Origin of the sequence: Streptomyces sp. NPDC015171 (genome assembly GCF_043079545.1) — a bacterium.
In the GTDB taxonomy this organism is placed as follows: domain Bacteria; phylum Actinomycetota; class Actinomycetes; order Streptomycetales; family Streptomycetaceae; genus Streptomyces.
On sequence record NZ_JBIBUO010000001.1, the window covers coordinates 117,279 to 228,539 of the forward strand.

Here is a 111,261-nt window from a genome sequence, read left to right on the forward strand (position 1 = left end):
GGAGGTGATGCGGGCGGTCCTCGGGAAGTGAGCCGCGGGGCACCGGTGGCGGACGGCCCGTCGCCGCCCGCCGCCGGAGCGGACGGCGGCGGTCAGCCGATCGGCTTGACCGACTCGGAGCGGATCCGGAGGGTGTCCTTCGCGAACGCCTCCAGGTCCACCTCGGACGGGTCCTTGTTCACGGTCGCCGTGGAGACCTCGGCCACCGTGGCACCCGTGTTGCCGTCGGCCCAGGCGCACATGGGCACGCTGATCTCCGTGCCGACCTGCTTCTGGGTCACCACCTGGCAGGTGATGGTGACATCGAGGCCGAAGTCCTTGGCCGGTACGGCGACCGTCGCGCCCTCGCCCTCGGCCGCGCCCTTCATCATGTTCCGGCGGGCCGCGCCGGCGTTCTTGAACCGGCCGTAGAAGCCGGAGATCACCAGGGTGCCCTTGGTCTCGTCACCGCCCTGGCCGTAGCTGCCGACCACGCCGTGGGTGTCCTTGGCGTCCCAGGCGCCGTCGGCCTCGCTCTCGATCTTCTTGCCCTCGGTGCCGGAGAGGTCCTGGCTCAGCTCGTACTTCCCGTCGAGCAGCGTCTTGGGCAGGGTGAGCTTGCGCTCGGCCGCGGGGAAGCCGCTCTCGGCCACCATCCCGATCACGATGAGCAGCACGACGACGGCCGCGACGGCACCGCCCACGATCCCGAGCACCAGGCCGATCCGCCGCTTCTTCGGCGGCGGGGCCATGGGCGGGGCGCCCCAGGCGGGGTAGGGCTGCTGGGGTGGGTAGGGCTGCCCGGGGTGCGGCTGCTGGGGGTACGGCGAGCCGTACGGGCCCGGGGCCTGGGGCTGCTGGCCGTACGGAGGCTGCGGCTGGTTCGGGTACGGCGGCTGGTTCGGGAGGTGCGGCTGCTGCGGCGGCGGAGGCATGGACACGCCAGCACGCTACTGCATCCGGGCGAAGGGACCGCTATCAGCCAGGGACCGGACGGGTTCCGGCCGGAGACCGGACGGTCACCGTCTCCGGCGCGTCAGGACGCCGGCCCGTCAGGACTCCGGCGCCCCGGCCTCGATCGCCGCCTCCACCTCGGCCACCCGGTCCCGCTCCTCGGCGGCGAAGCGCTCGGCGTCCAGCCGCTCGGCCAGTTCCTCGTCCTGGGCCATCAGCAGGTCGAGACTGGAGTCGCCCAGCTCCAGGACGCCCATGTCCACATAGGCCCGCTGGAGCCGCTCGCCCCACAGCCCGATGTCCTTGACGCACGGGACGATCCGGCTGAACAGCAGCTTGCGGAAGAGCTGGAGGAACTCGGATCGCTCGCTGAGCGCCTCCGCCTCGGCCTTGGGGATGCCGAAGTTCTCCAGCACCTCCACCCCGCGCAGCCGGTCGCGCATCAGATGGCAGCCCTCGATGACGAACTCCTCGCGCTCGCGCCGTTCGGCGTCGGTGAGCTGCCGGTAGTAGTCGCGCAGTGCCATCCGGCCGAAGGCGACGTGCCGCGCCTCGTCCTGCATGACGTACGTCAGGATCTGCCGGGGCAGCGGCTTGTCCGTGGTGTCCCGGATCAGCCCGAAGGCGGCCAGCGCGAGCCCCTCGATGAGCACCTGCATACCGAGGTAGGGCATGTCCCAGCGGCTGTCGCGCAGGGTGTCGCCGAGCAGCGACCTGAGGTTGTCGTTGACCGGGTAGACGAGCCCGATCTTCTCGTGCAGGAAACGGCCGTAGATCTCGGCGTGCCGGGCCTCGTCCATGGTCTGGGTCGCGGAGTAGAACTTGGCGTCCAGGTCGGGCACCGACTCCACGATCCGCGCCGCGCAGATCATCGCGCCCTGCTCGCCGTGCAGGAACTGGCTGAACTGCCAGGAGGCGAAGTGCCGGCGCAGCTCGCCCTTGTCCTGGTCGGTGAGCCTGTCCCAGTACGGGGTGCCGTAGAGCGCCATCGCCTCGTCGGGGGTGCCGAGCGGGTCGTACGGGTCGACCTCCCGCTCCCAGTCGATGCGCCGCCCCCCGTCCCACTGCTTGTCCTTGCCCTTCTGGTACAGGGCGAGCAGACGGTCGCGGCCGTCGTCGTACTCCCAGGTGAACCGGGCCGCGCCCGCTGCGGGCACCTGCCAGAGGGAGTCTCCCGGGTCCATGGCGTAGCGGTCATACGTCGGCATACTTCGCAGGTTCACACGTAGACACCGAGTCAACAAGTCCTGCGCAAGGGATTGACGGGCTTGCTGACAAGCAGTCTCATAAGAGGCAGGACGACTACCCCCGGGTAACGAGGTGAGGGAGCCATGACGACCCTGACGGAAGCGGACGCGCTGGAGGGACTGCGCGACGCGCTCGGTCTGCTCAAGGACCGGGAACAGGTGGCCGAGCGGCTGCTCGTCTCCTCCGCCAAGCACTCCTTCGACCCGGACAAGGAGCTGGACTGGGACGCGCCGTTCGAGGACGGCAAGTGGTTCTGGCCGCCGGAGCTGGTGTCGCTCTACGGCACCCCGATGTGGCAGCGGATGAGCGAGGAACAGCGCATCCTGCTCTCCCAGCACGAGGCCGCCGCGCTGGCCTCGCTCGGCATCTGGTTCGAGATCATCCTGATGCAGCTGCTCGTCCGGCACATCTACGACAAGCCGGCGACGAGCGCCCACGTGCGGTACGCGCTCACCGAGATCGAGGACGAGTGCCGGCACTCCAAGATGTTCGCGCGGCTGATCCAGCGGGGCGGCACGCCCTGGTACCCGGTGAGCCGCGCCCATCTGAACCTGGGCCGCCTCTTCAAGACCATCTCGACCACCCCCGGCTCCTTCACCGCCACGCTGCTCGGCGAGGAGGTGCTGGACTGGATGCAGCGGCTGACGTTCCCGGACGAGCGGGTCCAGCCGCTGGTCCGGGGCGTCACGCGGATCCATGTGGTGGAGGAGGCGCGGCACGTCCGGTACGCCCGCGAGGAGCTGCGGCGCCAGATGGTGACCGCGCCGAAGTGGTCGCAGGAGTTCACCCGGGTCACCTCGGGCGAGTTCGCGCGCATCTTCTCGGTCGCCTTCGTGAACCCCGAGGTCTACGCCAACGTCGGCCTGGACAAACGGGAGGCGATGGCGCAGGTGAAGGCGAGCGGGCACCGCCGGGAGGTCATGCAGACGGGCGCGAAGCGGCTCACCGACTTCCTGGACGACATCGGCGTGCTGCGCGGTGCCGGCCGGCGGCTGTGGAGGTCCTCCGGTCTGCTGGCCTGACCCGGACCGCCGGTCCGCGGCCCGGGCGGGCCCGCCGCCGCCTCCGGCGCCTCCCGCCGCCCCGGCGATTAGGCTGCGGTCCATGACCCCGGCCGCCACCCCCGCCTACCGTCGGCTCAGCGTCGAGGAGCGACGGAGCCAGCTCCTCGACGCCGCGCTCTCCCTCTTCGCGCACCGCGCGCCCGAGGAGGTGTCCCTGGACGACGTGGCGGAGGCGGCGGGGGTCTCGCGGCCCCTGGTGTACCGGTACTTCCCGGGCGGGAAACTCCAGCTGTACGAGGCCGCGCTGCGGTCGGCCGCCGAGGAGCTGCGGCAGTGCTTCGACGAACCGCGCGAGGGCTCGCCGCTGGACCGGCTGTCCCGCGCCCTCGACCGCTATCTGGCCTTCGTGGACGGGCACGACACCGGTTTCAGCGCGCTGCTCCAGGGCGGCAGCGTGGTGGAGACCTCCCGCACCACCGCCATCGTGGACGGGGTGCGCCGGTCCGCCGCCGAGCACATCTACCGGCACCTCGACATCGACGACCCCGGTCCCCGGCTGCGGATGACCGTCCGGATGTGGATCACGGCCGTGGAGGCGGCCTCCCTGATCTGGCTGGACGAGGAGAAGCAGCCCCCGGCCGAGGAGCTGCGCCGTTGGCTGGTCGACCAGTTCGTGGCCGTCCTCACGGTCACCGCGCGCCGCGATGCGCAGACCGAGGGGCTCCTCGGCGCGCTCGCCGAGGATGGCCGAGACTGAACCTGTGAAGAGCCAGGACACCCCCTTCGAGGGCGGCCCCATGGACGGGCGCGTGCTGCCCGTCCTGCTCGGTCCCACCGGGCACCCCCCGAAGACGTACCGCATCCCCGTCCCGGACCCGGCCGGCGGGCCGCCCACCGTGCTGGTCTACCAGCGGGTGCCGCGCGGGCACAGCAAGCGGCTCGGGCTGATCCAGGGGTGGAAGTACCGGTACGACCCGGACGACGCCTCCGGCGGAAAGCTCAGGTGGCCCTGGTCGAAGCCGCGCGTGCGGCCGGACGCCGCGCCGGCCGGCAAGCCGGACGGGGCGAACGGGTGAAAGCGCTGGGCCGAACCGCGTAGGCGGGGCACACAGCGGACACCGACACGTCTGATTATCGGGTTGTGTCAGGAGGCGGATAGTCCGCTTTCTCCGCACCCGGAGGTGACGACGTGCCAGGAGCCCTTCTGCGCCTTGCCGGTGCGGCCGCGGTGGCGGCCCAGGCCGTCCTCGCGCCCGTACCCGCCGCGGCCGCACCGGAGCCGCAGCAGTCCGTGGCCCAGCTGCTGACGGACCTTCAGCGGCTGTACCGGCAGACCGAGCAGGCCACCGAGACCTACAACGGCACCACCGAGAAGCTGACGCGGCAGCGCGCCGAGGTGGCCCGCCTCGACGGCGAACTGGCCCGCGCCCGGCGCACCCTGCGGGCCGGCCGGACCGACGCCGGCCTGCTGGCCAGGCGGCAGTACCAGAACGGCGGCGGCCTCGGGCCGTACGCCCGCGTCCTCCTCGCGCCCGACCCGCAGCACGCGCTGGACGAGGGCCATGTCCTCGGCGAGCTGGCACGCGAGCAGGCCCGTACGGTCACCCGTCTCGCCACCGCCGAGCAGCGCGCGGGAGCCCTGGCCCGCGCGGCCCGCAAGGCCCTGGACACCCAGCTCGGCCTGGCCGAGCGGCAGCGGCGGCAGCGCGACGACGTGCGGCACGGACTCGACGGCGTGGAACGGCTGCTGGCCGCGCTCACCCCGGACCAGCTCGCGGCCGTGGCCCGGCTGGAACAGCAGGGCGTCACCGAGGCCCAGGAGCGCCTCGGCAGCGCGGGCTCGCTCCCCGCCGACCGCCCGGCCACCCCGCAGGGCGACCGCGCGGTCGGCTACGCCATGCAGCAGCTCGGCAAGCCCTACCGCTGGGGCGCGCAGGGCCCCGACGCGTACGACTGCTCGGGCCTCACCTCACAGGCGTGGTCCCACGCGGGCAGACCCATTCCGCGGACCAGCCAGGAACAGTGGGACCAGCTGAAGCGGGTCCCGCTGAACCAGCTGCGCCCCGGTGACCTGGTGGTCTACTTCCCCGACGCGACCCACGTCGGCCTGTACGTGGGAGCGGGCCGGATCGTCCAGGCGCCGCGGCCGGGCGGACGGGTCACGGTCTCCCCCATGGCGGCCTACCCGATCCTGGGCGCCGTACGTCCCGACACCGACCGCCCGGTCACGACCTAGCAGAACCGCTTCGCCGCGACGTCCGAGCCGTCCTTGAAGCCCTGCTGCCAGTTCGGGTCCGGCGCGGCCTGCTGGGGCGGGTTCGACTTGCAGTCCGCCTTCATGTCGGCGAACCCCTCGCGGAAGCCCTGCCGGTACTGCGCCTTGGCGTTCTTCTGCTCGGTCTGATCGACGGTGCCGCACTTCACCTCGGGCCCGCCGATCTGCTGCGCGGTGATGGTTCCCTCGGCACTGCTGACCTGCAGAGTCCAGGCACCGCTCGCGTCCGCCTTGATCGCGCCCTCGTGCCCGGCACCGGATTCGAGGGCGACCTGCTTGTTCGGCTTGAAGTCCTGGCCACTGACGCTGAGGATGTCCGGGGTGGCGGTCTTCGCCAGACCGCAGTCGGGCGAGGCCGCCCGAGCCGACGCCGCGGAGAACGTCACCATCCCGACCGCCAGCGACGACACCGCCACAGGAGCGAGTACCGCGAGACGCGCCCGTCGACCGTTCATGGGAAACTCCTTGGTGTTTCGCCCCCCGTTGCCCCTGTTGTCCAGCGTCTCTCCACCGGTACAGAGTGTCAAAAGGAGGCAAAAACACGCATACGAGTCAGTAAGTGAGCGAGGACGCCGCGCCCGTCAGGCTCCGGCGACCGACGCCAGATAGGCCGCGGTCTTCTCCGGCTCGAAGAAGAAGTCCTCGAAGTCGGCGGGGTCGTTGAAGCCGTTGGCGAAGCGGTCCGCGACCGGCGGGAGCTGTCCCGCGGCGCCGAGGAGGTTCAGCACGTGCTCCGGCGGCGGCGCCAGCATGGCGTTCGTCCACTTGGTGACGTGCTGGGCGGTGGCCCAGTAACGGTCGAAAGTCTGCCGCATCCACTCCTCGTCGAAGGGCGCCTCGCCCCGCTCCAGGATCGAGGCGAGGTACGCCGCCGCGCACTTGGACGCCGAGTTGGAGCCCTGCCCGGTGATCGGGTCGTTGGCCACGACGACATCGGCCACGCCCAGCACCAGGCCGCCGCCGGGCAGCCGGCCGACGGGGTTGCGCACGGTCGGGGCGTAGCGTCCCGACAAGGTGCCGCCCGCGTCCGTGAGCTCCACCTTCGTGGCCCGCTCGTACTCCCAGGGCGTGAACCTCTCCATGAGTTCCAGGGTCAGGGAGAGGTGCTGCGCCGGGTCCTTGACGCCGTTGAAGACGTCGAGCGGGCCGCCGGGTATGCCCTCCCAGAACAGGATGTCGGCACGGCCCGACGTGGTCAGCGTCGGCATGACGAACAACTCGCCGACGCCGGGGACCACATTGCAGCGGACCGCGTCGAACTCCGGGTGCTCCGGGCGCGGACCGAGGCCGTGCACGTAGGACACCGCCAGCGCCCGCTGCGGCTCGCCGTACGGGGAGCGCTCGGGGTCGCGGGCGAACATCGACACCAGCTCGCCCTTGCCCGCCGAGACCAGGACCAGGTCGTAGGCGCGGGAGAAGTAGTCCAGGTCGCCGACCGCCGCGCCGTGGATGACCAGCTGGCCGCCGCGCTGCGCGAAGGTCTCCATCCAGCCGGCCATCTTCACCCGCTGGTCGACCGACTGCGCGTACCCGTCGAGCCGGCCCACCCAGTCGATCGCCCGCTGGGTCGGGCCGGGGTCGTGCGAGCCGGGGGCGGCCACCGAGACGCCGAGCCCCTCGATCTTCGGGGCCTGGGACTCCCAGAAGTTCAGCTGGAGATCGCGCTCGTGCTGCAGTGCCGTGTGGAACATGCACTGCGTGGACATGACCCGGCCGGAGCGGATCTCGTCCGCGGTCCGGTTCGACATCAGGGTGACCTCGTAGCCGTGCGACTGCAGGCCGAGGGCGAGCTGGAGGCCGGACTGGCCGGCTCCGACGACGAGTATCTTCCGCATGCGGGGGAGGCTCCTTCGGGACTACTCGGGGGTTTCGTCCAGCGCGTGGCCGACCAGGGCCAGGAGGGTCTCGATGGCCGAAATTCGACGCCGCGCGTCCATGATCATGACAGGGATGTGCGCGGGTATGGTCAGCGCCTCCCGTACGTCCTCCGGCGCGAACCGCTCACTGCCGTCGAAGTGGTTGACCGCGACGACGTACGGCAGACCGCAGCTCTCGAAGTAGTCCAACGCCGGGAAGCAGTCCTTCAGGCGTCGCGTGTCGGCCAGGACGACGGCACCGATCGCGCCGCGCACCAGGTCGTCCCACATGAACCAGAACCGCTGCTGGCCCGGCGTGCCGAACAGGTACAGCACCAGGTCGTCGTCGAGCGTGATGCGGCCGAAGTCCATGGCGACGGTGGTGGTGAGCTTGCCCGGCGTGGCCGACAGATCGTCGGTGCCCTCGCTGGCCTCGGTCATCAGCGCCTCGGTCTGCAGCGGCGTGATCTCCGACACGGCCGACACGAGGGTCGTCTTGCCGACGCCGAAGCCGCCCGCCACCACGATCTTCGTCGCGATGGGGGCGCGCGTCCGGTCCGTCTGCCAGGACCTCAGATCCTCGTCCGGCTCGGCGAACCCGGCGACGAGGGGGGTGCCCCCGATGGAGGCGGTGGCGTCAGAGACGGCGGAGTCCACTCAGCACCCTTTCCAGCAGAGCGCGGTCCGGACGGCCGGTGCCGTGACCGGTTCCGGTGCCGTACACACGGATCTTTCCCTGGTCCGCGAGATCGCTCAGGAGCACGCGGACCACACCGAGCGGCATCTTCAGCAGCGCGGCGATCTCGGCCACCGTACGCATACGGCGGCACAGTTCGACGATGGCCCTCATCTCCGGCATCACCCGGGTGGTGAGGGATCCGTTCGTCAGTTCCCTGCGCTCCGGCGGCGCCTCCAGCGCGGCCGTGCTGGCCACGAACGTCTCCACGAGGAGGACGTGGCCGAAACGGGTACGGCCGGCGGTGAGCGAGTAGGGGCGCACCCGGGCGGGCTTGCGGTCGCCGCCGCGCACGGGGAGCTTCGGCGTGCCGCTCATCGGGTACTCCCCGTCGAGTCGGCCTCCAGGGACTTGCGCAGCTCGCTGCGGAGTTCCGGGGTGAGGACATGGCCGGCGCGGCCGACGAACAGCGCCATGTGGTACGCCACCACGCTCATGTCGCACTCCGCCGAACCGTGCACGCCGAGCAGCGAACCGTCGCTGATCGACATCACGAACAGGCTGCCCTCGTCCATCGCGACCATCGTGTGCTTGACCGTCCCGAACTCCATCAGCCGGGCGGCGCCGACGGTGAGGCTGCCGATGCCGGAGACGATGGTGGCGAGGTCGGCGGAGGATCCCCGGGGGCCGGTGCGCCGGGTGTCGCGGGCCTGGCGGGCCTCCTCCGTGCGGCCCGGGTCGGACGACAGCAGGAGCAGTCCGTCGGAGGAGACCACGGCGACGGACTGGATGCCGGGTACTTCCTCGACGAGGTTGGTCAGCAGCCAGTGCAGATTGCGGGCTTCACTGCTCAGTCCGTAGGTAGTTGGCGCGGTCAACTGCTTGCCTCCTCGGCTGTGCCCCCCGTGACGTCTTCGGCGTGTGCGTAACCGGCCGGCCGCTGGTGGCCTGCCGTCTGTTCGGCGATCTCCGTCTCCACGTCGCGGTAGCCGGCCTCGGCGCCGCGGCGGAAGCCGCCGAGCCTGCGGCGCAGGGCGTCGGCGTCGACGCCGCCGCTGCGCTGGCGGGGCGGGGCGGTGGGTGCGGTGATCTTGGGTGTGCGCTTGGGGAGGCCCTTGCTGGTGAGCCGCTCCTCGTCGTCGGGGTGCGTCGCATCGGCCTGCGGCGCTTCGGTCCGCGGCGCTTCGGTCCGCGGCGCGTCGGCGGGCGACGCGTCGGTCCGTGACGCTTCGGTCCACGGCGCGTCGGCCTGCGGCGCTTCGGCGGGCGGGGTCGCCTCGGCTGCGGCGTCGGCGGCCGCCGGGGCGCGGGGCGGCGGGGTCGATGCCGCCGGCTCTGCCGGCGGGTCCGGCAGGAGGAGCTCCATCGTCGTCTCGGCGTAGGTCTCCGCCGGGGCCTTCGGGCGGGCCTCCGTGTCCCCGGCCGGCTGGTCCGCCTGCTCGTGGGCCGGGCGGTCGCCGGAGTCGTCCCGCACGGCCGGCTCGGCCCGCACGGCGGGCTCTGCCTGCCCGGCTTCCTCGGCCTGCTCGTCCGACGGGGTCTCCTGGGTGGCGTGGACCGCCTGTTCCGCGAGGGCGACCAGGGGGTCCGGGTGGCCCGTACGGGCCCGGAGGACGTTGGAGTTGGCCTCGGCGTCCGCGCCGGGCAGGGTGAAGGTGCCCGTGGCGCCGAGGGCCGCGGTCCGGGGCGGGAGCGCGGTCGGCGGGGCCTCGGCGAGCAGCGTCGCCGGCAGTACCGCCACCGCCGCGACGCCGCCCTGCTTCTGCTCGCGCAGCCGGACCCGGACGCCGTGCCGGTGGGCGAGGCGCGCGACGACGTACAGGCCGAGGCCGAGGCCGTCCTCGCCCTCCTGGCCGTAGAGGGATTCGGGGTCGAAGTCGGTCAGGCGGGCGTTCAGACGCTCCAGCCGGTCCTCGGTCACGCCGATGCCCTCGTCCTGGACGGAGAGCATGACCTCGCCGGACTCCAGGAGCCAGCCGGAGACCTCGACGGGCAGGTCCGGCGGGGAGAACGTGGTGGCGTTCTCCATGAGTTCGGCCAGCAGATGGGAGAGGTCGTCGGCGGCGAAGCCCGCGATGTGGGCGTGCGGCGGCAGGGCCGCGATACGGACGCGTTCGTAGCGCTCGATCTCGCTGACGGCCGCCCGGACCACGTCGACCAGCGGCACCGGTCCCGGATGCTGCTGGACGTGCTCCGTGCCGGCGAGGACCAGCAGGTTCTCGCTGTGCCGGCGCATGACCGTGGCGAAGTGGTCCAGCTTGAAGAGCGTGGCGAGCCGGTCCGGGTCCTGCTCGCGCTCCTCCAGGCCCTCGATGACCGCCAGCTGACGCTCGACCAGGCCCAGGGTGCGCAGGGCCAGGCTGACGAAGGTGGAGCCGATGGTGGTGCGCAGCCGCGCCAGCTGGGCGGCGGAATCGGCGAGTTCGGCGCGCAGCTCCTCGCGGGCGTCGGCCATCTTCTGGCGCTGGCCGACCAGGTGCTTGCGGTCCGCCTCCAGCGTGGTCACCCGCTCGTGCAGGGCCACGGCGTGCGCGTGGAGGGCGTTGACGGAACGGACCACCTGGGCGAACTCGTCGTTGCGGCCCGTGAAGGCGACCGGCTCCTGGGCCGCCGGGTCCTCGGCCTCGGCAAGTCGGGCCGAGCCGCGGCGCAGGACCGACAGCGGGCGGGTCAGGGTGCGGGCCATGGCCGTGGCGATGCCGAGCGCGACCAGCAGCAGCACGCCGAGGACGGCGACCCGGATCTCCAGGGCGGTGACGTCGTCGTCCCGGAGCTTTTCGAGGTCCTTGGTGCGGTGGTCGTAGAGCGCCGACTCGGCGCCGCGCATCAGGTCGACGCGGGCGGTCAGGGCCGCTTCCAGCTTCTTGGTGCCGATGGTCAGCTCGCTGTCCGACAGGGTCGGCTGGTCGGTGAGCGCGGCCAGGTACTTCTCCGCCGAGTTGACCTCCGAGCCGGTGACCGTGGAGCCGTAGGAGTCGACGGCGCTCTCGGGCGCGGTCTCCTGGAAGTCGGCGAGGGCGGCGTCGGCGCGCAGCCGGGCCTGCTGGGCGGCGGCGGTGAGCGCGTCGCGCTGCTTGCGGTCCGCCGCGGTGCTGGTGGCGGTCGTGGTGGGCAGGCCGGTGGCGGGGCTGATCACCGTCTGGGTGCTGGTGGGGATGTTCAGCGCGGCCAGCAGCAGCCCGCGGGCGGCGGCGGACTGCTGGACGGCGGAGTCCAGCTCGGCGAGCGCGTGGCTGCCCGAGCCGGCGCGCGGGGGCAGCTGTTCGGCCAGCTGCTCGGCGAGCCGGTGCAGTTCGGTGATGGTCGCCGAGTACGCCTGGTGGGTCTGCAGCGCCGTGGTCTTGCCGGTGAGGGCGCCCCGGCGGACGGCGTCGATGCCGTCGAGCGCGGCGCGCAGGCGGGCCGGGGTGTCGGTGTCGGCGCGCACCTCCTCGACCTGCCGGTCCACCCGGGCGCTGCGGTCCTCGGAGGGCGCCTTCGACTTGGGGCGGCCCGCGGCGACGTAGGAGGTGGCCTCGTCACGCTCGTCGGCGAGCGAGTGGGCGAGGGCGAGCGCGTCCTGGGTGCGGACGGCGAGCGTCACCAGGTTCTGGGAGTCCTTGACGTCCTGGGAGGCGGTGAGCAGCGCGGGCGCACCGGCTCCGGCGACGGCTGCGGCCACCACGGCCACGGCGACGATCAGCCGGGTGCGCACATGGGTGGGACGGCCGCTGCCCACGGAGGTCCCGGGGACGTTCTCCTCGGGGGCCGTCTGCCTGCCTGTGCGCCGAGGCGGCTTCTTCTGCACCGGTGCTCGCATTCCTGAACTCGTCCATCCAGGGGCCCGGGTGGCGCCCCGTCATCTCGGTGCCAAGTGGTGCGAACACCCGGTTCGTATGGTTCCCGACCCTCCCAGCGCCGGTGGGCAGTGGTCGCGCATCACCTGACCCGCCACCCGAAGGAGTGAACATCGGAGGGGAGTTGACGGGCAAGTTCCCGTGGCGTGTGCGGGGTGCCTGCGCGGCGGGCCGGTTGGACGCACACGGCAAGGCTTTGACAGGATTCGCCACCACGCCTTCCCGGAGTGGCCCATTCTTGCCCAAAACAGGCGGCTGACCTGCGCGGTCGTGAGAATTCGCCGGATGCTTGCCAGCCTTTGGCCCCGTGTGTGAAGGGCTCGTGCAGACTGGCCGGATGCGCACTGATCTCGTTACGGAACCCGGCGACGCGACTCACCCCAACGAGGACTTCGCGGGTGTCGGACTACCCGCCTCCGGACAGGGAGGTTGCGTGATCGTGCTGGACGGGGTGACGCCGCCCGGCGGCGGGACGGGCTGTCTGCATTCGGTGCCCTGGTTCACCGCGCGCCTGGGCGGCGCGCTGACCGAACTGACCCTTTCCAGCCGAGATCTGACGCTCCCGGAGATTCTCGCGCGGGCGATAGGCCGGACCGCGGAGGCCCATGCGGAGACCTGTGACCTTTCTCACCCGCGAACACCGCAGGCAACCGTCGTCCTGGCCCGCTGGTCAGCCGCCGCGGTCGAGTACCTGGTGCTGTCCGATTCCGCGCTGCTGGTGCAGGCGTCCGACGGCACGGTCACCCCGGTGCTGGACGACCGGCTCGCCCGGCTCCCCCGTGCCGCGCTCGCCACCGACGCGCTGGTCGACGCGAACCTGCGGAACAAGGAGGGCGGCTTCTTCACGGCCGCCGCCGATCCCTCGGTGGCGGCCCGGGCGGTCACCGGCAGCCTGCCGCGGCACGAGGTCCGGGCGCTGGCCGCGCTGACGGACGGCGCGACCCGCTGGACGGAGAAGTTCCGGGAGGGCGACTGGACGGCCCTGTTCGACACGGTCGCCAAGGAGGGCGGCCGGGCGCTGGTCGAGCGGGTGCGGGAGCTGGAGACGGCGGACCGGGGGGAGCGGGCGTTCCTGGGGCGGAGCAAGACGCACGACGACGCGACGGTGGTCTACGTGGAGCTGTGAGGGCCCCGGGGGCCCTCGGGGGCTATTTCGCCATGACGCCGTTCAGCTCGTGGAGCAGCCGGGCCAGCTCGGCGACCTCGCGGCGGTCCCAGTGGGCGAGCTGGCGGACATAGCGGGCGCGGCGGGCCTCGCGGACGGTGCCGACGCGGCGCCGGCCCTCCTCGGTGAGGGTGACGAGCCAGGCGCGGCCGTCGGCCGGGTCGGGTTCGCGGGCGATCAGGCCCAGCTCCTCCAGGGCGCGCAGCTGGCGGGACATGGTGGCCTTGCCGACGCCGATGTAGCCGGCGAGCGCCGTGGCCCGCTGGCCGCCCAGCTCGTCCAGCCGGATGAGCAGGCCGTACGCGGAGGACTCCAGGTCGGGGTGGACCTCCCGGGCCATCTCGCCCTGATTGGCGCGGGCCCGCCGCAGCAGCACGGTCAACTCGCGCTCCAGCGTCAGGAATTCCTGGTCTGCACCACTGGGCGCCATCTGACCGGCGGCGTGAAGCGCGCCGCCGTTTCCGTCCTCGTGCACGTCAGCACCCCTGATCGGTTTCGCAGTTCTGAAAGTTTCTGTCAAACGTCGTCATTGCCGCAGCTCCGTAAGTATTTCGCAGGCGTAGACCAACGGCGTCGTCCGGACCCTCTTCCCACGCCGTCATCTACGTGCGTAGCTTCTTTATCAGACAATTACTGGCATGCCCACGCCAGTGGTGCGGGGTGCAGTCCCCCACTTGGTTCTCCCCCCTCTCGGCTCGCTCCCCCCTCTCTCGCTCCCCCCCCCACTTCACTCCCCGGAGGCACGTCATGCCCGTGCGCAGACCCGGCTCCGTTCCCTCCTTCCGCCCGCGCCCCCTCGCCGTCCTGATCACGGCCCTGCTCGCGGCGCTCTCCCTCACGCTCCCGCTCACCTCCGCCCAGGCGGCGGACACGCCCAGCCGCGGCTCCGCCTACCTGGGCATCGGAGTCCTCGCCCACGACGGCAGCGACGGCACCCCCAGCACGGGTGACGCCACCCAGACCGAAGGGGTGGACGTCTCCGCCCACCAGGGCAACGTCGCCTGGTCGACCCTGTGGGGCAGCGGAGTGCGCTGGGCGTACACCAAGGCCACGGAAGGCACGTACTACACGAACCCGTACTTCGCCCAGCAGTACAACGGCTCCTACAACGTGGGCATGATCCGCGGCGCCTACCACTTCGCGACCCCGGACACCACCAGCGGCGCCGCCCAGGCCAACTACTTCGCCGACCACGGCGGCGGCTGGTCCCGGGACGGCAAGACCCTGCCCGGCGCCCTGGACATCGAATGGAACCCGTACGGCGCCGCCTGCTACGGCAAGACCGCGAGCCAGATGGTCAGCTGGATCGCCGACTTCATCGCCACCTACAAGGCGCGCACCGGCCGGTACGCCGTCATCTACACGGCCGCCAGCTGGTGGACCCAGTGCACCGGCGACTACGGCGGCTTCGCGGCGAACAACCCGCTGTGGATCGCCCGTTACGCCGCCGACCCGGGGACGCTGCCGGCCGGGTGGCCCGTCTACACGATGTGGCAGTACACCTCGTCCGGCCCGACCGTCGGGGACCACGACAAGTTCAACGGCGCCCTCGACCGGGTGCAGGCCCTGGCCAACGGCTGAGCCGTCCGCCGGTCACCGGCCGGGGAGACGGCCGGCCCCGAGCCGCCTCCTCCGGCCCGCCGTTTCCCGGCCGCCCCTGCGTTGGTGCTCCGCGCCGCCCGGGATCATGCTGGTCAGGAGAGCCTGCCGAGCAAGGGCGAGATGAGCGGCGATGGAGCGACAGTCGACGTACACGGCCACGGCCACCATCGATGAGCAGGGCATCCTCACCGGCTGGAGCGAGGGCGCGCGGCGGCTGCTCGGCTACGACTCCTCGGCCGTCGTCGGCCGGCCCGCCACCGCACTGCTCGCCGCCGAAGGCACCGCGGCCCGGCGGGCGCTGACCGGCCGCAGCCGCTGGAACGGCACCGTCCCGCTGCGCCGCCAGGACGGCACCCTGCTGGAGCTGGGGATCCTCGCGCACCGCCGGACCTCGCGCACCGGCGGCACCGACTGGCTCCTGGTGAGCGCCGTGACGGCCCGGGCCCAGCCGCCCCGCGGGGAGCCGCTGGAGGAGTGGACGTTCCTCCAGTCCCCCTTTCCGCTGGCCATCTTCGGCGCGGACCTGCGCCTGGTGCGCGCCAACCGCCGCCTCGAACACGCCCTCGCCCTGCCCGAGGCGGCGATGCGCGGGCTGTCCCTCACCCACATCGTGCCGGGGGCGGCCAGCGAGGAGGCCGAGCGGTCGATGCGGCGGGCGCTGGACTCCGGCCGGCCGCAGGAGGCGGCGGCCCGCCTCGGCGCGGACCTGGGCCGGCCCGTCGTCCTCAGCCCGCTGAAGGACGCCGACGGCACCGTGCGGGCCGTCTGCCTGTCCCTGCCGCAGCCGGCCGAGGACACCGCCGCCCGGCAGCGCCCCGCCGACGAACCCGGCTCGCGCGTCGGCACGGCCGCGGACCAGGCCCGCGCCGCACAGGAGCTGGGGGAGGTCACGGTGCCGCGGCTGGCCGACGCCATGACCGTCGACCTGCTGGACTCCCCGCGCACCGGCACCGATGCCGTCCGGCCGCGGCCGGACCAGGTCGTGCTGCGCCGGGCCGCCCTGCGCGCGGTCCCGGGCGGCGACGCGCGCGGCCACGGCACCGGCATCGGCGAGGTGGTCGTCTGCCCGGCGGACTCACCGCCCGCACGGTGTCTCGCGGGCTCGCGCCCGCTGCTCTACGACACGGCGGACCCGGCCGTCGCCGAGTGGGCGGAGCTGGACCCGGGCGCCGCATGGCTGCGCGCGGCCGAGGCGCGCTCCCTGCTGGCGGTGCCGCTGTCCGCCCAGGGCTGCACGCTCGGCGTCGCCCTGTTCGGGCGGCACCGGGGGCGGGAGCCGTTCGGGCCTGAGGACCTGCGGCTCGCCGAGGAGTTCTCCGCCAAGGCGGCGGCCGGCATCGAGCAGGCCCGCGCCGACTCGCGGGCCCGCACCACCACCATGGCCCTCCAGCGGAGCCTGCTCCCGCACACACTGCCCGAGCAGGCGGCCCTGGAGGTCGCCACCCGCTATCTGCCGGCCGCGTCCCGGGCCGGTGTGGGCGGCGACTGGTTCGACGTGATCCCGCTGTCCGGGGCCCGGGTGGCGCTCGTCGTCGGCGATGTCGTGGGCCACGGCATCCGCGCCTCCGCCACCATGGGCCGGCTGCGCACGGCGGTGCGCACCCTGGCCGACGTCGATCTGCCGGCCGACGAGCTGCTCACCCACCTGGACGACCTGGTGCTGCGGCTGGCCGCCGACGAGGGCAGCGCCGACCCGGCCGCCGAGACCGCCGGCGGCATCGGCACCACCTGCCTGTACGCCGTCTACGACCCGGTCTCGGGCCGGTGCACGGCGGCCCGGGCCGGCCATCCGCCGCCCGCCGTGGTGACCCCGGACGGCACGGTCCGCTTCCTCGACGTGCCCGCGGGGCCGCCGCTCGGGCTCGGCGGGCTGCCCTTCGAGGCGGTCGAGACGGAACTGCCCGAGGGCAGCATGCTCGCGCTCTACACCGACGGGCTGTTCGAGGCCCGCGAGCACGACATCGACGAGGCGCTGGACAAGATGTTCGCCGCGCTCAGCCGCCCCGCGACCTCGCTGGACGCGGTGTGCGACCGGGTGCTCACCGAACTGCTCAGCCACCGCCCCGACGACGACATCGCCCTGCTGGTGGCCCGTACCCGGGTGCTGCACGAGGACCGGGTCGCCTCCTGGGAGCTGGACAACGACCCCACCGTCGTCGCCCTCGCGCGCCGTCATGTCGAACGGCAGCTGGCCGCCTGGGACCTGGCCGAGGCCGCGTTCACCACCGAGCTGATGGTCAGCGAGCTGGTCACCAACGCCCTCCGCTACGGCCGCCCGCCCATCCGGCTCCGGCTCCTCCACCAGGGCGCCACGCTGCTCTGCGAGGTGTACGACGCCAGCGGCACCACCCCGCACATGCGCCGGGCGCGGATCTTCGACGAGGGCGGCCGGGGCCTGCTGCTGGTCGCCCAGCTCGCCGAGCGCTGGGGCACCCGGCACGACCGGGTCGGCAAGACGGTGTGGGCGGAGCAGTCGCTGGCCGCGCCCTGACACCGGCCGGGCAGGCGATCCCCTGCCCGGCGCACGGCGAAGGCCCGGGCCTCCCTCACGGGACCCGGACCTCCGCTCGTCCCGCGGCGTCCGTCACGCCGCCACGGGAACCTCCGGCGTCGCGCCGTCCGCGGCGGTCGCGAGCGCCAGCTCCAGGACCTGGCGGACGTCGGTCACGGCGTGGACGTCGAGCTTGTCCAGCACCTCGGCCGGGACGTCGTCCAGGTCGGGCTCGTTGCGCTTGGGGATGATCACGGTGGTCACCCCGGCGCGGTGGGCGGCGAGCAGCTTCTGCTTCACGCCGCCGATCGGCAGCACCCGGCCGGTCAGCGAGACCTCCCCTGTCATGGCGACGTCCGTGCGGACCAGACGGCCGGAGAGCAGCGAGGCGAGGGCCGTGGTCATCGTGATGCCCGCGCTCGGGCCGTCCTTCGGCACCGCGCCCGCCGGGAAGTGGATGTGCACGCCCCGGTCCTTCAGGTCGGCCACCGGCAGCTCCAGTTCGGCGCCGTGGCTGCGCAGGAAGCTCAGCGCGATCTGCGCCGACTCCTTCATCACGTCGCCCAGCTGGCCGGTGAGGGTCAGCCCGGCCCCGCCCGTCTCCGGGTCGGCGAGGGACGCCTCCACGAAGAGCACGTCGCCGCCGGCGCCGGTGACCGCGAGACCGGTCGCCACTCCGGGGACGGACGTCCGCCGCTCGGCCGGGTCCTGGGCGGACTCGGGCACATGGTGCGGCCGGCCGATCAGCCCGCGCAGTTCGCCGTCGGTGACGGTGAACGGCAGCTCCCGCTCGCCCAGTTCGTGCTGGGCCGCGACCTTGCGCAGCAGCCGGGCGATGGACCGCTCCAGGGTCCGCACGCCCGCCTCGCGGGTGTACTCGCCGGCGAGCTTGCGCAGCGCGCTCTCGTCGATGACGACCTCGGCCGCGTCGAGCCCGGCCCGCTCCAGCTGGCGCGGGAGCAGATGGTCGCGGGCGATGACGACCTTCTCGTCCTCGGTGTAGCCGTCCAGGCGGACGATCTCCATACGGTCGGCGAGCGCCTCCGGGATGGCCTCCAGGACGTTGGCGGTGGCGAGGAAGACCACGTCGGACAGGTCGAGCTCGACCTCCAGGTAGTGGTCCCGGAAGGTGTGGTTCTGCGCCGGGTCGAGGACTTCGAGCAGGGCGGCGGCCGGGTCGCCCCGGAAGTCGGACCCCACCTTGTCGATCTCGTCCAGCAGGACCACCGGGTTCATCGACCCGGCCTCCTTGACGGCACGCACGATCCGGCCGGGCAGCGCACCGACGTACGTACGGCGGTGGCCGCGGATCTCGGCCTCGTCGCGTACGCCGCCGAGGGCGACGCGGACGAACTTGCGGCCCATGGCGTGCGCGACGCTCTCTCCCAGGCTGGTCTTTCCGACGCCGGGCGGGCCCACCAGGGCGAGCACGGCACCGCCGCGCCGCCCGCCGATGACACCGAGCCCGCGGTCGCCGCGCCGCTTGCGCACGGCCAGGTACTCGGTGATGCGCTCCTTCACGTCCTCCAGACCGGCGTGCTCGGCGTCGAGCACGGCCTTCGCGCCCTGGATGTCGTAGGCGTCCTCGGTCCGCTCGTTCCAGGGCATCTCCAGGACCGTGTCCAGCCAGGTGCGGATCCAGGACCCCTCGGGCGACTGGTCGGAGGCGCGCTCCAGCTTGTCGACCTCCTTGAGCGCGGCCGCACGGACCTTCTCCGGCAGGTCGGCGGCCTCCACCCGGGCGCGGTAGTCGTCGGACTCCTCGGCCGAGTCCTTGGAGTTCTCGCCGTTCAGCTCGCGCAGCTCCTTGCGCACGGCCTCCAGCTGGCGGCGCAGCAGGAACTCGCGCTGCTGCTTGTCGACGCCCTCCTGGACGTCCTTGGCGATGGTCTCGGCCACCTCCTGCTCCGCGAGGTGGTCGCGCAGCTGCTGGGCGGCGAGCTTGAGCCGGGCCACCGGGTCGGCGGTCTCCAGCAGCTCGACCTTCTGCTCGATGGTCAGGAACGGCGAGTAGCCGGAGTTGTCGGCCAGCGCGGACACGTCGTCGATGGCCTGGACACGGTCCACGACCTGCCAGGCGCCGCGCTTCTTCAGCCAGGCGGTGGCGAGCGCCTTGTACTCCTTGACCAGTTCGGCGACCTGGCCCGGCAGCGGTTCCGGCACGTCCTCCTCGACGCGGGCGCCCTCGACCCACAGCGCGGCGCCCGGGCCGGTGGTGCCGGCGCCGATGCGCACCCGGCTCCGGCCGCGGATCAGCGCGCCCGGGTCGCCGTCGGCCAGCCGGCCGACCTGTTCGACCGTGCCGAGGACGCCGGTCCTGGCGTACGTGCCGTCGACGCGCGGCACCAGCAGCACCCTGGGCTTGCCGGGCTCCGACCGGGCGGCGGCCTGTGCGGCCTCCACCGCGGCACGTACCTCGGCGTCGCTCAGGTCCAGCGGAACCACCATGCCGGGCAGCACTACCTCGTCGTCGAGCGGCAGCACGGGCAGGACGAGCGTGAACGCCGTGGACTCAGCAGCCATGATCTCCCCTTAGGCAGTCAACTTGAGCTATGCCGACTCAATGTACTGGCCGCCGAGAATGTTCCCAGCGCATTGTTCGCTGTGAGCGATCATTCGGTTTCCGCAGGTGAAGGGGGCTGCGCCCGATGTCTGCCGACCGACCGGGAGCGAACGGAACCCGGCCCTCCGCGAGCGGCGACGTAGCCTCGTGGCCATGGGTGCTCTCTTACCGTCCCTGATTCTGATCGGAGCCCTCGCCGCGGTCCTGGGCTTCTTCACCTGGCTGGCCGCCCGCATCCGGCGCCGGGGCCTGGCCGGCGGGGCCATGAGCGCGGCCCTGGCCTCCTACGAGGAGGCGTTCCGCGCCACGGCCCACGACTCCTACGTCGAGGTCCGGGCCCGGGCGGACCGCAAGGCGCCGCTCCTGTCCCCGGACGGCCACTGGGCACACGGCCCTGGCGAGGCCGGCCGGGCGGACGCGCGGGACCCACGACTTCCGCGCACACGCACCCGTCGCTCGCGACGGGGGCTCGGCCGGTGGACCGGACGCCCGAGGCGCGGTCGCTGACCGGTAGCCGTAGCCGGTAGCCCGTGGCTCACGGCGCCGTCGGCCGCCCCGGGCGGTCGCGCACCGGACGCGACGGGACCGGGTTCGCGGGCGCCGCCGCGAGCCGGCCCCGGGAGAACGGCCGCCGAAAGGCCGTCAGGTGCGCCGCGCCCAGCGGCGGACCAGAGGCCAGGCGGTCACGCCGATCGTCAGGGCGATGAGGTGGCCCCAGTCGGTCAGGGGGTCCGCGTAGGCGAACAGGTCGTCCAGCAGCAGGCCGGCCGCCAGGACCAGCAGGGGCCAGCGGAGCCAGGGCCCGAGCAGGCCCGCGAGGGCGCCGACGCTGGCGGCGACGCCGAAGCTGATGCCGTAGTCGAGGCGGTGCAGCGAGGTCGCGGGCAGATGGCCGACGAGGACGGCGAGGCCCACCGGGACCTCGGTGGCGAGGGTGGCCAGCACATGGCCGGCCAGGAAGACACCGGCGGCCCGCACCCCGCCTATGCGCCGCTCCAGCGCGGTGAGCACCAGCACGAACGCGGCCGCGTACGGCGAGAGCAGGCCGCCCGCGACCCACAGCGCGCTCGCCAGCAGCACCGGCACGGGCATCCGCAGCAGGTGCGCCACGTCCGTGCTGGAGTCCTGGTAGAGCGTGTGCACGAGGCCGGGCTCCGCCCGGGTCGCGACCAGGGAGGTGACCGCGAGCACGGTCGCGTAGACGAAGGTGAACGGCGTGCCGGCCGGTGTGGGCAGCAGGCGCCACGGCCGCGGCAGCGGCAGATGCCGCGGTGCCGCCGGACGCGGCTCGGCGGCGGCCGGTTCCGGAACGGGTCCCGCGGCGGTGCCGCGCTGGCGGGGCATGCCGTCCAGCAGGGCGGGGAGCACCGGGGACGGGACGGCGGCCGTGCCGTCCGGAAGGGGTGTGCCCGGCACGGGCGGGGGCGCGTCCGGCACCGGACCCTTCGTGAACCGTTCCACGCTGAGGCGCTCCTTCCGTCGCGCCCCACCCTTCGTCCTCGGCGTGCCGCTGTCTATGACCGACGCCACGCGAGAGCGGATTCACAGCAACCTCTCACTCGCCGGACGCGTCCGCCCCTCCCCGGCCCGGGCCACCCTTCCGTGGGCGTCATGCGTAATTCCCGTGAAGGACAGGCGTCGTTCGAGCAGGATGGGGGCATGACTGCCGCGTACGACACTCCTGTGGTCCTCGACCGGCGTGACGGCCCGTACGGCGAGGTGGTGCTGCGCAGGCACGGCGCTCTGCTGCAGATCATCGCCAACGGCTGCTTCCTGATGGACACCTCCGACGGCCGCTCGGAGCGGCTGCTGGTCGACGCCGCCCGCACCGCGCTGGACGGGCGCCCGGCGCCGAAGGTGCTGATCGGCGGCCTCGGCGTGGGCTTCTCGCTCGCACACGCGGCCGCCGACCCCGGCTGGGGGCGGATCACCGTGGTGGAACGCGAGCCCGCGGTCGTCGGCTGGCACCGGGAGGGCCCGCTGTCCGAGGTGACCGCGGCGGCGCTCGCCGACCCGCGCACGGTGATCGTCGAAGCGGATCTCGTGGCGTACGTCAATGAGACATCGGACACGTTCGACGCGCTGTGCCTCGACATCGACAACGGCCCCGGCTGGACCGTGACCGAGGACAACGGGAGTCTCTACACGCCGGCCGGACTCGCCGCCTGCGCACGGGTGTTGGCACCCGGCGGGGTACTCGCCGTATGGTCGGCACGACCCTCTCCGGATTTTGAAGGAACCTTGCGGAATGCCGGGTTCCAGGGGGTGCGTACCGAAGAGGTGCCCGTTGCCCGGGGCGTTCCCGACGCCGTCCACCTCGCCGTCCGACCTGGATAGCGACAGCGCGGTGAGTCCCCGTAATGTGCTGCCCTGACGCGGATCATTCAAGCGTCAAACGCAGACATGGGATCACCCCACGGATTCCGGAAAGCAACAACAGGGGCGGGCGATGGAGCAGACACACACCTCCCAGAGCGGCGCGGCGACGACCACCCCGGGCGCACAGCGCCGGGTGCTGGTGGTCGAGGACGATCCCACGATCGTCGACGCCATCGCGGCCCGGCTCCGCGCCGAGGGATTTCTGGTGCAAACGGCGTCCGACGGTCCGGCCGCGGTCGACACCGCCGAGGCATGGCAGCCCGACCTGCTGATCCTCGACATCATGCTGCCCGGCTTCGACGGCCTCGAGGTCTGCCGGCGGGTGCAGGCGCAGCGGCCGGTGCCGGTGCTGATGCTCACCGCCCGGGACGACGAGACGGACATGCTGGTCGGGCTCGGCGTCGGCGCCGACGACTACATGACCAAGCCGTTCTCGATGCGGGAGCTCGCGGCCCGCGTGCACGTGCTGCTGCGCCGGATGGAGCGGGCCGCGCTGGCCGCCGCCACACCGCGCTCCGGCATCCTGCGCCTCGGCGAGCTGGAGATCGACCACGCTCAGCGCCGGGTCCGGGTGAAGGCCGACGACGTCCATCTGACGCCCACCGAGTTCGATCTGCTGGTGTGCCTGGCGAACACCCCGCGCGCGGTGCTCTCCCGGGAGCAGCTGCTGGCCGAGGTGTGGGACTGGGCGGACGCCTCCGGCACCCGCACGGTCGACAGCCACATCAAGGCGCTGCGCCGGAAGATCGGCGCCGAGCGGATCCGCACGGTGCACGGCGTGGGCTACGCGCTGGAGACACCCACCCCGTGAGCGGCGACGGGCGCCAGGCCGCACGGAGGAGCCCCGGGACCCTCGGCGAGGAACCCTGGGGCGGCGTCCGCCCGTTCTCGATCAAGACCAAGCTGGGTGCGCTGGTCGTCATCGCGGTGCTGATCACCACCGGCCTGTCGATCGTCGCGGTGCACACCAAGACGGAGCTGCGCTTCATCACGGTCTTCTCGATGATCGCCACCCTGCTCATCACGCAGTTCGTGGCGCATTCGCTCACCATGCCGCTGGACGAGATGAACGCGGTGGCCCGGTCGATCTCCTACGGCGACTACACGCGCCGGGTGAAGGAGAACCGCCGGGACGAGCTGGGCGACCTGGCCCAGACGATCAACGTCATGGCCGACGAGCTGGAGGCCCAGGACAACCAGCGCAAGGAACTGGTCGCGAACGTCTCGCACGAGCTGCGCACCCCGATCGCCGGGCTGCGCGCGGTGCTGGAGAACATCGTCGACGGGGTCACCGAGCCCGACCAGGAGACCATGCGGACGGCCCTGAAGCAGACCGAGCGGCTGGGCCGCCTGGTGGAGACCCTGCTGGACCTCTCCCGCCTCGACAACGGCGTCGTACCGCTGAAGCTGCGCCGCTTCGAGGTGTGGCCGTACCTCTCGGGCGTGCTGAAGGAGGCCAACATGGTCGCCTCCGCGCGCGCGGGCATCGCCTCCGGCTCCGGCAGCCACACCCGTACGGACGTCCATCTGCACCTCGACGTCTCCCCGCCGGAGCTGACCGCGCACGCGGACCCCGAGCGCATCCACCAGGTCGTCGCGAACCTGATCGACAACGCGGTCAAGCACAGCCCGCCGCACGGCCGCGTGACGCTGCGGGCGCGGCGCGGACCGCAGCCGGAGTCGCTGGAGCTGGAGGTCCTCGACGAGGGGCCCGGCATACCGCGGTCGGAGTGGCACCGGGTCTTCGAGCGGTTCAACCGCGGCCAGGTGACCCGGCCGCACGGTCCCGGCAGCGACGGCGGTACGGGGCTCGGCCTCGCCATCGCCCGCTGGGCCGTGGACCTGCACGGCGGCCGGATCGGGGTGGCCGAATCCGAGCGGGGCTGCCGGATCATCGTCACTCTCCCGGGCCTGACTTCCGTCCCAAGTTGACGTAAAGTCCGAACCGGAAGCACAAGATCCACGACGGACGCCGCCGTTCCGCGCAGCTCGACACGTGTGATCAGGGCTGGCCCGCGCGACCCCTCGAACACATGCGCGCCGGGCAGGCGCCGGTGCAGGCTCTCACATGCGGAACCACGCTTGTTTCCCGCCATATCAAGCCCCGAAACAAGATTTCCGATGTGACTTACGCGACGATGACCTTGCTCGACCTGACCTTCTCCGTCAGGGAGGCGTAGCCTTTATTCCCGCTGTCCATCACCTTGTGAAGCGGAAGAGGGCGGTTGCCGCCGTGTCGCCACAGTCCCCCAGTAACTCATCGAGCTCCCCCAGCCTTCGGCCGGGTGGTACCCCCACGACCGACGACCAGGCCGGGAAGAACCCCGCTGCCGCGTTCGGTCCGAACGAGTGGCTCGTCGACGAGATCTATCAGCAGTACCTCCAGGACCCGAATTCGGTAGACCGCGCCTGGTGGGACTTCTTCGCCGATTACAAGCCGGGCGCTCCTGCCACCCCGGCTCCGGCGGGTACTGCGGCCACGGGGGCCGCAGAGACCACCACCACGGCCCCGCAGGCGCAGTCCGCGGCTCCGGCCCAGGCCCCGGCCCCCCAGGCCGCCGCCCCGGCCGCACAGCCCGCCGCCGCGGCCCCGGCCCCCGCTCCCGCGGCGCAGGCCGCCCCCGCCCCGGCCAAGCCGGCGCAGCCCGCACAGGCGCCCGCTCAGCCGAAGGCGAAGGCCGAGCCGGCCAAGGCCGCCCCCGAGGGTCCCGAGTACGTGACGCTGCGTGGTCCGTCCGCGGCCGTCGCGAAGAACATGAACGCCTCGCTGGAGCTGCCGACCGCCACCTCGGTGCGCGCGGTCCCGGTGAAGCTGCTGTTCGACAACCGGATCGTCATCAACAACCACCTGAAGCGCGCCCGGGGCGGGAAGATCTCCTTCACGCACCTGATCGGCTTCGCGATGGTGCAGGCCATCAAGGCCATGCCGGCGATGAACTACGCGTTCGGCGAGAAGGACGGCAAGCCGACCCTCGTCAAGCCGCCGCACGTCAACCTCGGCCTGGCCATCGACCTGGTCAAGCCGAACGGTGACCGCCAGCTCGTCGTGGCCGCCATCAAGAAGGCCGAGACGCTGAACTTCTTCGAGTTCTGGCAGGCCTACGAGGACATCGTCCGCCGCGCCCGCGACGGCAAGCTGACGATGGACGACTTCACCGGTGTCACGGTCTCGCTGACCAACCCCGGCGGTCTCGGCACCGTCCACTCCGTGCCGCGGCTGATGCCCGGCCAGTCCGTGATCATGGGCGTCGGCTCCATGGACTACCCCGCGGAGTTCCAGGGCACCAGCCAGGACACCCTGAACAAGCTCGGCATCTCGAAGGTCATGACGCTCACGTCGACCTACGACCACCGGGTGATCCAGGGCGCCGCCTCCGGCGAGTTCCTGCGCCAGGTCGCGAACCTGCTGCTCGGCGAGAACGGCTTCTACGACGAGATCTTCGAGGCCCTGCGCATCCCCTACGAGCCGGTCCGCTGGCTCAAGGACATCGACGCCTCGCACGACGACGACGTCACCAAGGCCGCCCGGGTCTTCGAGCTGATCCACTCCTACCGGGTGCGCGGCCACGTCATGGCCGACACCGACCCGCTGGAGTACAAGCAGCGCAAGCACCCCGACCTGGACATCGTCGAGCACGGCCTCACCCTGTGGGACCTGGAGCGCGAGTTCGCCGTCGGCGGCTTCGCCGGCAAGTCGATGATGAAGCTGCGCGACATCCTCGGCGTGCTGCGCGACTCGTACTGCCGCACCACCGGCATCGAGTTCATGCACATCCAGGACCCCAAGCAGCGCAAGTGGATCCAGGACCGGGTGGAGCGCCCGCACTCCAAGATGGAGCGCGAGGAGCAGCTGCGCATCCTGCGCCGGCTGAACGCCGCCGAGGCGTTCGAGACCTTCCTGCAGACCAAGTACGTCGGCCAGAAGCGCTTCTCGCTGGAGGGCGGCGAGTCCGTCATCCCGCTGCTCGACGCCGTGATCGACTCGGCCGCCGAGTCGCGCCTCGACGAGGTCGTCATCGGCATGGCCCACCGCGGCCGGCTGAACGTGCTGGCGAACATCGTCGGCAAGTCGTACGCGCAGATCTTCCGCGAGTTCGAGGGCAACCTCGACCCGAAGTCGATGCACGGCTCCGGCGACGTGAAGTACCACCTGGGCGCCGACGGCACCTTCACCGGCCTGGACGGCGAGCAGATCAAGGTCTCGCTGGTCGCCAACCCCTCGCACCTGGAGGCGGTGGACCCGGTCCTGGAGGGCGTCGCCCGCGCCAAGCAGGACATCATCAACAAGGGCGGCACGGACTTCACGGTCCTGCCGGTGGCGATCCACGGCGACGCGGCCTTCGCGGGCCAGGGCGTGGTGGCCGAGACCCTGAACATGTCGCAGCTGCGCGGCTACCGCACCGGCGGCACGGTCCACATCGTCATCAACAACCAGGTCGGCTTCACCGCGGCCCCCGAGTCCTCGCGTTCCTCCATGTACGCGACGGACGTGGCCCGCATGATCGAGGCCCCGATCTTCCACGTGAACGGCGACGACCCGGAGGCCGTCGTGCGTGTCGCGCGGCTCGCCTTCGAGTTCCGCCAGGCGTTCAACAAGGACGTGGTGATCGACCTCATCTGCTACCGCCGCCGCGGTCACAACGAGTCGGACAACCCGGCCTTCACCCAGCCGCTGATGTACGACCTGATCGACAAGAAGCGCTCGGTGCGCAAGCTCTACACCGAGTCCCTGATCGGTCGCGGCGACATCACCCTGGAAGAGGCCGAGCAGGCGCTCCAGGACTACCAGGGCCAGCTGGAGAAGGTCTTCACCGAGGTCCGCGAGGCCACCTCGCAGCCGCCCGCCGGGGACGTCCAGACCCCGCAGGACGGCTTCCCGGTGTCGGTCCCGACCGCGATCTCCGCCGAGGTCGTCAAGCGGATCGCCGAGTCCCAGGTCAACGTCCCCGACAACATCACCGTCCACCCGCGTCTGCTGCCGCAGCTGCAGCGCCGGGCGACGATGGTCGAGGACGGCACGATCGACTGGGGCATGGGCGAGACCCTGGCCATCGGCTCGCTGCTGCTGGACGGCACCCCGGTCCGCCTCGCGGGCCAGGACTCCCAGCGCGGCACCTTCGGCCAGCGGCACGCGGTGATCATCGACCGTGAGAGCGGCGACGAGTTCACCCCGCTGATGTACCTCGCCGACGAGCAGGCCCGCCTGAACGTCTACAACTCGCTGCTCTCCGAGTACGCGGCGATGGGCTTCGAGTACGGCTACTCGCTCGCCCGCCCCGACGCGCTGGTGATGTGGGAGGCGCAGTTCGGCGACTTCGTCAACGGCGCGCAGACGGTCGTGGACGAGTTCATCTCCTCGGCGGAGCAGAAGTGGGGCCAGACCTCCGGCGTCACCCTGCTGCTCCCGCACGGCTACGAGGGCCAGGGCCCGGACCACTCGTCCGCCCGCCCGGAGCGCTTCCTCCAGCTGTGCGCGCAGAACAACATGACGGTCGCGATGCCCACGCTCCCGTCGAACTACTTCCACCTCCTGCGGTGGCAGGTGCACAACCCGCACCACAAGCCGCTGATCGTCTTCACCCCGAAGTCGATGCTGCGCCTGAAGGCCGCGGCCTCGAAGGCGGAGGAGTTCACGAGCGGCGAGTTCCGTCCGGTCATCGGCGACGCGTCGATCACCGACCCGGCCGCCGTGAAGAAGGTCGTCTTCTGCGCGGGCAAGGTCTACTACGACCTGGAGGCCGAGCGGGTCAAGCGCGGCGTCACGGACACGGCGATCATCCGCATCGAGCGCCTGTACCCGCTGCCGGGTGCCGAGCTCCAGGCGGAGGTCAACAAGTACCCGAACGCCGAGAAGTACCTGTGGGCCCAGGAGGAGCCGGCGAACCAGGGTGCCTGGCCGTTCATCGCGCTCAACCTGATCGACCACCTCGACCTGGCGGTCGGCGCGGACATCCCGGCCGGCGAGCGGCTGCGGCGCATCTCGCGCCCGCACGGCTCGTCCCCGGCGGTGGGCTCCGCCAAGCGCCACCAGGCCGAGCAGGAGCAGCTGGTGCGTGAGGTGTTCGAGGCGTAGTGCCTCCGGCGGCTCGCCGCACGCTCAGGGCCCGGTACCGAGTTCTCGCTCGGTGCCGGGCCCTTCTGCCTGCGCACAGGGGTCAGGGTCAGCCCAGGTAGGCCTCGAAGTCCCAGTAGGGGCGGACCCGTTGGCGGGCGGAGAGGGTGTGCGGGTGCTGGGCGCCCAGGGTGCGGGTGAGGGCGAGGAGGGCGTCCTCCTCCACCTTGCCCGCCTCCTCCTGCTCGTGCGTCGCCCGCAGATCAGCGGCGAGCGCCACCTGGCAGGACAGGGTGAGCGGATGGTCGTGGCCCAGCGTGTGCCGGGCCCGGCGCAGCGTCTGCCGGCTCAGCTCCGCCGCGTCCCCGAACCGGCCGGTGATGTTGCGCGCGCCGGCCGCGTTGAGGGCGCAGCCCAGGACCCATGGATGGTCCTGGCCGAGGGTGGCGCCGAGCCCGGCGAGCGCCGCCTCGAACATCGCCAGCGCCTCGCCGCGCTCCCCCGACGCCTGCATCACCAGTCCGGTGTTGGACAGCATGCCGGTGGCCACGGGGTGCGCCGGACCGAGCAGCGACCGGTAGCCGGCCTCCGCCTCGTCGATGAACTCGCGGGCCTGACGGAGGTCGCCGTGCTCGCGGAGGAAGTTGCCGTAGTTGGTGAGGAACGCCAGCGTGCGGTAGTGCTCGCGGCCGTGCAGCTGGATCAGCTGGTCCAGCAGGCTGGCCATGCCAGGGCCGACGTCCGGGGCGTGCCCGCCCTCGCGGCGCCGGCACATGGCCAGCTGGGAGCGGGCCTCCAGGGTCTGCGGGTGCTGCGGGCCGAGCACCTGGACATGGAGCCGTACGACGGGCTCCTGGCGGGCCAGCGCCTCCCGGTAGCGGCCGAGCAGGCGCAGGCTGTGGGTGACCGCGTTGCCCGAGTGGAGGGTGTTGATGTGCCGGGCGCGCAGCACGCTCTCGCGCCGGGCCAGGGTCTCCAGGTCGAGTTCCAGCGCCTCGGCGTACCGGCCCAGCATGCGCAGGGCGACACCGAGGTTGTGCCGGGCGACCAGGGTGGGGGGCTCGTCCGGGCCGAGCAGCCGCTCGTTGCCCTCCAGCACCTCGCGCTGGAGCTCGTGCGCCTCCTGGTAGCGGCCGAGGGAGCGCAGGCCGGACGCGATGGCACTCTTGCTGACCAGTTCGCCGACCTCGTTGCGCCGGGGTGCGGCGCCCAGCTGCTGGAGCACGCCCCGGTGCAGGTCGTACAGCTCGCGGAAGCGGCCGCTGTTGCGCAGCATGTTGCCCTCCTGGGTGGCCAGGTCGAGCATCGGCTGGTCGATCGGGTCCATGAACCGGGACCAGTGCGGGCGCACCTGCTGGACCAGTTCGAGACCGCCGCTGTACTCGCCGCTGCGGGTGCAGTAGCGCAGGCAGTTCAGGACCAGCTCCTGCACCCGGGGCTGCCGGCTCTCCAGGGCGCCGGAGGGTTCGAGGTGCGGCAGCAGTTCGGCGTAGCGCGGCCAGTTGCGGCTGTCGGCGGGGTTGCCCGGGTCGGCCTCGGCGAGCAGGGTGCGCACCGCACGGCGGTGCAGTTCCTGGCTGCTGTCGCTGGTCAGCTTGGAGACGATGTCGTGGACGAGCCGGTGCATGTGCACCGACTCCTGGTGCGGGCCCATCTCGGCGGCCAGCGGCCCGCGGGTCTCCCGGGTGAGCACCGAGTAGTTGACCAGGGTGTCGAGGGCCCGGGTCCAGGCGGGCAGGTCGGTGGACATCCAGCGCAGTTCCTCGGGCAGCTCGGCGCGCGGGTAGGCGCGGATGAGGCCGAGCGGGATGCGTCCGGGGGCGAAGGAGGTGCACAGGCCGAGCACGTCGATGGCCTGCGGCTGGGAACGGCGCAGCCGGTTGAGGAGTATGGCCCAGGAGGTGAGGGAGGACTGCGGGAAGCCCTCCCCGGTGACGGGCTCGTCGACGGTGGACAGCCGCCGTTCGCGGACCATCCGCAGATACTCGCCGACCTCCATGCCGGACTCGCCGAGCCAGGAGGCGGCCTGCACCAGGGGCAGCGGCACATCGCCGAACTCGGCGGCGACCTCGTCGGCGTCGTGGGCGCTGATGTGCGGGGCGCGGCGCATCAGGTAGGCGGTGGACTCCGGGCGCAGGAAGGCGGGGATCTCCAGCATGTCGGTGTGCTCGCTCCAGCCCCGGTTGCGGGAGGTGATCAGCACATGGCCGGGGCCCTGCGGGACCAGCGCCGGCACGCCCTCGATGTCGTCCCAGCCGTCGAAGACCACCAGCCAGTTCGCGTACGGGTCCCCGCGGCGCAGCGCGTTGCGGACCGCGCGGATGCGTTCGCCGGGCTCGCTGCCGATGCGCAGGCCGAGTTCGACGGCGAGTTCGCCGAGCCGGTCGCGCTGGATGGTGCGGTCGTCGCTGTTGACCCACCACACCAGGTCGTAGTCGGTGCTGAAGCGGTGCGCGTACTCGGCGGCCAGCTGGGTCTTGCCGATGCCGGACATGCCGACGAGGGTGCAGGCGGCGGCGCCGCGCTCGGCGTCGGCGAGCCGCTGGTGGAGTTCGCCCAGCAGGTCGTCGCGGCCGGTGAAGCGCGGGTTGCGGCGAGGCACCTCGCCCCAGATCTCGCAACGCTCGTCCGGGAACCGGATCCGGCCGGGCAGCGCGCGCGGGCGGGCGACCGGCTCCAGGTCGAGCCGGCGCAGCAGGCGCTCCTCGGCGGCCTCCTCGCTCAGCGCCCACAGGCTGGCCGGTTCCAGCACGGCGGTGGCGGGCAGCAGCGGCCGGTTGGTGAGGTTGACCGCGGCGAACCGGCCGGAGTGCGCGGCGACGAAACCGCGCAGCGCGTCGTTCCACTCGCCGGGCGGGCGCGGGCCCAGCTCGAAGAACCAGTCGTTGAGGACCAGCAGCACCCGGCCGCTGGCCAGCAGCAGATCGCCGAGCGAGTCCTCCAGGGCCACCTCGCGCGGCGGGTCCCAGCGCTGGAGCGTGGCCCGGTGTCCGTGCCGCTCCAGGCACTGCGCGATCCACGCCGCCCACGAGCGGTAGTACCCCGGGAAGACCACGAGCACATGCTCGGGTGCCACCGCACCGTTCGCACCCGGCCGCCGCTGTTCCGCCATCGCCGCTCCCTGTTCCACCGCGGCCGCCGGCCTCGTGGCCGGCCGCACGCATAACGTAACGCAAGAGTGCTTCCACGGAGCGTCATCCCGGCGTCCGGGCCGTCGCCCCGAGGTGCGCGTGGTGGCGGCCCATGTGCCGGACGAACTCCCTTCCGTACGGGGTCAGTTCATCGGACCCGGCCAGCACGGACAAGGCCTCGGCGACCTGCTCGCGGCAGGCGTCGAAACGCTCGGCGGCACGCCGCCGCCACGCCCAGGCGGGTCCGGTACGGGCCCTGCCCCACAGATCGAGCAGCGCCAGGTGCGCGTAGGCGCCCTGGAGCACGCCCGGGACCGGCCGCGGATCGCGCCGCCAGCCCACGCGGTGCAGGCTGCCGCCGGGCCGCCACAGCGGGACCAGCTCGTCGAGCACGGCGAGCTTGGTGTGGTGCGTCTCGTGCACCAGCAGCTCGACCAGCTCCCGCCGGTCGGCCGGCAGCTGGGCCAGTACGGCGCCGGGCGCGGTCCGCACGGTGGCGCTCAGCGACGGCCCGGCGCCGGCCCGCGGCACGAGCGGGACGACCGAGCGGACCAGCGCGGCGGTCTCGGCGGCCCGCGCGGGGTGCGTGGCGGCCAGCAGGGCCTGCGCGTCCCGCCAGCGGGCGGCCCACGCGGCGTGGTCGGAGTACGGGCGCTCGGCCGCGGGCACCGCCGCCGGTCCGATGCCGCCCGGGGGCACCCGGTAGGGGTCCACGTCGTCGAGCACGGCGGTGCCGCCGGGCAGCGTGTGCAGCGCGGACCAGGCGAGGGCGCCGTCGGCGCTCCACCGGGTGCCGGGTCCCGCCGCGGCGGTGCCGGGCAGCAGCAGCGTCTGCCCCGCGCCGTCGGTGATCCGTACGGCTCCGTCCCGGCCGGACAGCCGGGCCCGGCCCCGGGCGCAGCGCAGCAGTCCGATGCCGGGCAGGGGCAGGGTGCCGGCCGGCAGTGCCCGGGTGGTGGTGAACCGGCAGCCGGCGCGCAGCGCGGCGGCGACGGCCACCGCGCCCAGGCCGGCGACGCCCTCCTGGAAGGCCGGGCCGTCGGGCGCGGCGAGCGCCGCGGCCAGCCAGGCGCCGGTGGTCGGGTAGTCGAGTACGGCGCGCACGACCGCGGCGTCGGTCCGCTCGGCCCGCTCCAGCAGCGCCCAGTCGTCCTCGAAGCGCCGCCGTACCGCGGCGGGCAGGGTGGCGCGCAGCCGGTCGACCCGGACCAGGAAGGACTTCAGCAGCAGCATCCGCCGGGCGTGCAGGGCGGCACACAGGGCCGTGGTGACCGCGGGCAGCGGCCGGGTGCGGGCGAGGGCGGCGAGCGTCCCGGCCGGGACCGGGCGCGGAGCCGGGGCGTCCGGGACCGGGCGGGGAGCCGGGGCGTCCGGCCGTACGTCGTCCACGGATCCCACGGGCCCCAGGGGTCCCACGGCTCCGGAGGTCATGCCACGGTGTCCTCGCCGCGTCCGAGCGGGCACGCGGGACCGGCCGAAAATGCATGTCCGGGCCGGCCCGGTATGAGATCGTCGTCGCCGGTCGTGTACCAGACCCGGCGCAGTCCCTCGGGGTCGGCGAGCACCCCGGCGACCGCCGCGAGCACCGCCGGGTCGTCCATGGCGCGCAGTGTCCGCAGGTCGACGCCGGTGAGGTCGGGCGGGCCCACGACCCCTCCGGCGTGCTCGCCGAGGCCGGCCCCCCGTGTCCCAAGCTCCCCCACCCTCGGCTCCTCCCTGGCCTTCGCCGGCCTACGCCCGCCCGCGCAGCCGCAGTGGCTGCCCACTTCTTCCCGACAGGCCGGAAACAGAAACCCTGGACGGCTCAACTCCGGTCAAGTTCGCTCACGTCGGTCCCGTACCCGGACCACGGCCACCAGGGCGGGGCCGTGTCCCGCCACGCCTGCTCGGGCAGCGACCGGGCGTCCGCCGGCGGTCGCGCCCCCTCCGCACTCCGGGTCAGCTCGACATCGGCCCAGTCGACCTCGCGCAGCGCGCCCACGAGCCGCTGCCACTGGTCCCGGGCCGCCCGGAACGCGCCGCGTGCCGCGCTCGGCCGTCCCATCAGCGCCAGCACCGCGCCGCTGCCGTGCCGGGCCCTGGCGGCCGTCACCGAGCCGGGGTCGCCGCCGTGGGCCGCCGCCGCCTCCCGCTCGGCGTTCTCGTACGCCTGGAGCGCCTCCATCAGCATCGGGGCACCCGCGTGGTACCAGCCCTCCAGCCGCACCCGGCCCAGCTGGAGCCACACCTCGGCCCGCACGGCCGCGTCGGTCGCCGCGCGCACCGCCTGGCCGAGCAGATGCCGGCTCTCGAACAGGTCGGGCAGGAACCCGAGATGGCGGAACCGCTGGGCGAGCGCGCTGCCGACCAGGCCCTGGAGCCGGCCGCGGTGCGCGGACCGGGCGGGCAGCGACTTCAGCGCCTCGCGCAGCACGGACTCGGCCCGGTCGACCACGCCGGCGCCGTCACCGGCGGCGGCCCGCCTGAGCAGGGACTCGCCCCAGGCGGTGAGGAGCCGGACGCGCAGCGGGCCGTCGGCGGGGGCGAGCAGCGCGGCCCGCTCGTAGGCCGTGTCGGCCTCCCCGGTCTCGCCCGCCGCGTCGTGGAACGCGGCCAGCGCGGCCAGGCAGGGCAGCAGCAGCCCGGGGTCGTCCCCGGCGGCCTGCCGGGCGTCGTGGAGCGCCCGCCGGGTCTCGGTGTGCTCGGCGCCTGCCTCGCGCAGCGCCCGCGCGAGATCGAGCAGCGCGGGCCCGCGTACGGCGTCCGAGGCCCGCTCCCGCGCCAACAGCGCGCAGGCTTCGCGCAGTTCGGGCACGGCGGCGCCGGGGTGCCGCAGGTCGAGCAGGATCCGGCCGCGCAGCAGGAGCCGGGCCCGGTGGGCCGTCGCCTCCCAGGGCGCGTCCCGGGTCACGGCGGCGGTCCCGTCGGCGCCGTCCTCCCGTACGGGCGGCGCGGTACCGCCGTCGCCGCCGTCCCAGGGCCCGGCGGGGGCGGGGTGCCAGGTGCGGGCGGCCGTGGTGACGCGGGGCCAGGGCGGTACGGCGGGGTCCAGAGTGCGCAGCGCCGCGGTCAGCTGGGCCGTCTCCGCCGTCAGCAGCCACATCTCCCGTCGGCAGGCGGCCAGTTCGAGTGCCGCTTCGGCCCGCTCCCGGCTGTCGGCGGGGGCCGCCGCGTGGGCGGCGTCGAGTTCGGCCGCGGCTTCCCGCAGCAGCCCGGCACGCCGCCCCTGCGCGCGTGCGCCCGCCGTACCGGCCTCGGCGCGCAGCACCCGGCCGAGGACCAGGCGGGCCCGTACGGCGGGACCCGGACCGGTGTCGGGGGCGGTCCCGGTGCCGGTGCCCGCCGTGGCGACGCGGGCCTGTTCCCCGGCCCGGCGCAGCATCTCCGGGTCGGCCAGCTGCTGCCACCGGGCGAGCAGCCGCTCGGCCTCGGCCAGCGGGTCGGGGGTGACCAGGTCGGGCAGGTAGAAGCGGAGCACGCGCGCGGGGATGCGGGCGAACAGCTCGGCCCGCACCCCGCCGCCGTCGCGGGCCCCGCCGTCGTCGTCGGCGAGCCGCCCGGCGCCGGCGGCCGGGGCGTGGTCGGCGAGCCGGGCCGCGGCCAGGGCGGCGAAGTTGCGGGTGCCCTTGCCGAAGTGCCGTTCCACGTAGGCCGAGCAGTGCTTGAGGACCAGGCCGGCCGTGTCCTGGTCGAGGGCAGGAGCAGGTCCTGCATGCGCGGCGAGTAGGCGAAGCACGGCTCGTCCTCGGTGCCGGGCAGCTGCCGCAGCAGTCCGCCGAGCAGCACCTCGGCCAGTTCCATGGGGCCGGTGTCGGGCAGCATGGCCCGCTGGACCAGCTGCATCACGGGCAGGGTGAGGGGCGCCGCGGCGAGATAGACGGCCAGCGAGAGGGCGCCGGGCGAGGCCGAGGCGCGGAAGGCGCGCAGCACGTCGTCGTCGTCGCGCGGCGGGGCGGCGGCCGGGCCGTTCGGCACCGCACCGGGGTGGGCGAGGCCGGCCCAGGCGTGCTCGCGGGTGGGCCCGGTGCCGGCGAGCAGCCGGGCGAAGGTCTCGAACGCCTCCGGGGTGGGCTGGAGCACCGGCACGGGGCGGGCGCCCGGCGGTGGTTCCTCCCACGGCTCGTCCTCGGGCAGGAAGTCGAGGCGCCCGCCCGTCTCGCCGGTACGGATCAGCAGTCCGGGTTCGGCGGGCAGCGCGGTGCGGCCCCACAGCCGCGGCGGCAGCGGCTGCACGACGGCCAGCGGGGCGGTGCGCGGCCAGCCGTGCAGCAGGCGCTGTGCCGTGCCGTTCTGCCACAGAGGGCCCACGCAGTCGCTGATGACGAAGGTGAGCCGGCGCCCGCTGGGGTCGTGCAGCTCGTCGGCGGGGCGCAGCCGGGTGTGCCGGCCGGGGCCGGCGGTCGTACCGACGAGGGGCGTCCCGGAGTCGTCCGCGTACAGGTGGTGGACGCGGACGGAGGCGAACGCGCCGGACTGCTGGCAGGCCTGGCGCAGCTCCTCGACGAGCCGGCCCCAGACGGCCATGGCGGGCCCGGTGTCCATGAGCAGCTGGACGTCGCAGCGCCGGCGGCGGCCGGGCCGGGTGACCGGGAGGAGGATGCCGCTCGCGGCGGCCCGTTCGGCGGTGGCCGCCTCGTCGATCCGCTCGTCCCGGCCGTGCACGGAGGCCGTGCGGTAGCGGCCGAGGAGACGTAACGCCTTCTGCAGGCCGAGCAGTCCGGGCAGGGCGCCCGCCGCGGGGGCGCGGACCGGGAAGGCGGCGGGGGCGGCCTCGCTGCCGCCCGGCGGGGCGCCGCCCGGGGTGTGCAGCGCGACGGCCGGGGCGGGCGCCTGCGCGCGGGGCCGCGCCGGGGTGCCGGGGCCGGCCGGGACCGCGGCACCGGGCTCGGCGTCCGTCCGCTCCGCGCCGGGCGGGGAGCCCGGGCCGCCCCGCCCGGCCCCGGGGGCGGGGCTGCCGGGCGGCTGCGCGCCGTCGCCCGGCGGGGCCGCGCCCAGCCGGCGGGCCAGCCAGAGCGCGTCCGCCACCTCCTCGGCGGTCGGCTGGAGCCCGCCCTGGCGCAGCTTGCCGATCAGCTCGTCCAGGCGCATCCCCGGCATCCGCCTCTCACCTCGTACGGTCGAGCGGTTGCATCAGCATCTCGGCGATCCGCTCCCGGGTGAGGCCCTGTGCGTGCGGATCGTGCTGGGTGAGGAACAGGGCGTTCAGGAGCTGGTCGGCGGCGAGCACCTCGCCGGGTTCGCGCTCCAGGAACCTGCGGATCAGATCCGCGCCCGCGGTGACGCCGTCCGTGCCGAGGTGTGCCTCGACCATCGCGGTGAGCTGCTCCTCGCCGGGCGGGTCGAGCTCCAGCTGGACGCAGCGGCGCAGCAGCGGGGCGGGGAAGTCGCGTTCGCCGTTGGAGGTCAGCACGATCACCGGGAACGTGCCGCACGCGATGCGCCCGCCGTGCACGGCGACCCGGTCGCCGTCGTGCGTGAGCACCTCCACGACGGGTTCCCGGTCCGCGAGCCGCTCCAGCTCGGGGATCGAGAACTCGCCCTCCTCCAGGGTGTTCAGCAGGTCGTTGGGGAGGTCGAGGTCGCTCTTGTCCAGTTCGTCGATGAGCAGCACGCGGGGGTGCTCGGCGGGCAGCAGCGCGGTGCCGAGCGGTCCGAGCCGGATGTAGGAGCCGATCCCGGTGGCGGCCGCACCGCCGTCGGCGCCGCGGGCACGCTCCAGCTGGACGTCCTGGAGCCGGGCTATCGCGTCGTACCGGTACAGGCCGTCCTGGAGGGTGGTGCGGCTGACGACGGGCCAGCGCAGCACCTTGCCCAGGCCGAGTTCATGGGCGACCGCGTAGGCCAGGGTCGACTTGCCCGTCCCCGGGTTGCCCGTCACCAGCAGGGGCCGGCGCAGATAGAGGGCCGCGTTGACCGCGTCCACCTCGGCGGGGCGCGGCGCGTAGTTCTCGACCAGCCGGCGGCGCACCCCGAGCCTGCGGGCGCTGCTGGGGTCCTCCGTGCCGCCGTCCGCGTCCTCCCGGGAGGCGGCGAAGTCACGCCAGGGCGGCGGCGCCGGCAACCGCCGCATGCCGTCGTGCGGCTGACCCACTCCGCGGTAGATGCGCCAGTCGTTCACCTCGGGCTCCTCCCGGCTCTGGTGATCATGCAGCGGGCCCGGCCGTCCGACGTACGAGGCTACCGCCCGCCGGCCGGGCCCGCCGGGGTTCGCGGCGTCCGGTGCCCCTCTCGCCTCCTCGTGAACACCCGCTCGACTCACCTGAGTTGACGTGGTGTTCACCGGGGGCGGCGGGCCACCGGCGGGTCAGCCGCCGGGCGCGGCCAGCGGCGGCGGCCGCATGGTCTCCGTGCCCCGGGGCGGCCGGTCCGGCGGGTCGATCAGCACGGCGACCTTCCCGCGCAGGCCGTGCGCGCGGGCGGTGTCCGGGTCGGCCAGGCGGATGCGCAGATCGCGGACGGGGCCGTGCAGCCCGTCCGCGTGCCCGGCGAGCCCCAGCAGACCGGCGGCCTGCCGCTGGAAGTCCCCGCACTCGTCATGGTCATGTCCGTCGCGGCGCCACAGCACCACCGAGTGCCCGGAGCGCAGCGCGTCACGCATCGCCGCGTAGCCCTCGCCGCTGCCGACGGGACCGCAGTAGACCGGCACGGAGGTATCACCCATCGCCGACAGGGCGCCGTAGTACGGGTACTTGCCCCCGGCCGGGACCCCCGGCGGATGCCCCTCGGCGGCGGGCCTGCCGTGCAGCGTCCCGGGCACCAGGGGTCCCTGCCGGGCGCCCTTCCAGCGCCGCCGCCACTCCGGGGAGGGCGGCAGCCCGTTGCGCCGGATCTCCCGGACGACGACGGTCCGCCGCATCCCGAGCGGCAGGGCCCGCTCGTCCACGAGGTCGTCGTCCTCGTCGTCGCCCTCGCCGGCCGTGTCCTCGCCGTCCAGCAACTGCCAGTCGTCCACCGGGAGGTCGAACAGCTTGCGGGGCAGGAAGACCTCGATCGCGGCGAGGTGCTCCCCGTGGTCGCCCTGGCTCAGCGCCCGGGCCAGCGGCTCGCGCAGCACCCGGGCCAGCTCCTCGGCCCGTACGCCCCGGTCGTCCGCGTCGACGGGGGTGACGTCCTGCCCGTCGTAGAGCAGCTGCACGCTCCAGGGATGCCGGCCGTAGGTGGCCGGCCCGACCTTCACGAGGACGTCGGTGCGGGTGCCGGAGGGCGCGTCGGAGGCGAGCGCGACGGCCGGCCGCGCCGCGGGGCTCCCCTCGGGAGCGGGGACGGCGCGGGGGGCGGGCAGGGTGCGTCCGGAGACCGAGGCGGGTCCGGCGGGCGTGGTGAGCTCGGTGTACGACGGTGCGCTGACGCGGCCGACCGGGGACGGCGCGTCGGCGGCGGCGTGCTCGCACGCGGCCCCGGCCGGTGGCGGGGCGGCGCCCGCGCCGTTGGGCACCGGCGCTCCGCCGGGCAGGCCGTCGGGAGGGGCGCCGGGCAGGCCGCCGGCGGGTCCGCCGAACGGCGGGGTCCGTCCGCCGGCCGAGGCCAGCAGCGCGCGGATGGCCTCGCCGACCGCCCAGTGCCGGTGCCCGGCGGCCTGCCCCGCGATCCAGTCGGTGAACGCCCGCAGCCGTTCCGCGTCCACCTCGCCGGCGTGCTCCCGGGCTGCCGTACGGGCCACCCGGGCCGCGTACAGCAGGACGGCGTCCAGGTCGACCAGCGTGCCGCCGCCGCCCGGCTCCAGCGTGCGCAGGCCGTACAGCAGCCCGGCGCCCTCGCGCCAGGTCCGCACGTTCCGCAGCACCAGCGAACGCAGGCGCTCGCCGCGCACCTGCGCCTTCACGTCCTCCACGAGGTGGACGACCTCGCCCGCCCCGGCCGGCGGCGGCAGGTGGGCGAGATGGCCGTACAGGCGGGTGCGCAGCTCGGCGGTGATCCCGGAGACGGCGGGCGCCTGTCCGGGCAGGGCGGCCTGGAAGGCGGTCCAGTCGGGGTACGGCGAGGGGGTGCCGGGGAGGCCCGCGTGGTGCAGGTCGTGCGCGCGCAGCACCTCGCGCACCACGCGTTGCGCCTCGCGCGCGTCCAGCAGTTCGTACAGCGCGGTGACCGGGACGGCGACACCCTCCTCCCGGCGGCGGCCCTTGATGACGCCGATGACGGACCCGTGCCGCAGGTCGAGCACCGGCCCGCCGGACAGTCCGCCGACCGGCAGGATGCCGGCGAGCAGCAGGGCGCGCGCGTCGGATCCGGCGAGTTCGGCGCTGCCGTGCCGGATGCCCAGTTCGCCGGTCTGCACCGACCAGCCGTACAGCCCGAGCGGAGTGCGCGGGCCCGCTTCCCGGTCGCCGAGCCACAGGCAGCGCACGTCCTCGGCGCCCCTGACCCGGACGAGCGCGAGGTCGGGGAAGGGCCAGGGGTCACGGACCGGTCCCGCGCCGGCGGGCCGCGGCACGACGACGGCGGCGGTCCCGGTGCCGCTGCGCGGCTCCCAGGCGCCGGCGGCGGTGCGCTCCTCCCAGGTCACGCTCAGGGCGCTGTCCCCTCGGCACACCGCGGCTCCCCCCTTCCCCACGACGTGGGCGCAGGTCAACAGCCAGCCCGGGGCCACGAAGAACCCCGACCCCCAGTACAGGTCACGGTCCGTTGCATACCCGTCACCCGGTGCGCCGATGCGCGCGAGGGAGGGGCGCACCATCTCGTCGACGGCGCTCATACGGCGCCGGGGGCCTGGGGACGCGGCGGTACGGCGGCGCCGCCGGGCGGCGCGGGATCCGGGCCGCCCGCCACCGCGGCCGGCTCGGTCCAGGTCAGGGACACGCTGAGGGAGGAGGTGCCGCCGCCTTCCGCGATGGCGCTCACGATCTTGCCGGACTGCGCCGTCAGTTCGATTCCGAAGCTGACGGAGACCTCGACCGGGGTCGGCGCGTCCAGACCGGCGCGCAAGGAGCGCACGACACCGCCGACCGTGCCGGCCAGCCCCTCCGCCATGTCGACGACACGGTCGCCGAGCCCGGTGTCCCGATAGCCGTCCTCGTCCAGCGCCTCCTCGTCGGCCGCGCTGATCCTGGCCCAGACGACGGTCCCGTCGTCCAGACGTACACGTGCGACTCCGCCAGCCATGACGCCCCCGTTCGCCGATGGGAGGAGAAGGCTAACTCCCGGGGAGGGAGAGGGGGAGGGAAAGCGACGAGCCGGCGAGGCCGCCCCCCTCCGCTCGCCGCCCTCGCCTGCTCCTCCGCCCCTCGCCTACTCCTCTACTCCTCGTCCTCGTCGTCGTCGAGCCGGGCGAGCCAGGTGGCCAGCCGCTCGACGGGCACCTCGAAGTCCGGGTTCAGATCCACGAACGTACGCAGCTGCTCGGCAAGCCACTCGAAGGTGACCTCTTCCTCGCCACGCCGCTTCTCCAACTCCTCGATACCGCGGTCGGTGAAGTACATAGGGCCCGTCTCTCCTGCGTATACGTCCAGCCTGCCGACAACCCCCACCAGCCTATGCGCACACGAAAGAGTGTCTTGACTTCCCGGATCCACGATATATCGTGTTTGCGGGAGGACGCGATATGGCGCGTCGCGACCGTATGCGGCCGAGGAGGTCCCATGTCCGAGTGGTCCGTCACCGAACCCCAGAAACTGACCTTCGACACCCCCGTACGCGACCTCCGGGTCCGCGTCGTCAACGGCACGGTGAACGTCGTGGGCACGGAGGAGAGTTCCGCCCGCCTGGAAGTCTCGGAACTCGACGGCCCGCCCCTGGTGGTCACCCAGACCGGCGACACCCTCACCGTGGCCTATGAGGACCTGCCCTGGAAGGGCTTCCTCAAGTGGCTCGACCACAAGGGCTGGCGCCGCAGCGTCGTCGTCTCCCTCGCGGTCCCCGCCGACACCCGCGTGGAGGTGGGCGTGGTCGGCGCCGCCGCGGTCGTCTCCGGCATCCGCGGGCCTTCGGTGATCAAGGGGGTGACCGGCGACACCACCCTCGTCGGTGTCTCGGGCCCGGTCCGCGCGGACACTGTCTCCGGGAGCCTGGAGGCCCAGGCGGTCACCGGCGATCTGAAGTTCCACTCGGTCTCGGGCGACCTGACCGTGGTCGAGGGCTCCGGGCCGTCCGTCCGCGCGGACACCGTCAGCGGCTCCATGATGGTCGACCTGGACCCGGAGGGCCCCACGGACGTCGGCCTCACCAGCGTCTCCGGCGAGATCGCCATCCGCCTGCCGCACCCGGCGGACGCGGAGGTCGAGGCGAACACCGCGAGCGGCACGATCTCCAACGCCTTCGACGGACTGCGGGTGCGCGGCCAGTGGGGCGCCCACAAGATCACCGGCCGCCTCGGCGCGGGCACGGGCAGGCTGCGCGCCACCACGGTCTCCGGCTCGATCGCCCTGCTGCGCCGCCCGCCCCGGGACGAGGAGGAGCACACCCCCGACACGTCCCGGGCCGGCACGGGAGACAATTCCGTCTCCGGCCAGGACGCCGGCGCCACCGGCGCCCCGGCCGACGGCACGACCGACAAGAAGGTGCTCTGACATGGCTCCCGTCTTCGCCCACGGCCGCCTCCGCCTCTACCTGCTCAAGCTGCTGGACGAGGCCCCGCGCCACGGCTACGAGGTGATCAGACTGCTGGAGGAACGCTTCCAGGGCCTCTACGCCCCCTCGGCCGGCACGGTCTACCCGCGGCTGGCCAAGCTGGAGGCGGAGGGCCTGGTCCGGCACACCACCGAGGGCGGCCGCAAGGTGTACGCCATCACGGACGCGGGCCGCGCCGAGCTGGCCGACCGCAGCGGTGAACTGGCCGACCTGGAGCTGGAGATCCGCGAGTCGGTGGCCGAACTGGCCGCCGAGATCCGGGCCGACGTGCGCGGCGCGGCCGGCGATCTGCGCCGCGAGATGCGCGCCGCCGCTTCCGAGGCACGCCGGGGCACGAAGGCGTCCGCGGCCGACTCGCCCCCCGGGGAGTACGGCGGGGTGAACGACAAGGAGGCGTGGAAGGCCGCCAAGGAGGAGATGCGCCGGGTCAAGCAGGAGTGGAAGGAGCAGGCGCGGCGGGCCAAGGACGAGAGCCGCCGGGCCCGCGACGAGGCCCAGCGGGCCCGCCGCCAGGCCCAGGAGGCGCAGGCACGGGCACGGGCGCAGGCGCAGGAGGAGATGCAGCGCATCGCCCGGCACGTCCAGGACCGCGTGCAGGACCACTTCACGCGCGGCGACTGGCCGACCGGCGTCCGCGAGGGCCTGACCGAACTGGCCAAGGAGTTCGGCGAGTTCGGCAAGGACTTCGGCAAGGAGTTCGGCAGGGAGTGGGGCTTCGGCCGCACCGGCGAAGGCGGCCCCGCGCCGGCGCCCGCGGCGGACCCGCACTACACGGCCGCCACGGAGGACTTCCCCGCCGAGTACGAACCCTCCTGGGCCCACGACGCCCCCGCCGGCGACCCGGCCCGTGACCTGGACCGCCTCCTGGACCGCTTCCGCGACGACATCCGCGACGCGGCCCGCGACCGCGGCGTCTCCCCCGCCCAGCTCAGCGAGGCCCGCCACCATCTGTCCACGGCGGCGGCCCACATCGCGGCGATACTCCACACCCCCCACCCCTGACAATCCTGCCGGGTTCCGGGACGAGGGCCACTCTCCGCCTCGGGGGGCGGGGCGGGGCCCACGGGGGTCACCCTCCAGGCGAACCCGCCGGGCGGTGGGGGGTGGGCCAACGGCCCGGGGTCCGGGGCGGAGTCCCGTGGGCGTCCTCGGCACACCGCGCGAACATCAACGCCTCCCGTACTTCTTGTGCACGGCCTGCCTGCTGACACCCAGCTCCGCCGCGATCTCCTGCCACGACCAGCCCTGATCGCGCGCACCGCGCACCTGCACCGCCTCCAGCTGCTCCAGCAGCCGGCGCAGCGCGGCCACGGCCCGCAGACCGACCCGCGGATCACGGTCACCGGCACGCTCGGCGAGATCCGTTGCCTCACTCATGACGTCAAACTAAGTTGACATCCCCTACACGTCAACCGAAGTTGACAACCCCGCCGCGCGAAAGGCGGGCCCGGCACCCCGGGCCCGCCTCCGGCCCCACCACCCCGTCGAGCCTCAGGAGTTGGTGAGCACGATCTTGCCGAACTGCTCCCCGGACGCGAGCCGCTCGAAGCCCTCGCGGGCCCGGTCCAGCGGCAGCACCTCGTCGATGACGGGCCGCACACCGGTCGCGGCGCAGAAGGAGAGCAGATCCTCCAGCTCGTCCTTGGTGCCCATGGTGGAGCCGACCACCTTCAGCTCCAGGAAGAAGATCCGGGTCAGCTCGGCATGCGAGGGCCGGTCCCCGCTGGTGGCACCGGAGATGACGAGCGTGCCGCCGGGCCGCAGCGACTTCACCGAGTGGGACCAGGTGGCGGCGCCCACGGTCTCGATGACGGCGTCCACCCGCTGCGGCAGCCGGGCCCCCGGCTCCACCGCCTCGACCGCCCCCAGCTCCACGGCCCGCTTCCGCTTCGCCTCGTCCCGGCTGCTGGCGAAGACCCGCAGCCCGGCGGCCTTGCCGAGAATGATCGCGGCCGTGGCGACACCGCCGCCCGCGCCCTGCACCAGGACCGAGTCACCGGGGCGCACCCCGGCATTGGTGAACAGCATGCGGTACGCCGTCAGCCAGGCGGTCGGCAGACAGGCGGCCTCGGCGAAGGACAGCCCCTTCGGCTTGGGCAGGACGTTCCAGGACGGCACCGCGACCTGTTCGGCGAACGTGCCCTGGTAGCGCTCGGTGAGGATGGAGCGCGGCTCGTCGGGGCCGACACCGTGGCCGGACTGGCCGATGACGGAGTGCAGGACGACCTCGTTGCCGTCGGCGTCGACGCCGGCGGCGTCGCAGCCGAGGATCATCGGCAGCCGGTCCTCCGGCAGGCCGACGCCCCGCAGGGACCAGAGGTCATGATGGTTGAGGGAGGCGGCCCGCACGGTGATGGTGCTCCAGCCGGGACGGGCCTCGGGAGCCGGACGCTCCCCCAACTCAAGGCCGGTGAGCGGCTGGTCGCGGTCGATTCGGGCGGCGTAGACGGCGAACATGCAGCCGACCCTAGGTGCGCGGCGCGGCCTGCGGAACCAGGCCCGCCTGTGACACATGCCCTCTTGCGCACCACGGCGGCGGCCGTCCCCGCGGCACAGCCCCGTGCCCACGCCCCGGGGAGCATCCCGCCGTCGCCCGTCCGGCGGACACAAAAGCGAAAAGGCCCCGCCCGGACGGGCGGGGCCATTCGGCGCAACGTCAGCGACGCGCGACGCCCGCGGCGCGAGCGGCGGCCGCGACCGCGGCGGTCACGGCGGGAGCGACCCGCTCGTCGAACGGCGACGGAATGACGTAGTCGGCGGCGAGGTCGTCCCCGACCACGGCGGCCAGCGCCTCCGCGGCGGCGATCTTCATCCCCTCCGTGATCCGCGTGGCCCGCACCTGGAGCGCGCCCGCGAAGATCCCGGGGAAGGCCAGCACGTTGTTGATCTGGTTCGGGAAGTCCGAACGCCCGGTGGCCACGACCGCCGCGTACTTGTGCGCGACGTCCGGGTGCACCTCGGGGTTCGGGTTGGCCATCGCGAACACGAAGGCGCCCTCGGCCATCGAGGCGACGGCCTCCTCCGCGACCGTACCGCCGGAGACGCCGATGAAGACGTCCGCGCCCGCGAGGGCGTCCTCCAGCGAACCGCTGAGGCCGGCCTTGTTCGTGAAGCCGGCGACCTCGCGCTTGACCGGGGTCAGGTCCGTCCGGTCGGCCGACACGACGCCCCGGCGGTCCGCCACCGCGACATCCCCGATGCCGGCCTCGACCAGCATCTTGGCGATGGCGACACCGGCAGCGCCGGCGCCCGAGATGACGGCCCGCAGCTGCCCGATCTCGCGCCCGCTCAGCCGCGCCGCGTTCCGCAGCGCCGCGAGCGTCACGACGGCCGTACCGTGCTGGTCGTCGTGGAAGACCGGGATGTCGAGGCGCTCCTGGAGGCGGCGCTCGATCTCGAAGCACCGGGGCGCCGAGATGTCCTCCAGGTTCACTCCGCCGAACGAGGGAGCGAGCCGGACGACGGTCTCGATGATGTCGTCCACGTCGGTGCAGTCGAGGGCGATCGGGACCGCGTCGACGCCGCCGAACTGCTTGAACAGGATCGCTTTGCCCTCCATCACCGGGAGGGAGGCCTGGGGACCGATGTCCCCGAGCCCGAGCACGGCCGTTCCGTCGGTCACGACGGCGACCACGTTGGACTTCCACGTGTAGTCGTTGACCAGCTCCGGCTGTTCCGCGATCGCGGTGCACACGCGCGCGACGCCGGGCGTGTACGCGAGGGAAAGGTCGTCCTTGTCGCGGACCGGCACGGTGGCTTGCACAGCCATCTTGCCGCCACGGTGCAACGCGAACGCCGGATCGAAGGAATCGAGGGGCTCGGCCCCTCCGTCCTGGTCCGTACCGCCGTCGCTGCGAGGATTGACGATCTCCGCTGCCACTTTGTCTTACCCCTTAGCTATACATGGTTTGAGGGTCGACCACTCCTGGTGAGGGGTGGGCGGGCACCGCGTACGGCTCGATTGCGGATACGTACGAGCTCATACGCGACGGGCACGCCGCACACGTGCCCTGAGCCCCGGATGAGGGGTGTAAAGAACCTTCTTACCGGACGGACGGTGCCCGCGACGAGTCCAATAGGCGCAAGGTCACATCGCGGAACCGGGAGGCGACGCGGAGGTGACACGCGTCCGACGGAGCCGGAATGGCGCGAAAACGCGCACGTGCGGCTGACCGCATCGTGAGACACGCGAAAGATTTTCCGGCCGGAGTGCTGGATTCCCGAAGATAGTTCGGCGGCTATGGACCAAGGATGTACCGACTCGATGCGGTTCGGGGGCCACCCGTTATCCGATTTTGACATTGCGACGCCCCTGAATGGCGTAGTCCGAATGGCAAGATGCCGTAAACCCACGAGGTCGCGACACCCGAAGGTGTGTGTTTCCGTCGACCCATCGGCACCTCTTCCCATCCGCCGGAGGAACCACGATGACCGCAAGCTCCACCCCTCGTACCACCGCCGCGCGCTCCCCTCTGGCCGCGGTCGGTGCGATCGCGGTCGCAGGCGCGCTGCTGCTCACCGGCTGCGGTGACCAGACCAAGGACAAGAACAAGGACTCCGGCGGCGCGTCCGTCAGCAGCGCCCCGCTCGCCGACAAGCTCCCCCAGGACATCCGCAGCAAGGGCAAGATCAAGGTCGGCTCGGACATCGCGTACGCCCCGGTGGAGTTCAAGGACGGCTCCGGCAAGGCCGTCGGCCTGGACCCGGACCTCGCCGCGGCCATGGGCAAGCAGCTCGGGGTGACGTTCGAGTTCGAGAACGGCACCTTCGACGCCCTGCTCACGGGCCTGCGCTCGGGCCGCTACGACATCGCGATGTCGGCGATGACGGACAACAAGAACCGCCAGGAGGGCGTCGACCCCGACACGGGCAAGAAGGTCGGCGAGGGCGTCGACTTCGTCGACTACCTGACCGCCGGTGTCTCGATCTATACGCGCAAGGGCGACACCGAGGGCATCACCAGCTGGTCGGACCTGTGCGGGAAGAAGCTCGCCGTGGAGCGCGGCACCGTCTCGGAGGACCTGGCCAAGCAGGAGGCCAAGAAGTGTCCGGGCGGCAAGAAGCTCGCCATCGAGGCCTTCGACGACGACCAGCAGTCCCAGACCCGCCTCCGCTCGGGCGGTGTGGACGCGGCCTCCTCCGACTTCCCGGTCGCCGCGTACGCGGTGAAGACCTCCGGCGGCGGCAAGGACTTCCAGATCGTCGGCGACCAGGTCGAGGCCGCCCCGTACGGCATCGCGGTCGCCAAGGACGACGCCCAGCTGCGGGACGCGCTCAAGGCCGCGCTGGACGCGGTGATCCAGAGCGGCGAGTACGAGAAGATCCTCGAGAAGTGGGGCGCCCAGGACGGCGCCGTCAAGGTGTCCGCGATCAACGGCGGCAAGTGACCCGCGACCGGCTGCAGCGGCCACTGAGAGGCAGTACCCGTGACTGACATCGACAAGACGGCGGGGCCGAAGGACACGCCCCCGGCCGGCGCCGAGGCCATCAAGGCCATCCCGGTCCGGCACTACGGACGATACGTTTCCGCCGTCATCGCGATCGCCCTCCTCGTCGCGATCGTCTACGCGTTCGGCCAGGGCAGGATCAACTGGCAGGCGGTTCCCGACTACTTCTTCGACGACCGGATCCTGACCGGCGTCAGCAAGACCCTCCTGCTGACGGTCCTGTCGATGCTGATCGGCATCGTCGGCGGCATCGTGCTCGCGGTGATGCGGCTGTCGAAGAACCCGGTGACCTCGTCGATCGCCTGGTTCTACATCTGGTTCTTCCGCGGCACCCCAGTCCTGGTCCAGCTGTTCCTCTGGTTCAACCTGGGCCTGGTCTTCGAGTACATCAACCTGATGCCGTTCTACAAGGACTACTGGTCGAACTTCATGACGCCGCTGCTGACGGCGTTGCTCGGCCTGGGCCTGAACGAGGCGGCGTACATGGCCGAGATCTGCCGGGCGGGCCTGCTCGCGGTGGACGAGGGCCAGACCGAGGCGTCGCACGCCCTCGGCATGAGCCACAGCAAGACGCTGCGCCGGGTGATCATTCCGCAGGCGATGCGGGTGATCGTGCCGCCCACGGGCAACGAAGTGATCAACATGCTGAAGACGACCTCGCTCGTGGCGGCCGTCCAGTATCCCGAGCTGTTCCGCTACGCCCAGGACATCGGCCAGAACTCCGGCGCCCCGGTGGAGATGTACTTCCTCGCCGCCGCCTGGTACCTGATCATGACCTCGGTGCTGAGCGTGGGCCAGTACTACATCGAGCGTTACTACGCCCGCGGCTCCAGCCGCCAGCTGCCGGCCACACCGTGGCAGAAGGTGAAGGCGAACATGCTGTCGCTGGGCCGCCCGAAGGGAGCCGTGGGCGCATGACCGACAAGCTGAGCAAAACGCAGGACGCCGCGCCGGAGCGGACGGTCCCGATGGTCAAGGCGCAGGGCGTGCACAAGTCCTTCGGCCATGTCGAGGTGCTGAAGGGCATCGACCTGGAGGTGAAGCCGGGCGAGGTGTTCTGCCTCATCGGCCCCTCCGGTTCCGGCAAGTCGACCTTCCTGCGGTGCATCAACCACCTGGAGAAGATCAACGCCGGGCGGCTGTACGTCGACGGCGAGCTGGTCGGCTACCGCCAGAAGGGCGACAAGCTGTACGAGCTGAAGGACAGCGAGGTCGCGCTCAAGCGCCGGGACATCGGCATGGTCTTCCAGCGCTTCAACCTGTTCCCGCACATGACGGCCCTGGAGAACGTCATGGAGGCGCCGGTGCAGGTGCGGGGCGTGAGCCGGGCCCAGGCCAAGGAGCGCGCCGGACAGCTGCTGGAGCGGGTGGGCCTGGCCGACCGGGCCGGGCACTATCCCTCCCAGCTCTCCGGCGGCCAGCAGCAGCGCGTGGCGATCGCCCGGGCGCTGGCCATGGACCCGAAGCTGATGCTGTTCGACGAGCCGACCTCGGCCCTGGACCCGGAGCTGGTCGGTGACGTCCTGGACGTCATGCGCGACCTCGCCGAGTCCGGCATGACCATGGTCGTCGTCACCCACGAGATGGGCTTCGCCCGCGAGGTGGGCGACAGCCTGGTCTTCATGGACGACGGTGTGGTGGTCGAATCCGGCCACCCGAGGGACGTCCTGACGAACCCGCAGCACGAGCGGACCCAGTCGTTCCTGTCCAAGGTGCTCTGACGCTCCGGTCCCGGACGCGCTGACGCTGCACCGCCGAAGGGGCGGTACGGATCTTCCGTACCGCCCCTTCGGCCTGCCGCGGGTCCGGCGTGCCTACTTCACCGCGAGCAGCAGCGTGTCCGACGGCGACGCCCACACCGCCCTGACCTCGGCGAATCCCTTCTCGCGCAGTGCCCCGGCATGCCAGGCCGGCGACGGCATGTCCCCGTCGGCGTGCTCGCCGTAGATCTCGAAGCGGCGGGCGGTCGGCCCGGCGAGGGCCGGATCAGCGGCCGCGAGCTGCCACCACTGCGCCCAGTCGAGGGCGCCGTCCCGCTTGGCCTGATCCATACGGGCGTGCCGCTGGGCGCGCTCGGCGGCGTTGATCCGGGGCGTGGTGTCGTCGATCATGTGGTCCGCGTTCATGAAGACACCGCCGTCGCGGACCAGCTCCGCGACCTGACCGTAGAGGGCCGCGAGGGGTGCGCTGTGCAGCCAGTGCAGGGCCGTGGCGGTCAGGACCGCGTCGTAGGAGTCGTACGGCAGCAGGGCCGGCCAGTCGGGGTCCTTGAGGTCGGCGGTGACGAGGGTGACGCGGTCGTCGCCCTCGAAGGTGCCGTGCGCGATGGCGAGCAGCGCCGGGTCGAGGTCGACGCCGGTGCTGGTGGCCTCGGGGAAGCGGCTCAGCAGCCGGGCGGTGATGCTGCCGGTGCCGCAGGCGAGGTCGAGCACGCGCGGGGCGGTGCCGACGAGCGCCTCGACCATGTCGAGCATGATCCGGAAGCGTTCCTCGCGGTCCGGCATGTACCACTCCTGCTGCCGGTCCCAGCTCTCCTGCCAGGCCATCCAGTCGGTTCCGGCACTCGTGGTCATGGCGCCCCATTTCCCCTCGGCTTGCGTAATACCCTGGAAGCACGACCGGCTGTTACCCGACCGCAGACATGACGATAAAGCGCCTCCGTAAGGACTACAAGTGGAACTGGCCTATTACTCGGATTACGCCGTGCGTCTCGTCAACAGCGAGGAGCCGGCCCGGGGCAAGGACACCCTGACCACGGTCGAGGCCGTCCGCGAGCTCTTCGGCGTCAACGCGTCGGCGGCCCGCCGCGCCACCGACGGCGATGTCACCCGCTTCCGCTCGGTCCGGGCCCGGCTGCGCGGCGTCTTCGAGGCCGCCGACTCGGGCGACGAGACGCTCGCCGTCGACCTGCTGAACTCACTCCTGATGGAGTTCCCGGTCAGCCCGCAGATCTCCGGGCACGACTTCCGCGACGAGGACGGCCGCCCGCTGTGGCACATGCACCTGGCCGACCACCCCTCCAACGCCACCGCCGGCTACGCGGCGATCGCGGCGATGGGCCTGGCCTTCCACCTCACCGAGTTCGGCGTGGACCGCCTCGGCCTGTGCCAGGCGTCACCGTGCCGCAACGCCTACCTGGACACCTCGACCAACCGATCCCGGCGCTACTGCTCGGACCGCTGCGCCACCCGCGCCAACGTCGCCGCCTACCGGGCCCGCAAGCGCCTGGAGGCCGACCGGTCCGACAGCAGCGGCCTCGCCGCCGAGAGCGCCCAGCGCAGCAGCGCCAGCGGCGAACGCTGACCGGCGCCGGCCGGCCGGAACCGGAGCCACGCCTTCCCGAGGATCAGCTCCTCGGGCACCACCCCGTAGTCGGTGCTGTCCCCGCCCGCGTACGGATTGTCCCCGAGGACCCACCAGCCGCCCTGGCGCCGCTCCACGGCCCGCTTCACGACCAGCAGGTCCTGCTGGAACGGGTGGCGCATGACCACGACGTCCCCGGGCCTGACCGCGCCGCCGTACCGCACGACCAGCTGGTCCCCGTGGTGCAGCGTGGGCACCATGGACGGGCCGGTCACCTCGGCCAGTCCGAAGGGTGCGGCCGCCCTCCCCCGTTCGGTCTCCTGCGACAGCTCCGGCATCCCGGCACCTCCCCTGTCCGTTCCTCCACCAGTCTCAGTCTGACCCTGCGCTTTTGTCCTAAGCCCTAGGGGGCACCCGAGAAAACGCCTTCCCCAGGGAGTAATGTCGCACCTGAGAAGACGATCACGAGGAAGGAATGCTCCATGCTTTCCCGCCTGTTTGCCCCCAAGGTCAAGGTCAGTGCCCACTGCGACCTGCCCTGCGGCGTCTACGACCCGGCCCAGGCCCGCATCGAGGCGGAGTCGGTGAAGGCCGTGCAGGAGAAGATGGCCGCCAACGACGACCCGCACTTCCAGGCTCGCGCCACTGTCATCAAGGAGCAGCGCGCCGAGCTGGCGAAGCACCACGTCTCCGTTCTGTGGAGCGACTACTTCAAGCCCCCGCACTTCGAGAAGTACCCGCAGCTGCACCAGCTGGTCAACGACACCCTGAAGGCCCTCTCGGCCGCCAAGGCGTCGACCGACCCGAAGTCGGGCGAGAAGGCGCTGGAGCTCATCGCCGAGATCGACAAGATCTTCTGGGAGACCAAGAAGGCCTGACCCGAGGCCCCTTGCCCTCCTCCCCGCGGCGGTTCGCGCAGCGGGGAGGAGGGCGCGGGAGAGCGGCCCGTCCGGAACACCGGGCGGGCCGCTCTCACCTCACCCGCTCCACACCGGCGCGCTTGGACCAGGAGCGGCCGGACAGCACGATCTCGCCGCCGGCCGGCAGGTGTTGGTCGTAGTGCTGGACGTACCCCTGCCCGACCCGGCGGCCGGTCCGCCTGATCCAGCTCTGCGGCTTCAGCGGCTCGATCCGCCGGAGCCGCCTGTGCCACTCGTCCCCTCCGCTCCGCCCCTTCGGCGGCCTCAGTGCAACTGCGGCACGATCAGATGGATTCCGTACGCCACCACCGCCGCGCAGGCCAGGAAGCACAGCCCCGCCTGGGCCCGGCCGGCGACGGATCCGCCGTGCCCGGCTTCCTCGGCGCGGGACAGACCCAGCACACCGAGCGTGAAGACGACGACCACGGCGACCGTGACGCCGAGGCTGACCGCCGCGACGCGGCCGAGGGCGGACCAGTCGATACGCATGAAGGCTCCCGGGGTTCAGACGGCCCTGCCGACGTGCGTCGGGGCCGGGTTGCGGAGAGTGACCTCGTGGTGGTCGTTGACGTTGTCGGCGCGGACCGGGTTGCGCCGGGCCAGGAGGAAGATGGCCGCGGCGACGGCCAGCGCCACCAGGGCGATGACGGCCGTGCCGATGTTCCCGCCGTGCTTGACCACGCTCGCGGCGAGGCCGCCGACCAGCGCGGCGGCGGGCAGCGTGATCAGCCAGGCGAGCACCATACGGCCCGCCACCCCCCAGCGGACCTCGGCGAGCCGCCGCCCGAGACCGGCGCCGAGGATGCTGCCCGAGGCGACCTGCGTGGTGGACAGCGCGAAGCCGAGGTGGGCGGAGGTGAGGATGACGGCCGTGGAGGCCGTCTCGGCGGCGAAGCCCTGCGGCGACTGGATCTCCGTCAGGCCCTTGCCCATGGTGCGGATGATCCGCCAGCCGCCCAGGTAGGTACCGAGGCCGATCGCGAGGCCGGCCGAGGCGATCACCCAGACCGGCGGGCCCGCGTCATGGCCGAGCGCGCCCGCCGAGATCAGGGTCAGCGTGATCACGCCCATGGTCTTCTGCGCGTCGTTGGTGCCGTGCGCGAGGGAGACCAGGGAGGCGGAGGCGATCTGGCCGAGGCGGAAGCCCTTCGTCACCGCGTCCTGACGGGCGCGCGCGGTGAGCCGGTAGGCGAGGTAGGTGGCGAGCAGGGCCGCGACCCCGGCCACCACCGGCGAGGCCACGGCCGGGATCAGCACCTTCTCGACCACCTTGTCGAAGTGCACGGCGCCGGAGCCCGCACCGACCCAGACAGCACCGATCAGGCCGCCGAACAGGGCGTGCGAGGAGCTGGAGGGAAGCCCGGCGAGCCAGGTCAGCAGGTTCCACAGGATCGCGCCGACCAGTCCCGCGAAGATCATCCCGGGGGTCACCAGGGCGTCGTCCACGATCCCGCCGGAGATCGTCCTGGCCACCTCGGTGGACAGGAAGGCACCGCCGATGTTGAGGACCCCGCTGATCAGGACCGCGGTCCTGGGTTTGAGCGCACCGGTGGCGATGGAAGTGGCCATCGCGTTCGCGGTGTCGTGGAACCCGTTCGTGAAGTCGAACGCCAGTGCCGTGACGATGACGACCGCCACGAGGAACGTGATGTGGTCCATCCCTCAAGACAATCAAGGGCAGACGAATGCGCGGACAACTGGAGGGAAACGCTCCGCCGCACTCGCGGGACCCTGTTGTGCGGTCCTGTGCGAAGCTGAGCGGGTGACCGCCCTGGAGGACCTGCGACGGCTGCGGCGCGTACGCGATCGTATGGACCGCGAGTACGCCGAACCGCTCGACATGACCGTCCTGGCCCGGGACGCCCTGATGTCCGCCGGCCACTTCCAGCGCAGCTTCCGCAAGGCGTTCGGCGAGACGCCGTACAGCTACCTGATGACCCGCCGGATCGAGCGGGCCAAGGCGCTGCTGCGCCAGGGGGATCTCACCGTGACCGAGGTGTGCCTCGCCGTCGGCTGCACCTCGCTCGGCTCCTTCAGCTCCCGGTTCACCGAGCTGGTCGGCGAGACGCCGAGCGCCTATCGCGCCCGCGACCACGAGGAGAGCGCGGTGATCCCGCCCTGCGTGGCCCGCAGGCTGAGCCGGCCCCGGCGCCGCCCGTACTGAGGCGTGCCGCGGCGGTCGGTTCTAGGGTGAGTCCATGGACGTGAAACTCGCGCAATGTTTCATCGCTGTGGACGACCATGACAAGGCCATCGCCTTCTACCGCGATGTGCTCGGCCTGGAGATCCGCAACGACGTGGGCTTCGAGGGGATGCGCTGGGTGACGCTGGGCTCCCCGCTCCAGCCGGACGTGGAGATCGTCCTGGAGCCGCCGGACGCCAGCCCGGACGCCTCCCCCGCGGACAAGCAGGCGCTCAACGAACTCCTGGCCAAGGGCCTGCTGCGCGGGGTCATCTTCACGACCCCGGACTGCGACGCGCTGTACGCGCGGGTGCGGGAGGCCGGCGCCGATGTGCTGCAGGAGCCGACGGACCAGCCGTACGGGGTGCGCGACTGCGCCTTCCGGGACCCGGCGGGCAACCAGCTGCGCTTCCTCGAACGCCCCGCGGGCTGAACTCGCACGCGCCGCACCCCCTTTCGGCCATCGCACCCCTCACACCCGGCTGCCTACACTCCCCGCATGACGATCCGCTGGACCTACGCCTTCGCCGACCGCCCCCTCGCGCGCCTCGCCGACGCGTGCGCCTTCTGGACCGCGGTCACCGGTACCCGGCTGTCCGCGTTCCGCGGCGAGGACGGCGAGTTCGTGACCCTGCTGCCCGAGGGCGCGGACCCGAGCGGGAAGCTCCAGGGCGTGGCCGAGGGGAACGGCGGCGCGCACGTCGACCTGTGCACCGATGACGTACCGGGGCTGACCGCGCTCGCCCGCCGGCTCGGTGCCGCCCTCGTGGCGGACCACGGCGACTGGGCCGTACTGCGCTCCCCCGCAGGCCAGTTGTTCTGCGCCGTGCCCTGGGACGGGGAGACGGTACGGCCGCCGGTGGTGTCCGGCTCCCGTCTCGACCAGGTGTGCCTCGACATCCCGCCGTCCCGGTACGCCGCCGAGTCCGCGTTCTGGGCCGGGCTGACCGGGTGGGAGCCACGAGCGGGATCCCGGCCGGAGTTCACCGTGCTGCCGCCGCCGGCGGGTCTCCCCTTCCGGCTGCTCCTCCAGCGGCTGGACGAGGAGCGCCCGGCCTCCGCTCACCTCGACCTGGCCTGCGCCGACATCGCCGCCGTCCGCGCGCGCCACGAGGAGCTGGGTGCCGTCCCGGTCAGCGAGGGCGCCCACTGGACGGTGCTGCGCGACCCGGCCGGCGGCACGTACTGCCTGACCGGCCGCGACCCGGAGACGGGCGGACTGCCGGCCGACGGCCGGCGGACCGCCGCCGGGTAGGCACGACAGCAGGCACCGGGTGGGCCGTGCCAGGCCGCCTCACCCCCAGGGCTCCACCTCCACCACGGCCTCGACCGGCAGGGGACCGTACACATGCGGGAACTCCTCCCCGCCGGGTTCGACGGACTCGTACCGCACCGGCACCCCGACCAGGGCCGGGTCCACGACCAGGACGACCAGCTGGTCCGGGCCGTCGTATCCGCCGTAGAGGAGGTCCGCGATGCGCGGGAGCTGCGCCCGGGTGGAGAAGTGGAGGAAGCCCTCCTCCTGGAGGGTGCGGCCCCGGGTGGACATCTCATAGGCACCGCGCTCGCGCGCCGCCTCCCACAGCGAGCGCTCGGTGATGTGCAGGATGTACGGAAGCTTCGGCATGCGTACACGCTACGGCGTCCCCCGGCCGCTGCGCTGTTCAGCCGGCGCCGTCCCCGGCGCCGGTCGCCGAGGGGTCCTCCGGGCCGCCGTCACCCGTCCGGGCCGCTCCGCCGACGGACCGCCCGGCCTCGCCGGACCGACGGCCGGGGTTCACAGACCGGCGGGAGTCCGCGGACCGGCCGATGTCGGCGCGAGCCTTGCAGCTGGGGTTGTGGCACGGTCCCGGGCCCCAGACCGGCACCCAGGCGCCCAGGGTCTTGTGTCGCTTGACGACCGTTTCGACGGCCTGTCCGCAGACGGGACAGACGGATCGTTCGCTGCCCATGCCCCCAGGGTAGAGCGGCGGTGCCGTCAGCGCTTCCTGCCGTAGGACCGCACCAGCACGCCGTTGCCGAAGGCGCGCACGGAGTCCAGGGTGAACTCCTTGGGGTCGAGGCCGGTGCCGAACATCGGCATGCCCTTGCCGTAGACGAGCGGGTAGGTCTTGATGACGAGTTCGTCGATCTCGTCGAGCAGCGCTCCGGCGAGCCGCGAACCGCCGCACAGGTAGATGTCGAGGCCGCCGTCCTCCGCCTTCAGCGCGCGGACCCGGCCGGTCAGGTCGTCGGCGATGACCTCGACGTTCGGGTCGGGCGAGGCGCCGAGGCCCCGGGAGGCGACATATTCGCGCAGGTGGCCGTAGGGGCTGGTGATGCCTTCCTTGAGGGCGAGCTCGTAGCTGACCCGGCCCTGGATGAGCGTGTCGAACCGCTTGTTCTCCAGATGGTCGATGCCGAGCGCCCGGCGGAAGTGGGTGGGCAGCGTCTCCGGGAACTCCGCCGCGAGGAAGGCGGAGTACTCCTCGTCCATGAAGCGGTGCATCGCGGAGGCGTCGCCGTGCTCGTCACCGATGAGGCCGTCGAGCGAGCAGGCGATGAAGTACGTGAGCTTGCGCAAACCGGACTCTTTTCGTCGAGGTGGCGGGCGGCCGGGTGTCCCCCCACCGAACCGCTCCGTCTGTAGTGGTTCATTTGTAGTACTCCAAGTGTCGTGGTGCAAGTGAATTGGGGATACGGATGCGGAGGGAGGGTCGGGACACGGGTGCGGACAGCGCGGAGGCCCCGCACACTGTGGGGATGTGCGGGGCCTCCTGACCGGAGTCCCGGATGACCGCGCGGGGTCAGGAGCCGCACGGGTCCGGGAACTCCGGGTTCCTCTCAGCCGCCGGAACCGGCGGCCCTCAGCTGGTGCGCCGGGTCACGAACTCGGCGAGCGACAGCAGTCCGCCCGCCGCCTCGGGCTCGGGAACCGCACGGGCCAGCTCCTGCACGGCCCGTGCCATCCGGTCGGCCGCCTCGGCCTGCGCCCAGTCCCGGCCGCCGGCCCGCTCCACCGCGAGCGCCGTACGCGCGATCTCCCCGGCCTCCGCCTCGCCCTCGGCATACGGCTTGCCGTACAGCGCGGCGAGTTCGGCCGCCGCCGGGGTGCCGGAGGCGAGCGCCGCCACCACCGGCAGGGACTTCTTGCGGGCGACGAGATCCGCGCCGGCCGGCTTGCCGGTGTGCCGCGGATCTCCCCATATGCCGATGACGTCGTCGATCAGCTGGAAGGCGAGCCCGGCCTGCCGGCCGAAGCCGTCCAGCGCGGCCACCGCCTCCGCGTCCACCCCCGCGTACAGCCCGCCGATGGCGCAGGCGCAGCCCAGCAGGGCGCCGGTCTTGGCCTCGGCCATGACCAGCACCTCGTCCAGGGTGACCGCCTCCGGCGCACGCCGTTCCATGTCGGTGTCGGTGTGCTGGCCCTCGCACAGCTCCACGACACAGGCCGCGAGCCGGGCCACGGCCGGGACGGAGGCCGGGTGCGGATCCTCGGCGAGCAGCCGGAGGGCCAGCGCCTGGATGGCGTCCCCGGCGAGGATCGCGTCGGCGTCGCCGAACACGGTCCAGGCCGTCGGCCGGTGCCGGCGGGTGGTGTCCCGGTCCATCACGTCGTCGTGCAGCAAGGTGAAGTTGTGGACCAGTTCGACCGCCGCCGCGGCCCGGACGGCCGCCGCCCGGGCCGCGGGACCGCCGAGCGCGGTCGCCGCCGCCAGCACGAGCGCGGGCCTGATCGCCTTGCCCGCGTTGTCCGCCGCCGGTGTGCCGTCGGCCTGCTGCCAGCCGAAGTGGTAGAGCCCGACCCGGCGCATGGCGCCGGGCAGCGACTCGATGGCCGCGCGCAGTTCCGGGTCGACCAGGGTCCGGGTCCGTGCCAGCTGTGCCGCCGCCTCCTGCCCGTCGAGCGGACCGGTGGCGGCGTCCCCGGCCCTCTCCGGTGGTTCCCCCGCCGTGCCGGTCCGCGGCACACCGGGAGAACGCTCTTCGGTCTCCGTCATGAACTCGGCCATGCCTCCCCCTCGCCGCGTCCGCGAGGGCCGGCGTCACCGGTCCGGCCGGACGCGTACCCCGAGGGCCTACCCGCACCGGCGGACGGAGACACGGCCGCGACGTGCGGAAACGTCACCTCCACCGGCCGATCTCGACGTTCTCCAGCACACCCAGCGCGTCGGGCACCAGAACGGCGGCCGAGTAGTACGCCGTCACCAGGTAGTTGATGATGGCCTGTTCGTTGATGCCCATGAAGCGGACGGACAGGCTCGGCTCGATCTCGTCCGGGATGCCGGACTGCCTCAGGCCGATGACGCCCTGCTCGGACTCGCCGGTACGCATGGCGAGGATGGAGGTCGTACGGGCCTCGCTGATCGGGATCTTGTTGCACGGGTAGATGGGCACCCCGCGCCAGGTGGGGATGCGGTTGCCCGCGATGTCGATCGTCTCCGGGACCAGCCCGCGCTTGTTCAGCTCGCGGCCGATCGCGGCGATGGCGCGCGGGTGGGCCAGCAGCAGCTTGGTGCCCCGGCGGCGGCTGAGCAGCTCGTCCAGGTCGTCGGGGCTCGGCACGCCGTCGTGCGGCTGGATCCGCTGGTCGTACTCGCAGTTGCTGAGCAGGCCGAACTCCGGGTTGTTGACCAGCTCGTGCTCCTGGCGCTCCTTCAGCGCCTCGACCGTGAGCCGCAGCTGCTGCTCGGTCTGGTTCATCGGCTGGTTGTAGAGGTCGGCCACGCGCGAGTGGATGCGCAGCACCGTCTGGGCGATGCTCAGTTCGTACTCGCGGGGCCGCGCCTCGTAGTCCACGAAGGTGTGCGGGATGTCGGGCTCGCCGGAGTGGCCGGCCGCCAGCTCGACTTCCTTCTCGCCGTACTTGTTGGTCCGCTGGTCGGGGACGGCGCGGAGCTGTTCGAGGTGGGCGCGCAGCGAGTCGGAGCGCTCCGCGACCTGCTCGAAGTCCTGGCGGGTGAGGATCAGCGCCGTGGTCGCGGTGTCCGCGCGGACGGTGTACTCCCAGATGGCCTCGGGGTCGAGCAGCGCCTGGTCGCCGAAGTAGGCGCCGTCGGCGAGGACTCCGAGGACGGCGTCGTCGCCGTAGGGGCCCGTACCGATCTTCTCCACCCGGCCGTGGGCGAGCAGATAGACCTCGTTCGTCTGGTTGCCGAAGTCGGCGATGACGTCGCCGGGCGCGAAGTCGCGCTGGCGGCAGCGCCGGGCCAGCTCCGCCAGCACCTCCTCGTCCTCGTAGGACCGCAGAGCCGGCAGCTCGCCCAGTTCGGCCGGGATGACCTCCACCTGGTCACCGGTCTTCACAAAGGTGATGCGGCCGTCCCCGACGGCGTAGGTCAGCCGCCTGTTCACCCGGTAGGTACCGCCCTGGAGGTCGACCCAGGGAAGCGTGCGGAGCAGCCACCGGGAGCTGATCTCCTGCATCTGTGGAACGGACTTGGTGGTGGTGGCCAGGTTCCGCGCTGCCGCCGTCCCGAGGGACTGCTGCGGCTTGCCCTGATCCGTGCGGACCTCTTCGCCTACCGACATAGAGAAATGCCCTCCCATGTATGCCCGGTGCCGAACCGCACCGGGCACCGGTCTCGCACCCGAGCCTTCCAGCACGGAACGTGCCTGCGCCATTACCCGAAAGAGCGGGAATGGATCATCTGATTACTGGGCACAAAGAGGGACTCTGCCCAGGACGTGACGCATGGGGCGAGTGTCCGGATCGGCTCGCACAGCGTACGAACGATGTGTGCCCGTACGTCCGGTATCGGTAGAAGCAGGCTGGACACTCGGCCGCGACCGGCGGCCGTACGGGCACGGCACGAAGGAGTCGGACATGGCCCCACCCATGTCGGCGAGCGCATTTCTGGACGCGCTTCGGGCGGAGGGCGTCACGGTCGTCGAGGTCGGCGACTGGGAGCATCACAACCGCAATCACAAGGGCCCCTGGGGTCCCGTCCACGGCGTGATGATCCACCACACGGTGACCAGCGGCAGCGAGCGGACGGTGGAGCTGTGCCGGGACGGCACCCCCGACCTGCCCGGACCGCTGTGCCACGGCGTGATCACCAAGGACGGCCGCGTCCACTTGGTCGGCTACGGCCGGGCCAACCACGCCGGCCTCGGTGACGACGAGGTGCTGCGCGCGGTGATCGCCGAGCGGGGGCTGCCCCTGGACAACGAGGCGAACACCGACGGCAACCGGCACTTCTACGGCTTCGAGTGCGAGAACCTCGGCGACGGGGAGGACCCGTGGCCGGACGAGCAGCTGGCGGCCGTCGAGCGGGTCGCCGCCGCGCTGTGCCGCCACCACGACTGGACGCAGCGGTCGGTCATCGGCCACCTGGAGTGGCAGCCGGGCAAGGTGGACCCCCGGGGCTTCACGATGCCGTGGCTCAGGGACCGGGTCGCCGAACGGCTGAAGGGCTAGCGCTGCCGGGCACCGGCCGCCCGGGGCGCCCGTGCGGCCGCAGGGCCGCGCCCGGCCCCCTGCCGGGTGACAATGAAGCCGTGACCAGCACGGATCCTCTCGCCCCTCGGCTCCCCTCACCCCTCCACGAGGTGCGGGACGACCGGTTCGAGCGGCACCGGCTGCGGCTGCTGCTCAAGCGGGACGACCTCATCCACCCGGAGCTGGTCGGCAACAAGTGGCGCAAGCTGGTGCCGAACATCGCGGCGGCACAGGACAGGCCCCTGCTCACCTTCGGCGGGGCCTACTCCAACCATCTGCGGGCCACCGCGGCCGCCGGCCGCCTGCTGGGCCTGCCGACCACGGGCGTGGTCCGCGGCCAGGAGCTGGCCGGCCGCCCCCTCAACCCGTCCCTCGCCCGGTGCGCGGCCGACGGGATGCGACTGCACTTCGTCGACAGACCGACGTACCGCCGCAAGACCGAGCCGGAGACCCTGGCTGCGATCCTGCGCGCGGCCGGTGCCGAGGGCGCGTACGTCGTCCCCGAAGGCGGCAGCAACGCCGAGGCCGTGCGCGGCTGCCGTGCCCTGGGCGTGGAACTGGACGGCCGCGCCGACGTCGTCGCGGTCGCCTGCGGCACCGGCGGCACCCTGGCCGGCCTCGCCGCCGGACTGGCGGACGGCCGGCGCGCGCTCGGCATACCCGTACTGAAGGGCGGCTTCCTCGAAGCCGACGTACAGGCCCTGCAGGAACGTGCCTTCGGCGGCCGTACCGGCACCTGGTCCCTGGACGACCGCTTCCACTGCGGCGGCTACGCCCGTACGACTGCGGAACTCGACGCCTTCGCACAGGACTTCGAGCACCGGCACGGACTGCCCGTGGAACGTCTGTATGTCGCCAAGTTGCTGTACGGACTGGTCGCCCTCGCGGACGAGGGCGCCTTCGCGCGCGGGACGACGATCGCCGCCGTCGTCACCGGACGGCCCTTCCCCGAGCCCCCGGCGGCCGGCCCGGCGGCCTAACCGGCCTCCCGGAAGGCCGCCGCCTCTTCCAGGTCCAGGCGTCTCAGCAGGGCGCGCAGCATCTCGTCGTCGATGTAGCGGTGGTCGCGGAGCCGGACGAAGACCTCGCGTTCGGCGCTGATCATCTCGCGGGACAGCCGGCGGTAGGTGTCGTCGACGGACTCGCCGGTGATCGGGTTGACCTGGCCGAGCCGCTCCCAGACGGCGTTGCGGCGGCGCTCCAGGACCATGCGCAGCCGGTCGGCGAGCGGCGGCGGCAGGGCGTTGCGCTCGTCGGCGAGGAGTTCGTCGAGCCGGGCCTCGGCGGCCCGTGAGGCCTGCGCCTGGGCATTGGCCTCGGCGAGCGTCTCGGCCTGCCGGTCGCGGCCGGGGAACTTCAGCAGCCGGATCAGCGGCGGCAGCGTCACGCCCTGGACGACGAGCGTGCCGATGACCGTGGTGAAGGTCAGGAAGAGGATCAGGTTGCGGGGGCCGTCGGGCATGCTCGACGGGATGGCGAAGGCGATGGCCAGCGAGACGACACCGCGCATGCCGGCCCAGGAGGTGACCATCGCGCCCCGCCAGGTCGGGTTCTCCTCACGCTCCCTGACGCGCTCCGACAGCAGCCGGGGCAGGAAGGTGGCCGGATAGACCCAGACGAACCGGGCCACCACCACGACCAGGAAGACGGCCACCGCGTACCAGGCGGCGGAGGTGCCCTCGTACTCGCCGAGCCGCTTGATGACGATCGGCAGCTGCAGACCGATCAGGGCGAACACCGCGGACTCCAGTACGAAGGCGACCATCTTCCACACGGCCTCCTCCTGGAGCCTGGTGGCGAAGTCGACCTCCCAGGCGCGGTGGCCGAGGTAGAGCGCGACGACCACGACCGCGAGCACTCCGGAGGCGTGCACCTGTTCGGCGACCCCGTAGGCGACGAACGGGATCAGCAAGGAGAGCGTGTTCTGCAGGAGGGGCTCGGTCAGGTGTGTGCGCAGCCAGTGCAGGGGCGCCATGAGGACGAGGCCGACGCCGACACCGCCGACCGCGGCGAGCGCGAACTCGCCGATCCCGCCCGCCCAGGTGGCCCCGGCGCCGATGGCGGCGCCCAGCGCCACCTTGTAGGCGGTGATCGCCGTGGCGTCGTTCAGCAGGGACTCGCCCTGGAGGACGGTGGTGATCCGGGAGGGCAGGCCGACCCGGCGCGCGACCGCGGTGGCGGCCACCGCGTCCGGGGGCGCCACCACCGCGCCGAGCACCAGCGCCGCGGGCAGCGAGAGACCGGGGACGATCAGATAGGCGGCCCAGCCGACGACGACGGTCGCGAAGAGCACGTAGCCCACCGAGAGCAGCGCCACCGGCCGCAGCTGCGCCCGCAGGTCGAGGTAGGAGCTGTCGCTCGCCGAGGTGTACAGCAGCGGGGGCAGCAGCAGCGGCAGGACGACGTGCGGATCGAGGGTGTACGACGGCACTCCGGGGATGTAGGAGACCGCGAGGCCGACGGCGACCAGCAGCAGCGGCGCCGGCGCCGGTGTGCGCCTGGCCGCCGCCGCCACCGCGGCACTGCCCGCCACCAGCAACAGCAGGGGCATCACGTCCATGGTCCTCGCCCACCCTCGTTTTCCGCGCGGCCACCCGCACACCCGTCGTAATCTGGCAATCATGAAACAGTGCACGCACTCCGACGCGCTGCCGCACCCGGAACCGGAGCCGCTCAACCCGACCTGTCCGGAGTGCCTGCGCGACGGCACGCACCCGGTGCAGCTCCGGCTCTGCCTCACCTGCGGCCATGTCGGCTGCTGCGACTCCTCACCGGGACGGCACGCGACGGAGCACCACGCGGCGTCCGGTCACCCGGTGATGCGGACCTTCGAGCCCGGCGAGGACTGGCGGTGGTGCTTCGTCGACCACGTGCTCGTATGAGCGTGAGAGTCACGCCCGACCGCCTTCTCGTGTGACACTGCATGCGGCGGCTGCCGCACGACGGTTCGAGCGTCTGACGTCTGGGTACGTCAACCCGGCGCGCGCTCTTCCCATTTGGGCCCGCAAACCCTCTAGACACGGAGCGTATCCACAGCTTTACTGTGAGTGACGCCAGGGGGTTGGGGTCCCGGGACAGAAACGTTCGGAGCGCGATAGCGTCACCGCTTGAACGACGTACGCGTTACCCCGGGGGGCGACCCTCGGCCCCGTAAAGCTTGTACCACCATGGAGGTGAGGGTGTCCCAGATCGCAGGCGAGCCCGCGGCGAACCAGGACTTCGTGGAAGTCCGGCTGCCGGCTGCGGGTGCCTACCTGTCGGTGCTGCGGACGGCCACGGCCGGTCTCGCGGCCCGCTTGGACTTCACCCTGGACGAGATCGAGGACCTGCGCATCGCCGTGGACGAGGCCTGCGCGATCCTGCTGCAGCAGGCCGTGCCCGGCTCGGTGCTCAGCTGTGTCTTCCGGCTCGTCGACGACTCGCTGGAAGTCACGGTGTCGGCACCCACCACGGACGGCCACGCTCCCTCGCGGGACACCTTCGCCTGGACCGTGCTGTCGGCCCTCGCGGGCAAGGTCTCGTCCGCCGTGGACGAGGACAAGACGGTGTCGATCAGCCTCTACAAACAGCGCGGTGCCGGCCCCGGGCCGGCGTGAGGAACGAGGACGGTCCGGTGCGGGACGAAGAGCGCGGCACACGGGAGCTGCCGGCCGGGGACGGGGGTGCCCCCTGGTCGAGCAGTGCCGAGACCCCCGGGGCGGGTTCCCGGCGCATGGCGGACGGCATCGACGGCATCCCCGAGCAGGCCAGACCGCACCCGCAGGACGACTCCGCGCGGGTCGGCGGTGACGGCGCCGTACAGGGTGCCCCGCCAAAGACACGCGACGGCGCCGAATCCGCCGGCCGCGCGGGGGCGAGGGCTCGGGGAAGGGCTACGGGCGGGACGATGAGCGAGCACGAGCGAAACGCCGAGGACAACGCGCTGGGCACGGAGGCCGTGCAGGCCGTACAGCACGGCGTCCACGACCGCAGCGGTGCGCGGGCGATGTTCGTCGAGCTGCGCAAGCTGCCCGACGGCAGCCCGGAGTACGCGGAGCTGCGCAACCGGCTGGTCCGCATGCACCTGCCGCTCGTGGAGCACCTGGCCCGCCGGTTCCGCAACCGCGGCGAGCCGCTGGACGATCTCACCCAGGTCGCCACGATCGGCCTGATCAAGTCCGTCGACCGGTTCGACCCCGAGCGCGGCGTGGAGTTCTCCACGTACGCCACCCCGACCGTCGTCGGCGAGATCAAGCGGCACTTCCGCGACAAGGGCTGGGCGGTCCGCGTGCCGCGCCGGCTCCAGGAGCTGCGGCTCGCGCTGACCACCGCAACGGCCGAGCTGTCCCAGCTGCACGGCCGCTCCCCGACGGTCCATGAGCTGGCCGAGAAGCTCGCCATCTCCGAGGAGGAGGTCCTGGAGGGCCTGGAGTCCGCGAACGCGTACTCCACGCTGTCCCTGGACGTCCCCGACACGGACGACGAGTCGCCGGCGGTCGCCGACACCCTGGGCGCCGAGGACGAGGCGCTGGAGGGCGTGGAGTACCGCGAGTCCCTCAAGCCGCTGCTGGAGGACCTGCCGCCGCGCGAGAAGCGGATCCTGCTGCTGCGCTTCTTCGGGAACATGACGCAGTCGCAGATCGCGCAGGAGGTCGGCATCTCGCAGATGCACGTCTCGCGGCTGCTCGCCCGCACGCTGGCCCAGCTGCGGGAGAAGCTCCTCGTCGAGGAGTGAACCAGGCCCGGCCGGTCCCCCGCGCTGCGGTGCCCGCCGGAGCGCGCCCTACTCGGCCCGGCCCGGCCCCTTGATCCCGAGGGCCCGGGTCGTCTCGCCGTTGACCAGGAGCACCAGCGCGGCCAGGGCGACCACCGCGATGGCGATGCCGGCCGGGATGGCCATGCTGTCGGCCTTGAGCAGGTTGTAGGCCACCGGAAGGGCCATGATCTGGGTGATCACCGCGGGCCCCCGGCTCCAGCCGCGCCGCAGCAGCAGCCCGCGCGCGGCGAGCAGCGGCAGCAGCGCGAGGACGACCAGAGTGATCCCGAGGGTCACGGCCTGCTGCCGGTCGTCCGGGTCGCCGGTGACCCCGCGGACCAGCACCCACAGGCCGCCGGCCAGCAGCGCGGCACCCTCCAGCGCGGCCAGTGCCGCCGCGTACGTCACCCGGCGCGGGCGCGGCTCGGCGGCCGCGTCGACCGCGGCGGTGTCCGGGGCGGAATTCTGCTGACTGCTCACCCCAGCAGGGTAGCCGTGCCCCCGCGGCGCCCGGCCGCGGCCCGCGCCCGAGTGTCCAGACTCACGCCCTCACCTCTTACCTGTTCCCTACCTGGGTATGGGCCGAGTACCACCCAGTAGGTACGCTGCGATGCATGCGTGCACTTCTCGTGGTCAATCCGGCGGCAACCACCACAAGCGCCCGCAGACGCGATGTTCTGATCCACGCGCTGGCGAGCGAGATGAAGCTGGAGGCCGTCACCACCGAGTACCGCGGCCACGCGCGCGACCTCGGCAGGCAGGCGGCGGAGAGCGACGACATCGACCTGGTGGTGGCGCTCGGCGGCGACGGCACGGTCAACGAGGTCGTCAACGGCCTCCTGCACGCCGGCCCGGATCCGGACCGCCTGCCCGGTCTGGCCGTCGTCCCCGGCGGTTCGACGAACGTCTTCGCCCGCGCCCTCGGCCTGCCCAACGATCCCGTCGAGGCCACCGGCGCGCTGCTGGACGCGCTGCGCGACGGCACCGAGCGGGTCGTCGGCCTCGGCCTCACCTCGGGCACGCCGGGCACCGAGGACGAGGCGGTGCCGGCCCGCTGGTTCACCTTCAACGCCGGGCTCGGTTTCGACGCGGGCGTGGTGGGCCGGGTCGAGCAGCAGCGCGAGCGCGGGAAGAAGTCGACGCACGCGCTCTATGTCCGCCAGGTGATCCGGCAGTTCCTCGGCGAGTCGAACCGTCGGCACGGCACGATCACGCTGGAGCAGCCCGGCGCCGATCCGATCGAGGATCTCGTCGTCGCCATAGTCTCGAACACGTCCCCCTGGACGTATCTCGGCAATCGCCCCATGTACACATCGCCTAAGGCCTCGTTCGATACCGGCATCGATGTGCTCGGTCTCAGCCGCCTGTCGACCGCCTCGGTTGCCCGGTATGGCACCCAGTTGCTCACTTCGTCCCCCGAGCGCGGACCGCAGGGAAAGCACGCGACCTCCCTGCACGACGTGGACCAGTTCACCTTGCATTCGAAGGTGCCTCTGCCCCTCCAGATGGACGGTGACCACCTGGGGCTGCGAACTAGCGTGACGTTCACAGGCGTACGCCGCGCACTGCGTGTGATTGTGTGAGCGGAACGGGCGAAAGTCCTTTCACTCGAACGTTTAGGCCAGGATCCACCCCATGGAAGTACGGCTGTGACCCAGTCGACACCGAGGAATCAAAAAAAACTTTCCGGAAGGGGTTGTATCCGCCGCTGAGGTTTGCGAGTCTCTACGTGGCGATCGGGACGGCCCGCAACACCGGCCTCCACTGATCACCAGAACCCCTCTTCAAACCAAGGACCACGCCGGGTGAAGACTCGGCGGTCGGCCCTTCACTTGTTGAGGGATTCGTGAAAGCGTTCACATTCACAAGCAACTTGCATGTAATACCAAGGAGAGGTAGCAGCCATGGACTGGCGTCACAACGCCGTTTGCCGCGAGGAAGACCCCGAGCTCTTCTTCCCCATCGGCAACACCGGTCCTGCGCTGCTGCAGATCGAGGAAGCCAAGGCCGTCTGCCGTCGCTGCCCGGTGATCGAGCAGTGTCTGCAGTGGGCGCTTGAGTCCGGCCAGGACTCCGGCGTCTGGGGTGGTCTCAGCGAGGACGAGCGCCGCGCCATGAAGCGCCGCGCCGCTCGCAACAGGGCTCGTCAGGCTTCCGCCTGACATCCCACCCCTGCTGACAGCCTGAGCTTGGCGGCGCGCACAGCACGTACGCATCTCCCGCCCCCGAGCCGCAGCGCGCAGTTCCCCCGATGCGCTTAGCGATACAAGCAGAGCAGCAACGAGCATCAGCCTCGGACCAATGGCGGTCCGGGGCTTTTTGCTGCGCCCGGTCCCGCCCCGCGCCCCGTCCCGCCCCGCGCCCGGTCGCGCGTCGCGCCCGCTCCCCCGCCGCGCCCGACGCCCCGGCGGGATCAGCGCGGCGGCCTACTTGTGCGCCCGCACCGGGATGTCGAGGATCACCCGGGTCCCCCGCTCCGGGGCCGGCACCATGTCGAACGAGCCGCCCAACTCGCCTTCCACCAGCGTCCGTACGATCTGCAGGCCCAGGTTGCCGGAGCGGTGCGGGTCGAAGTCCTCGGGCAGTCCGACGCCGTCGTCCTGGACGGTGACCAGCAGACGGGACTCCTTGCTGGTGCCGCCGCGCACCGCGGAGACCTCGACCGTGCCGGTGTCGCCCTCGCGGAAGCCGTGTTCCAGGGCGTTCTGCAGGACTTCGGTCAGCACCATGGAGAGCGGCGTGGCGACCTCGGCGTCGAGTATGCCGAACCGCCCGGTGCGCCGGCCGGTCACCTTGCCCGGCGAGATCTCCGCGACCATGGCCAGCACCCGGTCGGCGATGTCGTCGAACTCGACCCGCTCGTCCAGGTTCTGAGACAGCGTCTCATGCACGATCGCGATCGAGCCGACCCGGCGGACCGCCTCCTCCAGGGCCTCCCGGCCGCGCTCGGAGTCGATGCGCCGGGCCTGGAGGCGGAGCAGGGCGGCCACCGTCTGGAGGTTGTTCTTCACCCGGTGGTGGATCTCCCGGATGGTGGCGTCCTTGGTGATCAGCTCACGTTCACGCCGGCGCAGTTCGGTGACGTCCCGGCACAGCACCAGGGATCCGATGCGGGTCCCCTTGGGCTTGAGCGGGATGGCCCGGAACTGGATGACGCCGTCGTGGGCCTCGATCTCGAACTCGCGCGGCGCCCAGCCGCTTGCGGCCTTGGCCAGCGCCTCGTCCACCGGCCCCCGGGTCGGGGCGAGTTCGGCGGTGGTCTGACCGAGGTGGTGGCCGACCAGGTCGGCGGCGAGGCCGAGCCGGTGATAGGCGGACAGGGCGTTCGGGGACGCGTACTGGACGATGCCGTCCACGTCCAGCCGGATCAGGCCGTCGCCGACGCGCGGGGAGGCGTCCATGTCGACCTGCTGGCCGGGGAAGGGAAACGATCCTGCCGCGATCATCTGCGCGAGGTCGGAGGCGCTCTGGAGGTAGGTCAGCTCCAGCCGGCTCGGGGTGCGCACGGTGAGCAGGTTGGTGTTCCGGGCGATCACACCGAGGATGCGGCCGTCACGCCGTACGGGGATGGACTCGACCCGTACGGGTACCTCCTCGCGCCACTCCGGGTCGCCCTCGCGGACGATCCTGCCCTCGTCCAGCGCCGCGTCCAGCATGGGGCGCCGGCCGCGCGGGACCAGGTGGCCGACCATGTCGTCCTGGTAGGAGGTCGGGCCGGTGTTGGGGCGCATCTGGGCGACCGAGACGTACCGGGTGCCGTCCCGGGTGGGGACCCACAGCACCAGGTCGGCGAAGGAGAGGTCGGAGAGCAGCTGCCACTCCGAGACCAGCAGGTGCAGCCACTCGAGGTCGGAGTCGTCGAGCGCGGTGTGCTGGCGTACGAGTTCGTTCATGGAGGGCACGTGTGCGAGCGTACCCGGGGCCTCGCGGGTGGCCGAAAAACACCCGCGGGCCGCGGCGCCTGGAAGGGACCCTCAACCCTTCCGGCACCGCAGCCCGGAGCATCATCGGCCGTGGGGTGTGCGGTCCCGGTCGGCCGAAGGTCGAGGATCCGGGGCAGTCAGGGCAGAGAGCGCCGGTTCCTCGATCCGCCTTCCTGTGCGGGGAAGACGGAGGCTTGTTCTCTTCTCGATTGTGGACTAGACCACGACGGCGTGTCCATGGTGCGGAGGCGACTGCCCCCTATACAGGGCACCGGTACGCGATGCCACGCAGCCTAGCCCGCCGGGGTCAGCCGTGGGGCCAGATGGACATGGCAATTTCCGCGACTGCTTCCAGTTCCTCCCGGCGCGCGCCGTCGCGTGCCTGCTGGGACATGCCCTGGATCATCGCGCCGGTGTGCCGGGCGAGCGCGGCGGCGTCGGTGCCGGCCGGCAGCAGCCCCGCCGCGATGTCCGCCCGGATCCGGGATTCGAGGCCCGCGATGTTGGCGTTGCGCCGCTCGCGCAGCAGGGCCTCGACCGCGGGACTGGTGCAGTTGGTCGCGGCGTGGACGATCAGGCAGCCGTACGGATGGGACGGGTCGGTGTACACGGCGGCGGCTTCGCGGAGCATGCGCGCGATGCCCTCGCGGGCGGTCGGCTCCTCGGCGAGGGCACGGTCGCCGAGGGCGCCGTGGGTGCTGCTGTAGACCCGGACGACCTCGTCGAACAGGGTCCGCTTGTCACCGAAGGCCGCGTACAGGCTGGGGGCGCCGATGCCCATGATCCGGGTGAGGTCCGAGACCGATGTCGCCTCGTACCCGTGCTCCCAGAACGCCATCAGCGCCTTCTCCAGCGCCGTGGCCCGGTCGAAGGAGCGCGGCCGGCCCCGCCCCCGGCCCGTACCGCTCTGCGCCTGCGTGTCCTGACCCGTCATGCGGATATTTTATAGCGTCCCCTAGAAAAATGTCGGCGGGGTGCTGTACGGTTTTTTTGTAGCGACCGCTAGGTAAATACGGAGGGGCAGACATGGGTGCGCTCACGGGGAAGACGGCGCTGGTCACCGGCGGAAGCCGGGGTATCGGGCGGGGGATCGCCGAGCGGCTGGGACGGGACGGGGCCCGGGTGGCGGTGCACTACGGGAGCAATGAGGCCGCCGCGAAGGAGACGGTGGCGGCGATCGAGGCGGCCGGCGGCTCGGCCTTCGCGATCGGGGTGGAGCTGGGCACACCCGGGGACGCCGAGCGGATCTGGGAGGAGTTCGGCCGACACGCCGAGGGGCTGGACATCCTCGTGCACAACGCGGGCATCGGGGCCGCAAGCCCCTTCGAGGAGATCGAGCAGGAGGAGTACGACAGGCTCTTCGCGGTGAACGTGAAGGCGCCGTTCTTCATCACCCGGCTCGGCGCGGAGCGGCTGCGGGACGGCGGGCGGGTGGTGAACATATCGTCCGGTCTCGCCCGGTCCGCCCTGATGCCCCAGACGATCGCCTACGGGATGACCAAGGCGGCGCTGGACGTCTTCACCCGGGACCTGTCCAAGCTGCTCGGCCCGCGCGGGATCACGGTGAACTCCGTGGCGCCCGGAATCGTGGACACCGACATCAACGCCTCGTGGCTGCGCGCGAGCGACGAGGCCCGGCGGGGCGCCGCCGCGTACTCGGCGCTGGGGCGGGTGGGGACGCCGGCGGACATCGCCGATGTGGTGGCCTTCCTGGTCTCGGAGGACGGCCGCTGGGTGACCGGTCACTGGCTGGACGCGACGGGGGGCTCGCTCGTCTGAGGGGAACGAGGGGCAGGGGAAGAAGGCCGGGGGAAGGGGGTACCCCGGGCCGGGGAGAGAGGTGGATCCCGGGCGGCCGCGGGCGCCGCGCGACCGCCCGGAAAGCGCCGTCGCACAAGCGCCGCCGCACACCGATTCTGTTAGATTGGTCTAAACCACATAGAGATTTTGCTCTGACCTCTCCCAGATCTCCAGGCCCTCTTCAGAACGGCAGGCCCAGCGTGGAAGTTGTCATCGTTCCGGACGCCGCCGCGGGCGGCGAGCTGATCGCCGAGGCCATGGCCCAGCTGCTGCGGCGCAAGCCCGACGCCGTGCTCGGCGTGGCCACCGGCTCGACCCCGCTGCCCATCTACCAGGCACTGACGGCCAAGGTGCGCGCCGGGGCCGTGGACGCCTCGCGGGCGCGGATAGCCCAGCTCGACGAGTACGTGGGGCTGCCCGGGGACCACCCCGAGTCCTACCGTTCGGTGCTGCGCCGCGAGGTGCTGGAGCCGCTGGGCACGGACATGGACGCGTTCATGGGACCGGACGGCACGGCCGAGGACGTCCAGGCGGCCTGCGAGGCGTACGACCGCACGCTCGCCGAGGCCGGCGGGGTGGACCTGCAGCTGCTCGGCATCGGCACCGACGGGCACATCGGGTTCAACGAGCCGTGCTCCTCACTCGCCTCGCGCACCCGGATCAAGACGCTGACCGAGCAGACCCGGATCGACAACGCCCGCTTCTTCGACGGCGACATCGAGCAGGTCCCGCACCACGTCATCACCCAGGGCATCGGGACGATCCTGGAGGCCCGGCACCTGGTGCTGCTGGCGACGGGCGAGGGCAAGGCGGACGCGATCGCCGCGACCGTCGAGGGACCGGTCGCGGCCGTCTGCCCGGCCTCGGCGCTCCAGCTCCACCCGCATGCCACGGTGGTCGTCGACGAGGCCGCCGCGTCCAAGCTGAAGCTGGCCGACTACTTCCGGCACGCCTACGTCAACAAGCCGGAGTGGCAGGGCATCTAGCTCCCGGGGGGGGCCGACGGGGAGGGGGCGGTGGCGGCGGCGGCACGGGTCCGTGTGGTGCCCGCCGGTGTGCCGTCGCCCCCGCGCACCCCGGGGCGATGGACTAGACCAACAGCGGGCGCAACGGTATACAGAGGGGATCACGGAGCGTGCGGGTGGAGTCCTGATCCGGCAACCCGTGCCACGATGTGAGCCGTGGCCGATGGAATGTCGGTCGCTTTCGGCATTCGGAGCCGGGAAGGCAGAGCATGAGCACCGACGTCAGCAGTGCGGAGAACGAGGCCGGCACAACCCGTACCGCGCGCGTGCCCAAGTACTACCGCTTGAAGAAGCACCTGCTCGACATGACGGAGACGCAGGCACCGGGCACCCCGGTCCCGCCGGAGCGCACGCTGGCCGCCGAGTTCGACACCTCCCGCACCACGGTGCGCCAGGCCCTGCAGGAGCTGGTCGTGGAGGGCCGGCTCGAACGTATCCAGGGCAAGGGCACCTTCGTGGCCAAGCCCAAGGTCTCCCAGGCGCTCCAGCTCACCTCCTACACCGAGGACATGCGGGCCCAGGGCCTTGAGCCGACCTCGCAGCTGCTGGACATCGGGTACATCACCGCCGACGAGCGGCTCGCCGAGCTGCTCGACATCTCCGCCGGCGGGCGCGTGCTGCGCATCGAGCGGCTGCGCATGGCCAACGGCGAGCCGATGGCGATCGAGACCACGCATCTGTCGGCCAAGCGCTTCCCGGCCCTGCGGCGCTCGCTGGTGAAGTACACCTCGCTGTACACCGCGCTCGCCGAGGTCTACGACGTCCATCTCGCCGAGGCCGAGGAGACCATCGAGACCTCCCTGGCCACCCCGCGCGAGGCGGGTCTGCTCGGCACCGACGTGGGCCTTCCGATGCTGATGCTCTCCCGCCACTCGCTGGACCGCGAGGGCCAGCCGGTGGAGTGGGTGCGGTCGGTGTACCGCGGGGACCGCTACAAATTCGTGGCACGGCTCAAGCGCCCGGCGGACTAGGAACCCGGCACGTTCGCTGAATCGATATACCGATATACGGACGAGGTCTTCCACTGCCGCGACACCGTCACCTAGATTGCCTGCGCATTACACAGGTGATCAGCGAGGGGACGGAGCCATGGCATGTCCGAAACGCCTGAAGTGAGGCCACCGGTGGTGACACCGGTCCGGGTGATCATCGCGCTGTGTCTGGTCGCGCCCTTCGTGGCGATGCTCTGGGTCGGCTCGTACGCCAAGACGGACCCCGCGTTCATCGGGATCCCGTTCTTCTACTGGTACCAGATGCTCTGGGTGCTGATCTCGACGGTGCTCACGGTGCTCGCGTACCAGTTGTGGCAGTGGGAGCAGCGGACCCGTAAGGCCGCCGCCGGGCGGCGCGAGGAGGCGGCGAAGTGAACGACGGCGTCAACGGCGTCGCACTCGGCGTCTTCATCTTCTTCTTCCTGGCCGTCACGGTCATGGGCTTCCTCGCCGCGCGCTGGCGCAAGGCCGAGAACGAGCAGTCCCTGGACGAGTGGGGTCTTGGCGGCCGGTCCTTCGGCACCTGGGTCACGTGGTTCCTGCTCGGCGGCGACCTGTACACGGCGTACACCTTCGTCGCCGTACCGGCGGCGATCTACGCGGCGGGCGCGGCCGGCTTCTTCGCGGTGCCGTACACGATCCTGGTGTACCCGCTGATCTTCACCTTCCTGCCCCGCCTGTGGTCGGTCTCGCACCGCCACGGGTATGTCACCACCTCCGACTTCGTGCGCGGCCGGTTCGGCTCGAAGGGCCTGTCGCTGGCGGTCGCGGTGACCGGCATCCTGGCGACGATGCCGTACATCGCGCTCCAGCTCGTCGGCATCCAGGCGGTGCTGGACGTGATGGGCGTCGGCGGCGGCGAGAACACCAACTGGTTCGTGAAGGACCTGCCGCTGCTCATCGCCTTCGGTGTGCTGGCCGCCTACACCTACTCCTCCGGCCTGCGCGCCCCCGCGCTGATCGCGTTCGTCAAGGACACGCTGATCTACATCGTCATCGCGGTGGCGATCATCTACATCCCGATCAAGCTGGGCGGGTTCGACGACATCTTCGCGAAGGCGGGCCAGGCGTTCAGCCAGGTCAACCCGGCCACCAAGGCGCCACGCGGGGCGCTCGCCCCGCCGGAGGCGGGCCAGTGGACGTACGCCACCCTGGCGCTCGGCTCCGCGCTGGCGCTGTTCATGTACCCGCACTCGATCACCGCGACCCTGTCGTCCAGGAGCCGTGACGTGATCCGCCGCAACACCACGATCCTGCCGCTGTACTCCCTCATGCTCGGCCTGCTGGCCCTGCTGGGCTTCATGGCGATCGCGGCCGGCGTGAAGGTCACCAACGGCCAGCTGGCCATTCCGCAGCTGTTCGAGGACATGTTCCCGGACTGGTTCGCGGGCGTGGCGTTCGCGGCGATCGGCATCGGCGCCCTGGTGCCGGCGGCGATCATGTCCATCGCGGCGGCCAACCTCTTCACCCGGAACATCTACAAGGACTTCATCAAGCCGGACGCCACGCCCGCGCAGGAGACCAAGGTCTCCAAGCTGGTCTCCCTGCTGGTGAAGGTCGGCGCCCTGGTCTTCGTCCTCACCATGGACAAGACGGTCGCCATCAACTTCCAGCTGCTGGGCGGCATCTGGATCCTGCAGACCTTCCCGGCCCTGGTCGGCGGCCTGTTCACCCGCTGGTTCCACCGCTGGGCGCTGCTGGCCGGCTGGGCGGTCGGCATGGTCTACGGCACGGCTGCCGCGTACGGGGTCGCCTCCCCGACCCAGAAGCACTTCGGCGGCTCCTCCAAGGAGATCCCGGGCATCGGTGAGATCGGCTACATCGGCCTGACGGCGTTCGTCCTGAACGTCGCGGTCTCCGTGGTCCTCACGGTCGTCCTGAAGGCCCTGAAGGCCCCCGACGGCATCGACGAGACCAGGCCGGAGGACTACACGGCCGACGCCGGCGACCCGGGCGTCGCGGTGGAGCTGCCGCCCGCGACCGCGGGCGCGGGCCACTAGCCGGGCACCGTTCGACGGGCCGCCGGAGCGACATCCGGCGGCCCGTTGCCGTACCCCGCCGGCGGACTCGACGGCGTGGGCCATCTGATCCGGCGGGCCGGCCGCGCCGGGTGCGCCGCGCCCGGCGGGAGCACCGCCCGGGCGACCTCCAGGGCGGCCTCCCGGGCCTCGGGAAGAGCGTCCGGCGCCTCGGAGCCAGGGGGCCCGGAGCGGGCCCGTGCCGAGCGCGCGCGGGCCGCCGGAGGCCGTCCCACGGTCCTCTCCGGCGGGTCGCGCACAGCGCCCACCGGGCCGGCGGACACCCCGGGCCGTTCGCACGCCGGAGCGGGACCGGCGTCCTTCCCCGGGCCGGCCGGTCTTCGCCCCGGCTGCCTGCGAGTTGACCCTATGAAGCCACGCCGACACAACATCTGGGGGTGACACGACAGCCCGGCACTAGATGTATGCTCGTCCTCGCTGTCGTCGCAGGGGAATCCGGTGTGATTCCGGAACTGTCCCGCAACGGTGTACATGCGCATATCCACGCGCCTGTTCAGTCCGAGGCCTGCCGACAGCCCACCCGGCCGTCCTGGCCTGGGTGCGTTCCGACGTCCGGGCCTCGTGGAGTGGGCTGGTGGACGCGACCGCCGTGTGCGCTCGTGACTGCCCCCTGCCCTCCGCCAGGCCCCCGTGCCGAGCGAGGGAGAGCCCCACGTGACCATCGCGCCAGCCGAACCGGCTTCAGTCAGCGAGCCGGAGACCGACGGTCCCGGTGCCGCGTTGCTGCGGACCCTGACCGAGTTGACCGTCGATCTGCCCGACGCCGACCCAGGACGAGTCGCCGCCGCCGCGCTGCGCGGCCGGTCCGCCCGGGCCGACGAGGCGGAGCTGCGCGAGCTGGCCACGGAGGCCGCCGCCGGTCTGATCTCCGAGGACCCCGCCTACTCGAAGCTGGCCGCCCGGCTGCTGACCCTCGCGATCCGCGACGAGGCCGCCTCGCAGGGCGTGACGTCCTTCACCGAGTCCATCGCGGTCGGGCACCGCGAGGGCCTCGTCGCCGACCGCACCGCGGAGTTCGTCCGGCTGCACGCCGAGCGGCTGGACGCGCTGGTCGACCGTGCGGCCGACGACCGCTTCGGCTACTTCGGCCTGCGCACCCTGCACAGCCGCTACCTGCTGCGCCACCCGATCACCCGCAAGGTCGTCGAGACGCCCCAGCACTTCATGCTGCGCGTGGCGAGCGGTCTGGCCGAGGACGACACGGCCCGGGCCCTGGACGAGGTCGCGGCGCTCTACGGCCTGATGAGCCGCCTGGACTACCTCCCGTCCTCCCCCACTCTTTTCAACTCCGGCACCCGGCACCCCCAGATGTCGTCCTGCTACCTGCTGGACTCGCCCCTGGACGAGCTGGACTCCATCTACGACCGGTACCACCAGGTCGCCCGGCTGTCGAAGCACGCCGGCGGCATCGGCCTGTCGTACTCCCGTATCCGCTCGCGCGGTTCGCTGATCCGGGGGACGAACGGGCACTCCAACGGCATCGTGCCGTTCCTGAAGACCCTGGACGCCTCGGTGGCCGCGGTGAACCAGGGCGGCCGGCGCAAGGGCGCCGCCGCCGTGTACCTGGAGACCTGGCACTCCGACATCGAGGAGTTCCTGGAGCTGCGGGACAACACCGGTGAGGACGCCCGCCGCACCCACAACCTGAACCTCGCGCACTGGATCCCGGACGAGTTCATGCGCCGCGTGAACACCGACGGGCAGTGGTCGCTGTTCTCCCCGGCGGACGTGCCCGAGCTGGTCGACCTGTGGGGCGCGGAGTTCGACGCCGCCTACCGCGAGGCCGAGGCGGCGGGCCTGGCGAAGAAGACGATGCCGGCCCGTGAGCTGTACGGCCGCATGATGCGCACCCTCGCGCAGACCGGCAACGGCTGGATGACCTTCAAGGACGCCGCCAACCGCACCGCCAACCAGACCGCCGAGCCCGGCCACGTCGTCCACTCCTCCAACCTCTGCACGGAGATCCTGGAGGTCACGGACGACGGCGAGACCGCGGTCTGCAACCTGGGTTCGGTCAACCTCGGCGCCTTCGTGAGCAACGGCGACATCGACTGGGAGCGGCTGGACGAGACCGTCCGCACGGCCGTCACCTTCCTCGACCGCGTCGTCGACATCAACTTCTACCCGACCGAGCAGGCGGGCCGTTCCAACGCCAAGTGGCGCCCGGTCGGTCTCGGCGCGATGGGCCTGCAGGACGTCTTCTTCAAGCTGCGTCTGCCCTTCGACTCCGCCGAGGCCAAGGCCCTGTCGACGCGGATCGCCGAGCGCATCATGCTCGCCGCGTACGAGGCCTCCGCCGACCTCGCCGAGCGCAACGGCCCGCTGCCCGCCTGGGAGAAGACCCGCACGGCCAAGGGTGTCCTGCACCCCGACCACTACGACGTCGAGCTGACCTGGCCGGAGCGCTGGGCCGCGCTGCGTCAGCGGATCGCGGCGGTCGGCATGCGCAACTCGCTGCTCCTCGCCATCGCGCCGACGGCCACCATCGCCTCGATCGCGGGTGTGTACGAGTGCATCGAGCCACAGGTCTCCAACCTGTTCAAGCGCGAGACGCTGTCCGGTGAGTTCCTCCAGGTCAACTCCTACCTGGTGCAGGAGCTCAAGGACATGGGCGTCTGGGACGCCCGCACCCGCGAGGCGCTGCGCGACTCCAACGGCTCGGTCCAGGACTTCGTCTGGATCCCGGAGGACGTACGGGCGCTGTACCGCACGGCGTGGGAGATCCCGCAGCGCGGCCTGATCGACATGGCCGCCGCCCGCACCCCGTTCCTGGACCAGGCGCAGTCCCTGAACCTCTTCCTGGAGACGCCGACCATCGGCAAGCTCTCCTCGATGTACTCCTACGCCTGGAAGTCCGGTCTGAAGACGACGTACTACCTGCGTTCGCGTCCGGCGACCCGGATCGCCCGCGCCGCCCAGGCACAGCCGCAGGCACAGGCGACCATCCCCGTCCAGCAGGCCTCCGACCCCGACGCGGTCGCCTGCTCCCTGGAAAACCCCGAGTCCTGCGAGGCCTGCCAGTAATGACCACCCGAAACACCAACCTGCTCGACCCGGGCTTCGAACTGACCCTGCGCCCGATGCGCTACCCCGACTTCTACGAGCGCTACCGCGACGCCATCAAGAACACCTGGACCGTCGAGGAGGTCGACCTCCACTCCGACGTCGCCGACCTGGCGAAGCTCTCCGCCGAGGAGCAGCACCTGATCGGCCGTCTGGTCGCGTTCTTCGCGACGGGCGACTCGATCGTGGCGAACAACCTGGTGCTGACGCTCTACAAGCACATCAACTCCCCGGAGGCGCGGCTGTACCTGTCGCGCCAGCTGTTCGAGGAGGCGGTGCACGTCCAGTTCTATCTGACCCTGCTGGACACCTACCTCCCCGACCCCGAGGACCGCGCCGCCGCCTTCGACGCCGTGGAGAACATCCCCTCCATCCGCGAGAAGGCCCAGTTCTGCTTCCGCTGGATGGACTCGGTCGACAAGCTCGACCAGCTGGAGTCCAAGGCCGACCGCCGGCGCTTCCTGCTCAACCTGATCTGCTTCGCCGCCTGCATCGAGGGGCTGTTCTTCTACGGCGCCTTCGCGTACGTCTACTGGTTCCGCAGCCGCGGCCTGCTGCACGGCCTCGCCACCGGGACCAACTGGGTCTTCCGTGACGAGACCATGCACATGAGCTTCGCCTTCGACGTGGTCGACACCGTCCGCAAGGAAGAGCCCGACCTCTTCGACGACGAGCTCCAGCAGCAGGTCACCGACATGCTCCGCGAGGCCGTCGAGGCCGAGCTGCAGTTCGCCCGCGACCTGTGCGGCGACGGCCTGCCCGGCATGAACACCGAGTCCATGCGCCAGTACCTGGAGTGCGTGGCCGACCAGCGCCTCACCCGCCTCGGCTTCGCCCCGGTCTACGGCTCGGAGAACCCCTTCTCCTTCATGGAGCTCCAGGGTGTTCAGGAGCTGACGAACTTCTTCGAGCGCCGCCCGTCGGCGTACCAGGTCGCGGTGGAGGGCACCGTGGACCTGGACGAGGACTTCTGAGTCTCCTTCTCCCGCTGGTTCCCGCCCTGGTTCTCCTGGGCCTCCCTGAGCTGCCGGTCGATGCGTCGATCACGCAGGACGCCGAGCGCTGACGGGAGGACCAGGAGGACCAGGATCCCGAGGGTGGCGACCATTCCGATGAGACCTTCGATCTGGTTTCCGTTCATGGACACTACTGTCGCGCCGGATGCACCTTACCGGGAGTGGCAGGACTGCCGTAGACCCTCGAATTGCTGCCAGCGCTGAGGCACACTGGCAGCATGCTGAAGAACGTGGCCGCCGTCCTGCTGGACGGCGTGCACCCTTTCGAGCTGGGTGTCGTGTGCGAGGTGTTCGGCATCGACCGCAGCGACGACGGGCTGCCCGTGTACGACTTCGCCGTGGTGTCCGCCGAGGGCCCTGACCTGGGCACGCACTGCGGCTTCAGGGTGTCCACGCCGTACGGTCTGGAGCGGCTGGAAGAGGCCGATCTGATCGCCGTGCCGGCCGGTGAGACCTATGCGGAGCGCGCCTACCCGGCGGAGCTGCTCGCGGCGCTGCGGCGGGCCGCCGACCGGGGCGCCCGGGTGCTCAGCGTCTGCTCCGGGGTGTTCGTGCTGGCCGCGGCGGGCCTGCTGGACGGCCGGCGGTGCGCGGTGCACTGGCACCATGCCGAGCAGCTCGCCCGGCGCTATCCCGGGCTGACGGTCGAGCCGGACGTGCTGTACGTGGACGAGGATCCCGTGATCACCTCCGCCGGCACCGCCGCCGGGATCGACGCGTGTCTGCACCTCGTGCGCAAGGAGCAGGGCCCTGAGGTGGCCAACAAGATCGCCCGCCGGATGGTGGTGCCGCCGCACCGGGACGGCGGTCAGGCGCAGTTCATCGAGCGCCCACTGCCGAAGGCACCCTGCGACACGGTCGGGGAGGTGCTGGCGTGGATGGAGGCGCACCTCGATCAGGAGGTGACCGTCGAACAGCTGGCCGCCCGCGCGCATATGGCGCCGCGCACCTTCGCCCGGCGCTTCCAGCAGGAGACGGGGACCACCCCCTACCGGTGGATCCTTCGCCAGCGGGTGCTGCTGGCACAGGAGTTGCTGGAGGGAACGGACGAGACCATGGACGCGATCGCCTGGCGCACCGGGTTCGGTACGGCGGCTGCGCTGCGTCACCAGTTCGTCCGGGCGCTGGACACGACCCCGAACGCCTACCGGCGCGCGTTCCGGGGCCCGCAGGCCGCCTGAGCGCGCGCCGGTACCAGGCCCCTTACCAGGGCTTCGCCCGCAGCAGCAGGTCGTGCGGGCGCAGCGTGATCCCCACGCGCGTGCTGTCGTTCGACCCGCTGACCTGCTCGAAGCGGTACTTCGCCGAGATCGCCGCGGTGATCAGGCTCAGCTGGGTCATGGAGAAGTGGTCGCTGGGGCACTTGCGGTTGCCGACGCTGAACGGGCTCATGGCGTACTTCGGTACGTCCTTGGCCCGCTCGGGCAGCCAGCGGTCGGGGTCGAAGTCGAGGTGGCGCGCATAGGAGTGGCCGTCGCGCTGGATGGCGTAGGGGCTGTAGACGATGTCCGCCCCGGCCGGAATGCGATAGCCGCCCAGTGCGGTGTCGCTCACCGCGCGCCGCGTCAATATCCATACGGCCGGCCTGAGCCGCATGGCCTCCACGACGACATTGTTGGTGTGCGTCAGTGAGCGAACGTGCGCGAATCCGACGGGCTGACCGCCGGTCACGGATTCGACCTCGGCCCGTACCTTCTCGGCGTGTTCCGGGTGTTCGGCGAGGACCTGCAGCAGCCACATGATCGTGGACGCGACTGTTTCGCTGCCGGGGGTGAGTATCGCGACGACCTGGTCGTGGATCTCCTGTTCCCCGATGGGGTCGCCATTGTCGTCCTTCGCCTCCAGCAATGCTGTCAGCAAATCGTCCGGCTTTTGACCAGATGCCCTCCGCTCGGCGACGATCTCGTCCACCAGCAGATGCAAATCGGCCAACGCCCGGTTGAATTCGCGGTTGGCCGGGAACGGCAGCCGGTAGAGCGGCCCGAGCGGGATCACCATCCGGCGGTACATACCGCGGAAGACGGTGGCGAGGTCGGTGCTGAGCCGTTCCGCGCGCTCGTCCATGTAGTCGCCGCGCAGCAGGCAGCGGGCCGCGATGCGGACGGCGACCCGGAAGGACTCCGAGGTGCAGTCGATGGTCTCGCCGGGCTGCCAGCGGTCGGTCAGCCCGTGCGCCTCCTCCTCCATGATCGGCCCGTAGCCGGGGATCGCGTCGAGCCGGAAGGCCGGCTGTATGGTGCGGCGCTGCCTGCGGTGGCGGGGGCCGTTGGCGGTGGCCACGCCCTCCTTGCCGAGCAGGCCCTCCAGCGACTCCCACAGCGGGCCGTCGATCTTGAAGTCGGGGTTGAGCGCCAGGGCCCCGGTGAGTTCGGGCGTGGTGACGGCGTACACCGTCTTGGGGCCGAGCTTCAGCCGTACGACGTCGCCGTGGGCGCGCAGCGCGGACATGAAGGCCAGCGGGTCGCGGACCAGCCTCAGGCCGTGCCCGAGGACCGGTACGGCGCCTCCGGCCAGGGGCGGTTCGGACAGTTCGAGGGTCTCGGGGGTCGCGGGCCTCACCGACTCGACGGTCATTTCTCACCTGCCGCTTCGTTCGTGACGTACGGGGGCGTGGAGCGGTCGTCCCAGCTGTCGACCATGTACCGGCCGGACTCGTGGTGGAACCAGTAGACGGAGCTGAACCAGTTGCGCATGTTGCCGACGCAGGCCCGTACGGCAGCACTCAGTTCCTTGCCGCCGGTCGTTCCGTCGTCGATTTCGCGGGCGAACCTCAGGGCATTGCGCTCGGCTTCGAGGAACCCGGTTATGCATTCCTCGACGCGCCGCCTGACTTCGTCGACGGCTTCTTCGAGGGTCAGCCCCGCATGGGTGATGAGGCTGATGCCGAGATTGTGCACCTCATCGCCCGCGATTTCCTTGGGCAGCGAGCAGAGGTCGTTGTACCAGGCCGCGAATTCCTGACTGAGCAGGGCCGCCCGGCGGTAATCCGGGTTTTTCCGCACAGCGTCCGGGAGTTCACACCCGGCACTGGGTTCGAGCAGGTCCGTCCATATCCAGTGCGCGAAGGTGAGCCGGCGCAGGGCGAGATACTCCTCGACGCCGGGTATGTATCCCTCGGTGCGATTGCGGAATTCGCGGTCGTAGGCCTCGATCACCGCGTGGAAGTGCCGGGCGAACCGCTGGTTCCAGCTGTGCGGCAGAAAGCCGTAGAGCCGCAGCACACTGTCCGCGAAGCCCGCCACCAGCGGGTCCGGGTGGTGCAGATGGTGCCTGGGCGCGTCGAGCGCCGCGTGCAGCCGGTACCGCAGCCGTCGCCAGTCCCCGGCCCGCCCGTGCACGATGTCGCGGTCGTGGCGGTCGTCCCAGACGAAGAACCAGGCGCTGTAGTCGGCTATGGCCTGCAGGACCTCCTCGGGGGCTCCTGTGTAGTAGCCCGCCATGAGGTCGGTGTAGCACAGTCCGTCGGCATATTCCTGGACCTTGGCGGCCGGCATGAACCGCTTTTCAAGGAGCCAGAGCCGCGTGTTCTCCTGGAGCTTTGGCCAATACGGGTGCAGTTGCCGTGGAAAGGCGGACTCGATCACCGGGAGTGCCAGTGAAGGTGGTACTACGATCGCCGTCGGCGTCGCTGTGGTGCTGTGTGGGAAAGCTTGCACGAACAAACCCCTCTCAGCCGCCAGGAGCGCACACCCCTCCCGTCGTGCCGGGCGTGCGCCGTTGCGTATCCCCGCACTTCCCATTCAGCACCACAACTGACCGCCGTGGGAACGGATTTGCTTCACTCACTACCCCAAGGTGCCGAGAATCCCCCCTTGTGTGACTGGTTAAGGATCACTAGGAGCGCAGATGGGATCGGTTGTACGACGCACGAACGAGCGAAGAGGGGCAACGCGAAGGCGCCCGGCCAGGAAGGATCCCGGCCGGGCGCCCCGAGCGAACCGCGTGGGTCAGTCGTTGGCGACCACGGGGTAGCGGGGTTCGTTCTCGGCCATCTGCCGCAGCGCGTCCTTGCGGTCCCGCTTCGACAGCCGGTCGATGTACAGGTAGCCGTAGAGGTGGTCGGTCTCGTGCTGCAAACAGCGCGCGAAGTAGCCGGTGCCCCGGACCTTGATCGGGTTGCCCTGCTCGTCCTGGCCGGTCACCTCGGCGTAGTCGGGACGCGCGAGCTCCGCGTACGCCGTCGGTACGGACAGGCAGCCCTCGTTGCTGTCGTCCAGCCGGCGCTTCTCGGCGGGCAGGTCGACCAGCTTCGGGTTGCAGACCACGCCGACGTGCCGGGCGCCCTCGTCGTCCTGGCAGTCGTAGACGAAGACCTTCAGGTCGACGCCGATCTGGTTGGCGGCCAGGCCCACGCCCTCGGCGGTGCGCTGGCTGGCGAACATGTCCGCGACCAGCTGCCCCAGCTCCTCACCGAACTCGGTGACGTCCCTGCACTCCTTGTGCAGCACCGGGTTGCCGACGACCGTGATCGGCCGTGAGGTGCCGCGCTCGCGCCAGCTGGCCTCGCGCTCCTCGCAGTCCTCCGTGTCGACGACATAGCCCTCGTCATCGACGGGGAGCACGCCCGCGTGCTGCTGATCGGTGTCCTGCTGCGCCATGACCGACGTACGCCTTCCTGCAAGCCTGGAAAATTCTGCGAGTACAGCCTAAAGGGGGCCGGTCATGGCCGCTCAGCAAACCTCTTCCAGATCGCGCCAGTCCCTGGAGTCCGGGCTGTCGGCCACCCATCCGTCCAGCAGGCCGCGCACCAGCGCGGCCGGCGCGGCCACCCCGCACTCCCGCTCCGGCACCCACAGCTGCCCGTCCGTCCGGTGCCCGAGCGGCCCGGGATGCCCCGGCTCGCTGTGATCATGCGGATCGAGATGCACCCCCTCGCCCTCGTCCGACGGCATACGTGACTCCGAGCACATCCGGCACAGCAGCCGCACCGACGAGGACCAGTCCTCCGCCGCGAACCCGGCGTCGGCCGCGAGCTGCTCCAGCGCGTCCCGGTCGGCCTCGGTGGCCGCCTCCAGCAGCACCACCCAGGTGGGGACGGGGGACGGCGCCCACAGCTCGATCTCGTCGAAGACCGGATAGGAGTGCCCGGCGGACGTGGTGCGCTCACCGTGCGGCACGCCGTCGTGCAGCACGACTTCGCCCCAGCGGCGGCCGGAGGAGGGCAGCGGGATCGACAGCACCTCCATCCGCGCGGGGTCGAGCCTGCGGCCCCAGACCACCTCGGCCTCGCCCTCCGGGGAGAGCCGTACGGCCGCGCTGCCCAGCTCCATGCCGAGCGGTTCCGCGGAGGCGGCGACGCCGCCGGGCACCTTCAGCCCGTACGCCTGCCAGGCGCGGCGGGCCAGCGGCCAGTCCTGGAGGGCGGTCGCGGCGATGCCGACGTTCCACCAGTCCGGCGCCCCGGTCTCCCGGTCCAGCAGGGCGACCGCGCGCAGTCCGGCGGCGCGGGCCTGCTCCCAGTCGTGCCGGAACTTGTGCAGCAGGGCGAGGTTGAACCAGGACTCCGAGAGCCAGGGCTCCAGATCGGCAGCGCGGGTCAGCAGTTCGCCCGCGTCCTCGTACCGGCCGTCGCCGATCAGCGTGAACGCGCGGTCGGTGGCCTGCCGCCAAGAGGCGGAGGGCCGGTGCCGTCCCTTGCCGAAGATCTTCACGATTCCCGCCTGCCAGTTCCAGTTCCGCACAGTGGGCTGGCTTGTGCCCCCGGACACCCTCTCCCTCGCATCCAACCACGTACGCCGGGAAAGGCGCTCATTACCCATGGGTTACCCAGCCGGGCGCGGGGTCAGACAGTCCCGTTGTCCGCGCCGGGACGCGCTCCCGCAAGCCGCCGTGCTGGGCCAGCACCCGGGCCAGCGACTCCACCACCTCGGGAGCGTAGTCCCCGGCGGTGCCGAGACGCAGCTCCTCCAGCGCACGCAGGGGTCCCTCGGGACCGGCGTCACGGGTCTTCTCCTCATAGGCGTTCACGGCCCGGACGATCCGGGCGGCGAGCGGCTGCTCCGGACAGGGGTCGGCCTGACGCTCCACGACGACCGCAACGGCCGCGTCGACCCCGGTCTGGCGGACCACGGCACCGCCGAGCAGGGCGATGCGCCGCTGCTCGGCCGGCGGCAGTTCGGCGGTGGCACCGGCCGGGACCGGATCGACCAGGCTGAGCTGGCCGATGTCGTGCATCAGCGCCGCGTACTCCAGGACGGTCAGTTCCGGTCCGGTCAGGCCGAGGTCCCGGCCCACGGCGAGGCTGAGCGCGGCGACGCGGTGGGCGTGTCCGGCGGGGGTGCAGCCGGCGATCTCGGTGGCGCGGGCGAGGGAGGCGATGGTCTGCCGGTAGGTGGCGCGGACGGCCGCGTACCGGCGCAGTGACAGCTGGACGAGCAGCATGGGCAGGCAGAACACGGGCAGCGCCCACAGGCCGACGACGGCGACCGCGAGCGCCATCACCGCGCCGGTCGCGCAGACGGCGGAGCCGATGCCGAGCAGCCCGCGCACCTCCTCGCGCAGCAGCGGGCCGAACGGCCAGCGGGTGCGGCAGTGGGCGAGCGCGGCGGCCAGCACGGCCCCGCACAGGGAGGTCAGGCCCAGCAGGGTGAGCAGCAGCAGGGCGTAGGCGGGGCCGGCCCAGGAGTCGAAGGCGCCCTGGTTGTAGAGGGGTTGGAAGCAGACGGCGGCGAAGCCGACGGTGAGGACGCGGCGGGCCAGATGGTCGACGGTGGGGGCGGTGCCGGACCAGATGTGCGGCACGGCGCCCAGCACGGCCGCGACGAGGACGACGGTGACGACCTGGGCCGGGCCGTGCTGGCTCGGCCGCCCGGCGTCGGCGCCCAGCAGGGCGTACGCCAGCGAGCCGGCGGCGCCCAGGGGGGCGGCCTGGCGGGCCTGGGCGTCGCTCCACCGGGTCAGCTCGCCGAAGGCTATGAGGGCGCCGAAGGCAAGCGCGAGTCCCCGGTCGGCCAGCCCGGTCGTCACGGTGACGGCGAGGGAGGCGGCCGCGACCAGGGCGGCGGTGCCGTGGATGAGCCGCAGGACGGTCATCGGGGCGCCCCGCTGCGGGAGGCGGGCTCGGCCGGCGGGCTCGCGTACGCCGGTTCGTCGGCGGTGACCGCCGGGTGCCAGCCGGAGCGGCCGAGGGCGCGGACGAGGGCGGTGACCATGCGGGGGTCGAAGTGCGCCCCGGCGCAGCGCTTCAGCTCGGCGACGGCCGCCTCGACCGGGCGGGCCCTGCGGTAGGAGCGGGTGGAGGTCATGGCGTCGAAGGCGTCCGCGACGGCGACGATCCGGGCGGCCTCGGGGATCTGCTCGCCGGCCAGGCCGTACGGGTAGCCGCTGCCGTCGAGCCGCTCGTGGTGGTGGAGGATGGCGTCCCGGGCCTCGCCGAGGAAGGAGATCCCGCGGACCATCTCATGGCCGTACTCGGGGTGCAGCTCGATGATCCGCCGCTCCTCGGGGGTGAGCGGTCCGTCCTTGCGCAGCAGCCGGGTGGGCACGCCCAGTTTGCCGACGTCGTGCAGGATGCCGGCGAAGCGCAGCACCTCGACGCGTTCGTCGTCGATGCCGAGTTCGCGGGCGATCAGCACGGAGGCGTGTCCGACGCGTTCGCTGTGGCCGCGGGTGTAGCCGTCCTTGATGTCGACGGCCTGGACGAGGGCACGGATGGTGGCCTGGTGGGCCGCGCGCTCACGGTGGTACTGCGCGAACACCCACCCGGAGACGCCCATCGGCAACAGCACCAGCAGCGCGGACACCGGGCCGTACGTGCTGCGCCACAGCACGGCCGTCATCAGCCCGGCGAGTCCGTGCACGGCGACGGGGACGAGCGAGCGCGCCAGCAGCCCGCGCCAGGCCCGCCGCGGGGGCACGCGCCCGGCCGCGGCGCGCAGACCGCCGTCGAGCGCGCCGAGCACCAGCCAGAAGGCGAGGACGGCCGCCTGGGCGGGCAGCAGGGCGTAGGGGAAGTCGCAGTGGGCGACGGCCTCCGGGCCGCCGAGCGCCGCGTGCACCCGGGCGGCGGCCCAGACCGCGAGCGCGGGCTGCGCGGCCCGCCACCCGCGCCGGAACAGCGCGGGCCGGTGTTCGACCGGGGAGAGCAGAGCGGCGGGCAGCGGCACGAGCACGGCGGCCGGCGCGGGCAGCAGGAACGCTCCGGCGAGCAGCACGGGATGGAAGGCGCCGCCGAAGCGGCGGCGTGCGACATGCTCGCAGGCCGCATAGAGCGCGGCCAGCAGGGCAAGCTCCGACCAGGGGGTGCGGACGGCCGGCAGCGGGATCACACAGAGTGCGGCCGACAGGGCGACAGCGGCCACATAGCCGCGTGCCCTCGGCGGTACCGCGTCCATCGCGCCCCTCCCCGACCGTGCCTGTCCAGGCTCGGAGCCTAGGGCGGGGATCGGGGGGTGCGGCGGCTATGACCTGAGGATTAGCACGTTCGGGTGATACGACCCGGCGTGTCAGGACTCCTGCGGTGCCGTCGGGGCCCGGGTCACGTCGTGCTCCGGCACGGCCTGCCCGGAACGGATCAGGTCGATCCGCCCCATGACCTTGGCCCGCAGGTCGGCGGGGACGTCGTCATGCCCGCAGCACCGCTTCACCAGCTTCTTCACGGCCTGCTCGAGACCGTACTTCTCCAGGCACGGCGAGCATTCCTCGAAGTGGTGCTGGAACTTGTCGCGGTCCATGTCGGGCATCTCGCTGTCGAGGAACTCGTACAGGTGGTCGAGTACCTCACCGCAGTCCGTCTCGTGCTCGTCCCCGCAGCTCATGAGCCCGAACCTTTCGCTTCGTTCGACTCCCCGGCGCCGGCCGGGACCAGCCCGCGGTCACGGGCGTAGTCCTCCAACATGCCGCGCAGCTGACGGCGGCCCCGGTGCAGCCGGGACATCACCGTACCGATGGGTGTCCCCATGATGTCCGCGATCTCCTTGTACGCAAAGCCCTCTACGTCCGCGAGATAGACGGCGATGCGGAACTCCTCGGGGATCGCCTGCAGCGCTTCCTTCACGTCCGAGTCGGGCAGGTGGTCGAGCGCCTGCGACTCGGCGGAGCGCAGACCCGTCGACATGTGCGACTCGGCGCGGGCGAGCTGCCAGTCCTCGATCTCCTCCGCGGCGGAGCGCTGGGGCTCACGCTGCTTCTTGCGGTAGGAGTTGATGAAGGTGTTGGTGAGGATCCGGTACAGCCACGCCTTGAGGTTGGTGCCCTCGCGGAACTGGTGGAAGGACGCGTACGCCTTGGCGTAGGTCTCCTGCACCAGGTCCTCGGCGTCGGCCGGGTTGCGCGTCATGCGCAGTGCGGCCGAGTACATCTGGTCGAGGTATTCGAGCGCGTCCCGCTCGAAGCGCGCGCTGCGCTGCGCGTTCGACTCGTCGGACGCGTCCGTGCCGGTGCCCTGGCCCTCGGGCGGCTCCGCCTGGCCGTTGTCGGTCCCTGCGTCGGTCCCAGTGACCGGACCCACCTCCTCAAGATCCCGGGCAGGACCGAGACCGGTCCCACTCGTTTCGGAGGATAGAACACGACCCGTGCCTGCCGCCGCTCGAATAGGAGCGGTCTTGGCCGCGTGCAGCACCGTCCAGTCCAGGTCGGTGCTGCGCTGACGGCTCGGGCAGATGGTCGAACCCATGCGGCGGACTCCCTTTCCCATGACGTCGATGCCGGGTCACTTCAGCACTTCTGTCGGGCTCAACAGCGGGCCGCCGCCGGACATTCCCGGGTCACAGAAGTGACACGACCCACTCCCGCACCGCGCCGGTGACGATCTCCAGCGCCCGCTCCTGGGTGATCTCGGCGCGCTTGGGCACGGCGAAGCCGTGATCGCCGTAGGCCACTTCGGCCAGTCGGAAGTCGCCCGGCGGGAATTCCTCCGGCCGCCCGAAGGGATCGTTGCCGCCCTGCACGACCAGCGTGGGCACGCCGGCGCCCAGCAGCTCCGCGGCCCGGGACTTCTCCGGCCGGCCCGGCGGATGCAGCGGGAAGCTCAGCGCGAGCACGGCGTGCGCGCCCAGCCCGGCGGCCGTGCGGCAGGCGACCCGGGCGCCCGCGCTGCGCCCGCCGGAGATCACCGGCAGGCCGGGGGCCGCGAGCGCGGGCCACACCCCGCGCCATCCGGTGTCCAGGGTCTTCGGCGCGGGCGCGAGCTTCTTGCCGGCGACCCGCCAGGGCTGCTCGACCAGGGCGACGCTCACGCCGTGCGCGGGCAGCGCGGCGGCGAGGGCCTGGAGGTCGCGCGCCTCGATGCCGCCGCCCGCCCCATGGCTCACGGCCAGCACCAACCGCGCCCGCCGGGCCTCGTGCCAGGTGATCCGGGCGTCCCCGGCATCCGTCCCGACCGTCTCGGTGGTCACATGTGTCACATCCGTCACGTCAGAAGAGTGTGCCCTCTTCCGGTCCCTCCAGCTCCTTCAGCAGCTCCGGGCTGTTGTTGCGGACGTTGCTGACGGCGGTGGAGACCGGGTAGGCGCGCATCAGGCCGGCCGGCGGCGGGGCGAGCAGCCCGCGCAGGTCGTCGGGGTCGGTGCGGGAGGGGTCGAGCCAGGCGTCCCAGCGGTCCGGGGTGAGCATCAGCGGCATCCGGGGGTGGATGTCGGCGAGGGTGCGGGGGCCCTCGGCGGGGGCGACGGCGAGCGGGGTGCTCTCCGCCTCGGTGGTGATCACCGAGCAGGTCACCCACCAGGCCAGCGGGTGCTCGTCGGGCAGCGTCCGGTCGCGCCAGAACTCGTACAGGCCGGCCATCGCGAACACCGAGCCGTCGGCCGGCAGCACGAAGTACGGCTGCTTGCGGGGCCGCTTCTTCCTGCCCTCCTCCTCCAGGTCGCGCTCCTGCTTGCCGGTGACCCACTCGTAGTAGCCGTCGGCGGGCAGGATGCAGCGGCGGGTGGCGAAGGCACGCCGGTAGGAGGGCTTCTCGTGCACGGTCTCCGCACGCGCGTTGATCATCTTGGCGCCGCCCTCGGGCGTCTTGGACCAGGACGGGACCAGACCCCACTTCAGCTTGCGCAGCTGGCGAACCGGACGTGGGGAGTCCGCGTCTTTCACAGGGCGGTCCAGGACGGCGTAGACCTCTTTGGTCGGCGCCACGTTGTAGTCCGGCTCCAGGGCCTCCTCGGGCTCCCACTTCTCGACCTCGAAGATTCCTGCGAGATCCTCGGGCCTACGACTCGATGCATACCGTCCGCACATACGTGCAACACTGCCAGGCCCACCGGCCGCCCCACCACCACTTCGCGACGACAGGGAGCCACCAGCAGACATGGACAGCCTCGCCGCCACCTCGCTGCCCGGCCTCTGGGACCGGCTCACCGGCACCCAGCCCGACCCCGGCCTGTGGGTGGTGCTGGCCACCCTGGCCGCGGCGCTCGCCGTCGTCGTCCCGCACCCGCTGTGGCGGATATCGCGCAACGCGATCACCATCGCGCACGAGGGCGGCCACGGCCTGATCGCCCTGCTCACCGGCCGGCAGCTGACCGGCATCCGGCTGCACTCCGACACCAGCGGGCTCACCGTGAGCCGGGGCAAGCCGTACGGGGCCGGCATGATCCTGACGGCCGCCGCCGGGTACACGGCACCCTCGCTGCTGGGTCTCGGCGGCGCCGCGCTGCTGGCCGCCGGGCGCATCACGCTCCTGCTGTGGGCGGCCACCGCCCTGCTGGTGGCGATGCTGGTGATGATCCGCAACGCGTACGGCGTACTGACCGTGGTCCTCGCGGGCGGGGCGTTCCTGCTGGTGTCCTGGCTCGCGGACGCCCGGGTGCAGGCGGCGTTCGCGTACGCGGTGGTGTGGTTCCTGCTGTTCGGCGGGGTCAGGCCGCCCTTCGAACTGCAGGCCAAGCGGTCGCGGGGAGGCACCGCCGACTCGGACGCGGACCAGCTGTCGCGGCTGACGCACGTCCCTGCGGGGCTGTGGCTCTTCCTGTTCCACGCGGTGTCCCTGTGCTCGCTCATCGGCGGGGGCCGCTGGCTGCTGGAAGGTTGACACCGGGCCCTCCTTATAAAGTGGCCCCATGGCCCCGAACAGCTCCCCCTCCGCCCTCTGGCCCGCCCCGCACGCGAGCGGGGCCGTCGACGCCACGGTCCACGTGCCGGGGTCCAAGTCGGTCACCAACCGCGCCCTGGTCCTCGCCGCCCTGGCCTCCGAGCCCGGCTGGCTGCGCCGCCCGCTGCGGTCCCGGGACACCCTGCTCATGGCCGGGGCCCTGCGGGCCATGGGCGTGGAGATCGAGGAGGGGGTCGGCCCCGACGGCACCGGCGAGGCCTGGCGGGTGCTGCCCACGGGCCTGCGCGGCCCGGCCACGGTCGACGTCGGCAACGCGGGCACGGTGATGCGGTTCCTGCCGCCGGTGGCCGTGCTGGCCGACGGTCCGATCCGGTTCGACGGGGACCCGCGGTCGTACGAGCGGCCCCTGAACGGTGTGATCGACGCGCTGCGCGCGCTCGGCGCCCGGATCGACGACGACGGCCGGGGCGCGCTGCCGCTGACCGTGCACGGCAGCGGGGCCCTGGACGGCGGCCCGGTGTCGATCGACGCCTCCTCGTCCTCCCAGTTCGTCTCGGCGCTGCTGCTGTCCGGCCCGCGCTTCAACCAGGGCGTCGAGGTCCGCCACACCGGCGCGACCCTGCCCTCGATGCCGCACATCCGGATGACCGTGGACATGCTGCGCGCGGTCGGCGCCCAGGTGGACACCCCGGAGTCGGGCGGCGAGCCGAACGTGTGGCGGGTGACGCCGGGCGCGCTGCTCGGCCGGGACCTGACGGTCGAGCCGGACCTGTCCAACGCCCAGCCGTTCCTCGCGGCGGCCCTGGTGACCGGCGGCAAGGTGCTGATCCCGGACTGGCCGGCCCGCACCACCCAGCCGGGCGACCGGCTGCGGGAGATCTTCACCGAGATGGGCGGTTCCTGCGAACTCACCGAGTACGGGCTGGAGTTCACCGGTTCGGGCACGGTCCACGGCATCGACGTGGACCTGGGCGACGTGGGCGAGCTGACCCCCGGCATCGCGGCCGTCGCGGCCCTCGCCGACTCCCCCTCGACCCTGCGGGGCGTGGCCCATCTGCGGCTGCACGAGACGGACCGGCTGGCCGCGCTCACCAAGGAGATCAACGAGCTGGGCGGTGATGTCACCGAGACGGCCGACGGGCTGCACATCCGCCCGCGCCGGCTGCACGGCGGCGTCTTCCACACCTACGAGGACCACCGGATGGCGACCGCCGGTGCGATCATCGGCCTCGCGGTCGAGGGAGTGCAGATCGAGAACGTGGCGACGACGGCGAAGACCCTGCCGGACTTCCCCGAGCTGTGGACCGGGATGCTCGGGCAGTAGGGACCGACGTCATGCGCCGCTACGGCAAGCACACCGATGAGGACGACATCCGCAGCCGTCCCAACCGCAAGGGCAACCGGCCGCGGACGAACATCCGGCCCAAGCACGAGGACGCGGCTCAGGGCATGGTCCTCACCGTCGACCGCGGCCGGCTGACCTGCCTGGTCGAGGACCGGGTCGTGATGGCCATGAAGGCGCGCGAGCTGGGCCGCAAGGCGGCCGTGGTGGGCGACCGGGTCGCCCTGGTCGGCGACCTCACCGGCAAGAAGGACTCCCTCGCGCGGATCGTCCGCATCGAGGAGCGCGGCTCGGTCCTGCGCCGTACGGCGGACGACGACGATCCGTACGAGCGGGTGGTGGTCGCCAACGCCGACCAATTGGCGATCGTGACGGCCCTGGCCGACCCCGAGCCGCGCCCGCGCCTGATCGACCGCTGTCTGGTCGCGGCCTTCGACGGCGGCCTGGAACCGCTGCTGGTGATGACCAAGTCGGACCTGGCCCCGCCGGACAAGCTGCTGGAGCTGTACGGCGACCTGGACATCCCGTACGTGGTCACCAGCCGCGAGGAGCTGGAGCGCGGGGACGCGGCGGACCGGGTGCGCACGTACCTGGACGGCCGGGTCACGGCGTTCGTGGGCCACTCGGGCGTCGGCAAGACGACCCTGGTCAACGCGCTGGTGCCGGAGGACCGCCGGCGGACCACGGGACATGTGAACGCGGTGACGGGCCGCGGCCGGCACACCACCACGTCGGCCCTCGCGCTGCCGCTGAGCGGGGACGGCGGCTGGGTCGTCGACACTCCGGGTATCCGCTCCTTCGGGCTCGCGCACATCGACCCGTCCCGGGTGATCCACGCCTTCCCCGATCTGGAAGCGGGCACCGAGGGCTGCCCGCGCGCGTGCAGCCACGACGAGCCGGACTGCGCGCTGGACGCGTGGGTGGCGGAGGGACACGCGGACCCCGCGCGGCTGTACTCGCTGCGCCGGCTGCTGGCCACCAGGGAGCGCAAGGAAGGCGACTGAGGCTGGCGTTGTTTGCCGGGGCGCCGGTTCGGTAAGTGCATAATCGCACCGAGCCGGAGATCCGGATCCAACGGGAGGACCGCACATGGCGTGGCTGCTGGTCGTAGTGGCCGGGATTCTGGAGACCGGCTTCGCCGTGTGCCTCAAGCTCTCGCACGGGTTCACCCGCCTGTGGCCGACCGTGGCCTTCGCGACCTTCGCGCTGGGCAGCTTCGGCCTGCTGACCCTGTCCCTGAGGAAGCTGGACGTCGGCCCCGCCTACGCCGTGTGGACCGGCATCGGCGCGGCGGGCACCGCGATCTACGGCATGGTCTTCCTCGGCGACCTGGTGTCGACCCTGAAGATCGTCTCGATCAGCCTGGTCATCATCGGGGTGATCGGGCTCCAGCTGTCGGGGTCGGCGCACTAGGGGCCGCCCGGCGCTACAGCACCTCCCGCTCCCTCGGGAAATGGCAGGCCGTGCCGTCGCCCTCGAACTCCGGTACCTCGTGCGCGCACCGCTTGCGTTCGTCGTCCGTCAGCTCGGTGTGCAGCGGGCAGCGGGCCCGGAAGCGGCAGCCGTCGTAGCGGCGGGTGGGGCTCGGCGGGTCGCCGGGGAGCAGGATCCGTGCGCGCTGCCGCTCCCGCTCGCGCTCCGGGTCGGGCAGCGGTACGGCGGACAGCAGGGCCTGGGTGTAGGGGTGCCGGGGCCGGGCGAAGACCTGGTCGACCGGGCCGGACTCGACCGTGCGGCCGAGATAGACCACGCTGACGCGGTCGGCGATGTTCCGCACCACGGACAGGTCGTGGGAGACGAAGAGGTAGGCGAGCCCCAGCTCCTCCTTCAGCCGCTGGAGCAGTTCCAGCACCTCGGCCTGCACGGAGACGTCGAGGGCGGAGACGGGTTCGTCGAGGACGAGCAGTTCGGGGGCGACGGACAGGGCGCGGGCGATGCCGACGCGCTGGCGCTGCCCGCCGGAGAACTCGTGCGGGAAGCGGTCGGCGTGGGCCGGGTCGAGGCCGACCTGGGTGAGGAGTTCGGGGACGCGGCGGGCGATCGCCGCCCGGTCGGCGCCCTGGGTGCGCAGCGGCTCGGCGATGAGGTCGCCCACCGGCAGCCGGGGGTCGAGGGAGGCCATCGGGTCCTGGAAGACGATCTGGATCCGGCGGCGCAGGGCCTTCGCCTGCGCCTTGGCCAGGGTGCCGAGCCGCTGTCCGAACAGCTCGACGGTGCCGCCCTCGGGCGCCGCGAGTTCGAGCAGTTCGAAGAGGGTGGTGGACTTCCCGGACCCGGACTCCCCCACCAGGGCGAGGGTCTCGCCGCGGCGCACGTCGAGGTCGACGCCGTCGACGGCGTACACCGTGCCGGTGCGGCGCTTGACGACGGTGCCCTTGAGGACGGGGAAGGTGCGGGTGAGCCCGCGGACCTTCAGCACCGGATCGCCGGTGGCCGGCCGGGGTGTGCGCGGGGTGTCGATGCGCGGGACGGCGGCGAGGAGCTGCCGGGTGTAGGGCGCGCGCGGGCGGTGGAAGACCTCGGGGGCCGTGCCCTGCTCGACGACCCGCCCCTCGCGCATGACGGCGACCCGGTCGGCCATGCCGGCGATGACCCCGAGGTCGTGGCTGACCAGCAGCAGGGCGGCGCCGGTCTCCCGCTGGGCGGTGCGCAGCACGTCGAGGATCTGGGCCTGGATGGTGACGTCGAGGGCGGTGGTGGGCTCGTCGGCGAGGATGAGGTCGGGTTTCTGGGCCATCGCCATGGCGATCATGGCGCGCTGGCGCATGCCGCCGGAGAACTCGTGCGGGAACGCCCGTGCGCGCAGGGCGGGTTCGGGGATGCCGACCAGATCGAGCAGTTCGACGGCGCGGGCCCCGGCCTGCGCCCGGCCGATGTCCCGGTGGGCGCGTACGGCCTCGGCGATCTGGTCGCCGATGCGGTGGACCGGGGTGAACGCGGACAGCGGGTCCTGGAAGACCATGGCCACGCGGTCGCCGCGGATCGCGGTCAGTTCCCGCTCGCTCGCGCCGAGCAGCTCGGTGCCGTCGAGCCGGATCGAGCCGCGCGCGGTGGCGGTGCGGGGCAGCAGCCCGAGGACGGCGAGGGCGGTGACGGACTTGCCGGACCCGGACTCGCCGACCAGGCCGAGGACTTCGCCGCGTTCCAGCGTCAGGCTGACGTCCCGTACGGCGGGCCGGTCCGCGAAGTCGACGTCCAGGGAGGTGATGTCGAGCAGCGGGCTCACCGGGAGGCTCCCTTGGAGGTGGGGTCGAGGGCGTCGCGCAGGCCGTCGCCGACGAGGTTGACGGCGAGGACGAACACGACCAGCAGTCCGGCCGCGAAGAAGAACATCCACGGGTAGGTGATGGCGGCGCCGGTTCCGGAGGCGATCAGCGTGCCGAGGGACACGTCGGGCGGCTGCACGCCGAAGCCGAAGTAGGACAGCGCGGTCTCGCTCATCACCGCGCCGCCGACCTGGATCGTCGCGTCGATGATGAGGAAGGAGGCCACGTTGGGCAGCACGTGCCGCCAGATGATCCGGAACGGTCCGACGCCCATGTAGCGGGCGGCGCGCACGAATTCGCGCTCCTTGAGGGAGAGCGTCATCGAGCGGACCACCCGTGCGGTGATCATCCACGCGAACACGGTGAGCAGCGCGACGAAGGCGAACCAGCCGCCGGAGCGCAGCCGGGGCGAGACGATCGCGATGATCAGGAAGGACGGGAAGACCAGGAGCAGGTCGACGCAGAACATCAGCAGCCGGTCGGTCCAGCCGCCGAAGTACCCGGCGCAGGCCCCGACGAGCGAGGCGAGGCCGGTGGCGAGGACGGCCACCAGCAAGCCGATGAGCAGCGACTTCTGCAGCCCGCGCACGGTCTGCGCGAAGACGTCCTGCCCGATCCGGTTGGTGCCCCACCAGTGGTCGGGTCCGGGGGCCGCGCGCAGGGCGCCGTAGTCGATGTGGCTGTACGACCAGGGTGTGAGGCAGGGCCCGAGGAAGGCGAGCAGGAAGAGCAGGACGAGGACGACGGCTCCGGCGAGCGCCGACCGGTTGCGCAGGAACCGGCGCAGGACGAGGGCGGAGCGGCCGGTCGGCGCGGTGGCCGGCGCGGCCGGTCCGGGGCGGGTGGCCATGGTCATGAGGTCGTCCGGATGCGCGGGTCGAGGGCGGCGTGCAGCAGGTCGGCGAGGAAGCCGGAGAGCAGCACGGTGACGGCGGCGAAGACGTTCACGGCGACGACCGAGTTGACGTCGTTCTTGCCGATGGAGTTCACGAACCACTCGCCCATACCGTGCCAGCCGAAGATCGTCTCGGTGAAGGTGGCGCCGGTGAACAGGGCGAGGAAACCGTACGAGAAGTACGTCGACATGGGGATGAGGGCGGTGCGCAGCCCGTGCCGCAGCAGCACGGTCCGACGGGGCAGCCCCTTGGCGCGGGCGGTGCGCAGATAGTCGGAGCCGAGGACGTCGAGCATGCTGCTGCGCTGGTAGCGGCTGTAGCTCGCGACGGCGAACAGGGCGACGGAGAGGGTGGGCAGCAGCAGATGCACGGACCGGTCCTGGAGGACCGTCCAGAGGCCGTCGTCCGCCCCGGGGCTCTTCTCGCCGGTGAACTGGATCAGATCGGTGCCCGTGGTCTGGTTGAACCAGATCGCGCCGGTCTTGAGCAGGATCGCCAGCAGGAACACCGGTGTGGACAGCAGCGCGAAGGAGACGACGGTGACCGCGCGGTCGCTGAACCGGTACTGCCGTACGGCCGTCCAGGCGCCGACGAGGACCCCGGCGACCGTGCCGAGGACGGTGCCCGCGAGCAGCAGCCGCAGGCTGACGCCGATCCGCCGACCGAACTCGGCGTTCACGGAGGTGCCGTCGACGGTGCGGCCGAGGTCGCCGTGGAGCAGCGCGCGGTCCGCCCAGTGCAGGAAGCGCTCGCGCAACGGCTGGTGGTCGTTGACGCCCAGCGCGGTGAGGTGGTGGTCCACCGCGGCGGGTGAGAGCGGGGGCTGCCTGCCTTCGTAGTAGGCCCGCGGATCGAGCGCGTACGAGGCCAGCAGATAGGACAGGCAGAGGGCGGCCAGCAGCAGGACGGCGTGGTAGCCGAGGCGTTTGACCAGGTAGAAGGGCACGAACAAATGGTCCAGTCCTCTTGTTGCAGCATCATGAAGAGAACATGTCAGTAGTCCAGGAGCCCTCCCGCGGCCGTCGTAGGCCGTTCTACGTTCGGCGCACCACCGTCGACCGTGCAAAGGACCTCGACATGCGCCAGACCACCACCGCAGCCTGGATCGCCGCCACCGCGGCCACCGCGTTGCTGGTGACCGGCTGCGGCTCCGCCGACTCGGACAACGAGCCGGAGAAGGCCGCGGCACCCCGGGTCGACGGCCAGGACATCAACGCGCGTCCGGTGTCCGACCTCCGGCAGGGCGGCACGCTGAAGACGGGGATCACCCAGTGGATCACCCAGTACAACGTCAACACGGTCGACGGCGCCCAGGGTGACGCCCAGGAGATCGCCAGGACCGTGCTGCCCGACCTCTTCGACTCGGACGCCAAGGGCGCGCACCACGCCAACCCCGACTTCCTGCTCTCGGCGAAGGTCACGTCCACCAGCCCGCAGACCGTCGAGTACCGGCTGAACCCGAAAGCCAAGTGGTCCGACGGCAAGCCGCTGAGCTGGCACGACTTCCACGCCCAGTGGAAGGCGCTGAACGGCGCTGACAAGGCGTACGAGGCCGCCGACACCTCCGGCTACGACCAGATCTCCCGGGTCGAACAGGGCGGCGACGCCCACTCGGTCAAGGTCACCTTCACGTCGCCGTACGCCGACTGGCAGCGGCTTTTCGACCCGCTCTACCCGGCGGAGTACATCGATACCCCGGAGAAGTTCGTCAAGAGCTGGGCGGAGAAGGTGCCGGTCAGCGCAAACGCGTTCAAGGTCGGCCGGTACGACAAGACCGCCCAGACCATCACCCTGGTCCCCGACCCCGCGTGGTGGGGCGCGAAGCCCCGGCTGGACTCGATCACCTACCGCGTCCTCGACTTCCCCGCGCGCACCGACGCCTATCTCAACAAGGAGATCGACTACACCACCGCGCTGCTGCCCGAGGACTACAAGCGGCTGGTCAAGGCACCGGACACGGACATCCGGCGCGGCGCGCGCTGGGACGAGGTGCACATCACGCTCAACGGCGGCCGGGGACCGCTGAAGGACCTGCGGGTACGGCAGGCGATCCAGCACGCCGTCGACCGCAAGGGCATCAACCAGACGTTCGCCAAGGACCTGTCCTTCGAACTCGCGCCGCTCGACAACCACTTCTTCATGCCCAACCAGCAGGGGTACGAGAACACGTCCGGCGGGTACGCCGACTACGACCCGCAGAAGGCGAAGAAGCTCCTCGACGAAGCCGGCTGGAAGGACAACGGCGAGGGCAGGCCCCGCACCAAGGGCGGCAAGCGGCTCACCGTCGACTACGTCCTCAGCTCCGGAAGCACCAGTGCCCAGCTCGACCAGGCCGAGCTGGTGCAGCAGCAGCTGGCCCTCGCAGGAGTCAAGGTCGAGCTGCGCAAGGTGCCCGCGAACGACTACTTCAACGAGTTCGTCAACAAGGGCAACTTCGACCTCACGAGCTTCCGCAACGTCGACGCCGTCTACCAGACCATGCTGACCTCGACCTTCCAGCAGCCCAAGGGCGGCAACCTGTTCCAGAACTTCGGCTCGGTCGGCTCCCCGAAGATCGACGCGCTGCTGAAGAAGGCCGCCCGGACCACCGACGCGACGGCCGCCGCCAAGCTCTACAACGAGGCCGACCGGGAGATCTGGCGGCTCGGCCACTCCGTCGAGCTGTACCAGCGCCCGGAGATCCTCGCCGTCCGCAAGGGCCTCGCGAACTACGGCGCCGAGGGCCTGGCGGACGTGGACTACACGAAGGTGGGCTGGCTGAAGAAGTAGGCGGCCGGGCGGCGGCCCTCACCCCGTGCGTTCCGGCAGCACCGCCCGCACCAGCTCCCCGACCCCGCCCTCCCCGGGCGGGGCCGCCACGCACGACAGGGCGAGCCGTACCACCAGCTCGCAGGAGCGGATCAGTTCGGCGGTGGCGGCCGGGGCGGCGCCGGGACCGGCCAGCGCGGTCGCCGCGCGGTCCCGGACCATCCGGACGAAGTCGCGGGGCGCCGGCAGCGGCCCGTCCGCCCGGCGCTGCGCCGGCACCGCGGAGGCGGAGGGCACGGCGGTGAGCTTCGGGGCGGGCAGCCGCTCCGTCCAGCAGCCGGTGAGCATGGCCCGGACCAGCACGTTGTCCCGGGCGGCGAGCGCCGTCCACTCGGCGGTCGCGGTGAGCCGGTCCGCCGCCCCGGCCGCGCCGGCCAGGGCCCGCTCGACACCGGCGAGGTATCCGTCGGCCTCCCGGCGCAGCAGGGCCCGCGCGAGCCCGTCCTTGCTGCCGAACTCGTTGTACAGGGTCTGCCGGGACACCCCGGCCGACGCGGCCACGTCGACCATCCGCACCGCGGACCACGGCCGGCCCGCGAGCGCCCTGTAAGCGGCGTCCAACAGCGATTCCCGGGCAGCAGGCATCTTCGCCTCCCTGGGCCACAGCGACTCTGCGCCCAGATTTGACGCCCTCGCATGCACTGTCAAGGGTCCGCGACGGCCGCACTCGGCGGGGGCGGGCCGGATCTCCCCCGGCCGGGCGCGGGGTCCCGCCACGCCTGCGCCCGGCTGGCCCCGTACCGACGCCGCCCGATACCGTTCCCCACATGCCGGACTACCTCGACGACCTCCGCCTCGCCCACGTCCTCGCGGACGCGGCCGACGCCGCCACCATGTCCCGCTTCAAGGCCCTCGACCTGAAGGTGGAGACGAAGCCGGACATGACCCCGGTGAGCGAAGCGGACAAGGCGGCCGAAGAACTGCTCCGCGGCCACCTCCAGCGCGCCCGCCCCCGGGACGCCGTCCTCGGCGAGGAGTACGGCATCGAGGGCAGCGGCCCCCGCCGCTGGGTGATCGACCCGATCGACGGCACCAAGAACTACGTCCGCGGCGTCCCCGTCTGGGCCACCCTCATCTCGCTGATGGAGGCCGGCGAGGGGGGCTACCAGCCCGTCGTCGGCGTGGTCTCCGCCCCGGCCCTCGGCCGCCGCTGGTGGGCCGCGCAGGGCCACGGCGCCTTCTCCGGCCGCAACCTCACCTCCGCGAGCCGTATCCACACCTCCCGGGTCGGCACCCTCGCGGACGCCTCCTTCGCGTACTCCTCGCTCTCCGGCTGGGAGGAGCAGGGCCGTCTCGACGGCTTCCTCGACCTCACCCGCCAGGTGTGGCGCACGCGCGCGTACGGCGACTTCTGGCCGTACATGATGGTCGCGGAGGGGTCCGTGGACATCTGCGCCGAGCCGGAGCTGTCCCTGTGGGACATGGCGGCCAACGCGATCATCGTCACCGAGGCGGGCGGCAGCTTCACCGGACTCGACGGCCGCCCGGGCCCGCACAGCGGCAACGCGGCCGCGTCCAACGGACTGCTCCACGACGAGCTGCTCGGGTACCTCGACCCGCGCCGCTGAGCGCCGGCAGAGCGCCGGGCACGCCCTCAACCGGCGCCGCACGCCCTCTTGTTGACCCTTCCTTTACCTGGCACTCTGGGCCCACCCCACTTGTGAATTTGTGAACCCGTGAACTGGTCACGGGTTCCAAGGAGGTGGCCCATCCATGCTCGTCCGTGACGCCATGAGCACGGTGATCCTCACCCTCGGCCCCGCCCACACCCTCCGCCAGGCAGCCAGCCTGATGTCCGCCCGCCGCATCGGCGCCGCCGTGGTCCTCGACCCTGACGCGGGCGGCATAGGCATCCTCACCGAACGCGACATCCTCAACTCCGTGGGCCTGGGCCAGAACCCGGACACGGAGCGCATCCACGCCCACACCACCACCGACGTCGTCTTCGCCGCCCCGACCTGGACCCTGGAGGAGGCGGCACTCTCCATGACGCACGGCGGCTTCCGGCACCTGGTCGTGCTCGACCGCGGCGAGGTGGCGGGCATCGTCTCGGTCCGCGACATCGTCCGCCGCTGGATCCCGGCCCGCCAGCCCACGCCGGTGCCCTGACACACGCGGCGGGCCGGACCCCCGAGCACCATGGGGTCCGGCCCGCCCGGCCGCGGCGCGGCCGGCTCAGTCGCGCAGCGCCCGCACCGCCGCGTCGAGCCGCTTGCCGAAGTCGGCGTCGGCGGCACGGAAGTTGCCGATCGCGCGCTCGGCGATGTCCTCGCGGGAGACCTGGGAGATGGCCCCGGCCAGATTGGCCACCAGCCGCTCCCGCTCCTCCTCCGACATCAGCCGGTAGAGGTCGCCCGCCTGCACGAAGTCGTCGTCCTCGGCGTGCACGGGCGTCGGGTGGCCGCCGGTGCCCCCGGTGAAGCCGTCGAAGGGCTGCCACAGCGGACGGCCGGTCTGCTCCGGGCCGCCGAAGCTGTTCGGCTCGTAGTTCTTGGCGCCGCCGTGCCGGCCGTCGTAGAGGAAGCCGTCCCGGGAGTGGGTGCGGGCCTCGGTGGCGTGCGGGCGGTTCACCGGCAGGTGGTCGGCGTTGACGCCGACGCGGTAGCGGTGCGCGTCCCCGTACGCGAAGAGCCGGCCCTGGAGCATCTTGTCCGGGGACGGGCCGATGCCGGGCACGAAGTGCGCCGGGGAGAAGACCGACTGCTCGACCTCGGCGAAGATGTTCCGCGGGTTGCGGTTCAGCTCGAGCCGGCCGATCTCGATGACCGGATAGTCCGCGTGCGGCCACACCTTGGTCAGGTCGAACGGGTTGAAGCGGTAGGCCGCCGCGTCCGCCGCCGGCATGATCTGCACGCCCACGGTCCAGCTGGGGAACTCGCCGCGCTCGATCGCCTCGCGCAGGTCGCGCTGGTGCGAGTCGGGGTCCTTGCCCGCGAGGACCCCCGCCTCCTCGGCGGTGAGGTTCTTGATCCCCTGGTCGGTCTTGAAGTGGTACTTGACCCAGAAGACCTCGCCGGCCGCGTTGTTCCACTGGTAGGTGTGCGAGCCGAAGCCGTCCATGTGGCGGTACGACGCCGGGATGCCGCGGTCGCCGAACAGCCAGGTCACCTGGTGCGTGGCCTCCGGCGACAGCCCCCAGAAGTCCCAGACGTTGTCCGCCTCCTGGCTGCCCGAGTACGGGTCGCGCTTCTGGGTGTGGATGAAGTCGGGGAACTTGATCGCGTCCCGGATGAAGAAGACCGGGGTGTTGTTGCCGACGAGGTCGTAGTTGCCCTCCTCGGTGTAGAACTTCAGCGCGAAGCCGCGCGGGTCCCGGACGGCGTCCGCCGCGCCGAGGTTGCCGGCCACGGTCGAGAACCGCAGGAAGACCTCGGTCTCCTTGCCGGGCTCGGCGAGGAAGGCGGCACGCGTGTACGGCGTGACATCGGCGGTCACGGTGAAGGTGCCGTACGCGCCGGCGCCCCGGGCGTGCACCACCCGCTCCGGGATGCGCTCCCGGTTGAAGTGGGCGAGCTTCTCCAGCAGCAGCTGGTCCTGGACGAGGACCGGCCCGCCGACGCCCGCCGTCTCGCTGTTCTGGTTGTCGGCGACCGGGGCACCGGCCTCCGTGGTGAGCGATCCCTGCGTCACGTGCGCCTCCTGCGTCATCGCTGACTAGTCCTGTCCTGTAGCCAAAGCCAGGATCGATCCTACAATGGACATTGTCTAAGTCAAACAGCAGTCCAAACTCACACCTGTTCCCGATCTGGTCCTCCTTGCTGTTAGGCTGGTAGCCATGAGCGACCTTCTGGAACGGCTGCGTGGACGCGGATGGCGGATGACCGCGCAGCGACGCGTGGTGGCCGAGGTCCTGAACGGCGAGCACGTCCACATGACGGCGGACGAGGTGCACGCCCGGGCCGTCGCGAAGCTGCCGGAGATCTCCCGGGCGACCGTCTACAACACGCTGGGCGAGCTGGTCTCGCTCGGCGAGGTCCTGGAAGTCTCGACGGACAAGCGCGCCAAGCGGTACGACCCGAACGCGCACCAGCCGCACCATCACCTGGTCTGCGCCCGGTGCGGATCGATCCGTGACGTGCACCCGACCGGCAACCCCCTCGCCGACCTCCCCGACACCGAGCGCTTCGGCTTCACGGTCTCGGACGTCGAGGTGACGTACCGGGGACTGTGCCCGGACTGCGCGGACGCCTGAACCAGGGGTCATGCACCAGGGGACACGGCAGGGGTCATGAACCAGGGGACACGGCAGGGGTCATGAACCAGGGGTCATGAACCAAGGCTCGCGAACCGGGCGACAGGGGGGCGCGAGCCCCCCTCTTTCTTTGCCGCGCCGCACATCTTGCCGCGTCGCAAACGCACCGAGGGCCGGAATCCATTTCTGGATTCCGGCCCTCGGCCTTCAGTAGCGGGGACAGGATTTGAACCTGCGACCTCTGGGTTATGAGCCCAGCGAGCTACCGAGCTGCTCCACCCCGCGTCGGTGAACACGACATTACGCGAGAGAAGCAGCGAGAAGCAAATCGTTTGCAGGGCCAGTGACCAGGGCCACTCCTCCCGCCGCGCGCCTCAGGCCGAGAGCTCTTCCCGCAGCGCGTCCCGCAGCCGTGCCGCCCGCTCGGCCACCTCCGCCGGCCCCAGCGCCACCGCCCGGTCCGCCCACCGCTGCCCCTCCGCCAGCTCGCCGCGACGCGCGTAGACCAGGGCCAGCCGCAGCGCCGCCCGGCCGTGCCCGGCATCGGCGGCACGGGCCCACCACACCGCGGCCTCCGGCTCGCTCCCCTCGCGGGCGAGCAGCAGCCCCAGGTTGAAGGCGCCGTTGCGCGACCCGGCCTCGGCCGCCGCCCGGTACCACCGCGCCGCCTCCACCACGTCGCCCCGGGCCGCCGCGAGCATGCCCACCCGCACCTGCGCCCGCCGGTGCCCCTGGGTGGCGGCACGCTCGTACCACTCCTCGCACTCGGTCTTCTCCTGGACGATCTCGCCCAGCTCGTGCGCGGGCTCCGGCGGCCGGCGCGCGTCGAGCAGGGTGGCCAGCCGGTATGCGCCCTCCGCACTTCCGCCGCCCGCCGCACAGCGCAGGTGCCGTTCGGCCTCCGGCTCGTCACCCTCGCGCTGCCGGGCGATCCCGACCTGCAGCGCGGCCTCGGCGTGCCCGGCGGCAGCCGCCCGCTCGTACCAGCGCAGCGCCATCCGGTCCTCGCCGCGCCCGGCGTAGAGGATGCCGAGGTTGAACGCCGCGTCCACGCTCCCGGCCTCGGCCGCCTTGGAGAACCAGGGCTCGGCCCCGGTCGTGTCGCCGCCCTGGAGCAGCAGGATGGCCAGCGCGTTCGAGGCCTCCCGGTGCCCGGCGTAGGCGGCCCGCCGGTACCACTGCTCGGCCTGCGCGGTCCGCCCCTGCTCGGCGCAGAGCAGCCCGAGGTTGTAGGCGCCGTTGTCGTCACCCGCGTCAAGGGCCGCCCGGTACCAGCGCTCGGCGGTCTGGGTCTCGCCGCGCTCGGCGTGCAGCGCGCCCAGCGCGTTGGCCGCGTTGCCGTCGCCGTCCTGGGCGGCGCGCAGCCACCACACGGCCGCGCTCTCGGTGTCGCCGGCGTCGCGCAGCAGGAAGCCGAGCGCACAGGCGGCCTGCGGCTCGCCGTCCTTGGCGGAGGTCAGGTACCAGCGCCCCGCCTCCTTCAGCTGCCCGCGCCGCTCCAGGATCGCCCCGAGGTGCAGAGCGGCCCGCCGGTGCCCGCGCGCGGCGGCCTGCCGGTAGAACTGCTCGGCCTCGTCGACAGCGTTGTCAGCCCCGGTCTCGTCCCCGTGTCCGGCCTTGCCGTCCAGTGCGCGCGCCAGCCGGTAGGCGGCTTCGCGGTGGCCGCGTTCGGCGGCGGCCCGCATCCAGTGCTCGGCGCCGACGTCCCCGCGGTGCTCCAGCAGGTCGGCGAGCGCGTAGGCGCCCAGGGCGTGGCCCTGCTCGGCGGACTGGCGCAGCCAGTACTCGGCGGCCGGCTCGTCCCCGCGCTCCCGGTGATAGCGGCCCAGCGCGTGCGCCGCGGGGGCGGACCCCGCCACGGCGGCGATCCGCCACCAGCCGGCCGCCTCCTCGGGGTAGCCGCGCTGGTGCAGCAGGACACCCAGATTGTTGGCGGCGGCCCGGTCGCCGGCCGCGGTGGCGGCCCGCAGCTGGGGTTCGGCTCCGTCGAGGTCGCCGCGCCTCAGCAGTATGGCTCCGAGGACACTGGCCGCCTCGGCGTCCCCGCTCTGCGCGGCGAGCGCGAGACGCGTCTCCTCGGCGGCGTCCCCCAGGTCCACCATCTCGTCGCGGGCCGGCTCCGTACCGGAAGGCTGCACAAATCGCCCTGTCTCGAACAGAGTTGCCTTGTCCCCCATAACGTCCATCGTCGCACCACCTGCAACCTGGGTACACCCGGTATACCGCAGCCCGTGAGGTCACTACAGCGTTTTGTCGACATGCCCACAGGGCGACAAGTCAAACACACACCGCCCAACTCCCCACGGCGGCGCGGCCACCCGTCCCCCCAGTACATGAGTTCGCACACCACGAAGGCCCGGATCCCTGTTGGATCCGGGCCTTCGACATCAGTAGCGGGGACAGGATTTGAACCTGCGACCTCTGGGTTATGAGCCCAGCGAGCTACCGAGCTGCTCCACCCCGCGCCGTTGCAGGTCAACCGTACCACGGCGCGGCGGGAGCTTGATCAACTGCTGTTCTTCCCGCTGGTCCTGCCGGCCTTGGACTGTGCTTCCTCGGCCCGCTTCAGCGCGTCCCGCAGATCCTGCTGCGCCTTGGCGTACGCGTCCCAGTCCGGGCCGTCCTTCAGCGCCTGCTGCCCGGTGTCGAAGGCCTTCTGGGCGTCCTTCAGCGCTTGCCTGACCGTCGGATTACCGGTGTCCGGCGGATTGCCGGTGCCGGTCTCCGGTGGCTCGGCGGTCTCGCTCTTCGTACCGAAGACCTTGTCGAGTGCCTCGCCGAGCGTGTTCTCGAACGCCGTCCTGCCCTCGTAGGTGACCAGCACCTTGCGCAGCAGCGGGTACTTCAGTCCACCACCGCGTACGTAGACGGGCTCCACGTACAGCAGTCCGCCGTCCAGTGGCACGGTCAGCAGGTTGCCGTACTCGACATCGGAGTCGCCGCCCTTGAGGAGCTTGATCGCGGCGGCGATGTCCTGTTCGGAGTTGAACTTGCTCTGTACCTGCTTGGGGCCCTCGACCGTCGTACTGGTCGGCAGTTTCAGGATTCTGATCTTGCCGTAGTCACTGGCCCCGGCCTCGGCGTCGACCGTCATGAACGCGCTGAGGTTGTCACGGCCGTTGGGCGTGAACGTCGTCGACAGCGAGAACGCCTGCCGGGTCTGGTCGGGCATCTTCATGCTCAGGTAGTACGGCGGCACCGCGTTGCCCGACTTGTTGGTCGGGTCGTCCGGCACCTGCCACACCTCGCTGCCGGTGAGGTACGTCTGCGCGTCCGTCACGTGGTAGCGGGTGAGCAGCTCGCGCTGCACCTTGAACAGGTCCTGCGGGTAGCGCAGATGCTCCATCAGGTCCGCGGAGATCGCGCTGCGCGGCTGCACCGTGTCGGGGAAGGCCTTCATCCAGGTCTTCAGCACCGGGTCCTTGGTGTCCCACTCGTAGAGCTTGACCTCGCCGGTGTACGCGTCGACGGTCGCCTTCACCGAGTTCCGGATGTAGTTGACCTGGTTCTGCTGGGCCACCACCGCGCGCGAGTTGTTCGTCGCGGTCAGCGAGTCGGCCGTCGTGTCACCGAGGGTGGTGCGGGAGGAGTACGGGAAGCCGTTCGACGTCGTGTAGGCGTCGACGATCCACTGGATGTGGCCCTTCACGATGGCCGGGTACGCGTCGCCGTCGATGGTCAGCCAGGGCGCCACCGCCTCCACGCGCTCCTTGGGCGTGCGGTTGTACAGGATCCGCGAGCCCTTGCCGATCGCGCCCGAGTAGAGGATCTGCGGCTCGTTGAACGCCACCGCGTACGCGGCCCGGTTGACCGGGTTGTCGAGGTTGACCCCGCTCCCGCCGCCGTAGCTGGTGGTCTTCTCGCCGTTGTCGTCGGAGTAGTCGATCTCCTTCTGGGGACCGCCGACGATCGAGTAGGTGCTGGTCTTCTCGCCGTAGTAGATCCGCTGCTGGTACGTGCCGAGGTCGCCCTTGGACGGCAGGTCGTACTCGGTGAAGACCGGCTCGCCGTCGGAGTCGGCCTCGGTGCCCTTGGCGGCGACCACGCCGTAGCCGTGCGTGTAGCGGAAGTGGTCGTTGATCCAGTTGTTCTTCGGGACGCCGTCCAGGTTCAGTTCGCGCAGACCGATGACCGTGTCCTGGGCCTTGCCGTCCTTGGTGGGGTACCGGTCGACGTCCAGGTTGGTCGGGAACCCGTAGTAGTTCTTCATCTGCTGAAGCTGCTGGAACGTCGGCGAGACGATGTTCGGGTCCATGATCCGGATGCTGGCCGCGTCGTTCGCGTCGTCGCGCAGCTTGGTCTTGTCCGAGGCCGTGGACTTGCCCTCGTACTCGGTGACCTTGGCGTCGTCGATGCCGTACGCCTCGCGGGTCGCCTTCAGGTTCTTCTGGACGTACGGCGCCTCCTTGGCCTGCTCGTTCGGCTGGACCTGGAACTTCTGCACGATGGCCGGGTACAGGCCGCCGATCAGGATCGCCGACAGGACCATCAGGCCGAAGCCGATGACCGGCAGCTGCCAGGTGCGCCGCCACAGGGTCGCGAAGAACAGCAGCGCGCAGATGACGGCGATGCAGAACAGGATGGTCTTGGCCGGCAGATAGGCGTTGGCGTCGACGTAGCGCAGACCGGTCCAGTTGCCGGTCGCCTTGAAGTCGCTGGACTTGACCGCGAGGCCGTACCGGTCGAGCCAGTAGGCGACCGCCTTGAGCGCGACGAAGATGCCGAGCAGCACCGACAGATGCCCCGTCGCCGCGGCGGTGGCCCGCGCGCCCGGGCTGGTGACGCGCAGCCCGCCGTACAGGTAGTGGGTGAGCGCGGCGGCGATCAGGCTCAGGATGGCGGCGGCGAAACCGAAGCCCAGCAGGAAGCGGTACCAGGGCAGATCGAAGGCGTAGAAGGCGACGTCGAGGTGGAACTGCGGGTCCTTCTGGTGGAAGGGCACGCCGTTCACCCACATCAGCCAGGTGCGCCACTGGCTCGACGCCGAGGCGCCCGCGATCAGCCCGACCAGGGCGGTGACGGCGAGCAGCAGCCACTTCTTGTACGGCGCGATGCCCATGCGGTAGCGGTCGAGGCTCTGCTGTTCCATGGACATGGCGCTGAGCGGGGGCCGCAGCCGGTGCGCGAGCCAGATGTTGAAGCCCACGGCGAGCGCCATCAGCAGGCCGAAGACGAAGAACAGCCCGATCTTGGTCGACAGGGTGGTGGTGAACACCGACGAGTAGTGCACCGACCGGTACCAGAGCCAGTCCGTCCAGAAGCCCGCGAACATGGTGAACGCCATGCCGAGGACGGCGAGGACGCCCAGCGTCACGAGCAGGGTCCTCACCCGCCGGGACGGGCGGGCCGCCCTGATCCGTGGCCCCGTCGGGCCTCCGCCGCGGTCCGGCATCTGGAAAGCCAAGGTGCGCACCTCGAAGTTCGCTGTCGATCCGTCAGGCCCCCGGGTTCGCGGGCCCGCCGTGGCCCCCCGTGATCGCGGGCCCACACATATGCAACTTACTCACCGCTTACTCGGTTCCCGATTCCGGCCGGGAACGAGGCAGGATTGTGACCATGTCCAACACTCCCATGGCAGCGAACCCGCTCACCCGGGCCGTACTCGAGATCGACGAGTACGTGTCCGGCCTCGGCTGGGACCAGCCCGCTCGCCTCTTCGCCCTCGTAGACACCGCACGGCTGCGGGTTCAGGAACCTTCGCTCGCGGCCCAGCTGGGCCTTGAGAACGAGTCCGAGACCGCCGGTCTCACCCCGATCGAGCAGGACGAGGTCCCGTCCGGCAAGCCGCTCGACGAGTTCCTCGCCACCATCGCCTGGCCCGACGCGGTCACCGGCTGCGCGCTCGCGGTGGAGCGCCTGATGCTCCCGCCGTCCGCCGAGGCCCAGGTCCCCTCCGGTCTGAACGAGGCCGGCCTGGCCAAGTGGGTGGCCCAGCACCCCGAGCGCCAGGAAGTCCGTATGACGGTGGCCGTCCTGCGTGACGGCGGCCGCGACGCGGCGCTGCGGCTGCGCGAGAAGGACTCCCCGACGGAGGTCCTGACCGGCCCCGACCTGGTCCCGGGCCTGGCGGACGCCCTGGCGGCGACGTTCGCGGACTGATCCCGTCCGCCGCGGTACGGCGATGGGGGCGCCCCCGCTGGTGCGGGGAGCGCCCCCAGCCGTGTCCGGCCCGCTCAGCCCTTGGCGGTGCACTTGGGCAGGGCGGCGGTGTCGCCGGCGCGGATGTCCTTCAGCGCGTCGAGCGCGTCGCCGATGGTCTTGACCTTGACCAGGGTGAGCCCGCCCGGGGTGTCCTTGGCGGCGGCCGCGCAGTTGTCCGCGGGCGTCAGGAAGTACTGGGCGCCCTTGGCGCGCGCGCCGACGGTCTTCATCTGGATGCCGCCGATCGGGCCGACCGTGCCGTCGTCGTCGATGGTGCCGGTGCCGGCGACGAACCTGCCGCCGGTGAGGTCGCCCGGGGTGAGCTTGTCGTAGATGCCGAGGGCGAACATCAGGCCGGCGCTGGGCCCGCCGACGTCGGCGAGCTTGATGTCGATGGTGAACGGGAAGGTGTGGTCGGTCCCGGCGGAGATGCCGACGACGGCCCGCTTGGCCCCGCTGTCGGCGGAGGCCGCCGTCCTGATCGTGATGTTCTCGGTCCTGGTGGCCGTCCTGTGGGCCTTCTCGGCGGCGGCCTGGTCCTTGGCGGGGACGACCGTGAAGACGACGTTCTGGCCGGGCTTGTGCTTGGTCACCATCTTGGCGACATCGGAGGGCTGCTTGATCTCCGTACCGTCGACGGCCTTGATCACGTCACCGGCGTGCAGCTTGCCCTCGGCCGGGGAGTCCTTGACGACCGTGGAGACGATCATCCAGGACTTCACCGGGACACCCAGCTCCTTCAGGGCGGCGACCTTGGCGCTCTCCTGGGACTGGCTGAACTCCTCGGCGTTCTCCTGGGTGGACTGCTGCTCCGTCTTGCCGTCGGGGTACAGCGTGTCGTGCGGGACGATCTTGCTGTCGTGCGCGAGCCAGCCGTAGACGGCCTCGACGAGGTTCATCCGGTAGTCGGCGCTGGTGACGCGGACGGTGGTCATGTTCAGATGGCCGTCCGCCGGATACGTCTTGTGGCCGGAGATCTGCAGCACCGGCTCGCCGTCGTGGTCCCCGAGCGTGTTCACCGTCGGACCGGGGGACATCTCCGCGTACGGCACGCGGATGAGCACTCCCGCGCACAGGAGCGCGATCAGCATCAGGGTCGAGGCGAGCATCGTCGCGGTGCGGCGTGGCATGCCACGACAGTACGGGACGCGTCTGTCGGCGCACCGTCAGGGCACCCCCGTCAGGCGCCGGGCGCGTCCGGTCGCGGCTTCTCCATGGCCTCCCGGAACCGGGCGTATCCGTCCAGCTCAGGACCGTCGCTGCGGGCCTTCCGGGTCCGGTTGGCCCAGCTTCCCCACAGCCCGCCGCCGATCGCGGCCACAAGCGGAATCAGCAGCCAGACAAGCACCCCCATGCCGGCCTCCCACACATCATGCGCGTCCGCAACTGACTGATCAGCAGATTAACCATTCGCACGGACAACGCTCACGCGCGGGTGCCGGTTACGCAACCGGAGGGAGTGGTGGGCCGAGCGTGCACGGGGGTGCGGCCGACGACACGCCCGGGCACGCGGCCGGGCGTGTCAGCAGGCGCCGACCCACTCCTCGGTGCCGTCGGAGAACTTCTGGTGCTTCCAGATGGGCACCTCGTGCTTGATGTCGTCGATCAGCCTGCGGCTGGCGTCGAAGGCCTCCGCGCGGTGCGGGCAGGCCACGGCGACGACGACGGCGAGATCCCCGACCCGCAGATCCCCCACCCGGTGGACGGCGGCCAGCGCCCGCACGGGGTGGTCCGCGACGACCTTCTCGGCGATCCGCCGCATCTCGGCCTCGGCGGCGGGGTGGCAGGAGTACCCGAGCCCGTCCACGTCGGCGCCCCCATCGTGGTTCCGCACGGTCCCCACGAACAGCACGACGCCCCCGGCCGCGTCGTCCCCGACGGCCCGGAACACCTCGTCCACGGAGAGGGGCGTCTCGCGGACGGCGATCAGCTTGATGGGGTCCGCGGCGGCCTGCTCACCGGGGTGGTCATTCGTGTGCGCCATGCCCCCATCGTGCCGCACCCCTGCGACAAC

At 72.0% G+C, this 111,261-nt stretch carries 104 protein-coding genes, 2 tRNA genes and 1 riboswitch (1 of these 107 cut by a window edge); of the genes, 47 read left to right on the forward strand and 59 right to left on the reverse strand.

Annotation, left to right across the window (positions count from 1 at the left end):
• A protein-coding gene (locus ACF073_RS00565) for a penicillin-binding transpeptidase domain-containing protein (RefSeq protein WP_392065489.1) crosses the window boundary here: on the forward strand, positions 1-31 show its 3' portion. Its footprint begins 1,466 nt before the window's first position; the window shows 31 of its 1,497 coding nt (coding positions 1,467-1,497); its start codon lies off the left edge, out of view; its stop codon occupies positions 29-31.
• A 61-nt stretch (positions 32-92) separates the two neighbouring features.
• Here ACF073_RS00565 and ACF073_RS00570 read toward each other — a convergent pair whose 3' ends face one another.
• Both ACF073_RS00570 and ACF073_RS00575 read right to left on the reverse strand, forming a co-directional pair.
• A complete protein-coding gene (locus tag ACF073_RS00570) occupies positions 93-920 on the reverse strand; it encodes a hypothetical protein (protein ID WP_392065491.1) in 828 nt (275 codons plus the stop codon).
• A 111-nt stretch (positions 921-1,031) separates the two neighbouring features.
• Complete coding sequence (locus ACF073_RS00575) at positions 1,032-2,141, reverse strand: ferritin-like domain-containing protein (protein WP_392065492.1); 1,110 nt, start codon at positions 2,139-2,141, stop codon at positions 1,032-1,034.
• 123 nt (positions 2,142-2,264) lie between these two features.
• On the opposite strand from ACF073_RS00575, the gene ACF073_RS00580 reads away from it, so the two are divergent.
• The 4 genes from ACF073_RS00580 to ACF073_RS00595 all read left to right on the forward strand — a co-directional run bounded on the left by ACF073_RS00580 (position 2,265) and on the right by ACF073_RS00595 (position 5,421).
• Positions 2,265-3,203: a diiron oxygenase gene (locus ACF073_RS00580; protein ID WP_392065494.1), complete on the forward strand. Its 939-nt coding sequence runs from the start codon at positions 2,265-2,267 to the stop codon at positions 3,201-3,203.
• An 82-nt stretch (positions 3,204-3,285) separates the two neighbouring features.
• On the forward strand, positions 3,286-3,942 hold the full coding sequence (locus ACF073_RS00585; RefSeq protein WP_392065496.1) for a TetR/AcrR family transcriptional regulator: 657 nt from the start codon (positions 3,286-3,288) through the stop codon (positions 3,940-3,942).
• A 4-nt stretch (positions 3,943-3,946) separates the two neighbouring features.
• Positions 3,947-4,261, forward strand: coding sequence for a hypothetical protein (locus tag ACF073_RS00590; RefSeq protein ID WP_392065497.1), 315 nt, complete (start codon positions 3,947-3,949; stop codon positions 4,259-4,261).
• A gap of 113 nt (positions 4,262-4,374) precedes the next feature.
• Positions 4,375-5,421: an NlpC/P60 family protein gene (locus tag ACF073_RS00595; RefSeq protein WP_392065499.1), complete on the forward strand. Its 1,047-nt coding sequence runs from the start codon at positions 4,375-4,377 to the stop codon at positions 5,419-5,421.
• Here the strand turns inward: ACF073_RS00595 and ACF073_RS00600 are convergent.
• The 6 genes from ACF073_RS00600 to ACF073_RS00625 form a co-directional block, all read right to left on the reverse strand.
• Positions 5,418-5,915, reverse strand: a complete 498-nt coding sequence (locus ACF073_RS00600; protein ID WP_392065501.1) for a hypothetical protein — start codon at positions 5,913-5,915, stop codon at positions 5,418-5,420. The two genes, ACF073_RS00595 and ACF073_RS00600, sit on opposite strands and share 4 nt — an antisense overlap.
• Before the next feature lie 126 nt (positions 5,916-6,041).
• On the reverse strand, positions 6,042-7,295 hold the full coding sequence (locus ACF073_RS00605; protein ID WP_392065502.1) for a styrene monooxygenase/indole monooxygenase family protein: 1,254 nt from the start codon (positions 7,293-7,295) through the stop codon (positions 6,042-6,044).
• A 21-nt stretch (positions 7,296-7,316) separates the two neighbouring features.
• Positions 7,317-7,973, reverse strand: coding sequence for an ATP/GTP-binding protein (locus ACF073_RS00610; RefSeq protein WP_392065504.1), 657 nt, complete (start codon positions 7,971-7,973; stop codon positions 7,317-7,319).
• Positions 7,954-8,370: a DUF742 domain-containing protein gene (locus ACF073_RS00615; RefSeq protein WP_392065506.1), complete on the reverse strand. Its 417-nt coding sequence runs from the start codon at positions 8,368-8,370 to the stop codon at positions 7,954-7,956. The genes ACF073_RS00610 and ACF073_RS00615 overlap by 20 nt, the downstream gene beginning before the upstream one ends.
• Positions 8,367-8,870 carry a roadblock/LC7 domain-containing protein gene (locus tag ACF073_RS00620; RefSeq protein ID WP_392065508.1) on the reverse strand — a complete coding sequence of 168 codons (504 nt, stop codon included), beginning with the start codon at positions 8,868-8,870 and terminating at the stop codon, positions 8,367-8,369. Before ACF073_RS00620 ends, ACF073_RS00615 begins: the two co-directional genes overlap by 4 nt.
• Positions 8,867-11,791, reverse strand: coding sequence for a nitrate- and nitrite sensing domain-containing protein (locus ACF073_RS00625; RefSeq protein ID WP_392065510.1), 2,925 nt, complete (start codon positions 11,789-11,791; stop codon positions 8,867-8,869). The genes ACF073_RS00620 and ACF073_RS00625 overlap by 4 nt, the downstream gene beginning before the upstream one ends.
• Before the next feature lie 374 nt (positions 11,792-12,165).
• On the opposite strand from ACF073_RS00625, the gene ACF073_RS00630 reads away from it, so the two are divergent.
• The gene (locus ACF073_RS00630; protein ID WP_392065511.1) at positions 12,166-12,954 is read left to right on the forward strand and encodes a protein phosphatase 2C domain-containing protein; all 789 of its coding nucleotides are present in this window, start codon (positions 12,166-12,168) and stop codon (positions 12,952-12,954) included.
• A gap of 22 nt (positions 12,955-12,976) precedes the next feature.
• On the opposite strand, the gene ACF073_RS00635 is transcribed toward ACF073_RS00630, so the two are convergent.
• The gene (locus ACF073_RS00635; protein ID WP_392065513.1) at positions 12,977-13,468 is read right to left on the reverse strand and encodes a MarR family winged helix-turn-helix transcriptional regulator; all 492 of its coding nucleotides are present in this window, start codon (positions 13,466-13,468) and stop codon (positions 12,977-12,979) included.
• A 272-nt stretch (positions 13,469-13,740) separates the two neighbouring features.
• Here ACF073_RS00635 and ACF073_RS00640 point away from each other — a divergent pair, with 272 nt between their 5' ends.
• On the forward strand, positions 13,741-14,574 hold the full coding sequence (locus tag ACF073_RS00640) for a lysozyme (RefSeq protein ID WP_392065515.1): 834 nt from the start codon (positions 13,741-13,743) through the stop codon (positions 14,572-14,574).
• Positions 14,575-14,725: 151 nt separating this feature from the next.
• Positions 14,726-17,086: a SpoIIE family protein phosphatase gene (locus ACF073_RS00645; RefSeq protein ID WP_392065517.1), complete on the forward strand. Its 2,361-nt coding sequence runs from the start codon at positions 14,726-14,728 to the stop codon at positions 17,084-17,086.
• A gap of 93 nt (positions 17,087-17,179) precedes the next feature.
• Here ACF073_RS00645 and lon read toward each other — a convergent pair whose 3' ends face one another.
• Positions 17,180-19,609, reverse strand: coding sequence for an endopeptidase La (gene lon / locus ACF073_RS00650; RefSeq protein ID WP_392065518.1), 2,430 nt, complete (start codon positions 19,607-19,609; stop codon positions 17,180-17,182).
• Between the two features lie 193 nt (positions 19,610-19,802).
• Between lon and ACF073_RS00655 the strand changes: the two genes are divergently transcribed.
• Positions 19,803-20,156, forward strand: coding sequence for a hypothetical protein (locus tag ACF073_RS00655; protein ID WP_392065520.1), 354 nt, complete (start codon positions 19,803-19,805; stop codon positions 20,154-20,156).
• A 135-nt stretch (positions 20,157-20,291) separates the two neighbouring features.
• Here ACF073_RS00655 and ACF073_RS00660 read toward each other — a convergent pair whose 3' ends face one another.
• Positions 20,292-21,110 carry a rhomboid-like protein gene (locus ACF073_RS00660; RefSeq protein ID WP_392065522.1) on the reverse strand — a complete coding sequence of 273 codons (819 nt, stop codon included), beginning with the start codon at positions 21,108-21,110 and terminating at the stop codon, positions 20,292-20,294.
• Positions 21,111-21,308: 198 nt separating this feature from the next.
• Here ACF073_RS00660 and ACF073_RS00665 point away from each other — a divergent pair, with 198 nt between their 5' ends.
• The 4 genes from ACF073_RS00665 to ACF073_RS00680 all read left to right on the forward strand — a co-directional run bounded on the left by ACF073_RS00665 (position 21,309) and on the right by ACF073_RS00680 (position 28,101).
• Entirely contained in the window at positions 21,309-21,986 is a 678-nt protein-coding gene (locus ACF073_RS00665) for a spermidine synthase (RefSeq protein WP_392065524.1), read from the forward strand.
• 112 nt (positions 21,987-22,098) lie between these two features.
• Entirely contained in the window at positions 22,099-22,839 is a 741-nt protein-coding gene (locus ACF073_RS00670) for a response regulator transcription factor (protein WP_392065525.1), read from the forward strand.
• Entirely contained in the window at positions 22,836-23,960 is a 1,125-nt protein-coding gene (locus ACF073_RS00675; protein WP_392065527.1) for an ATP-binding protein, read from the forward strand. Before ACF073_RS00670 ends, ACF073_RS00675 begins: the two co-directional genes overlap by 4 nt.
• A 301-nt stretch (positions 23,961-24,261) precedes the next feature.
• Entirely contained in the window at positions 24,262-28,101 is a 3,840-nt protein-coding gene (locus ACF073_RS00680; RefSeq protein WP_392065529.1) for a multifunctional oxoglutarate decarboxylase/oxoglutarate dehydrogenase thiamine pyrophosphate-binding subunit/dihydrolipoyllysine-residue succinyltransferase subunit, read from the forward strand.
• 88 nt (positions 28,102-28,189) lie between these two features.
• Here ACF073_RS00680 and fxsT read toward each other — a convergent pair whose 3' ends face one another.
• The 8 genes from fxsT to ACF073_RS00720 form a co-directional block, all read right to left on the reverse strand.
• Positions 28,190-31,192 carry an FxSxx-COOH system tetratricopeptide repeat protein gene (fxsT, locus tag ACF073_RS00685; RefSeq protein WP_392065530.1) on the reverse strand — a complete coding sequence of 1,001 codons (3,003 nt, stop codon included), beginning with the start codon at positions 31,190-31,192 and terminating at the stop codon, positions 28,190-28,192.
• An 82-nt stretch (positions 31,193-31,274) separates the two neighbouring features.
• On the reverse strand, positions 31,275-32,642 hold the full coding sequence (locus ACF073_RS00690) for an aKG-HExxH-type peptide beta-hydroxylase (RefSeq protein ID WP_392065532.1): 1,368 nt from the start codon (positions 32,640-32,642) through the stop codon (positions 31,275-31,277).
• Complete coding sequence (locus ACF073_RS00695) at positions 32,639-32,914, reverse strand: hypothetical protein (protein WP_392065534.1); 276 nt, start codon at positions 32,912-32,914, stop codon at positions 32,639-32,641. The genes ACF073_RS00690 and ACF073_RS00695 overlap by 4 nt, the downstream gene beginning before the upstream one ends.
• A 1,366-nt stretch (positions 32,915-34,280) precedes the next feature.
• Entirely contained in the window at positions 34,281-36,287 is a 2,007-nt protein-coding gene (locus ACF073_RS00700) for an SAV_2336 N-terminal domain-related protein (protein ID WP_392065536.1), read from the reverse strand.
• A 7-nt stretch (positions 36,288-36,294) separates the two neighbouring features.
• Positions 36,295-37,308 (reverse strand): AAA family ATPase, encoded by a 1,014-nt coding sequence (locus ACF073_RS00705; RefSeq protein ID WP_392065538.1) that lies wholly within the window; start codon positions 37,306-37,308, stop codon positions 36,295-36,297.
• Between the two features lie 186 nt (positions 37,309-37,494).
• Entirely contained in the window at positions 37,495-39,882 is a 2,388-nt protein-coding gene (locus ACF073_RS00710; RefSeq protein WP_392065540.1) for a trypsin-like peptidase domain-containing protein, read from the reverse strand.
• Entirely contained in the window at positions 39,879-40,289 is a 411-nt protein-coding gene (locus tag ACF073_RS00715; RefSeq protein ID WP_392065541.1) for a CU044_2847 family protein, read from the reverse strand. Before ACF073_RS00715 ends, ACF073_RS00710 begins: the two co-directional genes overlap by 4 nt.
• Positions 40,290-40,423: 134 nt before the next feature.
• Complete coding sequence (locus ACF073_RS00720; protein WP_018571400.1) at positions 40,424-40,606, reverse strand: DUF6104 family protein; 183 nt, start codon at positions 40,604-40,606, stop codon at positions 40,424-40,426.
• 159 nt (positions 40,607-40,765) lie between these two features.
• Here ACF073_RS00720 and ACF073_RS00725 point away from each other — a divergent pair, with 159 nt between their 5' ends.
• Together ACF073_RS00725 and ACF073_RS00730 are read left to right on the forward strand one after the other, a co-directional pair.
• On the forward strand, positions 40,766-41,692 hold the full coding sequence (locus ACF073_RS00725; RefSeq protein WP_392065542.1) for a DUF4097 domain-containing protein: 927 nt from the start codon (positions 40,766-40,768) through the stop codon (positions 41,690-41,692).
• A gap of 1 nt (position 41,693) precedes the next feature.
• Positions 41,694-42,755 (forward strand): PadR family transcriptional regulator, encoded by a 1,062-nt coding sequence (locus ACF073_RS00730; RefSeq protein ID WP_392065544.1) that lies wholly within the window; start codon positions 41,694-41,696, stop codon positions 42,753-42,755.
• A 165-nt stretch (positions 42,756-42,920) separates the two neighbouring features.
• On the opposite strand, the gene ACF073_RS00735 is transcribed toward ACF073_RS00730, so the two are convergent.
• The 3 genes from ACF073_RS00735 to ACF073_RS00745 all read right to left on the reverse strand — a co-directional run bounded on the left by ACF073_RS00735 (position 42,921) and on the right by ACF073_RS00745 (position 45,633).
• Entirely contained in the window at positions 42,921-43,130 is a 210-nt protein-coding gene (locus ACF073_RS00735; protein ID WP_392065546.1) for a helix-turn-helix domain-containing protein, read from the reverse strand.
• A gap of 114 nt (positions 43,131-43,244) precedes the next feature.
• A complete protein-coding gene (locus tag ACF073_RS00740; protein WP_392065547.1) occupies positions 43,245-44,210 on the reverse strand; it encodes a zinc-binding dehydrogenase in 966 nt (321 codons plus the stop codon).
• A gap of 199 nt (positions 44,211-44,409) precedes the next feature.
• Complete coding sequence (locus ACF073_RS00745) at positions 44,410-45,633, reverse strand: NADP-dependent malic enzyme (RefSeq protein ID WP_392065549.1); 1,224 nt, start codon at positions 45,631-45,633, stop codon at positions 44,410-44,412.
• Between the two features lie 547 nt (positions 45,634-46,180).
• Here ACF073_RS00745 and ACF073_RS00750 point away from each other — a divergent pair.
• Genes ACF073_RS00750 through ACF073_RS00760 form a run of 3 tightly spaced genes read left to right on the forward strand, consistent with a single transcriptional unit; the run spans position 46,181 to position 48,921 of the window.
• Positions 46,181-47,140 (forward strand): ABC transporter substrate-binding protein, encoded by a 960-nt coding sequence (locus tag ACF073_RS00750; RefSeq protein WP_392065551.1) that lies wholly within the window; start codon positions 46,181-46,183, stop codon positions 47,138-47,140.
• A 39-nt stretch (positions 47,141-47,179) separates the two neighbouring features.
• Positions 47,180-48,118 carry an amino acid ABC transporter permease gene (locus tag ACF073_RS00755; RefSeq protein ID WP_392065553.1) on the forward strand — a complete coding sequence of 313 codons (939 nt, stop codon included), beginning with the start codon at positions 47,180-47,182 and terminating at the stop codon, positions 48,116-48,118.
• A complete protein-coding gene (locus ACF073_RS00760; protein ID WP_392065555.1) occupies positions 48,115-48,921 on the forward strand; it encodes an amino acid ABC transporter ATP-binding protein in 807 nt (268 codons plus the stop codon). Before ACF073_RS00755 ends, ACF073_RS00760 begins: the two co-directional genes overlap by 4 nt.
• A 93-nt stretch (positions 48,922-49,014) precedes the next feature.
• On the opposite strand, the gene ACF073_RS00765 is transcribed toward ACF073_RS00760, so the two are convergent.
• Positions 49,015-49,773, reverse strand: a complete 759-nt coding sequence (locus ACF073_RS00765; RefSeq protein WP_392065557.1) for a class I SAM-dependent methyltransferase — start codon at positions 49,771-49,773, stop codon at positions 49,015-49,017.
• 100 nt (positions 49,774-49,873) lie between these two features.
• Here ACF073_RS00765 and ACF073_RS00770 point away from each other — a divergent pair, with 100 nt between their 5' ends.
• Positions 49,874-50,503, forward strand: a complete 630-nt coding sequence (locus ACF073_RS00770) for a CGNR zinc finger domain-containing protein (protein WP_392065559.1) — start codon at positions 49,874-49,876, stop codon at positions 50,501-50,503.
• On the opposite strand, the gene sodX is transcribed toward ACF073_RS00770, so the two are convergent.
• Complete coding sequence (gene sodX, locus ACF073_RS00775; protein ID WP_392065561.1) at positions 50,407-50,841, reverse strand: nickel-type superoxide dismutase maturation protease; 435 nt, start codon at positions 50,839-50,841, stop codon at positions 50,407-50,409. The two genes, ACF073_RS00770 and sodX, sit on opposite strands and share 97 nt — an antisense overlap.
• A gap of 144 nt (positions 50,842-50,985) precedes the next feature.
• Here sodX and sodN point away from each other — a divergent pair, with 144 nt between their 5' ends.
• On the forward strand, positions 50,986-51,381 hold the full coding sequence (gene sodN, locus ACF073_RS00780) for a superoxide dismutase, Ni (RefSeq protein ID WP_392065563.1): 396 nt from the start codon (positions 50,986-50,988) through the stop codon (positions 51,379-51,381).
• Positions 51,382-51,475: 94 nt separating this feature from the next.
• Here the strand turns inward: sodN and ACF073_RS00785 are convergent, their stop codons facing one another.
• Genes ACF073_RS00785 through ACF073_RS00795 form a run of 3 tightly spaced genes read right to left on the reverse strand, consistent with a single transcriptional unit; the run spans position 51,476 to position 53,082 of the window.
• Positions 51,476-51,754 carry a hypothetical protein gene (locus ACF073_RS00785; RefSeq protein WP_392065565.1) on the reverse strand — a complete coding sequence of 93 codons (279 nt, stop codon included), beginning with the start codon at positions 51,752-51,754 and terminating at the stop codon, positions 51,476-51,478.
• Positions 51,688-51,912, reverse strand: a complete 225-nt coding sequence (locus ACF073_RS00790; protein ID WP_392065566.1) for a hypothetical protein — start codon at positions 51,910-51,912, stop codon at positions 51,688-51,690. Before ACF073_RS00790 ends, ACF073_RS00785 begins: the two co-directional genes overlap by 67 nt.
• Before the next feature lie 15 nt (positions 51,913-51,927).
• On the reverse strand, positions 51,928-53,082 hold the full coding sequence (locus ACF073_RS00795; protein ID WP_392065568.1) for an anion permease: 1,155 nt from the start codon (positions 53,080-53,082) through the stop codon (positions 51,928-51,930).
• A gap of 151 nt (positions 53,083-53,233) precedes the next feature.
• Between ACF073_RS00795 and ACF073_RS00800 the strand changes: the two genes are divergently transcribed.
• The 3 genes from ACF073_RS00800 to ACF073_RS00810 all read left to right on the forward strand — a co-directional run bounded on the left by ACF073_RS00800 (position 53,234) and on the right by ACF073_RS00810 (position 54,860).
• Positions 53,234-53,587, forward strand: coding sequence for a helix-turn-helix transcriptional regulator (locus ACF073_RS00800; protein WP_392066822.1), 354 nt, complete (start codon positions 53,234-53,236; stop codon positions 53,585-53,587).
• Positions 53,588-53,621: 34 nt separating this feature from the next.
• The gene (locus ACF073_RS00805; protein WP_392065570.1) at positions 53,622-54,038 is read left to right on the forward strand and encodes a VOC family protein; all 417 of its coding nucleotides are present in this window, start codon (positions 53,622-53,624) and stop codon (positions 54,036-54,038) included.
• Positions 54,039-54,104: 66 nt separating this feature from the next.
• Complete coding sequence (locus tag ACF073_RS00810) at positions 54,105-54,860, forward strand: VOC family protein (RefSeq protein WP_392065571.1); 756 nt, start codon at positions 54,105-54,107, stop codon at positions 54,858-54,860.
• A 39-nt stretch (positions 54,861-54,899) separates the two neighbouring features.
• On the opposite strand, the gene ACF073_RS00815 is transcribed toward ACF073_RS00810, so the two are convergent.
• The 5 genes from ACF073_RS00815 to ACF073_RS00835 form a co-directional block, all read right to left on the reverse strand.
• On the reverse strand, positions 54,900-55,232 hold the full coding sequence (locus ACF073_RS00815; RefSeq protein WP_392065573.1) for a DUF952 domain-containing protein: 333 nt from the start codon (positions 55,230-55,232) through the stop codon (positions 54,900-54,902).
• 37 nt (positions 55,233-55,269) lie between these two features.
• The gene (locus ACF073_RS00820; protein WP_392065575.1) at positions 55,270-55,557 is read right to left on the reverse strand and encodes a hypothetical protein; all 288 of its coding nucleotides are present in this window, start codon (positions 55,555-55,557) and stop codon (positions 55,270-55,272) included.
• A 26-nt stretch (positions 55,558-55,583) separates the two neighbouring features.
• Positions 55,584-56,168: a dihydrofolate reductase family protein gene (locus ACF073_RS00825; protein ID WP_392065577.1), complete on the reverse strand. Its 585-nt coding sequence runs from the start codon at positions 56,166-56,168 to the stop codon at positions 55,584-55,586.
• Between the two features lie 283 nt (positions 56,169-56,451).
• Positions 56,452-57,597 carry a family 2 encapsulin nanocompartment cargo protein polyprenyl transferase gene (locus ACF073_RS00830; RefSeq protein ID WP_392065579.1) on the reverse strand — a complete coding sequence of 382 codons (1,146 nt, stop codon included), beginning with the start codon at positions 57,595-57,597 and terminating at the stop codon, positions 56,452-56,454.
• 112 nt (positions 57,598-57,709) lie between these two features.
• Positions 57,710-59,116 (reverse strand): family 2B encapsulin nanocompartment shell protein, encoded by a 1,407-nt coding sequence (locus ACF073_RS00835; protein WP_392065581.1) that lies wholly within the window; start codon positions 59,114-59,116, stop codon positions 57,710-57,712.
• 295 nt (positions 59,117-59,411) lie between these two features.
• On the opposite strand from ACF073_RS00835, the gene ACF073_RS00840 reads away from it, so the two are divergent.
• Both ACF073_RS00840 and ACF073_RS00845 read left to right on the forward strand, forming a co-directional pair.
• Positions 59,412-60,005, forward strand: a complete 594-nt coding sequence (locus ACF073_RS00840) for an N-acetylmuramoyl-L-alanine amidase (RefSeq protein WP_392065583.1) — start codon at positions 59,412-59,414, stop codon at positions 60,003-60,005.
• An 80-nt stretch (positions 60,006-60,085) separates the two neighbouring features.
• Entirely contained in the window at positions 60,086-61,006 is a 921-nt protein-coding gene (locus tag ACF073_RS00845; protein ID WP_392065585.1) for a 1-aminocyclopropane-1-carboxylate deaminase/D-cysteine desulfhydrase, read from the forward strand.
• Here the strand turns inward: ACF073_RS00845 and ACF073_RS00850 are convergent.
• The gene (locus tag ACF073_RS00850) at positions 61,003-62,586 is read right to left on the reverse strand and encodes a Na+/H+ antiporter (RefSeq protein ID WP_392065587.1); all 1,584 of its coding nucleotides are present in this window, start codon (positions 62,584-62,586) and stop codon (positions 61,003-61,005) included. The two genes, ACF073_RS00845 and ACF073_RS00850, sit on opposite strands and share 4 nt — an antisense overlap.
• 61 nt (positions 62,587-62,647) lie before the next feature.
• On the opposite strand from ACF073_RS00850, the gene ACF073_RS00855 reads away from it, so the two are divergent.
• From ACF073_RS00855 to ACF073_RS00865, 3 genes are all read left to right on the forward strand, one after another.
• Positions 62,648-62,908, forward strand: a complete 261-nt coding sequence (locus ACF073_RS00855; protein ID WP_392065589.1) for a UBP-type zinc finger domain-containing protein — start codon at positions 62,648-62,650, stop codon at positions 62,906-62,908.
• Positions 62,909-63,205: 297 nt separating this feature from the next.
• Positions 63,206-63,622: an anti-sigma regulatory factor gene (locus tag ACF073_RS00860; protein WP_009190566.1), complete on the forward strand. Its 417-nt coding sequence runs from the start codon at positions 63,206-63,208 to the stop codon at positions 63,620-63,622.
• Positions 63,623-63,639: 17 nt separating this feature from the next.
• Positions 63,640-64,740: an RNA polymerase sigma factor SigF gene (locus ACF073_RS00865; RefSeq protein ID WP_392065590.1), complete on the forward strand. Its 1,101-nt coding sequence runs from the start codon at positions 63,640-63,642 to the stop codon at positions 64,738-64,740.
• Positions 64,741-64,788: 48 nt separating this feature from the next.
• Here the strand turns inward: ACF073_RS00865 and ACF073_RS00870 are convergent, their stop codons facing one another.
• Entirely contained in the window at positions 64,789-65,241 is a 453-nt protein-coding gene (locus ACF073_RS00870) for a hypothetical protein (RefSeq protein ID WP_392065592.1), read from the reverse strand.
• Between the two features lie 134 nt (positions 65,242-65,375).
• Here ACF073_RS00870 and ACF073_RS00875 point away from each other — a divergent pair, with 134 nt between their 5' ends.
• A complete protein-coding gene (locus ACF073_RS00875; protein WP_392065594.1) occupies positions 65,376-66,344 on the forward strand; it encodes a diacylglycerol/lipid kinase family protein in 969 nt (322 codons plus the stop codon).
• A gap of 321 nt (positions 66,345-66,665) precedes the next feature.
• The gene (locus ACF073_RS00880) at positions 66,666-66,923 is read left to right on the forward strand and encodes a WhiB family transcriptional regulator (protein ID WP_003992873.1); all 258 of its coding nucleotides are present in this window, start codon (positions 66,666-66,668) and stop codon (positions 66,921-66,923) included.
• A gap of 264 nt (positions 66,924-67,187) precedes the next feature.
• Here ACF073_RS00880 and ACF073_RS00885 read toward each other — a convergent pair whose 3' ends face one another.
• Together ACF073_RS00885 and ACF073_RS00890 are read right to left on the reverse strand one after the other, a co-directional pair.
• Positions 67,188-68,654: a sensor histidine kinase gene (locus tag ACF073_RS00885; RefSeq protein WP_392066824.1), complete on the reverse strand. Its 1,467-nt coding sequence runs from the start codon at positions 68,652-68,654 to the stop codon at positions 67,188-67,190.
• A gap of 337 nt (positions 68,655-68,991) precedes the next feature.
• On the reverse strand, positions 68,992-69,618 hold the full coding sequence (locus ACF073_RS00890) for a TetR/AcrR family transcriptional regulator (protein ID WP_392065596.1): 627 nt from the start codon (positions 69,616-69,618) through the stop codon (positions 68,992-68,994).
• A gap of 92 nt (positions 69,619-69,710) precedes the next feature.
• On the opposite strand from ACF073_RS00890, the gene ACF073_RS00895 reads away from it, so the two are divergent.
• From ACF073_RS00895 to ACF073_RS00925, 7 genes are all read left to right on the forward strand, one after another.
• Positions 69,711-70,463, forward strand: coding sequence for an SDR family oxidoreductase (locus ACF073_RS00895; RefSeq protein WP_392065598.1), 753 nt, complete (start codon positions 69,711-69,713; stop codon positions 70,461-70,463).
• Positions 70,464-70,684: 221 nt separating this feature from the next.
• Positions 70,685-71,470: a glucosamine-6-phosphate deaminase gene (gene nagB, locus ACF073_RS00900; RefSeq protein WP_392065600.1), complete on the forward strand. Its 786-nt coding sequence runs from the start codon at positions 70,685-70,687 to the stop codon at positions 71,468-71,470.
• 248 nt (positions 71,471-71,718) lie between these two features.
• Positions 71,719-72,480, forward strand: a complete 762-nt coding sequence (locus ACF073_RS00905) for a GntR family transcriptional regulator (protein WP_392065601.1) — start codon at positions 71,719-71,721, stop codon at positions 72,478-72,480.
• A gap of 123 nt (positions 72,481-72,603) precedes the next feature.
• On the forward strand, positions 72,604-72,876 hold the full coding sequence (locus ACF073_RS00910) for a DUF3311 domain-containing protein (protein ID WP_392065603.1): 273 nt from the start codon (positions 72,604-72,606) through the stop codon (positions 72,874-72,876).
• Positions 72,873-74,501 carry a monocarboxylate uptake permease MctP gene (gene mctP, locus ACF073_RS00915; RefSeq protein ID WP_392065605.1) on the forward strand — a complete coding sequence of 543 codons (1,629 nt, stop codon included), beginning with the start codon at positions 72,873-72,875 and terminating at the stop codon, positions 74,499-74,501. Before ACF073_RS00910 ends, mctP begins: the two co-directional genes overlap by 4 nt.
• Positions 74,502-74,927: 426 nt before the next feature.
• Positions 74,928-75,068, forward strand: a riboswitch (cobalamin riboswitch).
• A gap of 126 nt (positions 75,069-75,194) precedes the next feature.
• Positions 75,195-77,564 (forward strand): ribonucleoside-diphosphate reductase subunit alpha, encoded by a 2,370-nt coding sequence (locus ACF073_RS00920; protein ID WP_392065607.1) that lies wholly within the window; start codon positions 75,195-75,197, stop codon positions 77,562-77,564.
• Positions 77,564-78,577 carry a ribonucleotide-diphosphate reductase subunit beta gene (locus ACF073_RS00925; protein WP_392065609.1) on the forward strand — a complete coding sequence of 338 codons (1,014 nt, stop codon included), beginning with the start codon at positions 77,564-77,566 and terminating at the stop codon, positions 78,575-78,577. The genes ACF073_RS00920 and ACF073_RS00925 overlap by 1 nt, the downstream gene beginning before the upstream one ends.
• Here the strand turns inward: ACF073_RS00925 and ACF073_RS00930 are convergent.
• The gene (locus ACF073_RS00930) at positions 78,490-78,744 is read right to left on the reverse strand and encodes a hypothetical protein (RefSeq protein WP_392065610.1); all 255 of its coding nucleotides are present in this window, start codon (positions 78,742-78,744) and stop codon (positions 78,490-78,492) included. The two genes, ACF073_RS00925 and ACF073_RS00930, sit on opposite strands and share 88 nt — an antisense overlap.
• A gap of 93 nt (positions 78,745-78,837) precedes the next feature.
• Between ACF073_RS00930 and ACF073_RS00935 the strand changes: the two genes are divergently transcribed.
• The gene (locus tag ACF073_RS00935) at positions 78,838-79,800 is read left to right on the forward strand and encodes a GlxA family transcriptional regulator (protein WP_392065612.1); all 963 of its coding nucleotides are present in this window, start codon (positions 78,838-78,840) and stop codon (positions 79,798-79,800) included.
• Between the two features lie 22 nt (positions 79,801-79,822).
• Here ACF073_RS00935 and ACF073_RS00940 read toward each other — a convergent pair whose 3' ends face one another.
• The 10 genes from ACF073_RS00940 to ACF073_RS00985 form a co-directional block, all read right to left on the reverse strand.
• Complete coding sequence (locus ACF073_RS00940) at positions 79,823-81,193, reverse strand: cytochrome P450 (RefSeq protein ID WP_392065613.1); 1,371 nt, start codon at positions 81,191-81,193, stop codon at positions 79,823-79,825.
• Entirely contained in the window at positions 81,190-82,275 is a 1,086-nt protein-coding gene (gene cyc1, locus ACF073_RS00945) for an epi-isozizaene synthase (protein ID WP_392065615.1), read from the reverse strand. Before cyc1 ends, ACF073_RS00940 begins: the two co-directional genes overlap by 4 nt.
• 291 nt (positions 82,276-82,566) lie before the next feature.
• Positions 82,567-83,217 carry a peptide deformylase gene (gene def / locus ACF073_RS00950; protein ID WP_392065617.1) on the reverse strand — a complete coding sequence of 217 codons (651 nt, stop codon included), beginning with the start codon at positions 83,215-83,217 and terminating at the stop codon, positions 82,567-82,569.
• 72 nt (positions 83,218-83,289) lie between these two features.
• A complete protein-coding gene (locus ACF073_RS00955) occupies positions 83,290-84,270 on the reverse strand; it encodes a tetratricopeptide repeat protein (RefSeq protein ID WP_392066825.1) in 981 nt (326 codons plus the stop codon).
• Between the two features lie 100 nt (positions 84,271-84,370).
• Positions 84,371-85,651 carry an HD-GYP domain-containing protein gene (locus tag ACF073_RS00960; protein WP_392065619.1) on the reverse strand — a complete coding sequence of 427 codons (1,281 nt, stop codon included), beginning with the start codon at positions 85,649-85,651 and terminating at the stop codon, positions 84,371-84,373.
• Complete coding sequence (locus ACF073_RS00965; RefSeq protein ID WP_392065621.1) at positions 85,648-86,952, reverse strand: HD-GYP domain-containing protein; 1,305 nt, start codon at positions 86,950-86,952, stop codon at positions 85,648-85,650. The genes ACF073_RS00960 and ACF073_RS00965 overlap by 4 nt, the downstream gene beginning before the upstream one ends.
• A 111-nt stretch (positions 86,953-87,063) precedes the next feature.
• The gene (rsrA, locus tag ACF073_RS00970) at positions 87,064-87,375 is read right to left on the reverse strand and encodes a mycothiol system anti-sigma-R factor (protein ID WP_392065623.1); all 312 of its coding nucleotides are present in this window, start codon (positions 87,373-87,375) and stop codon (positions 87,064-87,066) included.
• Positions 87,372-88,067, reverse strand: a complete 696-nt coding sequence (gene sigR, locus ACF073_RS00975; protein ID WP_392065625.1) for an RNA polymerase sigma factor SigR — start codon at positions 88,065-88,067, stop codon at positions 87,372-87,374. Before sigR ends, rsrA begins: the two co-directional genes overlap by 4 nt.
• Positions 88,068-88,323: 256 nt before the next feature.
• On the reverse strand, positions 88,324-88,962 hold the full coding sequence (locus tag ACF073_RS00980) for an alpha/beta family hydrolase (protein ID WP_392066827.1): 639 nt from the start codon (positions 88,960-88,962) through the stop codon (positions 88,324-88,326).
• A gap of 10 nt (positions 88,963-88,972) precedes the next feature.
• Positions 88,973-89,788, reverse strand: a complete 816-nt coding sequence (locus tag ACF073_RS00985; protein ID WP_392065627.1) for an SOS response-associated peptidase — start codon at positions 89,786-89,788, stop codon at positions 88,973-88,975.
• A 70-nt stretch (positions 89,789-89,858) separates the two neighbouring features.
• Between ACF073_RS00985 and ACF073_RS00990 the strand changes: the two genes are divergently transcribed.
• From ACF073_RS00990 to ACF073_RS01005, 4 genes are all read left to right on the forward strand, one after another.
• Positions 89,859-90,581, forward strand: coding sequence for a M50 family metallopeptidase (locus ACF073_RS00990; protein WP_392065629.1), 723 nt, complete (start codon positions 89,859-89,861; stop codon positions 90,579-90,581).
• A gap of 28 nt (positions 90,582-90,609) precedes the next feature.
• The gene (gene aroA, locus ACF073_RS00995; RefSeq protein WP_392065631.1) at positions 90,610-91,926 is read left to right on the forward strand and encodes a 3-phosphoshikimate 1-carboxyvinyltransferase; all 1,317 of its coding nucleotides are present in this window, start codon (positions 90,610-90,612) and stop codon (positions 91,924-91,926) included.
• Positions 91,927-91,937: 11 nt separating this feature from the next.
• Positions 91,938-92,948 (forward strand): ribosome small subunit-dependent GTPase A, encoded by a 1,011-nt coding sequence (gene rsgA, locus ACF073_RS01000; RefSeq protein ID WP_392065633.1) that lies wholly within the window; start codon positions 91,938-91,940, stop codon positions 92,946-92,948.
• Between the two features lie 85 nt (positions 92,949-93,033).
• Positions 93,034-93,357 (forward strand): DMT family transporter, encoded by a 324-nt coding sequence (locus tag ACF073_RS01005; RefSeq protein ID WP_392065635.1) that lies wholly within the window; start codon positions 93,034-93,036, stop codon positions 93,355-93,357.
• Positions 93,358-93,370: 13 nt separating this feature from the next.
• On the opposite strand, the gene ACF073_RS01010 is transcribed toward ACF073_RS01005, so the two are convergent.
• From ACF073_RS01010 to ACF073_RS01020, 3 genes are read right to left on the reverse strand one after another with little or no spacing between them, the layout of a single operon-like run.
• Entirely contained in the window at positions 93,371-95,170 is a 1,800-nt protein-coding gene (locus tag ACF073_RS01010; protein WP_392065636.1) for a dipeptide ABC transporter ATP-binding protein, read from the reverse strand.
• On the reverse strand, positions 95,167-96,060 hold the full coding sequence (locus tag ACF073_RS01015; protein ID WP_392066829.1) for an ABC transporter permease: 894 nt from the start codon (positions 96,058-96,060) through the stop codon (positions 95,167-95,169). The genes ACF073_RS01010 and ACF073_RS01015 overlap by 4 nt, the downstream gene beginning before the upstream one ends.
• A gap of 2 nt (positions 96,061-96,062) precedes the next feature.
• Positions 96,063-97,052 carry an ABC transporter permease gene (locus ACF073_RS01020; RefSeq protein WP_392065638.1) on the reverse strand — a complete coding sequence of 330 codons (990 nt, stop codon included), beginning with the start codon at positions 97,050-97,052 and terminating at the stop codon, positions 96,063-96,065.
• A gap of 131 nt (positions 97,053-97,183) precedes the next feature.
• Here ACF073_RS01020 and ACF073_RS01025 point away from each other — a divergent pair, with 131 nt between their 5' ends.
• A complete protein-coding gene (locus ACF073_RS01025; protein ID WP_392065640.1) occupies positions 97,184-98,875 on the forward strand; it encodes an ABC transporter family substrate-binding protein in 1,692 nt (563 codons plus the stop codon).
• 18 nt (positions 98,876-98,893) lie between these two features.
• Here ACF073_RS01025 and ACF073_RS01030 read toward each other — a convergent pair whose 3' ends face one another.
• A complete protein-coding gene (locus tag ACF073_RS01030; RefSeq protein ID WP_392065642.1) occupies positions 98,894-99,499 on the reverse strand; it encodes a TetR/AcrR family transcriptional regulator in 606 nt (201 codons plus the stop codon).
• 182 nt (positions 99,500-99,681) lie between these two features.
• On the opposite strand from ACF073_RS01030, the gene hisN reads away from it, so the two are divergent.
• Entirely contained in the window at positions 99,682-100,482 is an 801-nt protein-coding gene (gene hisN, locus ACF073_RS01035; RefSeq protein WP_392065644.1) for a histidinol-phosphatase, read from the forward strand.
• A gap of 145 nt (positions 100,483-100,627) precedes the next feature.
• A complete protein-coding gene (locus ACF073_RS01040; protein WP_392065645.1) occupies positions 100,628-101,023 on the forward strand; it encodes a cyclic nucleotide-binding/CBS domain-containing protein in 396 nt (131 codons plus the stop codon).
• 66 nt (positions 101,024-101,089) lie between these two features.
• On the opposite strand, the gene ACF073_RS01045 is transcribed toward ACF073_RS01040, so the two are convergent.
• Complete coding sequence (locus ACF073_RS01045) at positions 101,090-102,544, reverse strand: catalase (protein ID WP_392065647.1); 1,455 nt, start codon at positions 102,542-102,544, stop codon at positions 101,090-101,092.
• Positions 102,545-102,689: 145 nt separating this feature from the next.
• On the opposite strand from ACF073_RS01045, the gene ACF073_RS01050 reads away from it, so the two are divergent.
• On the forward strand, positions 102,690-103,106 hold the full coding sequence (locus tag ACF073_RS01050; protein WP_392065648.1) for a Fur family transcriptional regulator: 417 nt from the start codon (positions 102,690-102,692) through the stop codon (positions 103,104-103,106).
• A gap of 211 nt (positions 103,107-103,317) precedes the next feature.
• Here ACF073_RS01050 and ACF073_RS01055 read toward each other — a convergent pair.
• The 4 genes from ACF073_RS01055 to ACF073_RS01070 all read right to left on the reverse strand — a co-directional run bounded on the left by ACF073_RS01055 (position 103,318) and on the right by ACF073_RS01070 (position 108,498).
• A tRNA-Met gene (locus ACF073_RS01055) sits at positions 103,318-103,391 on the reverse strand.
• A gap of 89 nt (positions 103,392-103,480) precedes the next feature.
• Positions 103,481-105,292, reverse strand: a complete 1,812-nt coding sequence (locus tag ACF073_RS01060) for a tetratricopeptide repeat protein (protein WP_392065650.1) — start codon at positions 105,290-105,292, stop codon at positions 103,481-103,483.
• Between the two features lie 205 nt (positions 105,293-105,497).
• Positions 105,498-105,571, reverse strand: a tRNA-Met gene (locus ACF073_RS01065).
• A gap of 41 nt (positions 105,572-105,612) precedes the next feature.
• Positions 105,613-108,498: a UPF0182 family protein gene (locus ACF073_RS01070; RefSeq protein WP_392066831.1), complete on the reverse strand. Its 2,886-nt coding sequence runs from the start codon at positions 108,496-108,498 to the stop codon at positions 105,613-105,615.
• Positions 108,499-108,662: 164 nt separating this feature from the next.
• Here ACF073_RS01070 and ACF073_RS01075 point away from each other — a divergent pair, with 164 nt between their 5' ends.
• The gene (locus ACF073_RS01075; RefSeq protein WP_392065651.1) at positions 108,663-109,205 is read left to right on the forward strand and encodes a PPA1309 family protein; all 543 of its coding nucleotides are present in this window, start codon (positions 108,663-108,665) and stop codon (positions 109,203-109,205) included.
• A 74-nt stretch (positions 109,206-109,279) separates the two neighbouring features.
• Here the strand turns inward: ACF073_RS01075 and ACF073_RS01080 are convergent, their stop codons facing one another.
• From ACF073_RS01080 to ACF073_RS01090, 3 genes are all read right to left on the reverse strand, one after another.
• Positions 109,280-110,377 carry a PDZ domain-containing protein gene (locus tag ACF073_RS01080; RefSeq protein WP_392065653.1) on the reverse strand — a complete coding sequence of 366 codons (1,098 nt, stop codon included), beginning with the start codon at positions 110,375-110,377 and terminating at the stop codon, positions 109,280-109,282.
• Between the two features lie 50 nt (positions 110,378-110,427).
• The gene (locus ACF073_RS01085; RefSeq protein WP_392065655.1) at positions 110,428-110,601 is read right to left on the reverse strand and encodes a hypothetical protein; all 174 of its coding nucleotides are present in this window, start codon (positions 110,599-110,601) and stop codon (positions 110,428-110,430) included.
• Positions 110,602-110,769: 168 nt separating this feature from the next.
• Positions 110,770-111,231, reverse strand: coding sequence for a molybdenum cofactor biosynthesis protein MoaE (locus ACF073_RS01090; protein ID WP_392065657.1), 462 nt, complete (start codon positions 111,229-111,231; stop codon positions 110,770-110,772).
• Between the last annotated feature and the right edge of the window lie 30 nt (positions 111,232-111,261).

Excerpts from the sequence above, each read along its gene's own strand:
- ACF073_RS00985 (WP_392065627.1), bottom strand. The coding sequence starts at position 89,788 with ATGTGCGGACGGTATGCATCGAGTCGTAGGCCCGAGGATCTCGCAGGA.
- ACF073_RS01070 (WP_392066831.1), bottom strand. The coding sequence starts at position 108,498 with ATGCCGGACCGCGGCGGAGGCCCGACGGGGCCACGGATCAGGGCGGCC.
- ACF073_RS00740 (WP_392065547.1), bottom strand. The coding sequence starts at position 44,210 with ATGTTCGCCGTCTACGCCGCCCGAATCGACCGCGACCAGCCGCTCACC.
- ACF073_RS00935 (WP_392065612.1), top strand. The coding sequence starts at position 78,838 with ATGCTGAAGAACGTGGCCGCCGTCCTGCTGGACGGCGTGCACCCTTTC.
- ACF073_RS00580 (WP_392065494.1), top strand. The coding sequence starts at position 2,265 with ATGACGACCCTGACGGAAGCGGACGCGCTGGAGGGACTGCGCGACGCG.
- ACF073_RS00645 (WP_392065517.1), top strand. The coding sequence starts at position 14,726 with ATGGAGCGACAGTCGACGTACACGGCCACGGCCACCATCGATGAGCAG.
- ACF073_RS00905 (WP_392065601.1), top strand. The coding sequence starts at position 71,719 with ATGAGCACCGACGTCAGCAGTGCGGAGAACGAGGCCGGCACAACCCGT.
- ACF073_RS00670 (WP_392065525.1), top strand. The coding sequence starts at position 22,099 with ATGGAGCAGACACACACCTCCCAGAGCGGCGCGGCGACGACCACCCCG.
- ACF073_RS00820 (WP_392065575.1), bottom strand. The coding sequence starts at position 55,557 with ATGGGCAGCGAACGATCCGTCTGTCCCGTCTGCGGACAGGCCGTCGAA.
- ACF073_RS00710 (WP_392065540.1), bottom strand. The coding sequence starts at position 39,882 with ATGAGCGCCGTCGACGAGATGGTGCGCCCCTCCCTCGCGCGCATCGGC.
- ACF073_RS00940 (WP_392065613.1), bottom strand. The coding sequence starts at position 81,193 with ATGACCGTCGAGTCGGTGAGGCCCGCGACCCCCGAGACCCTCGAACTG.
- ACF073_RS00625 (WP_392065510.1), bottom strand. The coding sequence starts at position 11,791 with ATGCGAGCACCGGTGCAGAAGAAGCCGCCTCGGCGCACAGGCAGGCAG.
- ACF073_RS00715 (WP_392065541.1), bottom strand. The coding sequence starts at position 40,289 with ATGGCTGGCGGAGTCGCACGTGTACGTCTGGACGACGGGACCGTCGTC.
- ACF073_RS01075 (WP_392065651.1), top strand. The coding sequence starts at position 108,663 with ATGTCCAACACTCCCATGGCAGCGAACCCGCTCACCCGGGCCGTACTC.
- ACF073_RS00795 (WP_392065568.1), bottom strand. The coding sequence starts at position 53,082 with ATGGACCACATCACGTTCCTCGTGGCGGTCGTCATCGTCACGGCACTG.
- ACF073_RS01080 (WP_392065653.1), bottom strand. The coding sequence starts at position 110,377 with ATGCCACGCCGCACCGCGACGATGCTCGCCTCGACCCTGATGCTGATC.
- ACF073_RS00730 (WP_392065544.1), top strand. The coding sequence starts at position 41,694 with ATGGCTCCCGTCTTCGCCCACGGCCGCCTCCGCCTCTACCTGCTCAAG.
- ACF073_RS00585 (WP_392065496.1), top strand. The coding sequence starts at position 3,286 with ATGACCCCGGCCGCCACCCCCGCCTACCGTCGGCTCAGCGTCGAGGAG.
- ACF073_RS00630 (WP_392065511.1), top strand. The coding sequence starts at position 12,166 with ATGCGCACTGATCTCGTTACGGAACCCGGCGACGCGACTCACCCCAAC.
- ACF073_RS00965 (WP_392065621.1), bottom strand. The coding sequence starts at position 86,952 with ATGGACGCGGTACCGCCGAGGGCACGCGGCTATGTGGCCGCTGTCGCC.
- ACF073_RS00615 (WP_392065506.1), bottom strand. The coding sequence starts at position 8,370 with ATGAGCGGCACGCCGAAGCTCCCCGTGCGCGGCGGCGACCGCAAGCCC.
- lon (WP_392065518.1), bottom strand. The coding sequence starts at position 19,609 with ATGGCTGCTGAGTCCACGGCGTTCACGCTCGTCCTGCCCGTGCTGCCG.
- ACF073_RS01085 (WP_392065655.1), bottom strand. The coding sequence starts at position 110,601 with ATGGGGGTGCTTGTCTGGCTGCTGATTCCGCTTGTGGCCGCGATCGGC.
- ACF073_RS00830 (WP_392065579.1), bottom strand. The coding sequence starts at position 57,597 with ATGGCCGAGTTCATGACGGAGACCGAAGAGCGTTCTCCCGGTGTGCCG.
- ACF073_RS00760 (WP_392065555.1), top strand. The coding sequence starts at position 48,115 with ATGACCGACAAGCTGAGCAAAACGCAGGACGCCGCGCCGGAGCGGACG.
- def (WP_392065617.1), bottom strand. The coding sequence starts at position 83,217 with ATGGCGCAGCAGGACACCGATCAGCAGCACGCGGGCGTGCTCCCCGTC.
- ACF073_RS00725 (WP_392065542.1), top strand. The coding sequence starts at position 40,766 with ATGTCCGAGTGGTCCGTCACCGAACCCCAGAAACTGACCTTCGACACC.
- ACF073_RS00960 (WP_392065619.1), bottom strand. The coding sequence starts at position 85,651 with ATGACCGTCCTGCGGCTCATCCACGGCACCGCCGCCCTGGTCGCGGCC.
- ACF073_RS00910 (WP_392065603.1), top strand. The coding sequence starts at position 72,604 with ATGTCCGAAACGCCTGAAGTGAGGCCACCGGTGGTGACACCGGTCCGG.
- ACF073_RS00665 (WP_392065524.1), top strand. The coding sequence starts at position 21,309 with ATGACTGCCGCGTACGACACTCCTGTGGTCCTCGACCGGCGTGACGGC.
- ACF073_RS00765 (WP_392065557.1), bottom strand. The coding sequence starts at position 49,773 with ATGACCACGAGTGCCGGAACCGACTGGATGGCCTGGCAGGAGAGCTGG.
- ACF073_RS00600 (WP_392065501.1), bottom strand. The coding sequence starts at position 5,915 with ATGAACGGTCGACGGGCGCGTCTCGCGGTACTCGCTCCTGTGGCGGTG.
- ACF073_RS00875 (WP_392065594.1), top strand. The coding sequence starts at position 65,376 with ATGCGTGCACTTCTCGTGGTCAATCCGGCGGCAACCACCACAAGCGCC.
- ACF073_RS00700 (WP_392065536.1), bottom strand. The coding sequence starts at position 36,287 with ATGCCGGGGATGCGCCTGGACGAGCTGATCGGCAAGCTGCGCCAGGGC.
- ACF073_RS00605 (WP_392065502.1), bottom strand. The coding sequence starts at position 7,295 with ATGCGGAAGATACTCGTCGTCGGAGCCGGCCAGTCCGGCCTCCAGCTC.
- ACF073_RS01015 (WP_392066829.1), bottom strand. The coding sequence starts at position 96,060 with ATGGCCACCCGCCCCGGACCGGCCGCGCCGGCCACCGCGCCGACCGGC.
- ACF073_RS01025 (WP_392065640.1), top strand. The coding sequence starts at position 97,184 with ATGCGCCAGACCACCACCGCAGCCTGGATCGCCGCCACCGCGGCCACC.
- ACF073_RS00790 (WP_392065566.1), bottom strand. The coding sequence starts at position 51,912 with ATGCGTATCGACTGGTCCGCCCTCGGCCGCGTCGCGGCGGTCAGCCTC.
- ACF073_RS00930 (WP_392065610.1), bottom strand. The coding sequence starts at position 78,744 with ATGAACGGAAACCAGATCGAAGGTCTCATCGGAATGGTCGCCACCCTC.
- sodN (WP_392065563.1), top strand. The coding sequence starts at position 50,986 with ATGCTTTCCCGCCTGTTTGCCCCCAAGGTCAAGGTCAGTGCCCACTGC.
- ACF073_RS00810 (WP_392065571.1), top strand. The coding sequence starts at position 54,105 with ATGACGATCCGCTGGACCTACGCCTTCGCCGACCGCCCCCTCGCGCGC.
- aroA (WP_392065631.1), top strand. The coding sequence starts at position 90,610 with ATGGCCCCGAACAGCTCCCCCTCCGCCCTCTGGCCCGCCCCGCACGCG.
- ACF073_RS01005 (WP_392065635.1), top strand. The coding sequence starts at position 93,034 with ATGGCGTGGCTGCTGGTCGTAGTGGCCGGGATTCTGGAGACCGGCTTC.
- ACF073_RS00840 (WP_392065583.1), top strand. The coding sequence starts at position 59,412 with ATGGCCCCACCCATGTCGGCGAGCGCATTTCTGGACGCGCTTCGGGCG.
- ACF073_RS00690 (WP_392065532.1), bottom strand. The coding sequence starts at position 32,642 with ATGACCTCCGGAGCCGTGGGACCCCTGGGGCCCGTGGGATCCGTGGAC.
- ACF073_RS00805 (WP_392065570.1), top strand. The coding sequence starts at position 53,622 with ATGGACGTGAAACTCGCGCAATGTTTCATCGCTGTGGACGACCATGAC.
- sodX (WP_392065561.1), bottom strand. The coding sequence starts at position 50,841 with ATGCCGGAGCTGTCGCAGGAGACCGAACGGGGGAGGGCGGCCGCACCC.
- rsrA (WP_392065623.1), bottom strand. The coding sequence starts at position 87,375 with ATGAGCTGCGGGGACGAGCACGAGACGGACTGCGGTGAGGTACTCGAC.
- ACF073_RS00885 (WP_392066824.1), bottom strand. The coding sequence starts at position 68,654 with ATGAACGAACTCGTACGCCAGCACACCGCGCTCGACGACTCCGACCTC.
- ACF073_RS00735 (WP_392065546.1), bottom strand. The coding sequence starts at position 43,130 with ATGAGTGAGGCAACGGATCTCGCCGAGCGTGCCGGTGACCGTGATCCG.
- ACF073_RS00720 (WP_018571400.1), bottom strand. The coding sequence starts at position 40,606 with ATGTACTTCACCGACCGCGGTATCGAGGAGTTGGAGAAGCGGCGTGGC.
- rsgA (WP_392065633.1), top strand. The coding sequence starts at position 91,938 with ATGCGCCGCTACGGCAAGCACACCGATGAGGACGACATCCGCAGCCGT.
- ACF073_RS00835 (WP_392065581.1), bottom strand. The coding sequence starts at position 59,116 with ATGTCGGTAGGCGAAGAGGTCCGCACGGATCAGGGCAAGCCGCAGCAG.
- hisN (WP_392065644.1), top strand. The coding sequence starts at position 99,682 with ATGCCGGACTACCTCGACGACCTCCGCCTCGCCCACGTCCTCGCGGAC.
- ACF073_RS00655 (WP_392065520.1), top strand. The coding sequence starts at position 19,803 with ATGGGTGCTCTCTTACCGTCCCTGATTCTGATCGGAGCCCTCGCCGCG.
- ACF073_RS00925 (WP_392065609.1), top strand. The coding sequence starts at position 77,564 with ATGACCACCCGAAACACCAACCTGCTCGACCCGGGCTTCGAACTGACC.
- ACF073_RS00990 (WP_392065629.1), top strand. The coding sequence starts at position 89,859 with ATGGACAGCCTCGCCGCCACCTCGCTGCCCGGCCTCTGGGACCGGCTC.
- ACF073_RS00815 (WP_392065573.1), bottom strand. The coding sequence starts at position 55,232 with ATGCCGAAGCTTCCGTACATCCTGCACATCACCGAGCGCTCGCTGTGG.
- ACF073_RS00855 (WP_392065589.1), top strand. The coding sequence starts at position 62,648 with ATGAAACAGTGCACGCACTCCGACGCGCTGCCGCACCCGGAACCGGAG.
- ACF073_RS01060 (WP_392065650.1), bottom strand. The coding sequence starts at position 105,292 with ATGGACGTTATGGGGGACAAGGCAACTCTGTTCGAGACAGGGCGATTT.
- ACF073_RS01040 (WP_392065645.1), top strand. The coding sequence starts at position 100,628 with ATGCTCGTCCGTGACGCCATGAGCACGGTGATCCTCACCCTCGGCCCC.
- ACF073_RS00890 (WP_392065596.1), bottom strand. The coding sequence starts at position 69,618 with ATGACGGGTCAGGACACGCAGGCGCAGAGCGGTACGGGCCGGGGGCGG.
- ACF073_RS00850 (WP_392065587.1), bottom strand. The coding sequence starts at position 62,586 with ATGGACGTGATGCCCCTGCTGTTGCTGGTGGCGGGCAGTGCCGCGGTG.
- ACF073_RS00800 (WP_392066822.1), top strand. The coding sequence starts at position 53,234 with ATGGACCGCGAGTACGCCGAACCGCTCGACATGACCGTCCTGGCCCGG.
- ACF073_RS01090 (WP_392065657.1), bottom strand. The coding sequence starts at position 111,231 with ATGGCGCACACGAATGACCACCCCGGTGAGCAGGCCGCCGCGGACCCC.
- ACF073_RS00575 (WP_392065492.1), bottom strand. The coding sequence starts at position 2,141 with ATGCCGACGTATGACCGCTACGCCATGGACCCGGGAGACTCCCTCTGG.
- ACF073_RS00880 (WP_003992873.1), top strand. The coding sequence starts at position 66,666 with ATGGACTGGCGTCACAACGCCGTTTGCCGCGAGGAAGACCCCGAGCTC.
- ACF073_RS01030 (WP_392065642.1), bottom strand. The coding sequence starts at position 99,499 with ATGCCTGCTGCCCGGGAATCGCTGTTGGACGCCGCTTACAGGGCGCTC.
- ACF073_RS00895 (WP_392065598.1), top strand. The coding sequence starts at position 69,711 with ATGGGTGCGCTCACGGGGAAGACGGCGCTGGTCACCGGCGGAAGCCGG.
- fxsT (WP_392065530.1), bottom strand. The coding sequence starts at position 31,192 with ATGGCGGAACAGCGGCGGCCGGGTGCGAACGGTGCGGTGGCACCCGAG.
- ACF073_RS01050 (WP_392065648.1), top strand. The coding sequence starts at position 102,690 with ATGAGCGACCTTCTGGAACGGCTGCGTGGACGCGGATGGCGGATGACC.
- ACF073_RS00640 (WP_392065515.1), top strand. The coding sequence starts at position 13,741 with ATGCCCGTGCGCAGACCCGGCTCCGTTCCCTCCTTCCGCCCGCGCCCC.
- ACF073_RS00750 (WP_392065551.1), top strand. The coding sequence starts at position 46,181 with ATGACCGCAAGCTCCACCCCTCGTACCACCGCCGCGCGCTCCCCTCTG.